Here is a 109,362-nt window from a genome sequence, read left to right as displayed (position 1 = left end):
GCTGGGGCAGCTGGGTTCAGGGAACAGCCTCTTCACCCGTTGGGTCGTCGGCTGGTGCCTGTTCCGCCTCCGGGAGCTGTCGCCGGCGGGGCGCCATCTGTTCGCTGCGACCGCGCTGCCGATGGACGGCGAGGAGGTCACCCTGGATCTGGGACTCGTGTCCCTCTGCCAGGGGCGGGACGAGCAGGCCCTCCAGCATTACGAGACCGCGATCGCCGGGATCGCCCAGAGAAACGCGTATCGCCGTCGTTCGCCTCTCCGGGTCGCTCAGATCGATCTCGACACCGCGTGCCGTGATTTCCCGGGCCTCGCAGCGCGACGGGCCACCGCAGAGGTTCGCGAGAAGCTGGCCTCTCTCTTGAGCGGGCTTCCGCCGCTGCCCGCTCTCGTACCCCGCACGGCCACCCCGACGGCTCCGCCGCCGCGAAGGCATGACGAGCTGCTGATCTGATTTGTGCCTTCCAGCGGCTCGGCGAACCTGCCCCGGGACGTCCCATCAGTCCTTGGGCCGCCGGCCGATCTTCGAGCCGAGCCAGGTGAGCGGGTCGAACCGGCGGTCCACCACCCGTTCCTTGAGCGGGATGATCCCGTTGTCGGTGAGGTGGATGCCCTCCGGGCACACCTCGCTGCAGCACTTGGTGATGTTGCAGTAGCCCAGGCCGAACTCGTCCTGCGCCGCGTCCCGCCGGTCGGTCACGTCCAGCGGGTGCATGTCGAGCTCCGCCAGCCGGATGAGGAAGCGCGGGCCGGCGAAGGCGCCCTTGTTCCCCTCGTGGTCGCGGATGACGTGGCAGGTGTCCTGGCAGAGCCAGCACTCGATGCACTTGCGGAACTCCTGGGAGCGCTCGACGTCGACCTGCTGCATCCGGTGGCTGCCGTCCTCCTCCCGCGGCCGTGGGGCGAACGCGGGGATCCGCGAGGCAACCTCGTAGTTGAAGGACACGTCGGTGACCAGGTCGCGGATGACCGGGAACGTCCGCAGCGGGGTCACGGTCACCGTCTCGTCCTCGGCGAACGTCCCCATCCGGGTCATGCACATCAGCCGTGGCCGGCCGTTGATCTCGGCGCTGCAGGAGCCGCACTTGCCGGCCTTGCAGTTCCACCGGACGGCGAGGTCGCCGGCCTGCGTCGCCTGCAGCCGGTGGATGATGTCGAGGACGACCTCGCCCTCGTTGACCTGCACGGTGAAGTCCTGCAGGTCGCCGCCGGTGGCGTCGCCGCGCCACACCCGGAACCTCGCGTCGTAGCTCATGCGATCTCCTCGAAGATCTCGGCCAGCTCGCCCGGCATCTGGGGGAGCGGTTGCCGGGTCAGCGCCACCGAGCCGTCCGGGGCGCGCGAGCAGATGAGGTTGGTCCGCGCCCACTCGGAGTCGGTCGCGGGGAAGTCGTCGCGGGTGTGCCCGCCCCGGCTCTCCTGGCGCTCCAGCGCGGCGCGGGCGATGCACTCGCTGACGACGAGCATGTGCGGCAGGTCGAGGGCCAGGTGCCAGCCGGGGTTGTACTGCCGGTGCCCCTCGACCGACAGGTTCGCCACCCGCTCCCGCAGCGCGGCGATCCGCTCCAGGGCCTGCTCCATCTCCGGCGCCGTCCGGATGATCCCGACCAGGTCGTGCATCGTCTGCTGCAGGTCGTGCTGCACGGTGTAGGGGTTCTCGCCGCCCTCGCGGTCGAACGGGGCCAGGGCGGCGCGCGCGGCGTCGGTCAGCGCGTCCTCGGCGAGCGCGACGCGGTCGATCCGCTTGAGCGCGTGCTCGGCCGCGGCCAGGCCCGCGCGCCGGCCGAACACCAGCAGGTCCGACAGCGAGTTGCCGCCCAGCCGGTTGGAGCCGTGCATGCCGCCGGCCACCTCGCCGGCCGCGAACAGGCCGGGCACCCGGGCCGCCTCGGTGTCCGGGTCGACCTCCACCCCGCCCATCACGTAGTGGCAGGTGGGCCCGACCTCCATCGCCTCGGCCGTGATGTCCACCTCGGCCAGCTCCTTGAACTGGTGGTACATCGAGGGCAGCCGCTTGCGGATGTAGTCGGCCGACCGGCGGGAGGCGATGTCGAGGTAGACGCCGCCGTGCGGGGTGCCGCGGCCGGCCTTGACCTCGCTGTTGATGGCGCGGGCCACCTCGTCGCGCGGGAGCAGCTCGGGCGGGCGCCGGTTGTTCTTCTTGTCCTCGTACCAGCGGTCGGCCTCGGCCTCGGTCTCCGCCGTCTCCTTGCGGAAGAAGTCGGGGATGTAGTCGAACATGAACCGGTTGCCGGCGGAGTTCTTCAGGATCCCGCCGTCGCCGCGGACGCTCTCGGTCACCAGGATGCCGCGCACCGACGGCGGCCAGACCATCCCCGTCGGGTGGAACTGGACGAACTCCATGTTCACCAGCGTCGCGCCGGCCTGGAGCGCCAGGGAGTGCCCGTCTCCGGTGTACTCCCAGGAGTTCGACGTCACCTTGTAGCTCTTGCCGATCCCACCGGTCGCCAGCACCACCGACGGCGCCTGCCAGGCCACGAACCGGCCCGACTCCCGCCAGTAGCCGAAGGCGCCGGTGATGCCCTCGTCGTCGGTGAGGAGCCGGGTGACCGTGCACTCCATGTACACGTCGATCCCGAGCGCGACCGTGCGCTGCTGGAGGGTGCGGATCAGCTCGAGCCCGGTGCGGTCGCCGACGTGGGCGAGGCGGGCGTAGCGGTGGCCCCCGAAGTCGCGCTGGCTGATCAGGCCGTCCGCCGTCCGGTCGAACAGCGCACCCCAGTCCTCGAGCTCGCGGACCCGGTCGGGCGCCTCCTGGGCGTGCAGCTGCGCCATGCGCCAGTGGTTGAGCATCTTCCCGCCGCGCATGGTGTCGCGGAAGTGCACCCGCCAGTTGTCCTCGGGGTAGAGGTTGGCCATCGCGGCGGCGATGCCGCCCTCGGCCATCACCGTGTGCGCCTTGCCGAGCAGCGACTTGCACACCACGGCGGTGCGGGCGCCGTTCTCGTGGGCTTCGATCGCGGCCCGCAGGCCCGCACCTCCCGCCCCGACGACGACCACGTCGTACTCGTGCCTCTCCAGCTCCATCAGAAGGGCCCCATCTCAGAAGAAGCGCAGATCGCTGATCGTGTCGGTGGCCAGCAGGAAGACGTAGGCGTCGGCGATGGCGACGCTGAACAGGGACAGCCAGGCGAACTTCGCGTGGTGGGCGTTGAGCCGAGAGGCCTGGGTCCAGAGCTTGTAGCGCAGCGGGTGCCGGGAGAAGTGGTTGAGCCGGCCGCCGACGATGTGCCGGCAGGAGTGGCAGGACAGCGAGTAGGCCCACAGCAGTCCGGCGTTGGCCAGCAGGATGAGCGTGCCCAGGCCCATGTGGCCCCACTCGCCGGTCTCGTCGCGGAACCCGAGGACGGCGTCGTAGGTGAGGATCACGTTGAACACCAGGGCGCCGTAGAGCGCGTAGCGGTGCAGGTTTTGGATCAGCAGCGGCGGCCGGGACTCACCCGTGTAGCGCCGGTGCGGCTCGCCGACGGCGCACGCCGGGGGAGAGAGCCAGAACGACCGGTAGTACGCCTTCCGGTAGTAGTAGCAGGTCGCCCGCAGACCCAGCGGGATGACCAGGATGTAGATCGCCGGCGAGATGAACGACGGCCCGGTGAAGAACTCGGGGAAGGTGTCGCCCTCGCACCCCGTCGTGATGCACGGCGAGTAGAAGGGCGAGATGTAGGGCTCGGCGAAGTAGTAGGCGTTCTGGAACGCCCGGAAGGTCGAGTAGACGACGAACGACAGCAGCACCACGACCGTGACCAGCGGCTGGACCCACCACCGGTCCGTGCGCAGGTGCCGTCGCGCGATCGCCGCGCGCCGCGGGGCCGGTCCGCCGTCGCCGCGCCCCGGGGTGACCGCTCCGGTGCCGCGGGGAGCCGTGGTGGTCACGGTGCCGCGTGGTGGGGCTCGGAGCCGGTCGGAGGAGCTGCTTCGTCTGGCACCACCGGCATCGCTGCCTCCAGCCTCGTCGCTGACGCCGCCCCGCGCGGCGGAGGAGCGCAGTGGATCACGGACCCCGGACGCTGAGAAGGGCTTCGACGGCGCGTCCTCGGGGGCGCGCCGCGCGAGAGGTGGTCAGCCCGCGAGGCGGGTGCACTCCGCGCACCGGTCCGAGGCCGGCGCCGATGCCCAGTCCGCGGCGGCGCTCACGGTGACCAGCTGCCCGCACAGCGACGCGTCGAGCCCGTCCACCACGGGCCGCGCGACGGCGTGGGCGGTGCCGCCGGACCGGCCCAGCGCAGGGCCTGCGGCCCGCGGGTCGCGTCCCGTCGAGCCGGTGAGGATGGGGGTCGCCGTCATCGTCCGAGGATGGGCCCCGCAGGTGTCCGCCGGGTGACGCGCTCCGGAACACCTGGGGGGCGCCCGGCCGTCCTGCCAGGATGGGCGTCCGCGCCGCGACCAGGACAGGAGCACCACGCAGTGACCGTGCCATCTGAGCAGCACCCGCCGGCCGCCATGGTGGTGCCGCGGTTCCTCGTCAAGCAGCGCATCACGATGATGGTGAACCGCTACGAGGTCCGCGCCGCCAACCCCGACGGCACCGAGGGGCACCTGCTGGCGTTCGCCGAGCAGAAGCGGATGAAGCTCAAGGAGGAGATCACCTTCTTCGCCGACGAGAGCCGCAGCCGCGCGGTCTTCTCGTTCAAGGCGCGCCAGCGCCTCGACGTGCACGCCGAGCACGACGTGTTCGACGAGTACGGCAACGTCATCGGCTGGTTCAGCAAGCAGTTCGGCGCGAGCCTGCTGCGCTCCACCTGGAACCTGTCCGCACCGGGGCTGGAGTCCGTGGGCCGGGAACGCCGTCCCGTCATCGCGATCCTGCGCCGGATCTGGGAGCTCATCCCGTACCTGGGCGACATCTGGGTGCCGTTCGTCTTCCACTTCGACTTCGTCGACACCGCCACCGGCGCGACGGTCATGGTGAGCGAGCGGCAGAAGGCCATCCGGGACCGCTACGAGGTCACGGTCCCCGACCCGCGCCTGGACTTCCGGGTCGCCGCATCCATGGCCGTCGCCCTGGACGCGCTGCAGAGCCGCTGACGCGCGGGGGAAGCCCTGCCCGGCCCGCCGCGTTGCAGAGGGCAACGACGAAAGGGCTCTCCTCCATGCGCATCCCGGTATCCATCCTCGACCTGGCCCCCATCGCCCGCGGTGAGACGGCGGGCAGCAGCATCGCGGCCAGCGTCGCGCTCGCGCAGCGCGCCGAGGAGCACGGCTACCACCGGGTCTGGTACGCCGAGCACCACAACATGCCGTCCATCGCGTCGTCGGCGACCAGCGTCCTGATCTCGCACGTCGGCGCGCACACGCGGACCATCCGGCTCGGCGCCGGCGGCGTGATGCTGCCCAACCACTCGCCGCTGACGATCGCCGAGCAGTTCGGCACCCTGGACGCGATGTACCCGGGCCGGATCGACCTGGGGCTCGGCCGCGCCCCCGGCTCCGACCAGAACACGATGTACGCGCTGCGCCGCAACCCGAACTCGGCCGACCGCTTCCCGCAGGACGTGCTCGAGCTGCAGGCCTACCTCGCCGGCGAGACGCGGGTGCCCGGCGTCGACGCCGTCCCGGGCAAGGGCTCGAACGTCCCGCTCTACATCCTGGGGTCGTCGATGTTCGGCGCGACGCTGGCCGCCGCACTGGGCCTTCCCTACGCGTTCGCCTCGCACTTCGCGCCGCAGATGCTCGAGCCGGCGGTCGCCGCCTACCGCCGGGAGTTCAAGCCCTCCGAGCAGCTGGCCGAGCCCTACGTGATCGCCGGCGCGAACGTCGTCGCCGCCGACACCGCGGAGGAGGCCCACCAGAACCTCGCGGCCGTCAAGCGGAACCTCGCCGTCGGGCTGTTCGGCCGCGGGCAGCAGCTCGACGACGCGCAGGCCGACCAGCTGCTCGCCCAGGGCGCGGGCATGCACGTCGAGACCATGCTCACCCACACCGCGGTGGGCACCCGCGACGAGGTCGGCGAGTACGTGGAGCGCTTCCTCAAGGCCGCCGACGCTGACGAGCTCATCGTCGCCCACCAGGCGCCGAGCACCGAGGCCCGCCTGCGGTCGGTCACGCTGCTCGCCGAGGCGCTCGAGGGCTGACCGCCGGTCAGCGGGACGCCGCCGTCCCGCTTACCGTCGGGCATGCGCATCCGACGTTCGATCGCGACCCTCTTCGCCGTCACGGCCATCTTCTCCGGCGGGACGGCGACGCTGACCGCCTGCGGTTCCGACACGGCGGAGGACACCGTCGAGAACGACACCGAGAACGACGTCGAGGAGGACGAGGGCAGCGAGGACGACGACTGACCGGGTTCACCTCCGGGTCGGCGGGTAGGCCGATCCGGTGACCTACTCGATCGTCGCCCGAGACCCCGACACCGGCGAGATGGGTGTTGCCACCCAGTCGCAGGCCTTCGCCGTCGGCAACAGCGTGCCCTTCGCGCTGCCCGGCCACGGCGTCATCGCGACCCAGTCGATGGCCGAGCCCATGTACGGCCAGGTCGGTCTCGACCTGCTGCAGGGCGGGTTCACCGCCCAGGAGGTGCTGACGGCGCTCAGCAGCGTCGACCCGCACCCGGGACGGCGCCAGGTCGCCGTCCTGGGGGTGAACGGCGACCTCGCCGCGTACACCGGGGACCAGTGCGTCGACGCGGCCGGTCACCTGCAGGGCGACACCTGCGTGGCGCTGGCCAACATGGCCACCTGCGACCGGGTGTGGCCGGCCATGGTCGAGTCGTTCGAGAACTCGGCCGGCCCGCTGGCCCAGCGGCTGCTGACCGCGCTGCAGGCCGGGGAGGACGCCGGCGGCGACTTCCGGGGGCGCCGCTCCGCGGCGATCATGGTCATCCGGGCGACGACGACCGGTCGCCCCTGGCACGACACCGTGGTCGACCTCCGCGTCGACGACTCCGCCGACCCGATCGCGGCGCTGGGCGACCTGCTGATCACCAAGGTCCGGTACCAGGACGTCGTCCGCTACTTCGAGCAGGCCATCGACGGCGACCCCGTCACCGCGGACCGGGAGCTGGACCTGCTGCGGCCCATGGACCCGCGGACCGAGCCCGACCAGCTGATGTGGCGCGCTGTGGTCGCCGCGCTCGCCGGCCGGGAGGACGCCGCCCGCGAGATGCTCGGCGAGCTCGCCGGCACGGCTCCGCAGTTCCTCGAGGCGGCGCGGCGCTTCGGCAAGGCCGGGCTCATGCCCGCCGACGTCGTCGAGCGGATCGTGCCCGCGGGGGCCTGAGTCAGGCCGGACCGGGCGGGCGCTCGGCCAGCAGACGGCGCGGCGCCCGGCAGGCCCACGCCTCCGCCGCGAGCTCGGTGAGCGACTGCTGGTCGAGCTCGTCGAGCCGGCACAGCACGATCGCGTACCCGTCGAAGTGCGACGTCGTGAAGTAGACGTCCGGCTCCTCGGCGATCAGGGCCTGCTTCGCCCCCTCGTCGGGGACGTAGGCGGCGATCACCGGCCCGTCCGGCGCGGCGTCGCCCAGCTCGGCGGTGTCCTTCTTGCCGAGCGGTCGCTCCCAGACGAAGCCCTTGCCCTGCACCAGCCACTGCCGCCAGCCGCGGGTGGTCCCCTCGGTGGTGGCCGGCAGGGCCAGGCAGGTGCGCGCGACGTCGTCCCAGCTCGCCATCTCAGACCTCCTGGTGGTCGAGGACCAGCCGCCGGGGTGCGCGGGCGGCCCACGCCTCGCCGGCGAGCTCGGTCAGTGCGGTCCCGTCGAGCCGGTCGAGCCGGCAGAGGACGGCGGCCCACCCGTCGAAGTGCGACGTCGAGAAGTAGACGCCCGGCTCCGCGGCGAGCAGGGCCGCCTTCGCCCCCTCGTCGGGCACGGAGGCCACCATGACCGGTCCCGCCGGCGCGTCGGCGCCCAGCTCGTCGAGGTCCTTCCGGTGCAGCGGCCGTTCGCGCAGGAACGTCTTCCCCCGCACCAGCCAGCGCCGGCGACCGCTCGCCGACCGCGCCTCCGCGGTGCCGGGCAGCGCCAGCGCGACGCGCGCCACGTCGTCCCAGTCCGCCACGGGCGCACAGTACGGACACCCGGGCGGAAAGGCGCGTTGCTCCCTCGTGCGGGGGGCCACTCCGAGCAATCGTCCCGCGGGATTTCAGTGTCGGCGCGCACGGGCCGATACAGCTGCATGCGCACGAAGCGGCCGCACGACGCCCAGGGCACGGATGCCCGGGTGCGCGGCAGCGACCGTCTCCTGCGGGTGGCGCGCGTCCTCGCCGCGGTGTTCGGCGGGACGTGGCTCCTGGCCCTGACCGCCGGCGCGCTCGGCGCGACAGGGATCGGGTCGCTGCTCGCCTCGTCCGGCAAGCTGGTCTTCTTCGTCGGCCTCGTCGCGGTCCTCGTCGTCCGCGGGTTCGCCACCGCCGAGGGCAGGACCGCGTGGTGGCTGCTGGCCGGGGCCGTCGGCTCCTACTTCGCCGGTGCGCTGGCCTACGAGCTGTACTACCGCGGCCTCCCGGTCGCGCCGCGCCCGTCGTGGTCCGACGTCGGCTACATGGGCTTCTACCCGCTCGCGTGCGCCGCCCTGTTCCTCATGCTCCGGTCCCGGGTCCGCCGGCTGACCGCGGCCACCTGGCTGGACTGCGTCATCACGGGGCTCACCGCGTCGGCCCTCGCCGCGGCCGTGGCGCTGGGCGCCCTCGTCCGCGAGGCCGAGGGCGGGCTGGCCGTGGTTATCACCAGCGTCGCCTACCCGATCGCCGACCTGGTCCTGCTCAGCCTGCTGGCCGGCGCGCTGGTCGTCGTCGGCCGGGGTGACGGGCCGGCGTGGTGGTGGCCGGCCGGTGGTGTCGCCCTCTTCGTCGTGACCGACACCGTCTACGCCTACCAGGTCGTGCACGGCACCTACGAGGTCGGCGGCCCGCTCGACGTCGGCTGGAGCGCAGCCTTCATCTGCGTCGGCATGGCCGCCTGCATGCGCATCCGCGGCGGGATCGGCAGCCGGGCCGAGGGGCGGCTGGTCCTCGTCGTCCCCGCGGCGTGCGCGCTGGCCGCCGTCGGCCTGCTCTTCTGGGGCTACCTGGGGGAGGGGGACCCGGTCGCCGGCGTGCTCGCCCTCGGCGCGGTCCTCGCCGCGCTGGCCCGCACCGGGCTCACCTTCCGCGACGTCCGGGCGCTGGCCGACAGCCGCCGGCAGGCCCGGACCGACGAGCTGACCGGCCTGCCCAACCGGCGGTCGGTGTTCGAGGCGTTGGAGGCCGCCGACGACCGGCTCGCCGGCGGCGCCGGGGTGGCCGTGCTCGTCCTCGACCTCGACCGCTTCAAGGAGATCAACGACTCCCTCGGCCACGCCGTGGGCGACGCGCTGCTGCGGCAGGTCGGGCCGCGGCTGTCCCGCGAGCTGCGCTCGGAGGACCTGCTCGCGCGCCTGGGCGGCGACGAGTTCGTCGTCCTGGCCGCCGACCTGGGCGGCGCCGACGCGACGACGCTGGCCGCACGCCTGCGCGCGCAGCTCCAGCAGCCGTTCCGCATCGGCGGGATGAGCCTGACCATCGACGCCAGCGTCGGCGTGGCGATCGGCCCCGAGCACTCGGTCACCGCCGAGGAGCTGCTCCAGCTCGCCGACCTCGCGATGTACTCCGCCAAGGCCGGCCGCACCGGCGTCGCCGTCTACGACGACGCGCGCGACGGGCACGGCCGGCACCGGCTGGAGGCGGTCGAGCAGCTGCGGGCCGGCATCACCGGCGGCCAGCTCGTCCTGCACTACCAGCCGAAGCTGGCCCTGGCGACGGGTGAGGTGGAGGGCGTCGAGGCGCTGGTCCGCTGGCAGCACCCGACCCGCGGGCTGCTCTTCCCCGACGCGTTCATCGACCTCGCCGAGTCGGCCGGGCTGATGAGCCGGCTGACCTCGACGGTCATCGACATGGCCCTGGCCCAGGCGCGCGCATGGGCCGACGACGGCTGCCTGCTCACCGTGTCGGTCAACGTCAGCCCGTCGAACCTGGTCGACGAGGAGTTCCCCGACGAGGTCGCCGAGACGCTGGCGCGGCACGGCCTGCCCGCCGCCGCGCTCGTCCTCGAGGTCACCGAGAGCATCCTCATGGAGGACCGCGAGCGGGCCGTCGGCGTGCTCTCGCGCCTGCGGGAGGCCGGCGTCGGCGTCTCGATCGACGACTACGGCACCGGCTACTCGAGCCTGGCCTACCTCGCGGCGCTGCCGGTCACCGAGCTGAAGCTCGACCGGGTGTTCGTCGGCGCCATGACCGGCAGCCCGCGCGCCGCCTCGATCGTCACCTCGACCCTGCAGCTGGCCCACGCCCTCGACCTGACGCTGGTCGCCGAGGGCGCCGAGGACCAGGCCACCGTCGACGCCCTCGCCAGCCTCGGCTGCGACGTCGTCCAGGGGTACCACCTGAGCCGTCCGCTCCCGCCGGAGCAGCTGTGGTCGTGGCTGCAGGACCGCCCGCCGGCGACGGTGCGCTCGCTGGCCTGAGTCAGCTCGCCGGGATGGGGAACACCAGCAGCGAGCTGGACGCCGTCGCCACGGTTCTCCCGGCCGCGTCGAGGACCTCGCCCTCGGCGAACGCGACCCGCCGCCCCGGCTTGACCACCCGGCCGATCGCGGTGAGCGGACCGCTGCTCGCGTGCACGGCGCGCAGGTAGCTCACCTTGAGCTCGATCGAGGTGTAGCCGACCCCGGCGGGCAGCGTCGTGTGCACGGCGCACCCGGCGACGGTGTCGAGCATCGTGCAGACCAGGCCGCCGTGGACGACGCCGATCGGGTTGTAGACCGACTCGTCCAGGTCGCAGGTGAACTCGACCCGGCCCTCCTCGAGCGCGGTGATGCCCATCTGCACCAGCTTCGCGATCGGGGGAGGGGGCAGGACGCCGTCGCGGATCGCCTCCATCGTCTCCAGCCCCGACCGCTCGAGCGCCCCGGCGGCGGTGATCATCGGGTCGTGCCACTCCACCGTCCGCGAACGGGGCTCGCCCCAGGTGTCGGGGGTGGACGCGGTCGTCAGGTCTGCCGTCATGGGTCTAGGTTCGCACATCGAACCCAGGGTTGTCCGCAGCGGGGCCCCGGAACGACGGAGGACCCGCCCCTGAACGGGACGGGTCCTCCGACGTGCGGGTGTCGCGGAGCGCTCAGCTCTTGGGTCGCGCCCCGGCCCGGAGCGCGCCGAGCAGGTCGTGGTTGAGCCGGGAGATCGTCTCCATCGAGATCCCCTTCGGGCAGGCGTGCGAGCACTCACCGATGTTGGTGCAGCCGCCGAAGCCCTCGCGGTCCTGCTGGGCGACCATGTTGACCACGCGGTCGTTGCGCTCGGGCTGGCCCTGGGGGAGCAGGCCGAGGTGGGTGACCTTGGCCGCCGTGAACAGCATCGAGGAGCCGTTCGGGCAGGCCGCGACGCAGGCGCCGCAGCCGATGCAGGTCGCCGCGTCGAACGCCGCGTCCGAGTCCTTCTTCGGCACCGGGGTCGAGTGCGCCTCGGGGGCGGTGCCGGTCGGAACCGAGATGTAGCCGCCGGCCTGGATGATCCGGTCGAACGCCCGCCGGTCGACGGCGAGGTCCTTGATCACCGGGAACGGGCTGGCCCGCCACGGCTCGATGTCGATCTTGTCGCCGTCCTTGAACGAGCGCATGTGCAGCTGGCACGTGGTGGTCTGCTGCGGGCCGTGCGCCTCGCCGTTGATCATCAGACCGCACATGCCGCAGATGCCCTCGCGGCAGTCGTGGTCGAAGGCGACCGGGTCGTCGCCCTGCATGATCAGCTGCTCGTTCAGCACGTCGAGCATCTCGAGGAAGGACATGTCCGGCGAGATGTCGGTGACCTTGTAGGTCACCATCTTGCCCTTCACGGACGGGTCCTTCTGCCGCCAGACGCGCAGCGTCAGGTTCATGCCGCGCTTCTCCGACGTGCCGCCGGGCGTCGAGTGCGGCCCCTGCTCGGTGATGGTCACTTGTAGCTCCGCTGTGCGAGGTGGACGTACTCGTACTCGAGGGCTTCCCGGTGCAGGACGGGGGGCTGGCCCTCCGGCGTCCACTCCCAGGCCGCGACGTAGGCGAAGTTCTCGTCGTCGCGCAGCGCCTCGCCGTCAGGGGTCTGGCTCTCCGCCCGGAAGTGGCCACCGCAGCTCTCGTTGCGGTGCAGGGCGTCGACGCACATGAGCTCGGCGAGCTCGATGAAGTCGGCGACCCGGCCGGCCATCTCGAGGGTCTGGTTGAACGAGTGCCAGTCGCCGGACACCTTCACGTTCGTCCAGAACTCCTGGCGGATCTCGGGGATCCGGTCGAGGGCCTTGCGCAGGCCCTCGTCGGTGCGCTCCATACCGCACAGGTCCCACATCAGCTTGCCCAGCTCCCGGTGGAACGAGGCCGGCGTGCGGGTGCCGTTGATGTTGAGCAGCTTCTGCACCTGTGCCTGGACGCCCTGCAGCGCCTCGACGGCGGCCGGGTGGCTGTCGTCGACCTTCTCGAACGGCGCGTCGGCCAGGTACTCGGTGATCGTCGCCGGCAGCACGAAGTAGCCGTCGGCGAGGCCCTGCATCAGCGCGCTCGCGCCGAGGCGGTTGGCGCCGTGGTCGGAGAAGTTGGCCTCACCGATCACGAACATGCCGGGGATCGACGACTGGAGGTCGTAGTCCACCCACAGGCCACCCATCGTGTAGTGCACGGCGGGGTAGATCCGCATCGGCACCGCGTAGGGGTCCTCGCCCGTGATCTGGGCGTACATGTCGAAGAGGTTGCCGTACTTGGCCTCGACGGCCGGCCGGCCCAGGCGCTCGATGGCGTCGGCGAAGTCCAGGTAGACGCCGAGCCCGCCCGGGCCCACGCCGCGGCCCTCGTCGCACACGTTCTTGGCCGCGCGGGAGGCGATGTCGCGGGGGACCAGGTTGCCGAACGAGGGGTAGATGCGCTCGAGGTAGTAGTCGCGCTCGCCCTCGGGGATCTCGCGCGGGTCGCGGGTGTCGCCGCGCTCCTTGGGCACCCACACGCGGCCGTCGTTGCGCAGCGACTCGCTCATCAGCGTGAGCTTCGACTGGTAGTCGCCCTTGACCGGGATGCAGGTCGGGTGGATCTGCGTGTAGCAGGGGTTGGCGAAGTAGGCGCCGCGCTTGTGGGCCCGCCAGATCGCCGTCGCGTTCGACCCCATCGCGTTCGTCGACAGGTAGAAGACGTTGCCGTAGCCGCCGGTGGCGAGGACGACGGCGTCGGCGAAGTGCGTGCTGATCTCGCCGGTCACCAGATCGCGGGCGACGATGCCGCGGGCGCGGCCGTCGACCACGATCAGGTCGAGCATCTCGGTGCGGGCGTGCTGCTCCACGTTGCCTGCGGCGATCTGCCGCTCCAGCGCCTGGTAGGCGCCGTAGAGCAGCTGCTGACCCGTCTGGCCGCGGGCGTAGAAGGTGCGCGACACCTGGGTGCCACCGAAGGAGCGGTTGTCGAGCAGGCCGCCGTACTCACGGGCGAACGGCACGCCCTGGGCGACGCACTGGTCGATGATGTTGACGCTGACCTCGGCCAGGCGGTGCACGTTGTTCTCGCGGGAGCGGAAGTCGCCGCCCTTGATCGTGTCGTAGAACAGCCGGTACACGCTGTCGCCGTCGTTGCGGTAGTTCTTCGCGGCGTTGATCCCGCCCTGCGCGGCGACGCTGTGCGCGCGGCGCGGGCTGTCCTGGTACCAGAACGACTTGACCTTGTAGCCGGCCTCGCCGAGCGTCGCGGCGGCCGAGCCGCCGGCCAGGCCGGTGCCGACGACGATGATCGTCATCTTGCGGCGGTTGGCCGGGTTGACCAGGCGGCCGCGGAACCGGCGCTGGCTCCAGCGCTCGCCGATCTCGACGTCGGTCGGGGCCTTGGTGTCGGCGATCGGCTCGCCGACGGTGAACAGTTCGAGTGCCATGTGGAGTGCGTTCCTGTCCTTAGTCCACGAGCCCGAAGACGACGGCTGCCGGGACCACGAGGTAGCCGGCGATGAGGAGGGTGGCGAAGCCGAACGCGAAGGCGTTGACGGTGCGCTCGCGGCGCCGGTTGCTCTGCCCCAGCGTCTGGGTGGCGCTCCAGATCCCGTGCCGCAGGTGCATCCCGAGCAGGATCAGCGTGACGACGTAGACCGTGGTGGCGATCGGGTTCTGGAAGCTCGCGACCAACCGGTCGTAGGGCGTGGAGTCGGTGCCGTCCGGGTTCGCGACGCCGAAGGTGAGGTCGAGGATGTGGTAGACGATGAAGCCGCCGATGATCACGCCGCCCCAGCGCATGGTGCGCGACGCGTAGCTCTGTGCCACCGACTTCTTCGTGACGTAGGACTGCGGCCGGGCGCGCTTGGCCTGGCGCCACAGGGCCACCGCGGCCCAGATGTGCGCGATCACCGAGATCAGCAGCACGACCTCGAGGCCGGTGAGGAAGGTGCGCGGCGGGAGGGCCGGCTCGCCGAAGTCCCGCAGCCATTCGGAGTAGTCGTTGAACGACTCCGCACCCTGGAAGACGTGCAGGTTCCCGATCATGTGCGCGATCAGGAACAGGATCATGATGATGCCCGTTACGGCCATCACGATCTTCTTGAAGACCGAGCTGGTCTTCGCCGCCTTGGGCGTCCTGCGGACGCTCGTGTCTGTCACCGTCACCACAGCACACAAGTTAGGCCGCCCACGTCTTTGCGGCGAGGTAAACACAGGGTGACACGGCTCATGTAAGGCTGCCCTCACCTGCACCTCAGGGCCTAGGGTCGGGCGGTGCGGACGGGGGTCGCACGGCCGCGACCACCCAGGTGAGAGGACGACGCCGTGCCCGGAGCAACCAGAGGATTCCTCGGCCGCCGCGCGCGCGACCCGCGGCTGCCCCCAGGGCAGTACGACGTCGGCCGTGACTGGCCGGTGCTCACCGCGGAGCCCACGCCGCGGATCTCGCCCGAGACGTGGAGCATCACCGTCGACGGCCTCGTGGAGTCGCCGACCACCTGGACCTGGGACGAGGCGCACCAGCTGCCGCCGTCGGACTACCGCGGCGACATCCACTGCGTCACCACGTGGTCGAAGTTCGACACCCACTTCTCCGGCATCAGCGTCGACACGCTGCTCGAGGCCGCGCGCCCCACGCCCGAGGCGCACTTCGTCATGGCGACGTCGAAGACCGGCTACACGACCAACCTGCCGCTCGAGGACGTCACCGGTGGCAAGGCGTGGGTGGTCTGGGAGTTCGACGGCAAGCCCCTGCCGATCGAGCACGGCGGTCCGGTCCGGCTGCTGGTCCCGCACCTCTACTTCTGGAAGAGCGCGAAGTGGATCAGCAAGCTCTCGCTGATCGCTCGCGACCAGCCCGGGTTCTGGGAGCAGAACGGCTACCACGACCGCGGTGACCCGTGGCGCGAGCAGCGCTACCAGGGTGACTGAGGCTCTGGGGCAGGGCGCCCCCGACGCGCCCCGCGGCGGTTGGCGCACGGCGACCGTCTCGCGGGTGCGCCGGCCGATCCCGCGGTCGGTGGAGCTGCGCCTCGACGTCCTCGACCGGATCGACCACATGCCCGGACAGCACTACGTCGTCCGGCTGACCGCCGAGGACGGCTACACCGCGCAGCGCTCCTACTCGGTCGCGTCGGCGCCCGGCGACCCCCTCGTCGAACTGATGGTGGAGCGGCTCGAGGACGGCGAGGTGTCGACGTACCTGGCCGACGTCGTCGAGCCCGGTGACGAGCTGGAGGTGCGCGGCCCGATCGGCGGCTGGTTCGTCTGGGACGGCGAGACGCCCGCCCTCCTGGTGGCCGGCGGCTACGGCGTCGTCCCCTTCGTGGCGATGATCCGGCACGCCCGCGAGCTCGGGCGGCTGGACCTGCTGCGGGTGGCCGTCTCCAGCCGGACGCTCGCCGAGCTGCCCTACGCCGAGGAGCTCATGGAGGCCGGGGCGCTGATCGTGCTCACCCGCGAGGCGCACGGCATCCGCCCGGCCGCCCGGCTGACCGCCGCGGACCTGCTGCCGCTGTGGGAGCCGGACCAGACGGCCTTCGTCTGCGGGTCGGCCTCCTTCGCCGAGGCGGCCAGCCAGCTGCTCGTGGGCATGGGGTTCCCGGCCCCGCACATCCGGGTCGAGCGCTTCGGACCCACCGGCGCCCCGGGCTGACTCAGGCCGACGCGTCCAGCGCCAGCCCCGCGGCGAGCAGCGGCAGGCAGACGAACAGGAAGACCCCGACGGCGGTGAGGCCCTCCCCGCTGTCGGGCTCCTCGTCGTCCAGGCCCCAGCCGAGGAAGGCCCGCACGTCGCTGGTGGAGGCCCGGGACAGGGCGGTCCCCCCGGTGAGGGCGAGCAGGCCGGCGACCACCATGAGGCAGATCGCGGTGCTGCGCCGGAACCCTGAGTCCCCGAGCCACCACCAGAGCCCGCCGGCCGCGACGGAGACGGCGACGCCGCCGGTGACCATGAGCAACGCCTGCCGGAGACCACGTGCCATGGCGACCATGCAACACGCGGCAGCCGGTGACGACGGTGAGGATCGCCGGGCGGGTGTCGCGGCGGGAGCGGCGGGGGTAGGGGTGCGGCGACCGTGCGCCGTGGACGCCCGGCGTGCCCGAGGAGGAGCCGTGGAGCTGGACCAGAAGCGCGCCGAGCTGGGGGAGACCGACGCCCCCGCCGAGGACGAGGTGGCCACCGCGTTCGACCGGATCGTCGACGAGGGCGCCCAGCGGTTGCACCGTTCCTGGCGGGAGGTCCTGACCACGGGGCTGGCCGGCGGGCTCGAGGTGGCCATGGGGGTGCTCGCGCTGCTCGCCGTCTACGCCGAGACGGGCAGCCACCTGCTGGCCGGCATCGCCTTCGCCATCGGCTTCATCGCCCTCCTGCTCGCCCGGAGCGAGCTGTTCACCGAGGGGTTCCTCGTCCCCGTGACCGCCGTGGTGGCGGGGCGGGCGCGTGTCGCGCAGCTGGCCAAGCTGTGGGGCGGGACCCTCGTGGCCAACCTCGTCGGCGGCTGGCTGGTCATGTGGGTCGTCGTCCACGCCCTGCCCCCGATCGGCACCACGGCGATCGAGTCGTCGGCCACGTTCGTCGACGCGCCCCTGGACCTGCAGTCGGTCTGCCTGGCCTTCCTCGCCGGCAGCGCCATCACCCTCATGACGCGCATGCAGCACGGCGCCGACACGGAGGGCGCCAAGATCGTCGCCGCCGTGGCCGGTGCCTTCGTCCTGGCCGGTCTCGTCCTCTTCCACTCGATCCTGGACTCGCTGATCATCTTCGGCGCGCTGCACGCCGGGGCGCCCTTCGGCTACGGCGACTGGCTCGCCTGGTTCTGGTACGTGACGCTGCTGAACATGGCCGGCGGGCTGCTCGTGGTCACCCTGCTGCGCCTGGTGAGGAGCAAGGAGCTGATCGAGCAGGAGCGCGCGCGGGCGCACGGCGGGGACTGAGCGCGCCGTCGCCGGCCCCCCGGTCCGTTCGGCCATGCTGGCCGCGTGATCGAGCTCGACGGGCTGACCAAGCGGTACCGAGCGCGCGTCGCCGTCGACGACCTCACGGTGACCGTCGAGCCGGGCCGGGTGACCGGCTTCCTGGGCCCGAACGGCTCGGGCAAGACGACGACGATGCGCTGCATCCTCGGCCTCACCCGGCCGACCTCCGGCACGGCGCGGGTCCTGGGCCGTCCCTACCGGGAGCTGGCGCGGCCGATGCGCCGCGTGGGAGCCCTGCTGGACCCGCGCGCCCGGCACCCGCACCGCACCGCCCACGCGCACCTGCTCGCGCTGGCGCAGAGCAACGCGCTGCCGCCGCACCGGGTCGACGACGTCATCGGGATGGTCGGCCTCGAGGCGGTGGCCCACGACCGCGTCCGCGGGTTCTCCCTCGGCATGGGGCAGCGGCTGGGGATCGCGGCGGCGCTGCTCGGCGACCCCGACGTCCTGCTGCTCGACGAGCCGGTCAACGGCCTGGACCCCGAGGGCATCCGCTGGGTGCGGGAGCTCCTGCGCGGCCTGGCCGGCGAGGGCCGCACGGTCCTGGTCTCCAGCCACCTCATGAGCGAGATGGAGGACACCGCCGACCACCTCGTCGTCCTCGGGCGGGGCCGGCTGCTGGCCGACGTGCCGATGCACGAGCTGCTGGGCGCCTCCGCCACGGTCCGCGTCAGCAGCCCCCAGGTGCGGCTCCTCGCCCCGGCGCTGCAGCGGGCCGGGGGGACCGTCGAGCTGCAGGCCGACGGTGCGCTCCGGGTCGAAGGGCTGGAGCTCGCCGACGTCGGGGACGTCGCCTTCGCGGTCGGTGCCCGCGTGCACGAGCTCAGCCGCGCCACCGCCTCGCTGGAGGCGGCCTACCTGACGCTGACCGGCGACGACGTGGAGTACCGGGCGGTCGCGCCGTGAGCCGGCCCGTCCCGTTCCCCGCCCTGCTGCGCAGCGAGTGGACGAAGCTGCGCTCGGTCCGCGCCACCTGGTGGTGCAGCGGCCTCTACCTGCTCGCCGTCGGTGGGACCGGGTGGCTAGCGGCGGCGAGCACCGACAGCGCGGCACGGGCCGGCATCGCGGTGCAGACGGCGCTGACCGGGTTCGGTTTCGGCCAGCTGCTGCTCGTCGTCCTCGGTGTGCTGGCGGTGAGCTCGGAGTTCGCCTCCGGCAGCGTCCTCGTCTCGCTGACGGCCGTGCCCCGCCGGACGCGCTGGCTGGCCGCGAAGACGGTGGTGGTCACCGCCTGGTGCCTCGCGCTCAGCGCCGTCCTGGCCGGAACCTGCGCCCTGGCCGCGCGCACGCTCACCGCGGTGCCCGGCGGCGTGCAGGTCACCGACCCGGAGGTCCTGCGCATCCTCGGCCTGCAGGTGGCGTCGGCCGGGCTGGTTGGCGTCCTGTCCGTCGCGCTCGGGGTGGCGCTGCGCTCGACGGCGGGAGCGGTGGGGCTGGGCGCCGGCCTCACCTTCGTCCTGCCGCCGGTCCTCGCCCTGGTCGGCGGCGCCGTCGCCTCGCGCGTCTCGCAGGGCCTGCCCGCGCTGCGGGTGGGGCAGGACGCCTTCCTCGCCGCCAGCACCACCTGGCCCGTGGGCATGGCGATCCTCGCCGCGTGGGCGGTCGGCACGTGGGCCGCCGGAGCCGCGCTGCTCGAGCGACGGGACGTCTGACCGCCGGTCAGGGGGTCACGGTCTCGCTGCTCGTCTCCGTCGGCGTGGTCGTCTCCGAGGACGTCGTGGTCGGCGTCGTGGTCTCGGTCGGCGTCGTGGTCTCCGTCGGGGCCGTGGACGTCGTCGTCTGGACGGGCGTCGAGGTCTCCACCGGGGTCGTCGCGGCGGCCACGACCGGTGGCGTCTCGGTGACGGCAGGGGGCGGCGGAGGCGGTGCCGACGTCCGGGCCGACGTCCTCGGTGTGGTCCGCGCGGCCGTGCGCGATGGGGTCACCCGGGCGGCACCGCGGGACGACGCGCCGGCCACCGCGGGGCGCGCGGCGCTGTCGGCGGCCGGCACCGCGGCCGGCGCCTCGGGCGTCGGGGGCGCCCCCGTGTAGACCGGGCCGGCCACCCACTCGTCGGAGTCCCCGGACCCGTCGGGGGACGACTGGCGGTCGTCGACGGAGGTCGTGCTCGTGCTGTCGTCGGCGAGCACCGCGTCCGGGGTCCGGTCGGCCGCCGCGGGGATGGTCACGAGGACGAGCCACGCGATGCCCGCCACCAGCACGAAGACGAAGACCGCGTCGAGGGGGCGGCGCCACCCCGGGAGTTCCAGCCACTGGTCAGCGGTGCGAGCGCGGTTGGCTCGCGTCCGGGGATTGCCCCGTCCCGCAGGCTTGTGTGCCACGGGTTCCTCCCACGATCGGTCCGGTCGAGCACGTCGGGGGCATCCCTCCACAGCGGGCCTCGTATACGGGGAGTCACCGTCGCCGCGCGGTCTTCGCCTGGTCGCCGTCACGGCGCGTCACCACCGAGCGCCATCACGGCGCGCCGGTGCGTCGACGGTGCGGCGGTTCAGCCGCGCGCGGCGGAGCGGATGGCCGCGACGTACCGCGCGGTCGCCAGGCGCTGCAGGACGAAGCTCAGCGGACCGCCCAGCCGGGCCGCGGGTGAGGCCAGCCGGAAGAACACGCGGATCTCGTAGACGACCTCCCCGGCGGGCGTCAGCCGGACGAGGAAGCACTCCTCGCCGCTCTCGGGGTGGCCGGGCAGGGTGCCGTAGGCGAAGCCGCGCTCGTCGCCCCGGGTCTCCGCCCACACCACCCGGCACGGGATGTCGTAGCCGAACCGGGGGAGCCCCGCGGTGAGGACGACGACGGTGCCGGGCTCGCTGCTCGGACCGGTGGCGCGCACCCGCAGTCCGGCGCCGCGCTGCGCCCGCCAGTCGAGGACGGCGGCGGCCGCCCGCTCGAAGTCCGCCAGGCCCGAACCCACGACAGCGCTGACGTTTGCGCCGCGGAACCCGTCGGGCACCACCCCGGAGCGGGCCGCACCCACGGCGTCGTAGGTGAGCGGTGCGTCGACGAGGGAGGCGGGATCGACGGCCGAGAAGAACCCCACCGCTGCCTCCTCCGCCGGACGGTCGGGGCCAGTCTGCGGGTCGGCGGGTAGGGCGGCCCGGTGGAGGTCGAGCCGCAACCGCGGCGGACCCCGTAGGTTGTCGGCACTGTGCTGCCCGCCGTCACCGCCACCCGCTACGTCACCCCGCTGCGCGAGGGTGGCTCGCTGCCGGGGCTCATGGAGGCCGACGACCTCGGCACCTACGTGGTCAAGTGGCGGGCCGCCGGCCAGGGCGTGAAGGTGCTCGTCGCCGAGGTGATCTGCGCCGAGCTGGCCCGCGGCCTGGACCTCCCGGTGCCGGCGCTGGTGACCGTCGACGTCGTCCCGGAGCTCGCGGTGGGGGAGCCCGACCACGAGGTCCAGGAGCTGCTGCAGCGCTCCGCAGGCCGCAACCTGGGACTGGACTACCTGCCCGGGGCGCTGGACTTCGAGGCCGGTGCCGACGGCGTCGACCCGGGGCTGGCCGGTCGGGTGCTGTGGTTCGACGCGCTGATCGGCAACGTCGACAGGTCGTGGCGCAACCCCAACATGCTGTTCTGGCACGGCCGGCTGCAGCTGATCGACCACGGCGCCGCGCTCACCTTCCACCACCACTGGCCCGGCGCGGACGCCGCGGTCACCCGCCCCTACGACGCCTCCGCCCACGCGCTGCTGGAGTGCGACCCCCAGGTGACCGACGCCGACGCGGCGCTCGCCGGAAGGGTGACGCGCCCCCTGCTGGAGAAGGTGCTCGCGCAGGTCCCCGACGAGTGGCTGGAGGACGAGCCGTCCGAGGTGCGCACGCGCTACGTCGACCAGCTGCTGGCCCGGCTGGGCGCGCGGGACGCGTGGCTGCCCGGCCTGGTCGCCGCCGCGCAGGCGGGTGGCGGCGCGCGCCGCCGGGCGCCGCGAGGGGAGAACCGGCCCGCGTGGCTGGGGCCGCCCCCGCCGGAGGGAGTGACGCAGCGATGAGCGGCAGCAGGGACACCTTCGAGTACGCGGTGCTGCGCGTCGTCCCGCGGGTCGAGCGGGGGGAGGCGCTGAACGCCGGCGTGCTCGTCTACTGCCGCCAGCGCGACTACCTCGGCTCGCGCGTGCACCTCGACGTCGACCGGCTGCACGCCCTGGATCCGACGGCGGACGCCGAGGCCATCGGCCGGGCCCTCCAGGCGGCCACCGACGTGTGCTCGGCGGACCCGGGAGCCGGCGCCGCGGGCCGCGAGGCGCTGGGGTCGCGGTTCCGCTGGCTCACCGCCCCGCGCAGCACCGTCATCCAGCCGGGGCCGGTCCACACCGGGCTCACCGACGACCCGGACGCGGAGGCCGACCGGCTGCTGCGGCTGCTGGTCATGCCGGTCGAGGGATGACCTCCGGGCCCGGCGTGGTGTCTCGCCGGATCGCCCTCCCGGCCTACGGGGCGGCCGTCCTGGCCGGCGCGTACGCCGTGGTCAGCGCGTACTGGGCAGCGGGCGGTACGGCGCTGCTGTCGACCGTCGGGGGTGGCCTGGAGGAGCTCGCGCGCAGCGGGGATGCCGGAGCCGTCGCGGTCGGGATCCTCACCGTCGTCCTCAAGGCGATCGGCGCCCTGCTGGCCCTGGCCCTGGTCCGGCCGTGGGGCAGGCGGCTGCCCGCGCGTCTCCTCGAGAGCGCCGCGGGGGTGGCGGGCGCGGTGCTCGTGCTCTACGGCGGAGGGCTCGTGCTCGTCGGGGCGCTCGCGCTCACCGGGTGGTGGGGGGCGCCCGAGAACGTCACGGCGCTGCGCTGGCACGTCCTCGTCTGGGACATGTGGTTCCTGGTCTGGGGTGTGCTGCTCCTGGTCGCCGCGGTGCGCCGCAGGCGGCTGCGACGGGGTTCGGCGCGGCAGCCGGGCTGATCGGCACGGCCGGCCACCGCCGGTGTCCGAGGGGTCACCGGCGGTTCACCTGACGGCCATCGCCCGGCGGGCTGCCGTGCCTAGCGTCCCGGGGGTCTCGCCCCCGACCAGAGGCTCGTGATGACCGACATCCAGGAACCGAAGACCCGACCGCTCCTGCCCTTCCTCCACTCGGTGCGCCACGGCAGTCGCAGCCACGCCACCTGCTTCTACAAGTGCGGGAACGCGTGCGACTCGGCCATCCCCAACCAGACCGGCAACCCGACCTTCGCCGAGGTCGTGCAGACGGCGTTCAGCCGCCGCAGCATGCTCAAGGCGGCCGGCGTGGGCGCGCTCGTCGTGGCCGCCGGCCCCGCGGCGACGGCGGCGGCGACCGAGCGGCGGGGTGGTCCGGGCCGGCCGTCCGGTTCCCGCGGCGACCTGACCTTCCAGCCGGTCGAGCAGAACCTCGAGGACGAGTTGATCGTGCCGGTGGGCTACCGGTACTCGGTCGTCATGCGGTGGGGCGACCCGGTCGAGAAGGGCGCTCCCGAGTTCGCCGTGGACGCCCAGACCCCCGAGGCGCAGGCCGAGCAGTTCGGCTACAACTGCGACTACATCGGCTTCCTGCCGCTCGACGACCGCGGCGACCGGTTCCTGCTCGTGGTGAACCACGAGTACACGAACGAGGAGCTGATGTTCGCGGGCGTCACCGGCCCGCGGACGACGACGCCGCAGCAGCGGAGGATCGCGATGATGGCCCACGGCATCTCGGTGGTCGAGGTGAGGCGCGAGGGCCGATCCGGCAACTGGCGGCCCGTGCGCAACGGCGACCGCAACCGCCGCGTCACCACCGCCACGGAGATGGAGCTGACCGGCCCCGCCGCCGGTTCGCCGTACCTGCGCACCACCGCCGACCCGCGTGGCCGCCTGGTGCTGGGCACCCTGAACAACTGCGCCGGTGGCATGACCCCCTGGGGGACCACGCTCCACGGCGAGGAGAACTTCAACCAGTACTTCGGGACGACGGTGCCGATCACCGAGGACCCGAAGGAGCCGCGGCTGGCCCGCTACGGGGTGTCGACCACCGCCCCCGACGAGCGCCTCTGGCACGAGGTCGACCGCCGCTTCGACCTGTCGAAGGAACCCAACGAGGTCAACCGCTTCGGCTGGGTGGTCGAGCTCGACCCCTACGATCCGCGCGCCAGGCCGAAGAAGCGCACGGCCCTGGGGCGGTTCAAGCACGAGGGCGCGAACGTCCAGATCGCCGAGGACGGCCGCGTCGTGGCGTACTCCGGCGACGACGAGCGCTTCGACTACATCTACAAGTTCGTCTCGAAGAAGAAGATGAAGCGGGGCAACGACCGGCAGTCGCGGGCGCACAACCTCACCCTGCTCGACGAGGGCGACCTCTACGTCGCCCGTTTCGTCGGCGACACGGCTGCCGAGATCGACGGCAGCGGGCGGCTGCCCTCCGACGGCGAGTTCGACGGCTGGGGACAGTGGATCCCGCTGGTCGAGGACGGCCGGTCGATGATCCCGGGCAAGGACGTCGCCTGGGTGCTGACCTTCACCCGGCTGGCCGCCGACCGGCTCGGCAAGCAGCTGGACGCCAAGGGCGACTTCCCGAACCCCGCGGCCCCGGTCGTCGTCGACGCGGCGAAGGTGCCGACGCGGATGGACCGGCCGGAGGACATCCAGGTGAACCCGGTGAACGGCCGGGTCTACGCGGCACTCACCAACAACTCGAACCGGACCGGGGCCCCGGGGACGCCGACCGGTCCGGACGAGGCCAACCCGCTCAACCGCTCGTACGGCTACGCGGCGGGGTCGGGCGGGGCGCCGGGCACCTACGCCGAGCGCGGTGGCAACCGGAACGGCCACGTCATCGAGTGGCGCGAGTCCCGCGGGGCGGCCGGCGACCGCTTCGACTGGCGGATCTTCCTCGTCGCCGGTGACCCGGCCCGTCCGGAGACCTACTTCGCCGGCTACGACAAGTCGCAGGTCAGCCCGATCTCCTGCCCGGACAACGTCGACTTCGACCCCGCCGGGAACCTCTGGATCTCCACCGACGGCAACGTGCTGTCCCGCGTCAACCAGGCGGAGGGCACGCTCGGTGGCACCAACGACGGGCTGTTCGCCGTCCCCACCGAGGGCCGCGAGCGGGGGCACCTCAAGGCGTTCCTGACCGTGCCGCGAGGTGCCGAGTGCAGCGGGCCGCTGGTCTCCCCGGATGCGCGGTCGGTGTTCGTGTCGGTCCAGCACCCCGGTGAGATCACCGGCTCGACCCGGGACAACCCGTACAGCACCTGGCCCGACCGCGCGCCGGCCCGGCCCTTCCCCCGGCCGAGCGTGGCGGTGGCCTACCGCGAGGACGGCGGCCGGGTCGGCAGCTGAGCCGGCCGCGGTGCCGGGATCGCCGCTGCGGTGGTCCCGGCACCGTTCCCGGCCCGGGAACTGTCGGACGGAGGCGGTAGACCGGCGCCATGACGATCTACGCAGTGGCCGTGAGCGCGACCGACCTGCCGCGCGCGCGTGCCTTCTACGAGCTGCTGGGCTTCCGCTTCCCGGAGGCCGGGCCGGACGACCCGCACCTCGAGGCCGAGGACGACTCCGGCGTCAGGCTGATGATCGACGACGCCACGTCCATGACCGAGCTGTACGGGGAGCCGCCACGACCGGGGACCGTCGCCGGCTTCGCCCTGGTGCAGGAGTCACCGGCCGCCGTCGACGCGACGGTCGAGCGGATCCGGGATGCGGGGCACGCGGTGGTGAAGCAGCCCTACGACGCGCCGTGGGGCCAGCGCTACGCGACGGTGGCCGATCCGGACGGCTACCGGGTCGACGTCTTCTGCCCGCTGCCGACCTGAGACGCAGCAGCTCTCAGCCGGGCAGCAGGGCGTCGATGCGGCGGGCGAGCTCGAGGTCCAGCTCGGTCACCCCGCCGGCCGAGTGGGTGACGACGGCGAGGTGCAGCGTCCGCCAGCGCAGGTCGACGTCGGGGTGGTGGTCCATCTCCTCCGCGACGTCGGCGATCGACACGATCGCGGCGACGGCGTCGCGGAAGCTGGGCAGCTCGACCGACCGGCGGATGCCGTCGGCGTCCCCCGACCAGTTCGGGAGCCCGCGCAGGGCGGCGGTGATCTCGTCGGGGGAGAGGCGCGGTGGACGGGGCACGAGGTCAGTCTGGCGCGGCGCGGATCAGGTGTGGAGGCCGCACTCGATCTTGTTCTTGCCCGCCCAGCGGCCGGCGCGCGCGTCCTCGCCCGGCGCGACCGGCCGGGTGCAGGGCTCGCACCCGATCGAGCCGTAGCCGATCTCGAACAGCGGGTTGACCGGCACCTGGTGCTCGGCGATGTAGGCGTCGACGACGTCCTGGGTCCAGGCCGCGATCGGGTTGACCTTGACCATCCCGCGCTTGGCGTCCCAGTCGACCAGTCGGGTGCCGGTGCGGGTCGGCGACTCGTCGCGGCGGATGCCCGAGCCCCACGCCACGTACCCGGCCAGCGCTTCCGCGAGCGGCGTCACCTTGCGCAGCGAGCAGCAGAGGTCGGGGTCCCGGTCGTGCAGCCGGGGCCCGTGGGCGAGGTCCTGCTCCGCGACCGTCTGCGGCGGCGTGACGTTCACCAGCGTGATGGGCAGGACCGAGCTGATCCAGTCGCGGGTGCCGATGGTCTCGGCGAAGTGGTAGCCGGTGTCGAGGAAGACGACGTTCACGCCCGGGATCACCCGGCTGGCGAGGTGGGCGAGCAGCCCGTCGGCCATGGACGACGTGATCGCGAATCCGTCGCCGAACGTGTCCCCGGCCCAGCGGAGGACGGCGAGCGCCTGCTCCACCGGGTCGGCGATGCCCTCGAACCGGGCGTCGGCCGCCGCAGCCAGTTCCGGGGTGGGCCGGATGGCGATCGTCACTCCGTCACTCCCGTCGCGATCAGCCGGACCGAGAAGGCCCGCAGGCAGGCGCCGCAGCGCCAGCCGTCCGCCGACTCCCCCTCGTAGGGCGTCAGCTCCTCGTCTCCGCAGTACGGGCAGTGGAACACCGGCAGCTGCCGGCTCCTTCCCGTGCCCGGCTGCTCGCTCACAGCAGCCAGTCCTCCTCCGCGCGGAAGACGTAGTGCGCGAACGACTCGCCCTCGGTGCGGCGCTCGAGGAAGCCGCGCAGCACGCGCTCGCAGTAGTCGGCGGTCTCGGCCTTGGTGACCTTGTGGCCGCGGAACTTGCGCCCGAACGTTTTCTCCACGCCGAGGTGGCCACCCAGGTGCACCTGGAAGCCCTCGACCATCTCGCCGTTGGCGTCGCGCACCATCGAGCCCTTGAACCCGATGTCGGCGGTCTGGAACCGGGCGCAGCTGTTCGGGCACCCGTTGACGTTGATGCCGATCGGCACGTCGAAGTCGGGCAGCCGCTTCTCCAGCTCCGCGTAGAGGTCCTGCGCGTGCTGCTTGGTCTCCACGATCGCGAGCTTGCAGAACTCCAGGCCGGTGCAGGCCATGGTGCCGCGGCGGAAGGCGCTCGGCCGCACCTGCAGGTCGTGCACGGCGAGGGCCTCGACCAGCGCCTCCACGCGCTCGTCAGGCACGTCGAGGATGACCAGCTTCTGCTGCGTCGTCGTCCGGATGCGTCCCTGGCCGTACTCGTCGGCGAGGTCGGCGATGGTGGTCAGCAGCCAGCCGCTGATCCGGCCCGACCGCAGGGCGAACCCGACGGCGTTGTTGCCGTCCTTCTGCCGGGCCACGCCGACGTGGTCGCGCTGGTCGTGCTTGGCCGGGGCGGGAGCCGGGCCGTCGGGCAGCGCCTCGTGCAGGTACTCGTCCTGCAGCACCTGGCGGAACTTCTCCGGGCCCCAGTCGGCCATGAGGAACTTGATCCGCGCGTGGTTGCGCTGCCGGCGGTAGCCGTAGTCGCGGAAGATCGAGGTGCAGGCCGCCCAGACGTCGGTCACCTGGTCGGGGCGCACGAAGACGCCGATCCGCTCCGCGAACTTCGGGTTCGTCGACAGCCCGCCGCCGACCATGAGGTCGTAGCCGGCCTCGCCGTCGGCGTTGACGACGCCGACGAAGGAGACGTCGTCGATCTCCGGCTCGGTGCAGTGGTCCACGCACCCCGACATCGAGGTCTTCCACTTGCGGGGCAGGTTGCTGAACTCCGGGCTGCCCACGTACTTCGCCACGGTCTCCGCGAGGACGTCGGTGGCGTCGATGACCTCGTCCTCGAGGATGCCGGCCAGCGGGCACCCGAGCATGACGCGGGGCACGTCGCCGCAGGCCTCGGTGGTCGAGAGGCCGACCGACTCGAGCCGCCGCCAGATCTCGGGCACGTCCTCGACGCGGATCCAGTGGTACTGCACGTTCTGCCGGTCGGTCACGTCGGCGACGTCCCGGCCGAACTCGGTGCTGATGCCGCCGATGACGCGCAGCGCGTCGCTGGTCAGCTGCCCGCCGTCGATGCGCACCCGCATCATGAAGTAGGAGTCCTCGAGCTCCTCCGGCTCCAGGACGGCGGTCTTGCCGCCGGGGATGCCCGGTGCCCGCTGGGTGTAGAGGCCCATCCAGCGCATGCGGCCGCGGAGGTCGCCGGGGTCGATCGAGTCGAAGCCGGCCTTCGAGTAGATGTCGAGGATCCGCTGGCGCACCTCGAGGCCGTCGGAGTCCTTCTTCATCCGCTCGTTGGGGTTGAGCGGTTCCCGGTAGCCGAGGGCCCACTGGCCCTGACCGCGCTGCGGGCGGTTGCTGGTGCGGGGAGGCGCCGTACGAGGTGGGACGGTCACGCTGGGGCTTCTTCCTGCGCTCACCACCGCCCGCGGCGACCGGCCGGGGAGGAGGGGCGCTGCAGATCGGGTGCGCAGGGCTGCGCGGGTACCGGTGTCAGCGCGAGGCGCGACAGGCGGCGCTGGAGACGAGCGCCAGATCGATGTGCAGACGCGCGACGAGCAGGCTGCCGCGGTCCGTCATGCCGTCGATCCTCCCATATCCCGACCGGGAAGGTGTATGAGTCAGGTAACGGCGCCGTCCAGGGGCCCGCCCTGAGCGTGCGAAGGGTGGGGGGGACGGGGTCCTTCCGCCATGGCCGCCCGGATGCGGGCGACGGACTCCTCGAGCGGGGTCACCGACGTGTCGATGGTGAGCTCCGCCCGCGCCGGCTCCTCGTACGGGTCGCTGATGCCGGTGAACTGCGGGATCTCGCCGGCGCGCGCCCGGGCGTACAGCCCCTTCACGTCCCGCTGCTCGACGACCTCGAGCGGCGTGGAGACGTGGACCAGCAGGAACCGGCCGTGCTTCTCCACCAGCGCGCGGGCCTCCTCGCGGGCGGCGTCGTACGGGGCGATGGCCGCCACGACGACGGTGCCGCCGTGCTTGACCACCTCGCCGGCGACCCACCCGATCCGGCGGATGTTGAGGTCGCGGTGCTCCTTGGAGAAGTCCAGCTCGCTGGACAGGTGCGTGCGGACGACGTCGCCGTCCAGGACGGTGACCGGGCGTCCCTCGGCCTCCAGCTGCGCGACGAGCGCGTCGGCGATCGTGGACTTGCCCGCCCCGGAGAGGCCGGTGAGGAACACGGTGACGCCGGGCTGCGGTGCGGACATGGGTGCCAGTGTCCCGGAGGGCGTCCCTCAGGCGCCGGGGGCGTCCCCGAACGAGCGCCAGGCGTCCTCGAGCGCGACCAGCTCGGCGGCGTGCGCGGGCAGCTTCCCGGCGACGACGTCGGCGAGCGTGACCTCCTCGAGGACCCTGCGGTACCCCTCGCGGGCGGCCACCCAGACCGACGCCAGCGTTCCGGCGGCGCCCGGGTACTCGACGTCCTCCGGGCGCTTGCCGTGCACCTCGGCGAGGAAGCCCTGCTCGACGCGCATCACGCGGGCGATGGAGATCTCCGACGGCGGGAGGGCCAAGCGGTAGCCGCCCTCACGGCCGCGCTGGCTGTTGACCAGCCGGGCGTGCTGGAGGTCGCTGAGGATCGTCTGCAGGAAGCGTGCCGGGATGCCCTGGGTGGTGGCGATGCGTTCGGCGGTCAGCGCCTCGGGGGCCACGGCGGCCAGTTCGAGGGCTGCGCGGACGGCGTAGTCCACGCGGGCGGTGATGCGCACACTTCTCCTTCTGCCGGGTCCCGCAGCGCCGGTGCTGCCTGGGCCTGCCGGTCCATCCTGCCGGTTCTGGGAGGCTGGGACCGTGTTCCGGCTGCGTTTCACCACCTTGGTGGAGGCGCCCCTCACCGTCGCCTTCGACGTGGGGCGGGCCCTCGGGCGCCCCTGGGGCACCTCGCTGGAGGAGGTCGTCTCCGTCCGCCCCGAGCGCGACGTGCACACGGCGCGGCTCGGCCGGGGCTGGGTGACGCACTCCCGGCGGTTCTCCGCCACCGGCGCCGGCACCCTCGTCGACGAGCAGGTCGACTGGGAGACCGGGACGTCCGGCCCCCTCGGCGGCCTGGTGGACCGGTTGGTCGTGCGGCGCCGCGTCCACCGCGCCATGCGGGCGCACCTCGACGCCTACGCGGCGGCCGCGGAACGACGGGCGCTGGACGTGCTCCAGGTGGTCGGCGCGGCGATCGTGGACGACGGCCGCGTGCTCGTGGCCCGCCGGTCGGGCGGCCCCTACGACGGCCTGTGGGAGTTCCCCGGCGGGAAGGTCGAGCCGGGGGAGTCCGACCTGTCGGCGCTGGTCCGCGAGTGCGCCGAGGAGCTCGGCGTCGAGATCGTGCCGCAGGCGTTCGTCGGCGAGGTCCTGCTGGACGGCGTCGTCGGCGGCGGTGCGCCGGGAGCCTCCACCCTGCGGCTGTGGTGGGCCCGGACGACGGGCGGCGAACCCGTCGCCCACGAGCACGCCGAGATCCGCTGGGTGCGCGCGGACGAGCTCGAGGACCTCGACTGGATCCCGGCCGACCGCCCCCTCCTCCCCGCGGTGCGCGCACTGCTCACCCACCCTGACCGTGATTTATCGCGATAAAGCACGGGGCTTGTGGACGACGCGGAGATAGACCCGCTGGGAGCTGCAGGATCCGCTGATGCTCCTGCACTCACTCGGACTGCACGGTGTCTTCATCGGCGCACAGGCCGTGGCCGAGGGATCCCTGACGAGGCGCCAGCTCCAGCAGGGGCCCTACGTGCGCGTGCTGCACGGGGTGTACGCCGACCCCTCGTTGCCACGCGATCACGCGCTCCGATGCCGGGCCACAGCACTGCTCATGCCGGAGAGGGCCGCTCTGGGCGGCCGCTCCGCCGCGGCGCTCCTGGGTGGACCGCAGCCTGCCTACTCAGATCCGGTCACCGTCGTCGTCCCGCCGGACGTGACCTGGACCGGGCCCCGGGGCGTTCGGGTACACCGCGCCGAGCTGGCGCCGGAGGACGTTCGGACGTCAGACCACCAGCTCCTGCACACCACCCCGCTCAGGACGGCCTGGGACGTCGCGGCGCTGGAGCCCATAGCGACAGCGGTCGGTGTGCTCGATGCTCTGGTCGGTGCCGGTCGGGTAGACGTCGAGGCGTTGCGACGTCTGCTGCACGACCGTGGCGGACGGTGGGGGAGCCGGCGGGTGCGTCGCGCGTTCGAGCTGGTGGACGGACGCAGCGGGTCGCCACCCGAGTCCTGGGTGCGCGTGGCCTGCGCACTGGCCGGCCTTCCGTCGCCGGTACCCCAGTACGAGGTCGTGGAAGGCGGGAACTGGCTCGCCCGTGTCGACCTGGCCTGGCCCGACGCGCGGCTGATCGTCGAGTACGAGGGGGCCTACCACTTCGACGGAGTGCAGATCGTCCGCGACGACGCACGGTTGGCTCGTCTGGTCGCCGCCGGGTGGCGGGTGATCCGTCTGGCCGCCCACGACCTGCGTGACATGGACGCCGTCGTCCGGCGGATCGCTGAGGCCCTCGCCACACCGCCGATCGCCGGCTGACGTCGTCCGTGCTTTATCGCGATAAAGCACGCAGACAGCGACGGACGCCGCGCTCCGGAGAGCGGCGGCGTCCGTCGGGGATGCGTCAGGTCAGGACTTGAAGGCGTCCTTGATGTTCTCGACGCCCTGCTTGAGGTTGCTCTTCGTCTCTTCCTTCTGTCCCTCGGCCTGGAGGTCGCGGTTATCGGTGGCGTCGCCGACCGCCTGCTTGCCCTTGCCGGAGAGCTCTTCGATCTTGTTCGTCAGCTTGTCGGTGCCGCTCATGGGTTACGCACTCCTCTTCTCGATGTCCGTACCGAGCTGCGGATACCCCGGCTGAGGGGCGTTGAACATGCGCCGGACGGCGGACCGCAAGGCGTCCGGCGAACCGGCCGGGGGAGCGGGAAACAGTGGCGGCTGGAGGGCCCGGAAGGTGTCGAAGTTACGGTTGGGGTGCAGATCGTGAGCCCAGGTCACAACTCGATGACGTCCGTGGACACCCTCTTCGGGGCGTGCCTAGGGTCCACCCGTCGTACTGGGGAGGTCTACCTCCCGGGTGCGTTTCGCTCGTGACCAATCAGTCGTCCGACGGCCCCACTGCGGCCGTGGACCGACCTGTCCGTTCCCCCCGCGCACGCGGGACGAGGGAGGCCTTGCACGTGAAGTTGAGCAAGCGGAGTAGTTCGCTCGTCGCGACGGCCATCGCAGCCGCGCTGCTGATGACCGCCTGCGGCGGTAGCGACGAGGGTGGCGAGGAGGGCGGCACCGGCGACGGTGGCGGCACCTTCAGCATGTACATCGGTGAGCCGCAGAACCCCCTGGTTCCCGGCAACACCACCGAGAGCGAGGGCGACCAGGTCGTCAACTCCCTCTGGACCGGTCTGGTCACCTACTCGGACTCCGGTGAGGTCGAGTACAACGGCGTCGCGGAGTCGATCGAGTCCGACGACAACACCACCTGGACCGTCACGCTCAAGGACGGCTGGACCTTCCACGACGGCTCGCCGGTGAACGCGCAGTCCTTCGTCGACGCGTGGAACTACACCGCCTACAGCCCCAACGCCCAGGGCGGCTCCGGCTACCTGTCGCGCATCGCGGGCTACGCGGACCTGCAGGCCCCCGTGGACGAGGCGACCGGCGAGCCCGCCGGTGAGCCCGCCGCCACCGAGATGAGCGGTCTGGCGGTCGTCGACGACACGACCTTCACGATCACCCTGAGCTCCGCCTTCGCCCAGTGGCCGGCGGTCGTCGGGTACAACCCGTTCTACCCGCTGCCCACGGCCTTCTTCGACGACCCAGAGGCGTTCGGCACCCAGCCGATCGGCAACGGTCCGTTCAAGGCCGACGGCGAGTTCGTCCCGGGCGAGGGCATCACCCTGAGCCGCTACGACGACTACGCCGGTGACAACAAGGCCCAGGCCGAGGGCGTCGAGTACCGCGTCTACGCCGAGGTGGGCACCGCCTACACCGACGTGCAGGACGGCAACCTCGACATCGTCGACGTCATCCCGCCCGACGCCCTGGCGACGGCCGAGGACGAGTTCGGTGACCGGTTCATCCGCACCGAGTCCTCGCAGATCACCTACATCGGGTTCCCGACCTACGACGAGCGCTACGCCGACCCGCGGGTCCGCCAGGCCATCTCGATGGCGATCGACCGGGAGGCCATCTCCCAGGCGATCTTCGAGGGCACCCGCACCCCGGCCGACTCCTTCATCGCGCCGGTCGTCGACGGCTACCGCGAGGGCGCCTGCGAGTACTGCGCCCTCGACGTGGAGCGGGCCAACGACCTGCTCGACGAGGCGGGCTTCGACCGCAGCCAGCCGGTCGAGCTGTGGTTCAACTCCGGCGCCGGCCACGACGCGTGGATGGAGGCCGTGGGCAACCAGCTGCGCGAGAACCTCGGTGTCGAGTTCGTCCTCCAGGGCAACCTCGACTTCTCGGAGTACCTGCCGCTCGGTGAGAACAAGGGCTTCACCGGCCCCTACCGCTACGGCTGGAGCTTCGACTACCCGAGCGCCGACAGCTACCTGACCCCGCTGCTCATCCCGGCCTCGCAGCCGCCGGCGGGTTCGAACTACAGCTTCTACGACAACCCCGAGGTCACCGCTCTGCTGCTGCAGGGTGACCAGGCGTCCACCCCCGAGGAGGCCATCGAGTCGTACCAGGCGGCCGAGGACCTCGTGGTCCAGGACATGCCGATGGCTCCGCTGTTCTTCACGGAGATCCAGTCGGTCACCTCGGAGAATGTCGACAACGTCACGCTGGACCTCTTCCAGCGCGTCCGCGTCGAGAACGTCACCGTCGTCGGCTGACCCCAGCACCACCCGCACGACCCGCCGGGGGCGCTGTCTCGAAGCAGACAGTCGCCCCCGGCGGCGCGCGTGCCTCCTGCGGGGGGCACGATGTAACCCGGCGCGACCGCCGACCGTGGTCGCGCATCTACGGCGCGCCCCGCTGATCGCGGGGGCGCACATACCTGAGGGGGAACATGGGCCGCTATGTAGCGCGCCGCCTCTTGCTGACGATCCCGGTCCTGCTCGGCGCGTCCTTCCTGATCTTCGCGATGGTCTACGCGCTGCCCGGTGATCCCATCCGCGCTCTGGCAGGCGACCGCCCGCTCTCGCCGGCCGTGGTGGCCCAGCTCCGCGACGACTTCAACCTCAACGATCCGCTCGGCGTGCAGTACCTGAAGTACATCGGCGACCTGTTCCAGGGCGACCTGGGGACCGACTTCAGCGGCCGCGCCGTCAAGGACACGATCGCCCGCACCCTGCCGGTGACGGTCAAGCTCGCCGCGGTGGCGGTCTTCTTCGAGGTCGTCATCGGCATCGTCGCCGGCGTCCTCGCCGGCATCCGCCGCAACGGCTTCTTCGACAACCTCGTGCTGGTCTCGACCACGCTGATCGTGTCCATCCCGATCCTCGTGCTCGCCTTCATCTCCCAGTACGTGTTCGGCCTGCAGCTCGGGTGGTTCCCGATCGCCGGCACGCGGGAGGGGCTGTACAGCTACATCCTCCCGGGCCTGGTGCTCGCGTCCGGATCCCTGGCCTACGTCGCCCGGCTGACCCGCACGAGCCTGGCCGAGAACCTGCGGGCCGACTACGTCCGGACGGCGCGGGCGAAGGGCCTCCCGAACCGGACGATCATCGTGCGGCACACCCTCCGCAACAGCCTGATCCCGGTCGTCACGTTCATCGGCGCCGACATCGGTGCCCTGCTCGGCGGCGCGATCGTCACGGAGTCGGTCTTCAACCTGCCCGGCATCGGCCGCGAGGTCTACGACGCCATCCGCCAGCAGGAGGGCGCCGTGGTGGTCGGGATCGTCACCCTGCTCGTCTTCTTCTTCATCTTCTTCAACCTGGTCGTGGACGTGCTCTACGCCGTCCTCGACCCGAGGATCCGCTATGACTGAGTCGCAGCAGCAGCAGGACCTCCGCCACGACGAGGTGCTGGCCGGCACCACCACCGGCCTGGCCGAGCCGTCGGTCGACGTCACCAACGAGCGCCAGAACAGCCTCTGGAGCGACGCCTGGAAGACGCTCAAGCGCAATCCGCTCTTCTGGATCGGCGCCGTCTTCGGGCTGGTCTTCACGCTGATGGCGATCGCGCCGCAGTGGTTCGCCCGCGGCGCCGACCCCCGCGATTGCAACCTGTCCAACTCGCGCCAGACGCCGTCGGCCGAGCACTGGTTCGGCTTCGACCAGCAGGGCTGCGACTACCTGGCCAACGTCGTCTACGGGGCGCGCAGCTCGCTGATCATCGGCATCACCGCCGTGCTCGTGGTGCTGCTGCTCGGCATCGTCGTCGGCGCGATCGCCGGCTACTTCGGCGGCTTCACCGACGGCCTGCTCGCCCGGATCGCCGACATCTTCTACGGCCTGCCGCTGATCCTCGGTGCGCTGGTGCTGCTGCGGGTCGGCCCCTCGACCGACATCCCGATCATCAACACCCGCGGACCGGGGGCGGTGGCGCTCGCGCTCGCGCTGTTCGGCTGGATGACCGCGATGCGGCTGGTCCGCTCGCAGGTCATCGCGGTCAAGAGCTCGGACTACGTGGCCGCCGCCCGGGCCATGGGTGCGTCGAGCCCGCGTATCCTCGTGCGGCACATCCTCCCGAACGCCGTCGCGCCGGTGCTGGTCTACGCGACCATCACCATCGGTGTGCTGATCGCTGCCGAGGCCACGCTGACCTACCTCGGCGTGGGGCTGCAGCGGCCGGCCATCTCGTGGGGTCTGCAGATCGACGCAGGGCAGGACCTGCTGCGCACCGCGCCGCACCTGGTGCTGTTCCCGAGCCTGATCCTGACCCTCACCGTGATGGCGTTCATCATGATGGGCGACGCCCTGCGCGACGCCCTCGACCCGAGGCAGCGCGCATGACCACTCTTCCCAGCTCCGCGTCGTCCGTACGCGACGGCGGCAGCTCGGCGCCGATCCTCTCCGTCGAGGACCTCTTCGTCGAGTTCCGCACCCGCGAGAGCACCGTCAACGCCGTCAACGGCATCAGCTACACCGTGTCCGCGGGGGAGACCCTGGCGATCCTGGGGGAGTCCGGCTCCGGCAAGTCGGTCTCGGCCCAGGCGATCATGGGCATCCTCGACTCGCCGCCCGCGGTCATCCCGCGCGGCGAGATCTGGTTCGACGGCAAGAACCTGCTCACGCAGCCGGCCGAGGAACAGCGCAAGGTACGGGGCCCGGGGATCTCGATGATCTTCCAGGACGCGCTCTCGTCGCTGAACCCGGTCTACAGCGTCGGCTTCCAGATCGGCGAGATGTTCCGCGCGCACCGCGGCCTCTCCAAGAAGGAGGCCAAGCAGCGCGCGGTCGAGCTGATGGACCGCGTCCGGATCCCGGCCGCCGCCCAGCGGGTGAACGACTACCCGCACCAGTTCTCCGGCGGCATGCGGCAGCGGGTCATGATCGCGATGGCGATCGCCCTCGACCCCAAGATCCTCATCGCGGACGAGCCGACCACCGCCCTCGACGTGACGGTCCAGGCGCAGGTCATGGACCTGCTCAAGGACCTGCAGCGGGAGACCGGGATGGGCCTGGTGCTCATCACCCACGACCTCGGCGTCGTGAACGAGGTCGCCGACAACGTGGCGGTCATGTACGCCGGCCGCGTCGTCGAGCGGGGGACCGTCGACGACGTCTTCACCAACCCGGCCCACCCCTACACCGAGGGCCTGATGAACTCGGTGCCGCAGGTGGAGAGCAAGGGCGGGCGGCTGCGGCCGATCACCGGCCAGCCGCCGAACCTGGCGAAGATCCCGTCCGGCTGCCCCTTCCACCCGCGCTGCGCCCGCCGCCGCCTGGGCGCCGAGGCGCTCCCCGGCCGCGACTGCGCCGGTGACGTCCCGCCGCTGCGGCTGGTCGTGCCGGGTCGCGAGGCCGCCTGCCACTACAGCGAGGAGGTGCTCGGTGTCTGAGCCCACCGGAGCCACTGCCGCGTCCGCCGTCCCCCAGGGGACCGAGGCGGAGGAGGCGCTGCCGCCGGCGCCGCCGCCCGGGGCGCCGCTGCTGGAGATCAAGGGCCTGAAGAAGCACTTCCCACTCACGCAGGGCATCGTCTTCAAGCGCACGATCGGGCACGTCCGGGCCGTGGACGGCGTGGACCTCACCCTGCGCCGCGGCGAGACGATGGGCCTGGTGGGCGAGTCCGGTTGCGGCAAGTCCACGGTCTCGAAGCTGCTCGTGGCGCTGGAGAAGCCGACCGACGGCTCGATCCTCTACAAGGGCCGGGACGTCGCCAAGATGGGCGGCCGCGCGCTCAAGCAGTACCGCCGCGAGGTCCAGATCATCTTCCAGGACCCGTACGCGTCGCTGAACCCGCGCATGACCGTCGGTGACATCGTCGCCGAGGGCTGGTCGGTGCACGCCGACATCGCGCCCCGCAAGGGGCGGCTCAAGCGCACGCAGGAGCTCATGGACCGGGTCGGCCTCAACCCCGACTTCGTCAACCGCTACCCGCACCAGTTCTCCGGCGGTCAGCGCCAGCGCATCGGGATCGCCCGCGCCCTGGCCCTCCAGCCCGAGATCATCATCTGCGACGAGCCGGTGTCGGCCCTCGACGTCTCGGTCCAGGCGCAGGTGGTCAACCTGCTCGAGGACCTGCAGGACGACTTCGGGCTGTCCTACCTGTTCATCGCCCACGACCTGTCGGTGGTGCGCCACATCTCCGACCGCGTGGCCGTGATGTACCTCGGCAGCGTCGTCGAGGAGGGCACCGACGCGCAGGTGTACGGCTCGCCGTCGCACCCCTACACGCAGGCGCTGCTCTCGTCGGTCCCGCTGCACGAGCCGGCGCTGCGCGGGCAGAAGGACCGGATCCTGCTCCAGGGCGACGTCCCGAGCCCGGCGAACCCGCCGTCCGGGTGCCGGTTCCGCACCCGCTGCTGGAAGGCGCAGGACATCTGCGCCGTCGAGCCGCCGGCGCTGATCGACCGCGGCCAGGGTCACCCGGCCGCCTGCCACTTCGCCGAGGCCCGCGAGGTCGTCCCGGTCGACGTCGACTGAGGTCGTCGCGGGGCGATCCGGCAGGATCGCCCCGTGACCACGCCAGATCGACGCATGCTGCTCGTGCACGCCCACCCCGACGACGAGACGATCGGCAACGGGGCCACGATGGCCCGGTACGTCGCCGAGGGGGCGCAGGTCACCCTGCTCACCTGCACGCTGGGCGAGGAGGGGGAGATCCTCGTCCCCGAGCTCGAGCAGCTGGCCGCGGACCAGGCCGACCAGCTGGGCGGCTACCGCATCTGGGAGCTGCGCGCGGCGATGGACGCCCTCGGCGTCACCGACATCCGCTTCCTCGGCGGTGCCGGCCGGTACCGCGACTCCGGGATGATGGGTGTCCCGTCGAACGAGAAGCCGCGCGCCTTCTGGAACGCCGACCTCGACGAGGCCGTCGGCCATGCGGTGGCGGTTGTCCGCGAGGTGCGGCCGCAGGTCGTGGTGACCTACGACGAGAACGGCGGCTACGGGCACCCCGACCACATCCAGGCCCACCGGGTCGCGATGGGCGCGGTGGCGGCCGCCGCCGACCCCGCCTACCGCCCCGACCTCGGCGAGGCCTGGTCGGTGTCGAAGGTCTACTGGAACTGCATGCCGCGCTCGGTGCTCCAGCAGGGCATCGAGGCGATGGCAGCCGCGGGCGACGACACGTTCTTCGAGGGCGTCAGCAGCGCCGACGACTTGCCGTTCGCCGTACCCGACGAGGTCGTGACGGCCGCCGTCGACGCGTCGGCCTTCGGGCGGCACAAGGACGCCGCCATGCGGGCGCACCCCACCCAGATCCTGGTCGACGGCCCGTTCTTCGCCCTGTCGAACAACCTGGGGCTCGAGGTGCTGGGCGTCGAGTACTACCGGCTGGTGCAGGGCGAACGGGGACCCGCGGGCCCTGGACCCGACGGCTGGGAGGACGACCTGTTCGCCGGGCTGCCCGGATGAGACCGGTCGAGCGGCTGGGCTGGGCCCTCGCCGCCGTCGTCCTCGGCACGTGGCTCGCCCTGGTCGAGGTCTTCTGGCTGCCGCTGCGGGTGGGCGGCGTCCTCGTGCCGCTGTCGATCGTCGTCGCCGTCGTCGGCAACTTGCTGCTGCCCGCGGCGGCGCTGCGCTGGTCGGGCAGCCGGCTGGTCGCCGTCCTGCCCGCCGTCGCCTGGCTCGTGGTGGCGATCGGCGCCATGGTCCGCAGGCCGGAGGGGGATCTCGTCATGACCGGCGCTGGGGCGACCGGGGTGGTCAACCTGGCGTTCCTGATGATCGGCGTGCTGGCGGCCGCGTTCTCCGTCGGGCGGGTGCTCGCCGGACCGCGCCGGCCGCCGGTCAGGCCGGAGAGCGCCCCGGCTCCGGACCCAGCCGGTAGTGGTACCGGTGGTGCTCGGTGAAGCCCAGCCGCTCGTAGAGGGCCAGCGCCCCGGCGTTCGTCCCGGCGACCTGGAGCAGGCAGGAGTGGCCGCCCCGCTCGCGGGCCCAGGACCCCAGCGCCGCCATGACCGCGGTCGCCAGGCCCTGCCGGCGCGATCCCTCGTCCACGGTCACGGCGGTGACCACCAGCCAGCCGTCGGTCACCACACCGCGGGCGACGGCGGCCAGCGGGGCCGGCGCCGGAGCGGTGCGGACGGCGGCGAACACCGGCTCGTCCGCCGCGACCAGGACCTCCAGCGCCACCGGGGGCAGCGGTGTGCCGCGGTAGCGGTAGCCCAGCAGCCAGGCCTCGTCCGGCTCCGGCGCGAGGTCGACCGGCACCGACGGTTCGCCCCAGCCGTCGAGCGGCGCGGTGAGCACCAGGTTGTCGTCGTCGCGGGTCCAGCCGGCGGCGGCGAGCGCGTCGTCGGCCGCCTCGGCACCGGGCAGCGGCACCTGGGCGCGCGGCCGCAGCCCGCGCTCGGCGTACCAGCGGGCCACCGCGGCGACGGCGGTCGGCAGGTCGGTGGGCGGGTCGCCCGCGACCAAGACCGAGTTGGCCCGCCCGGTGAAGCCGCCGCCGGCGCGCAGCAGCCAGCCGCCGAGTCGCTCCTGCTCGAGGCCGCGCCAGGTGCGGGCGGCCAGCCGCTCGAGCTCGAACACGTCCCGCACGTCGGCCATGCCGGTGATCATGCCGGGCGGCGCGGGGCGGTCAGGACGGCTGGGGGACCCCGCGCTGGGTGGGGATGCCGCCGCGCGGGACGAACCTGGGCTGCTCGGCCAGCCAGGCGAGGAACCGCTCGGCGGGCATGGGGCGGGCGATGTGGTAGCCCTGGGCGTAGTCGCAGCCCCACGCGCGCAGCGCGGCGAGCGTCGGGGCGTCCTCGACGCCCTCGACGACCATGGTCATGTCGAGGTCCAGGCTCAGCTGCAGGGTGCTGCGGACGATCGCGGCCGCGCGCTCGTCCGACGTCAGGTCGCTCACGAAGCTGCGGTCGAGCTTGAGCTCGTCGACCGGGAGCGCCCGCAGGTAGGACAGCGACGAGTAGCCGGTGCCGTAGTCGTCGATCGACAGCCGGACGCCCAGCCGCCGCAGCCCCGCCATGACCTGCTGGCTCCGGGCCGCGTCGGCCATGAGCACGTCCTCGGTGATCTCGAGGATCAACGCGTCCGCGGGCACGTCGAAGGAGTCGAGCAGCATCTCCACCTGCTCGGGCAGGGCGACGTCCTGCAGGTTGGAGACCGACAGGTTGACCGCCACGGTCAGGTCCAGGCCACCCGCCCGCCACGCCCGCAGGTCGCGCAGCGACCGCTCCAGGACGCGCAGCGCGAGCCTGCGCATCAGGCCCGCCTGCTCGGCGAGCGGGAGGAACACGTCGGGGTAGAGCAGGCCGCGCTCGGGGTGGTTCCAGCGCACCAGCGCCTCGACGCCGGTGACGCCGCCGGTCCGCAGGTCCAGCTTCGGCTGGTAGTGGACGTCGAGCTGGTCGGTGTCCAGTGCCGTGCGCAGCTGCTCGAGGGTCTCCAGCCGGTCGCGGGAGGCGGTCGACCCGTCCGGTGCCCAGATCTCGTAGCCGTTGCGGCCGCGCTTGGCCACGTACATCGCGGTGTCCGCACGGGCCAGCAGCAGCGACCGGTCCCGCCCGTGCTCCGGGCAGAGCGCGACGCCGATGCTGGCGTCGACGTGCAGGGGCATCCCGTCGAGCACGAACGCGTCGCGCAGGGCGGCGATGAGCCGGCCCGCCACCTCCTCGGCGCGGGCGGCGTCGGCACCGGGCAGGAGGACGGCGAACTCGTCACCGCCCATGCGCGCCAGCAGGTCGCCGGGCTGCAGCGCCCGCTCCAGGCGCGGCCCCACCAGGCAGAGCAGGTCGTCGCCGACGCTGTGCCCGAAGCTGTCGTTGATCTCCTTGAACCGGTCGAGGTCGATCATGAGGACGGCGCAGTCGGCGTCGGAACCGTAGACGGTGGTCTCGAGCTCCTCGATGAACCGGCGGCGGTTGGCCAGCCCGGTCAGCGGGTCGTGGTGGGCCTCGGTCGCCAGCTGCTGGAGGCGCAGCTTCTCGACGGCGCGCAGGGCGGCGTTCTCCACGACCAGGGACCCCTCGAGGGTCACCTGGCGGACGGCCTCGCGGACCTCGGCGGACCACGTGCGGGGCTGGGACACCGAGCCGCTGACGACCAGCCCGAGCAGCCGGTCGCCGGAGAACAGGGGCACGCTGACGTAGGAGGCCAGGTCGATGGCCCGGGTCAGACGCGGGTCGAGCAGGTCGTCGTCCGGCGCGTCCTCGACGAAGACCGGCAGCCTCTGCTCGGCGGTGAGCCGCCAGAGCGGCACGTCGGCGGCGGGGCGCCCCACCAGCTGGGTCGCGATGACCTGCTTGTGCTCCTGCGGCCAGTCCACGTGCCGGACCTCGCCGATGGTGCCGTCGTCGGCGATCAGGTAGGCCGCGCTGCGGTCGGTGCCGGCCAGGCGCTGGACGGCGCGGGCGAGCACCTCCGCGGCCTCGGACACCCCGGTGGCCCCGGCGCCGTCGACCAGCATCTGCCGGACGACGCGGGCGGTCGTGAGGGAGGCGGCGCGGGCCTCGCTGGTGCGGGCCTGCTCGATCACGCCACCGAGGTGCGCGCCGGCTGCCGCGGCGAGCCGGCGGACGTCCTCGGAGAAGGGCCGCACCACGGTGCTGTCCAGGGTGAGGACGCCGGCGAGGTGGGGGCTGCGCCCGATCGGGACGGCGAGGCCCGAGGCGACGCCGAACTTCTCGACCCACCAGCCCGAGAGCAGGCCGGAGTCCTTGTCGGCCGTCATCGGCCGGCCGGTGCGCAGCACCGTCTCGGCCAGGTGCATCCCGACCGGGGCGTTGATGAACTGCTCCCAGGTGGCCACGTCGCGGCGCCCGTCGGCGTAGGCGGCCATGCGCGGCACGAGCCGGCCGTCCTCGAGCAGGAAGATGCAGGCCCGCTCGACCTCGCCCAGCTCGGCCAGCTGGCGGCAGGCGGAGCCGAGGAGGTGGTCCATCGACTGCGCCTTCGACGCGGACTCGATCAGGCTGAGCAGCACCTCGACCTGGGCGGTCCGGCGCTTCTCGGAGCGGCGGGTCCAGGCCTCGGACAGCGCGACGGCGAGCCGGGGGGTCACCTGGCGGAGCAGGTGGGGTGCGGCCGCGGCGGACGGCTCGATGGTCAGGATGCCGACCACCTGGCCGTCGACGAGCAGCGGCTCGCCGTGCGCGGACCGCACACCCCGCTCGGCGAGCTCCTTGTCGGAGAGCCGGCGGCCCTCGGCCTTCGCGACGAGCGACTTCCGGCTGCGGACGATCGCGGCCATGAACGGCGAGCTGGAGAGCGTGACGGCGGTGCGGGGGGTCGCCGCGGGCGTGGCGTCGGCCGGGTCGGCGACCGCCTGCCGGAAGGGGACGACCATCTCGGTCGAGGCCTCGTGCACCCACACCGACACCCGCGTCGCCCCCGCGGAGGCGCGCAGGCGGGCGAGCAGGCCCTCGAGCGCCGCCTGGGCGTCGTAGGGCGACGCCTGCACCCAGTGGCGCGTCTGCTCTGACACGGGATCGAGATCGGCAGGCCGGCGGAATGCTTGAGCCGCCGCCTCCGCCCACCCCCTACGGGGTGAGGGCCGCCCGCCCCGATCGGGCACCCGTCGCGCCCGGTCGCCCGGCCGCGCGGCATACTGAGCGCGATCGATCGACCCTGGCCCCGACCAGGGATCGTGCTCCGCGTCCCCGGGAGGGAACCACCGTGACCTACGTCATCACACAGGCCTGCGTCGACGTCCTCGACAAGGCGTGCATCGACGAGTGCCCGGTGGACTGCATCTACGAGGGCGACCGGATGCTCTACATCCACCCCGACGAGTGCGTCGACTGCGGTGCCTGCGAGCCGGTCTGCCCGGTCGAGGCGATCTACTACGAGGACGACGTCCCGGACAAGTGGCGGGACTTCTACAACGCCAACGTGGAGTTCTTCTCCGACCTCGGCAGCCCCGGCGGTGCGGCGAAGACCGGCAAGATCGGCAAGGACCACCCGTTGGTCGCCGCGCTGCCGCCGCAGGGCGAAGGGCACTGACGGCCCCCTTGGCCGGCGACACGGCCCCGGGGACGTCCCGGTCGCTGCCGGACTTCCCGTGGGACGCCCTGACCGGGGCCCGCAGCCGCGCCGCGGAGCACCCCGGCGGGGTGGTCGATCTCTCGATCGGCACCCCGGTCGACGACACCCCGGCACTGCTGTCCGCGGCGCTGACCGCCGCGGGCAACGCCCCGGGTTACCCGACCGCCCTGGGCACGCCGGAGCTCCGCACGGCCGCGGCCGGCTGGCTCCGGCGCCGGCTCGGCGTGGAGATCGGCGACCCGCTGGCCGCCGGCGGCCCCGCGCTGGTGCCGACGGTGGGGTCCAAGGAACTGGTCGCCCTGCTGCCGACCCTGCTCGGGCTCCGGACCGGCACGGTGATCGTCCCGGAGGTCGCGTACCCGACCTACGAGGTCGGCGCCGTGCTCGCCGGGCTGGCCGTACGCCGCACCGACGTCCCGCCGCCGGACGCGGCCGGCGTCGTGCTGGTGTGGCTGAACTCGCCGGGCAACCCGCACGGCCGCGTGCTGAGCGACGACCAGCTCCGCGCGTGGGTCTCGTGGGGCCGGGCGCACGGCGTCCCGGTCGTCGCCGACGAGTGCTACGTGACGCTGGGCTGGGACGTCGAGCCCCGCTCGCTGCTGCACCCCGCCGTCGCCGGCGGGGACCACACCGGCCTGCTGGCGGTGCACTCCCTGTCCAAGCAGTCGACGGCGGCCGGGTACCGGGCGGGCCTGCTCTCCGGTGACCCGGCCCTCGTCCGCCCGGTCTGGGAGGTCCGGCGGCACCTCGGCCTGCTGGTCCCCGGTCCGGTGCAGGCCGCGATGGCGGCGGCCCTGGACGACGACGCGCACGTCGAGGCGCAGCGCGAGCGGTACCGCGCCCGCCGGGACGTGCTGGCCGCCGCCGTCCGCAGCGCCGGGCTGCGCATCGACCACTCCGAGGCGGGGCTGTACCTCTGGGCGACCCGCGACGAGGACTGCTGGACGACGATCGACTGGCTGGCCGACCTGGGCATCGTCGCCGCGCCCGGCAGCTTCTACGGCCCGGCCGGCGCCCGGCACGTCCGCCTGGCGCTGACCGCCACCGACGAGCGGATCGCCGCGGCGGCGGAGCGGCTGGGCGGCTGAGCGCTCAGCCGGTCACTGCGGCTCGCGGTACCGGATGACGGTGCCGGCGCCGACCCGGCGGGCGGCGGTCAGGCTGAGCAGCGCCCGGCGCAGCACCTCGCCGGCGTCGGCGTCGCCGACCACGGGTGCGATCCCCGCAGCGGCGGTGAGGCCCGGGACCCCGAGCGCCGGGACGGCGGCCACGAGCCGGGCCGCGGCCGTCTCGGCCGCGGTGACCGGGCCGCCGAGCACGACGGCGAACTCGCCGGGCCCGGACTTGCCGAGGAAGTCGTCGGCGCGCAGCGAGCTCGCCAGCAGAGCGGTGACCTGGGCCAGGGTGCTCTGCGCGGTGGGCCAGCCGTCGTCGCGGCGCAGGAGGCCGATGACCATGAGGGTGGCGGTGCCGCCGGCGGTCTGCTGCTCGGCGATGCGGCCGAGGACGGCGTCGCGGGAGGGCAGCAGGGCGGTCACGTCGGAGACCGCTGCCTCGGGCGCGGCCGCGAGGGGAGTGGTGTCGTGTGCGGTCGTCATGGGAGAGCTGTCGGCGTCCCGGCCGGTCGCATTGAGGGTCTGACCGGCGGCTTCCCCCTCGCGGGGGACGGCGGTCAGCCCTCGGCGCAGGGGCTGCGGCCCTGCTGGAGGGCCGCCGTGAGTTCCACGGCCATCCCCTCGTGCTGCTGGTAGAGCTCCGGGAAGCCGCTGCGCTGGACGGCCTGGGCGACGTCGGTGAGCCGGCCGGTGTCCCAGCCGGGCACCTGGACGAGGCGGTCGTAGAAGATGCCGGCCGCGTAGACCGGGTCCTGCACCTGGTCCTCGGACCCCCACCCCTGCGAGGGTCGCTGCTGGAAGAGGCCCAGGGAGTCGCGGTCGCCGTGGTCGAGGTTGCGCAGCCGCGATTCCTGCTGCGCCGTCGCCAGCGCGATCACGATCGCGCGGTCGGGCAGCCCGCGGTCCCTGCCGACCTGGGCGATGGTCTGCGCGTTGCCGAGCTGCTCGTCGGTCAGCGTCACGCCGGAGGCGGGCAGCCGGCAGCCGTCCGCGGCCATGTCGCTCCTCGGGTCCCAGGCCACGCCGACGAGCACGGCGGCGGCGACGAGCAGGGCGGGCCACCACTTCCGCGCGAGCTGCTCGAGCGGGCGGCGACGACGTGACGGCCGGCGGCCGCCTTTCCTGCGGCGCTGCCCCTTCCGGCCCGGCGCGGGACGACCGGAGCTGTGCAGGGTGACCATCGCGTTCGACTGTAGGTGCCGTTCCTGGACGTTCCCTGGAACGGCGAGCCGTTCAGTTCGCGTGCAGCTCCGCGTTGAGCGCGCCCCAGCTGCCCTCGCGGGGGAGGGCCTCGAGGGCGCCGCTCACGCTGTTGCGGCGGAACAGCAGGCCGCTGCGCCCCGACAGCTCGCGGGCCTTGACCACCGAGCCGTCGGGCAGGGTCACGCGGGACCCGCCGGTGACGTAGCACCCCGCCTCGACGACGCACCCGTCGCCCAGCGAGATGCCGATGCCGGCGTTCGCGCCCAGCAGGCAACCCTTGCCGATCGAGATGGTCTCCTTGCCGCCCCCGGACAGCGTCCCCATGATCGAGGCGCCGCCGCCGATGTCGCTGTCGGCGTCCACGACCACGCCGGCGCTGATCCGGCCCTCGACCATCGACGGGCCGAGCGTCCCGGCGTTGTAGTTCACGAAGCCCTCGTGCATGACCGTGGTGCCCTCGGCCAGGTGTGCGCCGAGGCGCACGCGGTCGCCGTCGGCGATGCGGACGCCGGAGGGGATCACGTAGTCGACCATCCGCGGGAACTTGTCCACGCCGAACACGGTCACGTTGCCGACGGCGGCCCGGAGCCGGTGGGCGTTGAAGCCGGCTGCCTCCACCGGCCCGGCGCTGGTCCACGCGACGTTGGTGAGCAGGCCGAAGATGCCGGTGAGGTCGGCCTGGTGCGGGCGGATGAGCCGGTGGGAGAGCAGGTGCAGCCGCAGCCAGACGTCGTGGGTGTCGACCGGCGGCTGGGACAGGTCGGGGATGACCGTGCGCACGGCGATGATCTCCACCCCGCGGGCCTCGTCCCGGCGGACGAGGCCGCCGTAGTCGGGGCCGAGCTCCCCGGAGAGCTCCAGCGCGCCGAGCCGGGTGGTACCCGGCTTGGCGTCGGCGGGAGCACCGAGGCGGGGCTCCGGGAACCAGGTGTCGAGGACCGTTCCCGAGGGGGTCACGGTGGCCAGCCCGGCGGCGACGGCGGAGGTGGGAGCTGCGGCGGTCACGGCCGGAACGCTACCCAGCGCTGCCCGTGCCGGGGCGGGCCGGTCCGGGCGCCGCCCCCTAGGCTCGGCAGTCGTGACCGACCTCCCGCCGCTCGACCTCACCGCCGACGTCCTCGCGCTCACGCGGGCGCTGGTGGACGCGCCGTCGGTCTCCGGCTCGGAGGGGCCGCTCGCCGACGCCGTCGAGGCCGCGCTGCGCGCCCTGGGTGGGCTCGAGGTCGAGCGCGTGGGCGACAGCGTGCTGGCGCGGACCAACCTCGGGCGCGCGTCCCGGGTGGTGCTCGCCGGCCACCTCGACACCGTGCCGATCGCCGACAACGTGCCTTCCGACCTGCGGGAAGCCGACGGGGTACAGCGGCTGTACGGATGTGGCACCAGTGACATGAAGGCCGGCGACGCGGTCATGCTGCGGCTGGCCGGGCGGTTCGGCGTCCCGGGCGCGGAGCCCGCGCACGACCTCACGTTCGTGTTCTACGACAACGAGGAGGTCGAGCACGCGAAGAACGGCCTCGGCCGGGTGGCGCGGGAGAAGCGCGGCTGGCTCTACGGCGACCTCGCCGTCCTCATGGAGCCCACGGACGGCGAGATCGAGGCAGGCTGCCAGGGCACGCTGCGCGCCGTCCTCGAGGTGACCGGCCGGCGGGCGCACAGCGCACGCAGCTGGCTCGGGGTCAACGCCGTGCACGGCGCCGCCGGCATCCTGGCGACCCTGGCCGGGTACGAGGCCCGCGAGGTGGAGATCGACGGCTGCACCTACCGGGAGGGCCTCAACGCCGTCGGGATCGAGGGCGGGGTGGCCGGCAACGTGATCCCCGACGAGTGCCGGGTGACGGTCAACTTCCGCTACGCCCCCGACCGGGACGAGGACGCCGCCGAGGCGCACGTGCGCGAGGTCTTCGCCGACGCGGTGACCGGCGGCGCCACGCTGACCGTCGTCGACAACGCCGGGGGAGCCCTGCCGGGGCTCTCCGAGCCCGCCGCCGCCGACTTCGTCGCCGCGGTGGGCCGCGCGGCGCGGGCCAAGCTCGGCTGGACCGACGTCGCCCGGTTCGCCGCGTTCGGCATCCCGGCGGTGAACTACGGGCCGGGGGACCCGCAGCTGGCCCACACCCGCGAGGAGCACGTCCGCGTGGACCGGCTGCAGCCGGCCGAGGACGCCCTGATCGCCTACCTGTCCGGCACCACCGTCGTGAGGAACCAGGCATGACCCAGCCGCCGTCCCCCCAGCCGCCCGACGGCCGCCGGCCGCGACCCACGCGGCACCGCGGGCCCATCATGCTGCGCGGGGGCGAGCCCGACCCGCAGACCGTCGGCACCACGACCGACCAGCGGCTGCTCGACCGGCGCGGCCCGACGGACTGGGTGCACACCGATCCGTGGCGCGTGCTCCGCATCCAGAGCGAGTTCGTCGAGGGCTTCGGCCTGCTCGCCGAGCTGCCCCGCGCGGTGAGCGTCTTCGGCAGCGCCCGGACGCCGCGGGACCACCCGCACTACGCCGCGGGCGTGGCGATCGGCGCCGCCCTCGCGAACGCCGGCTACGCGGTGATCACCGGCGGCGGCCCGGGGGCGATGGAGGCGGCGAACCGCGGTGCCTCCGAGGCCGGCGGCCTGTCGGTCGGCCTGGGCATCGAGCTGCCGTTCGAGCAGGAGCTCAACGAGTGGGTCGACGTCGGCATCTCGTTCCGCTACTTCTTCGTGCGCAAGACGATGTTCGTGAAGTACGCCCAGGCCTTCGTCATCCTCCCGGGCGGCTTCGGCACCCTGGACGAGCTGTTCGAGGCCCTGACGCTGGTGCAGACGCGCAAGGTGACCCGCTTCCCGGTGATCCTCTTCGGCAGGGAGTACTGGTCGGGGCTGGTCGAGTGGATCCGGACGACGCTGGCCTCCACCGGCACGATCAACGCCGCCGACCTCGACCTGATCACGGTCACCGACGACATCGCCGAGGTCATGTCGGTGATCCAGGCCGCGGACGCCGCCCGGCGCTCCGGCGACGGGGGCGGGGGCATGCAGCAGGTCCAGGTCGACCAGCGTCCCGTCGAGGGCTGATGCTCTCGTTCGTCGCCTTCGTCGTCGGCGTGCTGGTGGTCGGTGCGCTGCTGTTCCTGGGTGCCTCGCTCCTGCTCGGCCGCGGCGAGACCCGGCCTCCGGCGGAGGCCGACCGCTCACCCGTCGCGCTGCCGGGCGACCGGCCGGTGACGGCGGACGACGTCCGGGGGCTGCAGCTGTCGGTGACCGTCCGCGGGTACCGGATGACGGAGGTCGACTGGCTGCTCGACCAGTTCGCCGCGGTCCTCGAGGAGCGCGACGCCGAGATCGCCACCCTGCGCGCCCAGCTGCATCCGGCGCCCGCGCCCGCGACGAAGGAGCAGCAGCCGCCGGACGACGGCGCGGTCGACGAGGAGGAACCCCCGCGTGCCTGACCTGGTGGAGCGCATCGACGTCGACGCACCGCCCGAGCGCGTGTGGGCGCTGCTGACCGACTGGGAGCGGCAGGGCGACTGGATGCTGCTCACCGACGTCCGCACGGTGGGCGACAGCGCGCAGCGGCTGCACGGGCGGCTCGCCGCCCGGACGGGGCTGCCGCTGCCCGGCCGGCGGCGGCTCGGTGTCCTCGACACCATGATCATCACGAAGTGGGACCCGCCCCGGCTGGTCGAGGTCCAGCACACCGGGCGCATCGTGCGCGGGCCCGGCACGTTCGAGGTGCTGCCGCGGGGTGCGCACTCGACGGTCGTCTGCAGCGAGACCTGGTACCTGCCCTACGGCTACCTGGGGGTGGCCGGCTGGTTCCTCTCCCGGCCGCTGGTGCTCTGGGGCCTGCGGCGCTCGCTGCAGCGGCTGGCCGCGCTCGCCGAGCGGGGCTGAGTCAGCGCGGCGAGCGCACGTGGGCCAGCGCCTCGCGCGCGAGCTGCAGGTCGGCCGCCGGGTCGGTGACGGTCGCCCACTCGCGCATCGGGCTGCCCTTGCCGTTGGCGAACGGCGCGCACGTGCCGGCGCCGATCAGCTCGGCCACCCGCGCCGCGGGGAGCTTCACCACGACGCCGCCCTGCACCTGCATCGCGAAGATCGAGCCGTCCACCTTCAGCGCCTCCGACCCGAAGGCGCGCCGACCGCCACCCTCGGCCGGCGGCACCACGCCCGGCGCCCCGGCCAAGGCGTCGACGAGCACGGCGAAGCGTCCGGCAGCGTCCACGCGCACATCCCAGCCCTCCGGCCGGTCGCCCCGCAAGACCGTCGGCGTCGTGGGCGAGGATGCTGCCGTGACGACGAGGGAGGACCGGCCGTGAGCCGCCGGGGCTGGGCGCTGTTCCTGACCATGTCGGTCATCTGGGGCATCCCGTACCTGCTCATCAAGGTGGCCGTCGACGAGGTCTCGCCGGAGATGCTCGTGTTCGTCCGCTGCGTGGTGGGAGCGGCTCTGCTGCTCCCGTGGACCATCGCGACGGGCCGGCTGCGGCCGGCGCTGCGCCACTGGCGGGCGCTGCTGCTGTTCACCCTGCTGGAGATGGCCGGCCCCTGGTTCCTCATCGCCTACGCCGAGGGGACGCTGTCGAGCTCCCTCACCGGGCTGCTCGTCGCCGGCGTCCCCTTCGTGGCGGCCCTGGCTGCGCGCGTGGCCGGTGAGGACGAACGGCTGACCCCGATCCGGATCCTGGGCATGGCGATCGGCGTCGTCGGCATCGCCGTCCTGCTGGGGCTGGACTTCCACGGTGCCCAGCTGCTGCCCCTGCTCGCGATAGGGCTCGTCCTGATCGGCTACGCCACCGGCCCGCTCGTCGTCTCCCGGGCGCTGCCCGACGTGTCCGGCGTGGCCGCCAGCTCGATCGCCCTGTTCGTCACCGCGGTCGTCTACGCGCCGTTCGCCCTGCCGGACTCCGGTCAGCTGGCCGACGTGTCGGCCCCTGCCTGGCTGTCGCTGATCGGGCTGGGCGTCATCTGCACCGCGCTCGCGCTGGCGCTGTTCTTCTCCCTGATCCGGGAGGTCGGCCCGCAGCGGGCCCTGGTGATCACGTTCGTCAACCCGGCGGTGGCGGTCCTGCTCGGCGTCGTCCTGCTCGACGAGCCCTTCACCCTCGGCATCGCCCTGGGCCTGCCGCTGGTGCTGGTGGGCTGCGTCCTCGCCACCCGCCGCAGCCCCGTGCCCAGCCGGCCGTCCGAGCTGTGCGACGTGGACTCCGCCGTCCCCTGAGTCAGCCGAGGCGGCGCAGCTCCGGCCAGATCTCGCGCCACGGCACCCGGCGGTCGGTGGCGACGAGCACCGGCGTGCCCTGCTCGTCGTTGTCGAGGCCGACGCCGTTGTCCACGGTGCCGGCGGTCTCGACCTCCCCGAACCAGCGCGCCAGCCGCTCGTCGTCGATCCCCACGGCGACGACGGCGTCGACGTCCTCCGGCGGCACCCCCCAGGTCCAGTACGAGTTGTGGCCGCTGTAGGCGGGCCCGAGGTCCGGCGCGAACCTGTCGACGGCGCCGGCCTGCCCGTAGTTCGAGGTGAGGACGACGACCGGCTCGCCGGCGGGGAGCTGGCCGCGGGCGGCGCGAACCTCGGCGACCAGGCGCGGCCAGCCGACGGTCTCGCCGGCGTCGTAGTTGACGTCGGGCACCGGGGTGCCGGCCAGCCGATCAACGGGCACCACGGGGAGCCCGAGCGTCCCGTCGATCGCCAGGCTGAGGACGAGGGCCGCGATCACCAGCCCCGCGCGCACCCGGCGGGCGCCCCGGCGCGTCCAGTCGACGACCGGGCCGGCGCCGGCGGCCAGCAGCACCGGGTACATGCCGGCGAGGTAGTACGGCTTGCCGCCGGTGAGCAGGAAGACGACCACGAGCACGACGTAGGCGACGGCGAAGGCACGCCAGGTGCGCAGCGCCGGATCGCGGGCCAGCCGCCACCACCCGGCCACCCACACGGGGACGAGGAGCGGGCTGACCAGGACGAGCTGGAAGGGCACGAACAGGTACCAGGGCTCGCTGGTGCCCGAGCTGCCGCCGGCGATCGCCTCGGCGAGCTCCAGCTGCGGCCAGCCGTTGGCCGCCTGCCACACCAGGTTGGGTGTCCAGACGGCGAGCGCCACCAGCCCGCCCAGCCACGGCCAGGGGGAGCGGAGGGCCGAGCGCGGCCCGACCGCGAGGACGCCGACCACGACGGCGGCCAGGAGGAACGCCGGCTGCACCTTGTTCTGCAGCGCCACGCCGGCGACCGCGCCGGTCAGCAGCCAGACCGGCCCGCCATCCCGCAGGGCGCGCACCAGCAGCCAGGAGAGCGCCGTCCACGCGAGGAGGTCGGGCGTCGTGGTCGAGAGCAGGTGGCCGACGATCAGCAGGACCGAGGACACCGCCATGCAGGCCGCGGCCAGCAGCTGCGCCGTCCGTCCCGCGCCGAACTCGCGCGCGATCAGCCCCGTGATCAGCACCAGCAGGCCCGCGGCGAGCGCGGACGGCAGCCGCAGCCCCACGAGGGAGCCGGGGAACAGCTCGTCCATGGCGCGGGCGAGCAGCGGCGTGAGCGGGGGCTGGTCGACGTAGCCGAACGCGAGCTCGTGCCCGGCCCGCAGGAAGTACAGCTCGTCGCGGTGGTAGCCGTACCGGCCGGCGAAGGCCAGCAGCAGGACGGCGACGGCGGCGGCCAGCGACGCCCGCGGGAGCCAGGCGACCGGCGGCCGGCGGAGGACTGCCTCGGGAGGGGCCACGGCCGGACCGTAACGGGGCGCGGGGCAGGACATGTCGGACGCGCGCGCTAGCGTCCGCGCCGTGCCGGACGAGAAGACCCGTTGCGCGTGGGCGGACAGCACGCCGGACTACGTCCGGTACCACGACGAGGAGTGGGGCACGCCCCTGCGCGGGGACGACGCGCTGTTCGAGCGGCTGTGCCTCGAGGCGTTCCAGTCGGGGCTGTCGTGGATCACGATCCTGCGCAAGCGGCCGGCGTTCCGTGCGGCGTTCGCGGGCTTCTCCATCGACGCCGTGGCCGAGTTCGGGCCCGACGACGAGGCGCGGCTGATGGCTGACGCGGGCATCGTGCGCAACCGGGCGAAGATCGAGGCGGCGATCCGCAACGCGCGGGCCGCGCAGCAGCAGCCGGAGGGCCTCTCCGACCTGCTGTGGTCGTTCGCGCCGACGGGTCCGCGGCCCCGTCCGGCCACGATGGCCGACGTGCCCGCCACGAGCCCCGAGTCGGTCGACATGGCCAAGGAGCTCAAGCGCCGGGGCTTCGTCTTCGTCGGTCCGACGACCGCCTACGCGCTCATGCAGGCCACCGGGATGGTCGACGACCACGTCGCCGGCTGCTTCCGCGCGAACGCGGGCGGGTGACCCGCAGGGGGGCTCGTGTTGGACGGACGGCGCTCATACGGGATCATTGGTGCAGAGCGCACAGCAGCGACGGACGCCCACGCTCCTGCTCCGGCAGGCGTGATGGGCCGATGAAGGAGGCACGCATGGCGGCCATGAAGCCGCGCACGGGTGAAGGTCCCCTCGAGGTCACCAAGGAGGGGCGCGGCCTGGTCATGCGCGTACCGCTCGAGGGGGGCGGTCGCCTGGTCGTCGAGCTGTCGCCCGACGAGGCGGCGGCGCTGTCGGAGGCACTGAAGGGCGCGACCAGCTGAGCACCTCCGCGAGCCTGCCCCCGGGCAGCCCCGCGAACGACACGGCCCCGGCCGTCGGCAGCTCGCCGGCGACCGGGGCCGCGCCGTTGCCGCGGGTCGAGATCGTCTCCGTCGTCCCGGCGCTCGGCCCCGAGGACGTCCTCGCCGTCCCGGTCGGGGCCGGCGGGGCCCTGCCGGCCTGGCTCGACGTCTCCGCCGACCCGCCGGTCAGCCCCGAGCTGCTGGCCGGTGCCCTGGCCGACACCGGCAACCGGGGCAGGGCCGGCACCGTTACGAACATCCCGATCGCCGGACGGCGGCCGCGCAGCGTCGTCGCCGTCGGGGTGGGGGAGGGCACGCTGCCCGACCTCCGGGGCTACGTGGCCACCGCGGTGCGCCGGGCGCAGACGCTGGCCGAGCACGGTGCACAGCGGCTCGTCCTGCCCCTGGACACGACCGTCGCCCCGGCGGGGGCCGTCGAGGTGCGCGCCGCCGTCGAGGCCGCCCTGCTGTCGGGCTACCGGTTCCGCGAGCTGTCGACGCCGCACCCGCCACGGCTGGCGGCGGTCACCGTGGTCGCCGCCGACGCCGAGGACCCGGCGGTCGTGTCCGCGGTCGAGGCCGGCCGCGTCACGGCCGGGGCCGTCGCCTGGGCGCGCGACCTGACCAACACCCCGAGCAACGTGAAGAACCCGGCCTGGCTCGCCGACCAGGCCGTCGAGCGGCTGTCCGGCCTGCCGCACGTCCAGGTGACGGTCCTGGGTCCGGACGAGCTCCGAGCGGGCGGCTTCGGCGGCGTCCTGGCCGTGGGCGGAGGGTCGGCGACCGCGCCCCGCGTGGTGGTGGCCGCCTACCGGCACCCGTCGGCGGGTCCGGGGCACCCGGTCCTGGTCGGGAAGGGCATCACCTTCGACACCGGCGGCCTCTCGATCAAGCCCAACGCCGGCATGCGCGAGATGAAGACCGACATGGCCGGTGGCGCCGCGGTCCTCGCGGTGGTCGACGCCGCCGCGCGCCTCGAGCTGCCGGTGGCGGTGACGGCAGTGGTCCCGGCCGCCGAGAACGCCGTGTCCGGCTCCTCCTACCGCCCCGCCGACGTCGTCCGGCACGTGGGCGGGCGCACGACCGAGGTGCTCAACACCGACGCCGAGGGCCGCATGGTGCTCGCCGACGGGCTGGCCTACGCCCGCCTGGAGCTGGGCGCGACCGTGCTGGTCGACGTCGCCACGCTCACCGGGGCGATGAAGGTCGCCCTCGGCACGAAGACGGCGGGCCTGTTCGCCACCACCGACGGCCTCGCCGACGCGCTGCGCACGGCCGGGGCGCAGGCGGGGGAGGCGTCGTGGCGCATGCCGCTGCTGGAGGAGCACCGCGACCTGCTCGACAGCGCCGTCGCCGACGCCAACAACGCGCCGGGCAACCCCGGCGGCACCACGGCCGCGCTGTTCCTGCAGCCGTTCGCCGGGGACCTGCCGTGGGCGCACTTCGACGTCGCCGGGCCGGCGCGGGCCGGCTCCGACGACGCCGAGGTGGTCAAGGGCGGCACCGGGTTCGGCGTCCGGACGCTCCTGCACTGGCTGGAGGCCGGGGCGCCGGTCGAGCAGGAGGAGACGGTCCTCGACTGAGCGACGGCTCGGCCGGCGCTACTCGCCGGTCGAGCCGTCGATCGCCTCGCGCAGCAGGTCGGCGTGCCCGGCGTGCCGCGCTGTCTCCTCGATCATGTGCAGCAGCACCCAGCGCAGGTCCCAGCGGTTCCCCGTCCGGCGTGACGTCCCGGCCGACAGCTCGTCCAGGCTCGCGGCCGCGGCGACCACCTCCCGGCTGCGGGCGCACGCCTCGACGTAGCGGGCTCGCAACTCGGCCGGCTCGAGCTCCGTGGCCGTGCGGAACTCGAAGTCGGGGTCGGCGTCCCAGTCGACGCCGGCCCACGGCTCGCGCTCGGGGTTCCCGGCGAAGCGCTCCTGGAACCAGGAGTCCTCCACGAGGGCCAGGTGGTTGAGCAGGCCCGCCAGCGTCAGCGACGACGACGGGATGGTCCGCGCCAGCTGCTCGGCGCTCAGACCCTCGGTCTTCAGCAGCACGGTCTCGCGCTGGAAGTCGAGGAAAGCAGAGAGCAGGTCGCGTTCGGAGCCGGAGTCCGGCGGATCGGTGCGCACGGCGACACCTTCTCAGGCGGGGCCGACGAGGCCCGCAACGATCTCGGCGGACAGGGTGACGAGCGGGAGCCCGCCGCCGGGGTGGGCCGATCCGCCCACGAGGAACAGGCCGGGTACGGGGGAGGCGTTGGCCGGGCGCAGGAAGGCGGCGCGGGTGCCGTTGCTCGACGAGCCGTAGATCGATCCGCCGGGGTTGCCGGTGGCGCGGGCCAGGTCGGCCGGTGTCCGCACCTCGCACCAGCGCACCCGGTCCCGGACGTCCAGCCCGCGCCGGGCCAGCACGTCCAGCACGTCGGCCGCGTACCGGCGGGCCAGCCCCGGTTCGTCCCAGTCCATCCCCCGGGCGGGGTCGTGCCGCGGGGCGTTGACGAGCACGAACCAGGACTCGCTGTCCTCGTCGGGCCGCAGCTCCCGGTCGTCAGGGGCGCTGACGTAGACGGTGGGGTCGGCGACCGGCCGGGGGGCTCCGCGGAACGGGCCGGAGCCGAACACGGCGTCGAACTCCGCGTCGTAGTCCTCGGGGAAGAGCACGGTGTGGTGGGCCAGACCCGGCGTCCGGCCGCGCAGGGCCAGCAGCAGGACCACGCCCGACAGGGACGGCGTCGCCCGTGCGAGGTCGCGCCGGGGACCGCCGGCCCGCCCGTCCCCGAAGACGAGGTCGCCGTACAGCGCCGCGGCGTCCACCCCCGAGACCACGACGTCGGCCGGGACGCGCGAGCCGTCGGCGAGCTCCACCCCGGCCGCGCGCCCGCCGTCGACGAGCACGCGGCGCACCGACGTGCCGGTGCGGATCGCCGCGCCGCGGCTCTCGGCCCGTTCGGCCACGGCCAGCGCCAGCCGGTGCAGCCCGCCGCGGACGTACCAGGAGCCGAACGCCTGCTCGGCGTAGGGCACCGTCGCCAGCACCGCCGGCGCGCGCCGGGGGTCGGAGCCCGAGTAGGTGGCGTACCTGTCGAGCAGCATCCGCAGGCGGGGATCGGACAGCTGCCGTGCGCCGAGCCCGCGCAGCGTCTGCCAGGGGGCGATGGTCGCGACGTCGGCCGGGTTGCGGGCCAGCCGGGCGAGGGTCGCCGCGCCCTGCAGCGGACGGCGCAGGAACGGCTCCTCGCTGATCCGCCACATGGCCGCGGCTCGCTCCATCAGCGCGGTCCACTCTCGTCCCGACCGCGGCCCGAGCGCGTCGGTGAGCGCCCCGGGTATGGCCGCGGGCCGACCTGGCAGGTCGAGCCGCGTGCCGTCGGCGAACCGGTAGGCCACCGCCGGGTCGAGGCGGACGAGCTCGACGGCCTCCTCCAGCGGTCCGCCGGTGGCGGTGAAGAGGTCGCGGTAGACCTGCGGCATGGTCACCAGCGACGGCCCGGTGTCGAAGACGTGCCCGTCGCGCTCGTGGGTCCCGAGCTTCCCGCCGACCGTCGTCGCCTGCTCCAGCACGGTGACCCCGTGGCCGGCCGCGGCGAGGCGGGCGGCGGCCGCGAGACCGCCCAGGCCCGCGCCGACGACCGCCACCCGAGCCACGCCGCCACGGTAGCCGGAGCGGGTCGGCCGAACGGGTGACGACCGTTTGTCGCCGGACGCAACAGGGGTAGCGCGGGGTCAGTCCCCAGCTCGGGAGGAGGCGTCGAGAGTGCTGGCACGGGTGCGCGGGTGTCGGATGGCGGCGGTCGCGCTGGCGATCCTCGGGGTCGCCGGCTGCGGCAGTCTCGCGGCCGACGAGGTCGAACGGGTGGGCGCCGGTTTCGCGGCGGGCGACCCCACCGACCGGTGCGACCTGCTGGCGCCGGCCACGCTGACGTCGCTCGAGCAGGACGAGGCCGAGCCCTGCACCGAGGCGATCGAGCAGGTGCCCGTCGGTGCCGGCGAGGTGACGTCGGTCGAGGTGTGGGGCGCGGAGGCGCAGGTGCGGCTCTCCGACGACACCCTGTTCCTCACCCACACCGCCGAGGGGTGGCGGGTCAGCGCCGCGGGCTGCACCCCGCAAGGCGAGGACCGGCCGTACGACTGCGAGGTGGAGGCGTCGTGAGAGGGGTCCGGGCCGTCTACTACGCGTACCTGGCGGTCATCCTGATCGGTATCGCCTACTGCACGGCGCTCGGCCTCCTGGGGCGGTGAGCCGGTGCGCCGCTTCCTCACCCTCAACGGCCTGAGCCTCGGCTTCGGGGCGCTGTTCGTCGCCAGCCTGGTCGGCCAGGCCTTCGCCGGCGTCGCCGATGTCAACGACCAGCGGATGTCCGAAGGTCTCGAGGCGATCTCCCTGGGCCGCTTCGTCACGTCGTCGTCCTTCGCCGTCGACGTCATGGAGAACTGGCAGTCGGAGTACCTCCAGTTCTTCCTCTACGTCTTCGCCACCGTGTGGCTGGTCCAGCTGGGGTCGGCGGAGTCGAAGGAGGCACACAAGACAGGCATGGAGAGCGACCGCGAGCAGCAGGTCGGGAAGCACGCGCAGGAGGACTCACCACCGTGGGTCAAGGCCGGCGGCTGGCGGACGACGGTCTTCTCCCGGTCCCTCGGCTTCGTCATGGGCGCGCTGTTCCTGCTGACCTGGGCCGCGTCCTCCGTGGCGGGCTGGTCGGCGTTCAACAACGAGCAGCTGATGGGCCACGAGGACCCGGTGACCTGGGTGAGCTACCTCGGCCGGGCCGACTTCTGGAACCGCACGCTGCAGAACTGGCAGTCGGAGATGCTGGCGGTCGGGTCGATGGCCATCTTCAGCGTCTACCTGCGCCAGCGCGGCTCTCCCGAGTCGAAGCCCGTGGGCGCCGCCCACCAGGACACCGGCCAGACCGGATAGGAACGGCTAGAAGGCGTAGCGCACCCGCAGCCAGGGGGCGTGCGTGGCGATGAGCTCCTGCAGCCGGTTCACGCCTGCCCGCTTGACGTCGTTGCGGTAGCGGACGTTCCACTGCCCGTTCTGGCTGCGCTTGGGCTGCTGGACCTCGGGCCGCCACAGCAGGTCCTCGGCCCGTGGGTGCCAGCCGAGGTTGACCTCGTGCAGGTCGCGGTTGTGCGTCATGAAGATGACCTCCGCGGCGGCCTGCGCCTTGGTGACGGGGGCGAGGACGTCGTCCAGGTGCGTCAGCAGCGCCGTCCAGTCGGCCTCCCAGCCGTCCCGCAGCACCACGGGGGAGAGGTTGAGGTGCACCTCGTAGCCGGCCTCGACGAAGTCGTCGACGGCGGCGATGCGCTCGGCGATCCGGCTGGTGCGGACGTCGAGGAGCCTGGCGTCGGCGTCAGGCATGAGCGAGAAGCGGACGCGGGTGCGGCCCTGCGGGTCGAGGTCGAGCAGCTGCCGGTTGACGTACTTGGTCGCGAAGGACGCCTTGGCCGTGGGCAGCTCGCGGAACGTGCCGATCAGGTCGGCCACGTTGTCGCTGACCATCGCGTCGACGGAGCAGTCGCTGTTCTCGCCGATGTCGTAGACCCAGCTGACCGGGTCGCACTGGTCGGGCTCGGTCTTGGCGCCCCGCCGGGAGACGTGCCGGCGCAGGTAGCCGGTGATCTGCTCGATGTTGGTGAAGACGGTGATCGGGTTGGCGTAGCCCTTGCGCCGCGGCACGTAGCAGTAGGCGCAGGCCATGGCGCAGCCGTTGGCGGTGGACGGGGCGATCCAGTTGGACGAGCGCTCGTTCGGCCGGGCCGACAGCGACTTCTTGACGCCGAGGACCAGCGTCTCGGTCTTGACCCGCACCCACCGGTCGACGTTGCCGGCGTTGCCGTGGAGGTCGGGGATCTGCCAGTGCGAGGGCACCTCGGTCACCCGGGCATCGGGGAAGCGGGCCAGGACGTCGCGGCCGCGGGGGGAGTCGAGGGCGGCGGGCTCGGCGTAGATGTCACGGACCTGGAGGAGCCGGCTGACGTCGGAGGGGGCGGCGGTGCTCATCGCCCCGTACAGCACCACGGGGGTACGACACCTTCCGGTGCGAGACTGCGCCGGTGACCACACCCGGGCCCGCCGTCGACCTCAACGCCGACCTGGGGGAAGGCTTCGGCGTGTGGCGGCTCGGTGACGACGACGCCCTGCTGGACGTCGTGTCGAGCGCGAACGTGGCGTGCGGCTTCCACGCCGGCGACCCGCGGACCATGCGCCGTGTCTGCGCGCGGGCCGCGGCCGCCGGGGTCGCCGTGGGTGCCCAGGTCTCCTACCGCGACCTGCCCGGGTTCGGCCGGCGGTTCATCGACGTCGAGCCGGGCGAGCTCGCCGCGGACGTGCTCTACCAGCTGGCCGCGCTCGACGGCGTCGCGCGGGCCGAGGGCACCCGCGTCGCGTACGTCAAGCCGCACGGGGCGCTCTACAACGCCGCGGTCACCCACGAGGCGCAGGCGCAGGCCGTCGTCGACGCCGTCCTGGCCTTCGACCCGGGGCTGCCGCTGCTCGGCCTGCCCGGTTCGGCGCTGTTGCGCGCGGCGGGGGCGGCCGGCATGCGGCCGGTGCCCGAGGGGTTCGCCGACCGCGGCTACACGCCCGAGGGCCGGCTCGTGCCCCGGCACGAGCCGGGAGCGCTGGCCGAGGACCCGGCGGCCGTCGTCGAGCGCGCGGTGCGCATGGTCACCGACGCGGTGGTGACCGCGGTCGACGGGAGCACGGTGCCGATGCCCGTCGAGTCGATCTGCGTGCACGGGGACACCCCCGGGGCGGCGCAGCTGGCCCGGGCGGTACGGACGGCGCTCACCGACGCCGGTGTGACGGTGCGGTCGTTCGTGGGTCTGCCGGCCTAGCTGTCCGGGGCGAGGAGGTCGGCCGCGCGGAGGGTGCCGGACAGCAGATCGGTGGCGACGTCCTCGATGGTCCGGCCGGCGCCGTAGGCGCGCGCCCGCATGAGGTCCAGCGCGGCGGGGGCGTCCAGCTCCAGCTCGACGCCGACCTTGCCCATCGCCTCCCACACCGCCGCGCGCTGCCGGGGCGCGGGCCCCTGGAGCCACTCCGGGCCCTGGCCGGGGACCCAGGTCGACCAGACAGAGGCCTCGCTCAGCGCCGAGCTCACCAGCTCGCCGACGGCGAGCGCCTCGAACACGTCAAGGCCAGGGACGTCGTCCGGGTCGCGGAAGTAGAGGTCGATCGCGCCGGCGCCGGCCAGTGCCGGCTGCAGCGGCAGGGCGACCACGGCGCGGTAGGAGGTCGAACCCAGCAGCAGGTCGGCGAAGGCGGGCCACCGGCGGCGCAGGTCCTCCTCGGTGGCGAACACCGGCTGGCGGGTCTCCTGCGCGGTCATGCACGGCCCCGCACCGACGGTGAACTGCAGCCGCTCGGCCGTCGCCGCCTCCGGGGAACTCGCGCCGAGCGGCACCCGCTGGTGCTCCGCGTCGAGCAGGGAGAGCCCGGCGTCGTCGACCGCCAGGGTCCGGGCGCTGGCGCGGGCCAGCCGCACGGGCAGCAGCTCGGGCCCGCGGAGGTCGGGTGCGTCCGAGTCGTCGAGCGCCGCCGCGAACCGGCCGGCGATGGTCATGCCTGATTCTCCGCCCGCGGGGTGCGCGGCACACCCCGACGGCGCTAGGCCGGAGTGCCACGTTCGACCGCCTCTGAGCCAGCGCTCGCGCTCTGACGCGCGGGAGCGTCGGGCCTCGCCCGATCGGGGGACCGGCCGGGTCAGTCGCCCGAGACCTCGGCAACGGCGCGATCGGGCCGGTAGCTGTACGCCGCCTGGCGCACCGCGTCGTCGCTCTCCAACCCGGCACCCAGTGCGCCGCCCACCGTGGCCAGCGAGCTGATGAGCCAGGCCAGCTCCAGGTAGTCCGGGACGCGCGCCGGGTGGCCGAGCCCGTCGGCGAACAGGTCCGGCACCACGAGCAGGGCCGAGCCGGCCAGCGCCAGGAGGAACAGCGCCGCGTAGAGGGTCAGGACGCCGATCAGCACCGTGGCGCCGGTGGCGAGGTTGAACAGGGTGACCTGCTTGCGGACCCGCCGGCTGCGGGCGCGCTCCCACAGCTCGGCGCCCACGACGAGGGTGACCGCGGTGGCGGCGACCGAGCCGACGGCGACCACCGTGAGCCGCAGCCAGCCGAAGTTGTCGGCCAGGCGCCAGATGTCGGGTGTGACCAGCGCGAACACGCCCGCGGCGATCGCGGCGGTCAGCGCACGGGACAGGCGGGCGGCCAGCCGCCAGGGCCGGTTGGCGCGCACCATGCCGACCAGCAGGCGCAGGTTGCCCGAGAGCACGCGGGCGGTGAAGCGAACGCCCTGCTCGGCGTCGGCCGGGTCGGTCGCCAGCTCGCGCAGCCGCCGCCCCACCAGCGCGGCGTCGTCCGGGTCGTCGGCGTCGTCGTCGCCGAGCAGGGTCCGCACCAGCCCGGTCGCGGTCTCGAGGGCCCGCCGGCGCAGGCCGACGGCGCCGAGCGCGGGCACGGAGAGGAGGGCGACGCCGTGCACGGGGCTGGCGTGCCCGAGGACCGGCCGCCGCGACAGCTCGAGCGGCACGTCGGTGAGGCACAGCACGAGGTCCCAGTCCTCGGCCAGCAGCCGCCGGCGGGCCGCGTCGACCAGCTCGTCGTCGTCCGCGGGCGGCTGGACGAGACCGTCGACGACCGGCCGCACGTCCCAGGCGACCTGGGGGTGCCGGTCGGCGAGCTCGCGGGCGAGCTCCCCGGCGAGCCACCCGGCCACGTCGGCGGGAGAGCCGGGCGCGGCGACGAGGCCGAGGACGACGACCGGCGTCGCGGTGTCGGTCGTGGTCGGTGCGGGGAGGGTCACGGGGGAGAAGGATCCCATCCGGGCCGCGACCGCTTCCCCCGCATGCCCGATCATGGGCGGGTGGAGCTGACCGTGCTGCCCTGCGGGGACCGGGCGCTCCTCGTCGAGGTGGCCGACGGTCCGGCCGTCGCGGCGCTCCGGTCCGCGCTCGAGCGTTCGCCGCTGCCCGGCCAGCGGGAGCTGGTGCCGGCCGCCCGCACCGTGCTCGTCGTCCTGGACCGGCAGCCGACCGACCTCGACGTCGCCGCCCTGCGCCGGACGTCCGTCGACGTCGGCCAGGGGGCGGACGGCGGGGGTCTGGTGGAGCTGCCGGTCGTCTTCGACGGGCCCGACCTTGCCGACGTCGCGGCGCTGACCGGCCGGGACGTTCCCACGCTGGTGCGGGAGCTGGCAGCCGCCGACCTCACCGTCGCCTTCGGCGGCTTCGCACCGGGCTTCGCCTACCTGACCGGGCTGCCCACCGACCTGCACGTCCCCCGCCGCGACACCCCGCGCACCCGGGTGCCGGCCGGGTCGGTCGGACTGGCCGGGCCGTACGCCGGCGCCTACCCGCGCGCCTCGCCGGGCGGGTGGCAGCTCGTCGGCCGCACCGACGCCGTCCTGTTCGACGTCGACCGCGACCCCCCGGCCCTGCTGGTTCCGGGCACCCGCGTGCGGCTGCGCGAGGTGGGCTGAGTGCTCACGGTGCTGGCGCCGGGGCCGTTCGCCACGGTGCAGGACGACGGCCGGCCGGGCTGGGCCTCGATCGGCGTGACCCGGTCCGGGGCCGCCGACCGCACGGCGGCCGCGCTGGCGAACCGCCTCGTGGGCAACGACGACGCCGCGGCCGTGCTCGAGGCGACGGCCGGAGGGCTGCGGGTGCGCGCCGGGCGGACGCTCCTGGTCGCGGTCACGGGCGCGCCGGCGCCCGTGCTGGTCGACGACCGGCCCGCGCCCTTCGCCGCACCGCTGACCCTGCGCCCCGGGCAGGTGCTGGTCCTCGGCGTCCCGCCCGTAGGGCTGCGCACCTATCTGGCCGTGCGGGGCGGGGTCGACGTCCCGCCGGTCCTCGGGTCGCGCAGCACCGACACGCTGTCGGGCCTGGGACCGGCACCGTTGCGTCCCGGCGACGAGCTGCCCGTCGGCACGCTCACCGGGGCGGAGCCGTTCGTCGACGTGGCACCGGTCCGTGCGCCGTCGTCGTCCCCGCTCCTGCACGTGCTGCCCGGGCCGCGACGGGACTGGCTCGCTCCCGAGGCGTGGACCGCCCTGACCGGGTCGGGCTGGACGGTCACCGCCGACAGCGACCGGGTGGGCCTGCGGCTGAGCGGCCCCCGGCTGGAACGAGCCGTCACCGGCGAGCTGCCGAGCGAGGGGCTGGTCCCCGGCGCGATCCAGGTGCCGCCCGACGGGGCACCGGTGCTGTTCCTGACCGACCACCCGGTGACCGGCGGCTACCCCGTGCTGGCGGTGGTCGCGACGGCGGACCTGCCCGCGGCGGCGCAGCTGCGTCCCGGCGACGTGGTGCGGTTCCGCCCGGCCCGCTAGTCCGTGGACCTGACGGGCAGGACGGCGGGGCCCGACGGCCCCTGCACGATCTCGGCGCGCGCGCCGTAGTGGCTGCGCAGCGACTCCGCGGTGACGACCTCCGCGGGGGTGCCCTCGGCGACGACCCGGCCGTCGGCGAGCAGGGCCAGCCGGTCGGCGTACTGGCCGGCGAGCGTCAGGTCGTGCAGCGTGCTGACGACGGTCAGGCCGTCCTGCCGGCGCAGCCGGTCGACCAGGTCGAGCACCTGCTGGGCGTGCCCGAGGTCGAGGGCGGCGGTGGGCTCGTCGAGGAAGAGCACCCGCGGCTGCTGGGCCAGCGCGCGGGCGAGGACGGCGCGCTGCTGCTCGCCGCCGGACAGGGTGGTCAGCTGGCGCTCGGCCAGGGGGGTCAGCCCGAGGCGCTCCATGACGTCGGCGACGACCTGCCGGTCCACCGCCCGGGGCGCGGCGAGCAGCGGGCGGTGCGGGGTGCGGCCGAGGGTGACGTAGTCGCGCGTCGTCACGCCCTCGGGGAGGACCGGGGTCTGCGGCGCGTACGCCATCGACAGGGCCCGCTCCCGGCGCGGCATGCCCGTCGTGGGCACGCCGTCGACGCGGACCTGGCCCTCGTGCGGGTGGAAACCGAGGACCGACCGCAGCAGCGTGGACTTGCCCGAGCCGTTGGGGCCGATGACGGCGAGCCAGCCACCGGGCTCGACGGTCAGCCGGACACCGTCGAGCACGCGGGTGCGCCCGTACGCCGCGCCGAGGCCGACGACCTCGACCCGGGCACCGCCGGCGGCGTGCACGGCGCTGCGCCGGCTCACCGTCGCCTCGCCCCCACCCAGAGTAGCCCGGCGAAGAAGGGCGCCCCGATGAACGCGGTGACCACGCCGATCGGCAGCTCCGCGGGGGCGAGCACGACGCGGGCGAGGAGGTCGCACAGCACCAGGAACGCGCCGCCGACCAGCAGTGACATCGGCAGCACGCGGGTGTTCGCGCCGCCGACCAGCCGGCGCACGATGTGCGGTACGACCAGCCCGACGAAGCCGATCAGCCCGCTGACGGCGACCGCGGTGGCGGTCGCGAGCGAGGCCGCGAGGATGACCAGCAGGCGCAGCCGGGCCGGGTGGACGCCCAGCGAGCTGGCCTCGTCGTCGCCGACGGCGAGGACGTCCAGCGCCCGCCCGCAGAGCAGGAGGACCAGGCAGGCCACGCCGAGGTAGGGCAGCACGAGCAGCACGTCGGACCACTGCGAGTTGCCGAGCTGCCCGAGCAGCCAGCCGTAGATCTCGCGGAGGTCCTCGGTGTTGCCCTGCTGCACCAGGGTCTGCGCCGCGGCCAGGAAGGCGGCGACCGCGACCCCGGCCAGCAGCAGGGTGGGGCTGTGCGAGCCGCCCGCGACGGAACCGAGGGCGATCGCGCAGCCCACGCCGAGCAGCGCCCCGAGGAACGCGGCCAAGGGCACGATGCCGACCGGGCCGACCGACTGCACCGGCGACCAGGCGATGACCACGGTGGCGCCCAGGCCGGCGCCGGCGGCCGCCCCGAGCAGGTACGGGTCGGCCAGCGGGTTGCGGAAGACGCCCTGGTAGGCCGCGCCGGAGACGGCCAGCCCGGCACCGACCAGCGCGGCGAGCAGCACGCGGGGGAGCCGCAGCTCCATCAGCACCGCCGCCTGGGTGCCCTCGAGCGCACCCGGCACCGACACCCCCAGCGGGGCGAGCAGCCGGTCGAGCAGGGTGACGACGACGGCGCCCGGCGGGAGCGGCAGCGCGCCCACCCAGACGCCGGCCAGCAGGGCCAGGACCAGCGCGAGGCCCGCCCCGGCCACCGCCGGCCACGCCCGCCGCCGGCGCGGCGGCCCGGGGACCGTCGTGCCGGCCGTGCCGGGCGCTGTCGTCGTCACGGGATCTGCCGTCCTCAGCCCTGCAGGGTCGCGGCGACCGACTCGGCGAAGTCGGCGACGCGCGGCCCCCAGCGGGAGGCGATGTCGTCGTCGGCCTCGAGGATCCGCCCGTCCTGTACGGCGGGCAGCGAGCCGAACGCCGGCCGCTGGGCCACGGTCTCCGCGGTCTCACCGCAGCACTTGGTGTCGGCCAGCACGATCAGGCCGGGGGCCTGGCCGGCGATGTACTCAGCCGACAGCTGCGGGTAGCCGCCGGTGGCGTCCGGGGCGCCGTCGGCGATGTTCTCCAGGCCGAGCTGCGTGTAGATGCTGCCGATGAACGTGCTGCTCGCCGCGGAGTAGAAGCTCGGGTCGAGCTCGTGGTAGACGCGCATGCCCTGCGCCTCGGCCGGCACGGAATCCACGGCGGCCGCGATGCGGTCCTGCATGTCCGCGACGACCTCGTCCGCCTCGTCGGCGTGACCGGTCGCGTCGCCGAGGGTCTCGAGCTGCTCGTAGCTGTCGTCGAGGGTCTCGGCGGCGGGGAGCAGCAGCGTGGGCACCGACAGGGCGTCGAGGGCGTCGACGATGCCGTTCAGGTCGTCGCTGAGGACCACCAGGTCGGGCGCGTACTCGGCGATCGCCTCGGCGTTCGGCGTGAAGGCCGAGAGGTCCGTCGTCGGCGCGTCCTCGGGGTAGTTCGAGTTGTCGTCGACGGCCTCGACCTGGTCGCCGGCGCCGATCGCGAACAGCATCTCGGTGGCGGTGGCCGACATCGAGACGATCGTCTCCGGCTGCTCGTCGAGGGTCAGCTCGCCGTCGGCACCGGTGACGGTGACCGGGAAGGCGCCGGAGGCGGAGGTCTCCGAGGTGGCGGTGCCGGAGTCGGCGGAGTCGTCGCCGCAGGCGGTGAGGGTCAGCAGCAGGGCGACCGGGAGTGCGACCAGCGGGCGGGGGAGCGAACGGGGCACGGAGGGCCTCCTGGGGAGGCGGCGAGCGTCGCCCACGAGGCTGCCCGACGCCTGATGCGCGACCCTTGCCGCGAGGGTCGGTGACATGACGCAGGGCAGGCGATCTGGCTCGGTCCGCGCAGGACCATCACAGTTGCGGGACAGCGCCGGGTTCCCACCGGCTTCGCTGACCCTGCGTCGCCGAACGAGTCGGCAGGGGCAATCTACCCCGCGAGGACCGCCGAGTAGACCTCGACCGTCTGCTGCGCGATCGCCGGCCACCCGAACTCCGCGAGCACCCGTTCCCGGCCGGCGGCGCCCATCGCGGCGGCGCGGTCGGGGTCCGCGAGCAGCTCGGCGATGCGGGCGGCCAGGCCCTGCTCGAAGGAGGCGGTGTCCTCGGGGTCGTAGTGGACCAGCAGCCCGGTGCGGCCGTCGTCGACCACCTCCGGGATGCCGCCGACGTCACTGGCCACGACGGCCGTGCCGCAGGCGGCCGCCTCGAGGTTGACGATGCCCAGCGGCTCGTACACCGACGGGACGACGAAGACCGTGGCGCCGGTGATCAGCGGGACGAGCTGCTCGCGGGGGAGCATCGCCTCGATCCAGACGACGCCGCTGCGCCGCGACTGGAGCTCCGCGACCGCGTCGGCCACCTGCTCGCGCTCGCCGGGGGTGTCGGGCGCGCCCGCGCAGAGGACCAGCCCCGCCTCCGGCGGCAGCTGCTCGGCGGCGGCCAGCAGGTGCATGACGCCCTTCTGCCGCGTGATCCGCCCGACGAAGAGGGCGTAGGGGCGGTCGGGGTCGACGCCCAGCCCGCGCACGACGTCGGGGGCGTCGACGGGGCGGTAGGCCTCGGCGTCCACCCCGTTGCCGACGACGTGCACCCGGGCGGGGTCGAGGTCGGGGTAGGCGTCGAGCACGTCGAGGCGCATGCCGTTGCTGACGGCGATGACCGCGTCGGCGGCGAGGTAGGCGGTGCGCTCGACCCAGGAGGAGAGGCGGTAGCCGCCGCCGAGCTGGTCGGCCTTCCACGGCCGCCGCGGCTCGAGCGAGTGGGCGGTGACCACGTGAGGGATGCCGTGCACGAGGGCGGCCAGCATCCCGGCGCCGTTGGCGTACCAGGTGTGGCTGTGCACCAGGTCGGCGCCGCCGAGCGCCGCGGCGATCTCGACGTCGACGCCGACCGCCTGCAGGGCGCCGTTGGCGTCACGCAGTCCGGCGGGGACGGCGTGCGCGGTCGCGTCGGGGCGCGGTTCGCCGAAGCAGTGGACGTCGATCTCCGGGCCCGCAGGCAGCGACCGGAGCGCGGCCACGAGGTGCTCGATGTGCACCCCGGCGCCCCCGTAGACGTCCGGTGGCCACTCACGGGTCACGATGCCGATCTGCACGCGCGTCACCCTAGAAGGACCACCCTTCCCGCCACACCTCGCACGCTCGGTGCGGTCCCCTGAAGGGTGGCCGTTCCAGCACCTCACCCGGTGTGCGTGACCCCTGAAGGGTGGCCTCGTGGACGTGAGTGGGGCGGACGGCCGGTGTAACGGCTACGTTGCGTGACATGCGCGGCGGTCCACGGGTTCTCGGCATCGTCCTCGCCGGTGGTGAGGGCAAGCGGCTCTCTCCTCTGACGGCGGACCGTGCGAAGCCTGCCGTGCCCTTCGGCGGCCAGTACCGGCTCATCGACTTCGTGCTGTCGAACCTGGTGAACGCCGAGATCCGGCAGATCGCCGTCCTGACCCAGTACAAGAGCCACAGCCTGGACCGGCACATCACGACGACCTGGCGCATGTCGCAGCTGCTGGGGAACTACATCACCCCGGTGCCGGCGCAGCAGCGGCTCGGCCCGCGCTGGTACACCGGCAGCGCCGACGCGATCTTCCAGAGCCTGAACCTGATCTACGACGAGCGGCCCGAGATCGTCGTCGTCTTCGGTGCCGACCACGTGTACCGGATGGACCCGGGTCAGATGGTCGACCAGCACCTGCAGACCGGCGCCGGCGTCACCATCGCGGGCCTGCGCGTGCCGCGCAAGGACGCGACCGAGTTCGGCGTCATCGACTCGGACGCCGACGGAAAGGTCCGCGGCTTCCTCGAGAAGCCGGCCGACCCGCCCGGGCTGCCCGACTCGCCCGAGGAGAGCTTCGCCTCCATGGGCAACTACGTCTTCACGACCGACGCGCTGCTCGAGGCGCTGCGGGCCGACGCCGAGGACGAGAGCTCCGTCCACGACATGGGCGGCTCGATCATGCCGATGCTGGCGGCGGCCGGGGAGGCGTGGGTCTACGACTTCTCGACCAACATCGTCCCGGGCGCGACCGAGCGCGACCACGGCTACTGGCGCGACGTCGGGACGATCGACGCGTACTACGACGCGCACATGGACCTGGTGTCGGTGACGCCGGTGTTCAACCTCTACAACGACCGGTGGCCCATCTACACGCTGCCCCCGCAGCTGCCGCCGGCGAAGTTCGTCCTCGGCGGTCGCGCGGAGGAGTCGATGGTCAGCGCCGGCGCGATCATCGGCGGCGGCTCGGTGCACAACTCCGTCGTCTCCCCAGGGGTCCGGGTGGAGCGGGGTGCGCGGGTGGAGGACAGCGTCCTGATGGACGGCGTCCACATCGGCGAGGGTGCCTACGTGCGCCGGGCGATCCTCGACAAGAACGTGGTGGTGCCGCCGTGGACGCGCATCGGGGTCGACCCCGCGGCCGACCGGCAGCACTACCACGTGAGCGAGGGCGGCGTGACCGTCCTGGGCAAGGGTGCCCGCGCCATCCCGTGAGCCGCTGATCCTCACGCTCCTGCTGGACGACGAGGCGCAGGAGCGGTTCGACCGGCTGCGCGCCGAGCACTTCCCGCCGGAGCGCAACTTCCTCGCCGCGCACGTGACGCTGTTCCACGCGTTGCCGGCTGAGCACCTCGACACCGTGCTCGCCGACCTGCGGGAGGCGGCGGAGCGGGAGCCGTTCCCCGTCGCCGTGGCCGGCGTGCGCTTCCTGGGCCGCGGGGTGGCCTACTCGCTGGCGTCACCGCAGCTGGCCGAGCTGCGTGCCGGGCTGGTGTCGGCGTGGCAGCCGTGGCTGACCTCGCAGGACCGGCAGAAGCACGCGCCGCACGTGACGGTGCAGAACAAGGTGGAGCCCGCCGTCGCGCGGGCGCTGCAGGAGCGGCTGGCCGCGGAGTTCGTCCGGTACGAGGTGCAGGCCCGCGGGCTGGGCCTCTGGCGCTACCTCGGCGGTCCGTGGGCGCCGGTCGCGGAGCTGCCGTTCCGCCGGGACCATCGCACCGGCGCAGGATGAGAGCGTGCCCCGCGACGTCGACGTGCTGACCGAGACCGTCATCGAGCGTCCGCTCGCGGTGGTCGCGGCCTACGCGGGGGACCCGACCCACGCGCCGGAGTGGTACGCGAACATCGAGTCCGTCGAGTGGCGCACCCCGCCGCCGGTCGCCGTCGGGTCCCGGATGGACTTCGTGGCCGGCTTCCTCGGCAGGCGGCTGGCCTACACCTACGAGGTCGTCGAGCTGGTGCCCGACGAGCGGTTGGTCATGCGGACCGCACAGGGGCCGTTCCCGATGGAGACCACCTACACCTGGCAGCCGGTGGACGCCGGGACGACGCGGATGACCCTGCGGAACCGCGGCCGGCCCACGGGCTTCTCGGTGCTCCTGGCGCCGTTCATGGCGGCCGCGGTCCGGCGGGCGAACCGCGCGGACCTGGCCCGGCTGCGCGCCGTCCTCGAGCGGACCTGAGGCCGGGTCAGGCGCGCTTGCTGGCGACGAGCAGGCCGGCGCCGATGGGCAGGACGGCGGGCAGCAGCGTCTCGTCCTCGCGGACGGCTCGGGAGATCTCCCGCCAGGCCACCGTCTGCGGGTCGCGGGCGGTCCGGTCGGCGACCCGCCCGCCGGCGAGCAGCCCGTGGCACGCGAGGGTGCCGCCGACCCGGACGAGGCCCAGCAGCCCCGGCAGGTGCTCCGCGTACTCCCGCGGCGGGCCGTCGCACACGACCATGTCGTAGGCGCCCGGCGACAGACGGGGGAGCACCTCGCCCGCGGTGCCGAAGATCAGCCGGGCCCGGCTGGGCGCGACGCCCGCGTCGGCGAAGGCGGTCCTGGCGGCGCGCAGCTGCTCGGGGTCGGAGTCCAGCGCGGTGAGGACGCCGTCCCGGCGCATGCCCTGCAGCAGCCACAGCCCGGCCAGACCGCCACCGCTGCCGATCGACACGACCGACCGGGCGTCCAGGCTCGCGGCCAGGACGGCGAGGGTGGCGCCGACGGCGGGCTCGACCGGCGGGGAGCCCGGCAGGCGTGCGGCCTTGGCCCGGGCGGTGACCATCTCGGGCGTCTCGACGGCGAACCGGTCCGCGTAGGCGGCGCCCTCGGAGCCGCCTCCCGGCGGCGGTTGCTGGGCGCTCATCACCGGGCGAGGGTAGTGGCCGCGCCCCGCCGCCGGGCATTCCTGTGGGTTTCCTGCGAGCCGGTGTGCTCGGGAACACCGGCACCTCCGTCGTCCGTTGATCGGTTCGTGCGCCTGAAGCGAGCCGCGTCCACCGAGCCCACCCCTGCCGGGGAGGTGTCGGGGCCGCCGGTCTGCGATCCTGAGGACGTGTCCGAGCCCGCCGTCGTGCCCGAGGGCCCCGCGCCCGAGGCGGCGTGGGTGGCTCCGACGTGGGACCAGGTCGTCCGCGACCACTCCGCCCGCGTGTACCGGCTGGCCTACCGGCTCTCGGGCAACGCCCAGGACGCCGAGGACCTGACCCAGGAGACGTTCGTCCGGGTCTTCCGCTCGCTGGCCGACTTCTCGCCGGGCACCTTCGAGGGCTGGCTGCACCGCATCACCACGAACCTGTTCCTCGACATGGTGCGGCGGCGCCAGCGCATCCGCTTCGACGCCCTGCCCGAGGACACCGAGCGCCTGCCCGGCACCGCCCCGAGCCCCGAGCAGGTCTACGCCGACACCCACCTCGACCCGCAGGTGCAGGCGGCGCTCGACGCGCTCTCCCCGGAGTTCCGCGTCGCCGTCGTCCTGTGCGACATCGAGGGCCTGACCTACGAGGAGATCGCGGCGACCCTGGGGATCAAGCTCGGCACCGTCCGCAGCCGCATCCACCGCGGTCGGGTGCAGCTGCGGCAGGCGCTGGCGCACCTCGCTCCGCGTCGTCCCGTCGAGGCCGGAGGCGCCCCGGCATGAGCATCCCGGAGAGCCACCTGGCGCAGGAGGCGATCGCCGCACTGGTCGACGGGGAGCTGCCCGCCGGCCCGGCCGGTCGCGCGGCGCGCCACCTCTCCGGGTGCCTGCAGTGCCGCCTGGCCGTCGAGGCGCAGCGCGAGGCCAAGGAGGCGCTGCACGGTTCGCGTGACGTCGCCGTCCCCGGTGACCTGATGTCGCGGCTGTGCGCCATCCCCTTCACCACCGACGTCCCGGGCCCCATGGGCGGCCCCGGCAGCCTGGCGGCCGGCCCGACCGGGCTGACCGTCAGCGACGGCACCGGCGCCTGGTCGGTCGACCTGCAGCCCCAGCACCGGCCCCACCGGCCGGGTCACGCCCGCTGGCTCCGCCGCGGGGTGACCGGCACGATGATCGGCCTCGGCGTCGGGGTCACCGTCCTCGCCCTGAGCCTGCCGGCGAGCGCGCCGGCCACCGACCGGGGCACGTCCGTCGCCGACCGGCCCGGCGCCGGGCAGCACACCGAGGTCGTGCCGCCGGTCGTGCGCACCGTGACGGTCGGGAACAGCGCTGCGGGCGGGACCCCCTGAGCGCCTCCGACGAGCGCCCGTCCGGGCAGGACCCCCGGGCCGGCAACGGCGCGTCCCGCGACGAGGCCCTCTTCGCCCGTCCGCCCGGCGAGACGGGAGCCTTCGCCGACGTCCCCGACCGGCTGGCACCCCGCCCCGTCGCGGCGCCGCAGCCGACGGCCGGGCAGGCGGCCGCGTTCGGTCGCCCGGAGGCCACCGGCGGCAGCTTCGCCGACGGGCGGCCCACGCCACCACCCCGCCCGGTCCCGCCCCCGCCGGCCGAGGCGCTGCTGCGGGCGTTCGGCCCGAAGGGCAGCGGGCAGCGCGGGCTGCAGGAGCCGCCCGGCGGTCGCCCCGGACGACGTCGCACGGCGACCGGACCGTGGTGGAAGCCCGACGCGCGCACCGACCCGTGGCGCGATCCGTACGCCCCCGCCTCCCTGAGCGCGCCGGCCGTCTACGACGAGGAGGCCCAGGAGGGGCCGGTCGTCGTCGACCCGCAGGGGCGCAAGAAGCTGCGGCTGCGCGACCTGTCGGTCCGGCTCTCGGTGCTAGCCCTGCTGGCCGTGCTCTTCGTCGGCGCCGTCGGCGGTGGGGTCGGCTGGTTCCTCGCCAAGTCCGAGGACGAGACGCCGCTGCTCGCGCCCGGCACGCAGCTCTCCGAGGTGGACCCCGGCATCACCCGCGAGCCCGGCTCGGTGTCCGCCATCGCCGAGAAGGTCCTGCCGTCCGTCGTCTCGATCGAGGTCCGCGTCGGGCAGGCCGGCGCGACCGGCTCCGGCGTGGTGGTGGACGCGGAGAACGGCTACATCGTCACCAACAACCACGTCGTCTCCGGCGCCGAGGGCGTCGAGGGCGCCGAGATCCGGGCGGTCTTCTCCGATGGCAGCGGCTCGGCGGCGCGCATCGCCGGGCGCGACCCCGCCAGCGACATCGCCGTCCTCAAGGTCGAGAAGCCCGGCCTGGTCGAGGCCGACCTCGGCAGCTCGGACGACGTCGTCGTCGGCGACCCCGTGGTCGCGATCGGCTCGCCGCTCGGGCTGGCCGGCACCGTCACCAGCGGCATCGTCAGCGCGCTGGACCGCCCCGTGCGGCTGGCCGGCGAGGGCAGCGACACCAACGCGGTGATCAGCGCGGTCCAGACCGACGCCCCCATCAACCCGGGCAACTCCGGCGGCGCGCTGGTCGATGCCAGCGGCACGCTCGTCGGCATCAACACCGCCATCGCCTCCACCGGTGCGGGCGGCTCCATCGGCCTCGGGTTCGCGATCCCGGTCGACACGGTCCGCGACATCGCCGAGCAGCTGATCTCCACCGGGTCGGCCGTGCACTCCTCCCTCGGCGTGAACACGCGGTCGGTCACCGACGGCACCCGGGACGGCGCACTGGTGCTCAACGTCGAGCCCGACAGCGCGGCGGCGAAGGCGGGCATCCGCGAGGAGGACGTCGTCATCGCCGTCGAGGGCGAGCAGGTGGGCAGCTCGGAGGAGCTGGTCGTGGCCGTCGACGCTCACGCGCCCGGGGACACCATCACCGTCGAGGTCGTCCGCGGCGGCGGCTCCACGACGGTCGAGGCCACGCTCGACGAGGCCTGAGGCCGCTTACGCTGGGAGGGCCGCGACGGGCGGCCCGGGAGACAGGAGCGGCGGTGTTCGACTCGATCGGCTGGGGCGAGATCGTCGTCCTCGCGCTGGCCGCGCTGTTCATCTTCGGGCCCGAGCGGCTGCCGCACCTGGCCAAGGACGCCGCGTCGGGCCTCAAGCGGGTGCGCGAGGCGGTCACCGGCATCCGCCAGCAGGTCAACGAGTCCCTCGGCGACGACCTGCCGGAGCTGCGCGACCTCGACCTGCGCAAGTACCACCCGAAGACGTTCCTGCGGGACCAGCTGCTCGGTGACGACGACCGGCCCACCGTCCACCGGGGGAGCGCCACCGCTGCCGGGGCGACTGCCGCCACGGTGGCCCGGCCCCGCGACCACGCCACCCCGCCGCCCTTCGACGCCGACGCGACGTAGCTCCCTCCTGGAGCGTTCCTCGCGCTCCCGGTGCTCTGCAGCGCTCCCGGTGCGCGAGAAGCGCTCCAGAAGCGAGGCCTGTCAGCCCATGGCGTCGGCCTCGGCGGCCTTCTTCAGGCGCTCCAGGGTGCCGGTGATGCCCTCGCGATTGCGCTCGGGGAACTTCGCCGCCCGCACGACCGCCGTCGTCAGCCGGTCCGCGCGGCCCATGTCGAAGGTCTCGGTCACCCGGGTGCCGCCGTCGGCGGTGGGGACGAGCTCGTAGCGCCAGCGGTTGGCGGTGAAGTGCCGCCAGGCGATCCGCCGGTCGGCCTCGAACTCGACCACCCGGTTGCGGATCAGGTACGGGACGCCGAACAGCTTCATCCGGACGCTGAACGTCTGGCCCTTCGCGGTGAGCCGGTCGGGTGCCTTGATCACGTTGCCCACCGAGCCGGACCCGTCGATCCGGGAGTGCTGACGTGGGTCGGCGAGGATCGCGAACACCGTCGCAGGAGGTGCGTCGATGTCGATGCTGTCGCTGACCTGCACGTCGTCGCTCATGGCCCGAACGTACTTCTGGGGTGTTCCTCCCGCTCAGGGAGTGCTGCAGGACCCCGGTAGCGGGAGGAACACCCCAGAGGCGGGTGAGGTCAGCGGCGGACGGGGGTGAGCCCCAGCGACATGCCCGACAGCCCGCGCTGGCGGACGGCCAGGGTGTCGGCGATCTTCTCCAGCGCCTGCGCGGCGGCCGACTCGGGCTCGGCGAGCACGATCGGCGCACCGGCGTCGCCGGCCTCGCGCAGGCGGGTGTCCAGCGGGATCTGCCCCAGCAGCGGGACACGGGCGCCCAGCGTGCGGGTCAGCGCGTCGGACACGGCCTCGCCGCCGCCGGCGCCGAAGACCTCCATGCGCGAGCCGTCGGGCAGCTCGAGCCACGACATGTTCTCGACGACGCCGACCACCTGCTGGTGGGTCTGCGTGGCGATCGCGCCGGCCCGCTCGGCCACCTCGGCGGCGGCGAGCTGCGGCGTCGTCACCACGAGGATCTCGGCGTTCGGCACCAGCTGGGCCACCGAGATCGCGACGTCACCGGTGCCCGGGGGGAGGTCCATGAGCAGGACGTCGAGGTCGCCCCACCAGACGTCGGCGAGGAACTGCTGCAGCGCGCGGTGCAGCATCGGTCCGCGCCACACGACGGGGGTGTTGCCCGGCGTGAACATGCCGATCGAGATGACCTTCACGCCGTAGGCCTGCGGCGGCATGATCATGTTGTCGACCTGCGTCGGCTTGTCCTCGACGCCGAGCATGCGCGGCACCGAGTGGCCGTAGATGTCGGCGTCGACGACGCCCACCGACAGGCCGCGCTTGGCCAGCGCCGCGGCGAGGTTCACCGTGACGCTGGACTTGCCGACGCCACCCTTGCCGGACGCCACCGCGTAGACGCGGGTGAGGGAGCCGGGCTGCGCGAACGGGATGACCGGGTCGGCGGCGTCGGTGCCGCGGACGGTCTTCCGCAGCTCGGCGCGCTGCTCGTCGCTCATCACGTCGAGGGCCACCGACACCGACGTCACGCCGGGGACGGCGCCCACGGCCTGGGTGACGCGGTTGGTGATGGTCTCGCGCATGGGGCAGCCGGCGACGGTCAGGTAGACCTCGACGCGGACGGAGCCGTCGGCGCCGATCTGCACGTCCTTGACCATGCCCAGCTCGGTGAGTGGGCGGTTGATCTCCGGGTCCTGGACGGTGGCCAGAGCGGCGGTGACGGCGTCGAGCGCCGGCGAGCCGGTCAGCGTGTCGGACATCGTTGCGGTGGTCTCCTTCGACGGGGGAACCCGCCCGGCGGTCGGCGAGAGCGCGGCGACCTGCGCGATCGGGTCGCCTGCAACTGTACGGCGGGCATCCCCGCGCGCCGCCCCGGGCGGAGTGATCTGCTGCGCACTCCGCGGTCTGAGGTGCTCAGACGGGCGGTGACCGCGCCTAGGTACCCCGCGGCGCCCAGCACTGCGCGGTCGACCGATGCCCGTGGGCACCCCTCAGGACGACGGTTCTCCCCATGACGACGACAGCGCTCCCCACCACCCCGTCCACCGACGACCTCCGCGCCCTCATCGACGACGTCCTCTCCACGGCAGCCCTGGACGACGCAGTGGAGCGCTACGCGAGCACCACCCCGGCCGGACGGCGGCTCCTGTCCCTGGCCGCGCAGGCCCGCCGCACCGCAGCCCGTCTCGGCACCGACGGCGGCGCGCCGCTCGTGGCCGGTCCCGGCGTCGTGGTGCTGCGCGAGCTGTCCGCGGCCGCGCACCTGCTCGACGAGGCGGTCGCGACGGCACCGGCGCCGCGGCTGGCCGAGGTGGCGTGACCGGAGTCCGCCCGGCGGCTCGTTAGGGTCGCTGGACATGTCCGCCCCGACCCGCTCCGCCGTCCTGCGGGACGCGGTCGGTCTGGGGCTGGCGGTCGGTCTCTACGGCGCCGCCTTCGGGGCGGCCGCGGACGCCGCAGGGCTGGACGTCTGGCAGGCGGTGACCATGTCCGCCCTGATGTTCACCGGTGCGTCGCAGTTCGCGCTGGTGGGCGTCCTCGGCGCCGGGGGCAGCGCGCTGGCCGCCGTCGGCAGCGCCCTGCTGCTGGGCACCCGCAACACCGTCTACGGCGTCCGGTTGGTCCCGCTGCTGCAGCCCCGCGGCGGCCTCGTGCGGTTGGGGACCGCGCACTGGGTCATCGACGAGACGACGGCCCTGTCCATCGCGGCCCCCGACCGCCGGCTCGCGCGGCTGGCCTTCCTCGCGGGTGGCGCCTCGATCTTCGTGATGTGGAACGTCACCACGGTCATCGGCGCGCTGGGGGCGGCGGCGCTGACCGGACCGGCGCTGGCGGCGCTCGACGCGGTGGTCCCCGCCGCGTTCCTCGCCCTGCTGTGGCCGCGGCTGCGCACGGGCTTCCCGGAGCACCGCGTGCAGCTGCGGGTGGCGATCGGCGGTGCGGTGGTCGCGCTCGCGCTCACCCCGTTCGTCCCGGCCGGCGTCCAGGTGATCGCCGCGGTCGTCGCCGTGGCGCTCGCCGGACCGCCCCGAGCGAAGGCGGCGACGCCGTGAGCGGCACCGCGCTGTGGGCGGCGGTCATCGCCGGGTCGGTGGGCTGCTACCTGCTCAAGCTCGCCGGGCTGTCGGTGCCCGCGGCGTGGGTCGAGCAACCGTGGGTCGCGCGCGTCGTCGACTTCGTGCCGGCGGCCCTGCTCGCCGCGCTCGTCGCGGTGCAGGCCTTCACCGACGGCCAGGAGCTCGTGGTGGACGGGCGTCTCGCCGGCCTCGCCGTGGCGGCTCTCGCGCTGGCGTTCCGCGCACCGTTCATCGTCGTCCTGGTCCTGGCCGGAGCGGCCGGCGCGGTCGTGCACCTGCTCGGGGGCTAGAACAACCGCTCGTCCCGCTGTTCCAGGTCGAGCAGGAAGCGCTTGCACTCCAGCCCGCCGCCGAACCCGACCAGCGCACCGTCGGCCCCGACCACGCGGTGGCACGGCACGACGAGCGGCAGGGGGTTGCGCCCGCACGCCGTCCCGACCGCCTGGGCCAGGGTGCGGTCACCCAGCCGGCGGGCGATGTCGCCGTAGGAACGGGTCTCGCCGTAGGGGATCTCGGCGAGCAGCCGCCACACGGCGAGCTGGAACGCGTTCCCCGACGCGCGCAGCGGCAGGTCGAAGGACGTCCGGGTGCCGGCGAAGTACTCGTCGAGCTGCTCGGCGACGGCGGCGAACCGGGCGTCGTCCCGCACGCCGAGGTCGGCAGAGGACCCGGGTGGGCGGAGGTGGAGCGTGACCAGGCGGCCGTCCTCCTCGACGGTCGTCAACGGGCCGATCGGCGACCCGAGGACGCTGTGCACCCGCGCACCCATGACCGCATCGTGCACCCCGGCACCGACAGTCCGCGGCGCGTCAGCGCCGGACGTCGCCCGGCGACGGGGGACGATCCCCGCCGATGACCGCCACCCTCATTCCGTCGCGTGACCTCAGGACGCCGAGCCTCCTGGCCGCGCTCGGGGCGGTGGCCGGCGTGGCCGCCAAGGCAGCGGACGAGTCGGGCTGGCGGTGGGCCGCCGACCTGGGCACCTACCCGGCGGCGTGGGTGCTGGCGGTCGCGGTCATCGGACGGCTCGCTGCCTCGCCGGTCGCCGCCGCGGTGCGAGCCGCCGCCTTCTTCGCCGCGATGACCGTCGCGTACTACGCGTGGGCGGCCTGGGTGCTGGGCTTCGGGTGGAACCGGCTGCTGCCCGTCTGGCTCGTCCTCTCCGCGACCGCGGTGGCGGTCACGGCTGCCGTCGCCTGGTGGGCGACCCGCCGTCCCGGCCTCCTGCCCGGAGCGGCGGTCGCGTTCGGCGCCGGCATCGTGCTGGCGGGCGGGGAGTTCCTGCCCCTGTGGCGGTGGGTCACCGGCACCGCCGCGGAGGGCGAGCTGCTCGTCCACCCGGTGCAGGGCGCGGTCGACGCGGCGGTGGCGCTGGTGCTGGTCGCCGTCCTCCCGCGCCACCTGCCGACGCGCCTTTGGGGGCTGCTCCTGGTCGCCCCCATGACGGCGCTCGCCCTGCGGCTGTTCGACGCCTTCGGCGGCCTGATCACCTAGGAAGCTGCGCCGCCGCGCGCCTCGGCCTCCTCGCGCTCCCGCTTCTTGCGCTTCTTCTCGCGCTTCTCGACGTCCTCGTCGTCCCCTGCGAGCCGGCCCAGTTCGCTGCGGATGAAGTCGCGGGTGGCGAGTTCGCCCACCGCGACGCGCAGCGAGGCCAGCTCGCGGGCCAGGTACTCGGTGTCCGCGCGGACCGAGGCGGCGCGGGCCCGGTCCTCCTCCGCCTGCACCCGGTCGCGGTCGGCCTGCCGGTTCTGCGCCAGCAGGATCAGCGGCGCGGCGTAGGCGGCCTGGGTGGAGAACGCCAGGTTCAGCAGGATGAAGGGGTAGGGGTCCCAGCGCAGCTTCACCGCGAACACGTTCAGCGCGATCCAGACGACCACGATGATCGTCTGGACGGCGAGGAACCGGCCGGTGCCCAGGAAGCGCGCGATGCTCTCGGCGAACCGGCCGACGGCGTCCGGGTTGAGCCGGAGGAAGCTGCCGAAGCCGCGGGTGCGGCCGCGGGGGACGTCGAGCCGGGGTGCGTCAGCCACGTCGGGCCCGCTCGCGCCAGTCGTCGGGCAGCAGGTGGTCGAGGACGTCGTCCACGCTGACCGCACCGACCAGGTGGCCCTGGGCGTCGACCACCGGCGCGGCGACGAGGTTGTAGGTCGCGAAGTAGCGGGTGACCTCCGCCAGCGGCGCCTCGGGACGCAACGGCTCCAGGTCGTCGAGCACCCCGCTCACCAGGGACGACGGGGGCTCGCGCAGCAGGCGCTGGATGTGCGCCAGGCCGAGGTAGCGACCGGTGGGTGTCGCCGACGGCGGGCGGCAGACGTACACCTGGCTGGCCAGGGACGGGGTCAGCTCCGGCTCCCGGACACGGGCCAGCGCCTCGGCGATCGTCGCGTCGGGCGCCAGGATCACCGGCTCGCTGGTCATGATTCCGCCGGCGGTGTCCTCCGAGTACTTGAGCAGCTGGCGCACCGGTTCGGCCTCGTCGGGCTCCATGAGCTCGAGCAGCCGGTTGCGGTCGACGTTGGAGAGCTCGGCGAGCAGGTCGGCGGCGTCGTCGGGGTCCATGGCCTCGAGGACGTCCGCGGCCCGGCCCTCGTCCAGCGTGCCGAGGATGGTCACCTGGTCGGCCTCGGGCAGCTCGCCGAGGACGTCGGCCAGCCGCTCGTCGTCCAGCGCCTCGGCGACCTCGTGCCGCCGCTTCACCGGCAGGTCCTGGAGCGCGTGCGCGACGTCGGCGGCGTTGAGGTCGCGGTAGGTCGCGATCAGCGTCTCCGCGCCCTGCCCGGCCTGGGGGAGGGCGAGCCCCTCGACCTCGTCCCAGGCCAGCTGGTGGAGCTGGCCCCGGCGGCCGAGCCGGCCGGGCTCCTGGACGGCGAGGCGGGACAGCACCCAGTCGCCGGTGCGGGTCTGCTCGATGCCGGCGTCGACGACGTGCGCGGGCCGGCCCGACTCGGCGATCCGCACCGCCCGGTCGAGCAGCTCGCCGAGCACCAGCGTCTCGCCGGCCCGCTGCTCGAAGCGCTTGAGGTTCAGCGTGCCGCTGGCGAGCATCACCGCGCCGGGGTCGATCGCGGTCACGCGACCCATCGGCACGAAGATCCGGCGGCGGGCGACCACCTCGACGACGATGCCGAGCACCCGCGGCGTCGCCGTCCCGACGCGCAGGGCGACGACGACGTCGCGCACCTTGCCCACGCGGTCGCCGTTCGGGTCGAAGACCGTCAGCCCGGCGAGCCGGGAGACATACGCCCTGCTCGCGGTCGTCACGGGAGTGGAGGTTACCGTCGGGCCCGTGCCGTCCCGGGATGCGCTGGACTACGAGATCGTCGACGTGTTCGCACCGGGAGCGTTCGCCGGCAATCCGCTGGCCGTGGTGTTCGACGCCGACGAGCTCAGCACCGAGCAGTGCCAGGCGCTGGCCTTCGAGTTCCACCTCTCGGAGACGTCGTTCCTCTGCGCGCCCACGGAACCGGGGGCCCACTACCGCGTCCGCATCTTCACCCCGTTCGCCGAGCTGCCCTTCGCCGGTCACCCGAGCGTGGGTGCCGCCCACACGCTCGTGCGCACCGGCCGGCTCGGCGCCGGCACGCTCCGCCAGGAGTGCGGTGCCGGCGTCCTGGACGTCGAGGTCGACGGCGACGGCGCCCGGCTCACCGGGGGCCGACCGACCCTGGAGGACGGCCCCGCGGCCGCCGAGCTCGCCGCGGCCGTCGGCCTGAGCGAGGTCGACGCCACGGGCGTGCCCGCCGACGTCGCCGGGTGCGGCCTGCCTTTCGCCTACCTCTCGGTCCGCCCGGACGCCGTCGACCGGGCCGTCCCGGACCAGGCCGCGCTCGACGCGCTCGGCGTGGGGGAGGGCGTCTCGGTCCTCTCCTGGGACGCCGCCACCTCCACCGCCTACGCCCGCGTGTTCGCCGGCGATCTCCGCTGGGGCGAGGACCCGGCGACCGGGTCGGCCGCGCTGGGCACCGGCGTCTGGCTGGTCGAGGCGGGCCTGCTGGCGGGGGAGGGCACGTCCTCCTTCGTCGTCCGGCAGGGGGAGAAGCTCGGCCGGCCGTCGGTGCTCGAGTGCACCGTCACCGCCTCGGGCGGCAAGGCCGTCGCCGCGACCGTGCGCGGCGCCGTCGTCCCCATCGCGTCCGGCCGGATCCGGGTGCCGTGACCAGCACCGCCTCCGCCGAGGCGTGGGCGCTGCACCGACCAGGTCCCCGGGACGTCGGCCTGCTCTCCCTGGCCGTCGTCGGTGTGTCCCTCTCGGCGCCGCTCACCGCCATGGTGGCCGCGCCGATGCTGGCGCTCGCGTTCTGGCGCAACGCCGCGGGCGCGGCCGCGCTCGTGCCGGTGCTGCTGACCCGCGAGCGCGCCACGCTGACCGGGCTGCGGCCGCGCGACCTGGCCAGCTCCGTCGTCGCCGGGCTGTTCCTCGCGGCGCACTTCGCGACGTGGCTGCCCAGCCTGTCCATGACGACGGTCGCCGCGTCCGTCGCGCTGGTCACCACCACCCCCATCTGGACGGCGCTGGTCGCGCGCATCTCCGGCGTGCGGCTGCCCGCCGCGGTGTGGTGGGGGCTGCTGCTGGCCTTCGCCGGCGTCGTGCTGATCGTCGGCGTGGACGTGACGGTCAGCCTGGAGGCGCTGGCCGGTGACGGGCTGGCACTGCTGGGCGCCATCTGCGCCGGTGGATACGTGCTGGCCGGCGCCCGGGCCCGGCAGCGGCTGGCGACCTCGGCCTACGCGGTCGTCTGCTACTCCGTCTGCGCGGTCGTGATCGCCGTTTCGGCGCTGCTCGTGGACACCCCGCTCGCCGGCTTCGAGGCGCGGGACTGGTGGCTGATCGCGGGCATCACGGTGTCGGCCCAGCTGTTCGGCCACACGCTGCTCAACCTCGTGCTCTCCTCGGTGGGGCCGACGGTGGTCAGCCTCGCCGTCCTGCTGGAGGTCCCGGGCGCGCTGATCTTCGCGCTGGTCCTGCTGGGGCAGGTGCCGCCGCTGCTGGCGCTGCCGGGCGTCGCCCTGGTGGTCGCGGGGGTCGCGCTGGTGGTGCGGGCCAGCCGCCCGCAGACCTTGGTCGAGCCGGGCACCTGAGTGCTTGATCACTCGGCGGGGCGGTTCCCGGGCGCCGTCGCTACTCTCCGGTAGCTGACAGCATCCCCACCGAAGCGGAGGCACCGTGGCCGAGCTCCGATCCCGTCGTTCCAACCTCGCCGTCCCCGGGAGCAACCCGCGCTTCCTGGAGAAGGCGAAGGGTCTCCCGGCCGACCAGGTCTTCCTCGACCTCGAGGACGCGTGCGCGCCGCTGGCCAAGCCCGGTGCCCGCAAGAACATCGTCGCGGCCCTGAACGAGGGCGGCTGGGGCGACAAGATCCGCACGGTCCGGGTGAACGACTGGACGACGGAGTGGACCTACCACGACGTCATCGAGGTCGTGGAGGGCGCGGGCGCGAACCTCGACTGCATCATGCTGCCGAAGGTGGCCGACGCCGCCCAGGTCAAGGCGCTGGACTTCCTGCTCACCCAGATCGAGAAGTCGAACGGGCTCGAGGTCGGCCGGATCGGCATCGAGGCGCAGATCGAGACCGCGCAGGGCCTCATCAACGTCAACGACATCGCGTTCGCCAGCGACCGCATCGAGACGATCATCTTCGGCCCGGCCGACTTCATGGCCAGCATCAACATGAAGTCGCTGGTGGTCGGGGCCCTGCACCCCGACTACCCGGGCGATCCGTTCCACTACATCCTCATGCAGATCCTCATGGCCGCCCGCGCCCGCGGCGTGCAGGCCATCGACGGCCCGTTCCTGCAGGTGCGGGACGTGCCGGCGTTCGAGGAGGTCGCCAAGCGGTCGGCGGTCCTCGGCTTCGACGGCAAGTGGGTGCTGCACCCGGGCCAGATCGACGCCGCCAACGAGATCTACGCGCCGTCGCAGGAGGACTACGACCACGCCGAGCTCATCCTCGACGCCTACGACTGGTACACGTCGGAGGCCGGTGGCAAGAAGGGCTCGGCGATGCTCGGCGACGAGATGATCGACGAGGCCAGCCGCAAGATGGCGCTGGTCATCGCCGGCAAGGGCCGCGCCGCGGGGATGTCCCGGACGTCGTCCTTCACCCCGCCCGAGGACTGAGCGGACGGCGGCCGCCCGGGGTGCCGGGCGGCCGCCGCCTCACTTCCGCCAGAACAGGTGGTGCGTGACGCCGCTCGGGCTGGGCACGACGTCGCAGTGGTAGCGGTCGAGCAGCTCCTCGGGTGACTTCCACAGCCGTACGCCTCGACCGAGCTCCACCGGTGCGACCGCCACGTGCAGGGTGTCGACGAGATCGGCGTCGAGGAACGCGCGGATGGTCGTGGCCCCGCCTCCCAGCCGGACGTCCTTCCCCCGAGCCGCCTCCCGGGCCTGCCCGAGGACCGTCGCCGGGTCGGCGTCGACGAAGTGGAACGTGGTGTCCGAGAGCGTGAACGACGGGCGCAGGTGGTGGGTCAGCACGAACACCGGCGTGTGGAACGGCGGCTCGTCGCCCCACCAGCCCTGCCACTCGAGGTCCTGCCACGGGCCGCGGTGCGGGCCGAACTTGTGCGCCCCCATGATCTCCGCGCCGATGTTGTGGGAGAAGTCGCGGGTGAAGTAGTCGTCGAGACCCCGGCTCCCGCCCGGCTCGGTGCGGTTCGGCCAGCTCGCCGTCGCGCCGGCCCACGACATCAGGTCCGCGGGATCCGCGTGCCCGAACGGTCGCTCGAGGCTCTGCCCCTCGCCGGCCCCGAAGCCGTCGCTGGATACGGCGAAGTTCTGCACCCTGAGCAGCTGGTCCACGGTTCTCCTCCTGTCGTCCCCCGTCGGACCGGCCGGGGTCGCGGAAGTCATCGGCCCACGACCGGGCGCCGGCTCAGGAGAAGCCCGTGCTGGTCAGCGTCGCGAAGGCGATGATCCAGAGCACGACGAAGAACACGATGATCGCCGTCACGATGCCGCCGACGATGATCCCGGCGAGCGCGAGGCCGTCTCCGTCCTCGCCGGTCTGACGGATCTGCTTGCGCGCGACGATGCCCAGGATCAGCCCGGCCGGCGCGAAGACGAACGCCAGCACGAGGGCGAGGACGGCCATGGTGTTGGTCGGCCGGCCGTAGACCGGGGGATACCCCGGCGGCCCGTAGCCCGGGGGCGGGTAGCCCGGCGGCGGAAAACCCGGCGGCGGGTAGCCCGGCTGGCCGTAGGGCTGGCCGTAGCCCGGTGGCAGCTGGCCGTACGCCGGAGGCGGGCCGGCCGGAGGGGGCGGCGGCGGGTCCCCTCGGTAGAGGTTCTCGTCGTCGGTGCTCATGGGTCCTCCTGGCGCGCGGGCCGGTCGGGGTACTCCACCACGCGGACGGGCGATGCGTGATCAGGCACACGGCGGGAGGCGGCCGGACGTGGCCCATACTCACCGGTAACTCGGACACCGCAGTCCCGAAGGAGCGCACGTGACCCGCTTGGCGCAGACCGCCGACCTGACCGACATCCAGCGCGAGATCCTGTCGACGGTCAGGAGCTTCGTCGACAAGGAGATCATCCCGAACGCGCAGGAGCTCGAGCACGGCGACGTCTACCCGCAGGAGATCGTCGACGGGCTCAAGGAGCTGGGGATCTTCGGGCTGATGATCCCGGAGGAGTACGGCGGGCTGGGTGAGTCGCTGCTGACCTACGCGCTGGTGGTCGAGGAGATCGCCCGTGGCTGGATGAGCGTCTCGGGTGTCATCAACACCCACTTCATCGTGGCCTACATGCTCCGCCAGCACGGCACGCAGGAGCAGAAGGAGTACTACCTCCCGCGCATGGCCACCGGCGAGGTGCGCGGCGCCTTCTCGATGTCCGAGCCGGGGCTGGGCTCCGACGTCGCCGGGATCCGCACCAAGGCCGTGAAGCAGGCCGACGGCGACTACGTCATCGACGGCCAGAAGATGTGGCTGACCAACGGCGGCAGCTCGACCCTGGTCGCGGCGCTGGTCCGCACCGACGAGGGCGCGGAGAAGGCCCATCAGAACCTCACGACCTTCCTGGTCGAGAAGCCCGCCGGCTTCGGCGAGGTCGTCCCCGGCCTCACCATCCCCGGCAAGATCGACAAGATGGGCTACAAGGGCGTCGACACCACCGAGCTGGTGTTCGACGGCTACCGGGCCAAGGCCTCCGACATCCTCGGCGGCGCCCCCGGCAAGGGCTTCTCCCAGATGATGGACGGCGTCGAGGTCGGCCGGGTGAACGTGGCCGCCCGCGCCTGCGGCATCTCGATCCGCGCGTTCGAGCTGGCCGTGGCCTACGCCCAGCAGCGCGAGACCTTCGGCAAGCCGATCGCCCAGCACCAGGCGATCGCCTTCCAGCTGGCCGAGATGGCGACCAAGGTCGAGGCCGCCCACCTGATGATGGTCAACGCCGCCCGTCTCAAGGACCGCGGCGAGCGCAACGACGTCGAGGCAGGCATGGCGAAGCTGATCGCCAGCGAGTACTGCGCCGAGGTGACCACGCAGTCGTTCCGCATCCACGGCGGCTACGGCTACTCGAAGGAGTACGAGATCGAGCGCCTCATGCGCGAGGCGCCGTTCCTGCTCATCGGCGAGGGCACCAGCGAGATCCAGAAGACGATCATCAGCCGCGGCCTGCTCAAGGAGTACAAGCTCAAGGGCTGACGCCACCCCCGCGCAGTTACTCGGCGGGCTCGGCGAAGCGGACCTCGACGTCCTCGACGCCGAGGGAGCGGGCCAGGCCGGTCAGCATGTCGCGCGTGCTGGTCTCGGCCCGGTCGCGGAGGTCGCTGGCCGCGGCCGCCGCGGCGAGCCGGTCCTCGGCCGCCGCGTACAGCGCGCTGTCGTCGACCGGGTCGTCCCCGAGAGCGTCGCCGATCCGCTCGACGAGCCCGCGGTCGCGGTCCAGGACGCGGGTCTCCTCGGGGTCGATCCGCACCTCGTCGAGGCGCGGTGCCGGCAGCTCGATGGTCGCCGTCGTGCCGTCGGGGGAGAGGGTCACGGCGCCGGCGTCGAGGGCTGAGAAGTCCACGAAGGCGTCGGCAGTGCCGGTGGCGAGCAGCTGGACGCGCTCCCCGCTGATGGCCGCGGGCACGTAGCGGGTGTCGGTCTCCCGGTCGACGACGACCTGGAAGGTGCCCGTGGCGGCGTGGTACTCGTGCAGGTCCTGGAGGGCGAGGACCAGGGGCGTCGTGCTGCGGTCGACGACGTCCTGACCGAACGGGTTCTCGGGGAGCCAGTCGGCGACCTTCATCCCGACCGGGACCAGGACGGCCAGGCCGGCGCCCGCTGCCACGAGGCGGAGGGGGACCCGGCGCCGGCGATGCGGCGCCGGCTGCTCGACGGGGACCGGGCGGGACATCAGCGACGTGGGCATGCGCGGCCTCTCGGGACAAGGGGAGGGGGCGGTGCTCACCGCGTTCAGCGACGAGCCCGCCCCCTCCATTCCCGACACACCGGCCTGCCAGAGGGACTTTCTGTACAGGAAGTCCCTGTCGGTCAGCGGGCCGGTCGCCGCTCGTAGTTGCGGCGGGCCCAGAGGTAGCCGACCAGCGCGATGCCGGCGCACCACGCCGTGGCCACCAGGCCGCTGGAGCCGATCGCGGTGCCGGTGAGCAGGCCGCGGACCGTCTCGATCATCGGCGTGAACGGCTGGTTCTCCGCGAACCAGCGCAGCCCGGCCGGCATGGACTCCACCGGCACGAACCCGCTGCCGAAGAAGGGGAGCAGCATCAGCGGCATCGGCACGTTGGAGGCCGCCTCGACCGTCTTGGTCGACAACCCCATCGCCACCGACAGCCAGGACAGGGCGAAGCTGATCATCACGAGCACCCCGACCGCGGCGAGCCACTCGACCGGGGTGGCGTCCGGCCGGAATCCGACGAGCAGGGCGACGGCGACGACCAGCGCCAGCCCGACCATCGTCTGGATCACCGCACCGACGACGTGACCGGTGAGCACCGCCGCCCGCGCGATCGACATGGTGCGGAACCGGGCGATGATGCCCTCGGTCATGTCCATCGCGATGCCGATCGCGGTGCCCTGCGCGCCGCCGGTGATGGCGAGCACCAGGATCCCCGGGACGACGTAGGCGACGTACTCCTCGCGGCCGCCGGAGGGGGCGCCGAGCCCCGCCCCCAGCGTGCCGCCGAAGACGAACACGAACAGCAGCAGGAACACGATGGGCATCGCGGCGACGATCACCGTCAGGCCCGGGTAGCGCAGCGCACGCACGAGGTTGCGCCGCAGCATCGTCGCGGAGTCGTTCACGGTCAGGGCGAGAGCGGTCACGAGAGCACCTCTTCAGCAGCGGGCCGGCCGGTGAGGGCCAGGAAGACGTCGTCCAGGTCGGGGGTGTGCACGGTCAGGCCGTCGACGTCGACACCGGCGTCGTCCAGGCGGGAGAGCAGGTCCTTCAGGGCGGCGACGCTGCCGTCGCCGGGCACCTCGAGGGCGAGCGACACCTCGTCGTCCACGGGGACGCCGAGGACGCGGGCTGCCGCCGCGAGCGGGGCGGGCCCCGCGAACTGCAGCCGGACGTGCCCGCCGGGCACCAGGCGCTTGAGCTCGTCGGCGGTGCCCTCGGCGACCAGCCGGCCGGAGTCGAGCACGCCGATCCGGTCGGCGAGCTGGTCGGCCTCCTCCAGGTACTGCGTGGTCAGCAGGATCGTGACGCCGTCGGCCACCAGGCCGCGGACGACGTCCCACATGGCCCGCCGGCTGCGCGGGTCCAGTCCGGTGGTCGGCTCGTCGAGGAAGACCACCCGGGGGTCGGCCATGAGCCCCATGGCGAGGTCCAGTCGCCGGCGCATGCCGCCGGAGTAGGTGGCCGGCACCGTGTCGGCGGCCTCGACGAGGTCGAACCGCTCGAGCAGCTCGGCGGCCCGTCGGCGGCCCTCGCGCCTGCCCAGGTGGTTGAGGTCGGCCATGAGCCGGAGGTTCTCGGCACCGGTGAGCAGGTTGTCGACGGCGGAGAACTGACCGGTGAGCGCGATGGCGGCGCGGACGGCGTCCGGCTCGCGGTGCAGGTCGTGCCCGGCGATGCGCACCTCGCCGCCGTCGGCGGGGGTGAGCGTGGACAGGATGTCGACGGTGGTCGTCTTGCCGGCCCCGTTGGGGCCGAGCAGGGCGAAGATCGTCCCCTCGGGGACGGTCAGGTCGAGGCCGTCGAGGACGACCTTCGGCCCGAAGGACTTGCGCAGGCCGGTGACGGCGATGGCGTCGGTCATGTCAGTTCCTCTCAGGCCCGGCGGACGGTGATGTCGCCGTAGGACGTGCGGGCGTGGATCTCGACCGTCTCGGCGGCGCCCTCGGGCCCCGTCGTCTCGGTCAGCAGGTTGCGCAGCCGGCCCCCGCCGGAGTTGATGTCGAGCCAGGCCGCTGTCCCCTCGCGGACGCCGGCCTCGATGTCCCCGTAGGCGGTCTCCAGGACCAGCGAGCCCCGGACGGCCTCGCCGACGCGCACCTCGCCGTACTTGGTGCTGCCGTGCGCCGAGCCGAGCGCCCGGTCGAGCCGGATGTCGCCGTAACCGGTCTCCAGCCGCGTCGGGCCGCCCGCCTCGCCGACGCGGACGTCGCCGTAGGCGGTGTGCACCTCGGCCTCGCCGTCGACGGCGGACGCTGTGACATCGCCGCTGGAGGTGCGGGCCTGCAGGCTGCCGGCCTGGTCGAGGCGGAGGTCGCCGTACTTGCTCTCCAGGTGGACGGCGCCCAGCCGGCCGGCGCAGGTGATCTCCCCGGCGGTGACGCGGACGTCGAGCGCGGAGCCCGCGGGCAGCGCGAGGTCGACCTCCACCTCCGGGCCGGAGCCGAAGAACAGCAGCCGGGGACGGCCGGTGGACCGCACCACGAGCTCGCCTGCGGTGAAGGTGACCAGCGCCTGCTCGGCGGCGGTGACGTCGGCAGCGCTGCGCGGGTTGCGGGGCGAGACGGTGACGACGGTGTCGTCGCGGTCGGAGGCGCGGACCCGGACGGATCCGGCGGCGATCTCGATGCGGGCCGCGATCGGCCCGGGGGTGTCGAACGTAGGCATGGCTGCGCCCTCCTCGGGGCAGGGGTGGGTGCCCCCGGGCCGGTCGGCCGGGGTCGGGAGGTGCGGTGCGGGACGGGGCGCGGGCTAGCGCGCCCAGCCGGTGTACTGGGAACCGCCGGACCACCGGGCGCGGCGGGAGTCGGACGACGGACGCGGTGCGGGCTCGAGCGCGCCGGCCACGGCACGGACCAGCCAGGTGTTGACCGAGACGCCACCGCGGGTGGCTGCCTCGTCGACCCGCGTCTTGAGCTGCTCGGGGAGCCGCAGCGTGATGCGGACGGTCTCGCCCTCCTCGACGTCCGGAGCCGGCTCAGCAGCGGCCGCTGCCGGTGGCTCGGGCGCCTCGGGGGCCGGGGGCGGGGTGACGGCGAAGCCGATGTCGCTGCCGCGGAGCCGGACGTCGACGGCGCCGGGAGCGAGCTGGCCGGTGAGCTCCTCGGCCGCCTGGGACAGCGCGCTCAGCAGCGCCAGACGGACCGAGGACTCCAGCGGAGCGGTGAGCCGCTCCGCCAGGGCGCGGGCCTCCTCGCCGCCGGCATCGGCCGCGGTGAGCAGGTCGCGGCGGAGCTGGTCGACGAAGGGGGTGAGATCCATGACGTCACTGTGACACCAAAGTGACGTCACCGCAAGTGCCATCGTGGTGTCACCTGCCCGTTCCGGTAGGCACTGGGCATGCGAGCCGTGGGAGTGACCGAGTTCGGCGGGCCCGAGGCCCTGCAGCTCCTCGACGTCGAGCCGGAGCCGCTCGGCCCTGGGCAGGTCCGGCTGCGGGTGCAGGCCGCCGCCGTGAACCCGACCGACACCCACGCCCGCTCGGGTGCCTACGCCGACCGCGACCCGGTGAAGACGCCGCCGTGGATCCCCGGGATGGACGTCGCGGGGGTGGTCACCGAGCTGGGGGAGGGTGTCGAGCACCTGGCCGTCGGCGATCTCGCCATGGGGATCGTCGTGCCGTTCGGCCCGTACGGCGCCTACCGCGAGGACAAGGTGCTCTCCGGCAACTCGGTGGTGCGTGCACCCGAGGAGACGACGGCGGTGGAGGCGTCCACGCTGCCGATGAACGGCCTCACCGCCCGGATGGCGCTGGACCGGATGGCGCTTGCGCCCGGCCAGGTGCTGGCGGTGACCGGCGCGGCCGGCGCCTTCGGCGGCTACGTCGTCCAGCTGGCCAAGGCCGACGGGCTGACCGTGGTCGCCGACGCCTCCGGGGCCGACGAGGAGCTGGTCCGCGGGCTCGGCGCCGACGTCGTCGTCCGCCGCGGGGACGACGTCGCGGCACGCATCCGGGATCTCTACCCCGACGGCGTCGACGGGCTGGCCGACGGCGCGGTGCAGAGCGAGCTGGTGCTGCCGGCGGTGAAGGACGGCGGCGCGATGGCGACCGTCCGCGGCTACCGCGGCGACGGGCAGCGGGGGGTGCGGGTTCTCCCCAACCAGGTCGCCCGGGCGGCCGAGGACCGTGCCGGCCTGGACCGGCTGCGCCGGCAGGTCGAGGACGGCGTCCTGGCCCTCCGGGTGGCGCGCACGTTTTCCGCGGAGCAGGCGGCCGACGCCCACCGGCTGCTGGAGCGGGGCGGGGTCCGCGGCCGGATCGTCCTCACGTTCTGAGGTGCTTGGTCGCCTCCCGGCGTGACAGCGGGCTGAGCGGGTGCTCGGCGACGAAGGCGGCCACCCACTCCGGGGCGACCTTGGCGTAGTCGCGCAGCGCCCAGCCGATGGCCTTGCGGAGGAAGAAGTCCGGGTCGCCGGCGTTGGTCAGCACCACGTCGGTGAGCAGGGCGGTGTCGGTGCGCTGCTTGAGGCCCAGCTGGGCGATGACGGCGCTGCGGCGCAGCCAGCGGTCGGCGGAGCGCGCCCAGTCGCGCAGCACCGGCTCCATCGCCACCCGGTCGGCGACGAGGAGCTCGGCGACCCGGGCCTGCGTGCCGTCGACCAGGTCCCACCACGCGCCGGAGGTGATCATCTCCTCGAGCAGCGGCAGCAGCCGGAGGTCGCCGCGCGCGATCCGCAGTGCGGCGACGGCCTGGGCGGCGTAGCGCTCCTCCCGGTACGCCGCCTCGCGCCAGAGCCGGCCGGCTGCCTGGATCACCGCCGTGACCGAGGTCGGCGGGTGCTCGGCGGCGGCGGCGCGGGTCACCCGCCGGACCTCCGGCAGGCGGACGCCGAGGCAGGGCTCCGCCGTCTTCAGGTAGGCCTGCATCCCGGCCGCCCGCGCCGGATCGGCGAGCTCGCGCAGCGCGGCGCGCACGTCGGTGACCAGCGCGGTCGTGGCGTCGTCGTCGGGCACGGCCGGGGAGTCTGCCGGAGTGGCCTCGCACGCTCCTGATCGGCAGGGCGCCCAGGCGGCGTCGCCCACCCGGAGGTGACCGCGGAACGCGCCCCGGCGGTCAGGCCGGCGCGCGCGTGCTCTCGGGTGCCGGACGTGCGCTCGGGATCGAGGGCTCCAGTTCGCCGAGCAGACGCGGCAGCGCCGCGGCGGCCGGCTTGAGCGCGGTGGCGTAACGGCCGAGGGCCGCCGCGACCCGCGGCTCGGCGGCCCGCTCCCGCAGCCCGTGCATCAGGTCCAGGCGTGACCCCGCCATCCAGGCCTGGACGTCGGGTGCCGTGTTCCAGGCCTTCGCAGCCGCCATGGAGGCGGCGAACGTGCGCAGCCAGTCGTGCGCCGTGGAGGGATAGGGGTTCGGCGGGCAGAGGCGGTTCTTCTCCGCGTCGTCGTCCCGCGTCGCCTCCACGTAGCCGGTGAGGGCGGCGTTGAACGTCGGCTGGCAGCTGCGGAGGGGCTGCACCGTGATCAGGCCGGCCTCGAAGACGGGGCGCGGCGGCGTCCTGCGGATGCCTTCGGCGGTGCAGTCGACGTGCACGGTCGCGGGGTCGGTCGCCACCTCGCCCTCGTCGAGCACGATGCGGTCGAGCTCGATGCGCCGCACGTGGCCGAGCCGCACCACACCGCCGATGCTCCGCAACCGCTCGAGCTCGTACGCGCTGACCGTCGCGCAGCGGAACATGGTCGGTTCCACCCGCTCGTCGATGCGCAGCAGCTGTCCGCCGGCTTCGAGGCGGCGGAACAGGTCGTCGACCGACGTCGCCCCGGCCAGGGCCTCCAGCTCGAGTGCGAGCCCCTCGAGGGTCGACCCGAGCTGGTCGAGCGGCTGCCACCGCGTTCTGTCGTACAGCCACGTGTCCCGGGGCCGCACCCACCGGATCCGGTCAGCGGGGATGCCGTGGTCGAGCAACCACAGGCACGCGTCGATGCCGGTCTTGCCGGCGCCCATCACCACGTAGCCGGACGCCGGAGCGGCCTGTTCGACCAGCGCGCCGACCGGCACGCAGCGCACCTCCGGCGCGACGGTGAAGGAGTGGGCGTGCCGCGCGGGCACGTGCCCCTCGAGGTAGGTCGCGTCCACCACCGCCCGGCGCACCGTGACGCCGACCTCCTCGCCGGTCAGCAGGTCCACGAGCCGCGGACCGCCCGCACCCATGACGTACTCGTGCATCCCGAGGAACCGGACGCGACCCGTGGGGAGGAGCACCTCGTCGAGCACGGCGTCGAAGTACGCGCGGATCTCGTCGGCGCTGGCCAGCTCGTACCGGCCGGCGTTCGGCCCGGCCGTGTCGACGCGGTCACGCCCCAGCGGGAGCGAGGAGACGCCGTAGTAGGCCGACGGGACGTGCAGCCGGACGAAGGGGTAGGCGTCGTGCCAGTGACCGCCCGGGCGGTGCCGCCGGTCGACCAGGACGACGTCGGCGTCGGAGTGGGCGACGAGGGCATCGGTGAATGCCATGCCGACGGCGCCTGCGCCGACGACCAGGTAGTCGGTCTCGATGCGGGCCATCGCCGGAAGGTAGCCCCGTCCGCCCGGGCGAGGAACCGGTTCGGGAACGGCGAGGCATGGCCTCCGCGGTCGCTCACTCCGTGTCGCCGGGTCCCCTGATCGGTGCGAGGCTGCGAGGCAGGAGCCGCCCGCGCGGCCGGGACGGGAGGGCACGTGAACGGCGCGCAGGCGCTCATCCGCACGTTGGTCGACGCCGGGGTGGACGTCTGCTTCGCCAACCCCGGCACCTCGGAGATGCACTTCGTCGCCGCATTGGACGACGTCCCGGACATGCGGGCGGTGCTGACCCTCTTCGAGGGCGTCGCGACCGGCGCCGCCGACGGCTACGCCCGCATGGCCGGCCGCCCCGCCGCCACGCTCCTGCACCTCGGGCCGGGGATGGGCAACGGGCTGGCCAACCTGCACAACGCCCGGCGTGCGAAGACGCCGCTGGTCAACGTGGTCGGCGACCACGCGCGCTCGCACAAGCGGCTGGACGCTCCGCTGGAGTCCGACATCGACGCCGTGGCCGGCTCGGTCTCCGGCTGGGTGCGGCGGTCACTGGCCCCTGCCGACGTGGCCGCCGATGCCGCCGACGCGGTGGCCGCCGCGTCGGCGGGCACCATCGCCACGCTCGTCCTGCCGGCGGACGTCTCCTGGGATGACGGCGCGGAGGTCGCGGCACCGGTCGCGGTCCGGCCCGTCCCCCAGGTGGCGCCGGCCGTCGTGGACGAGGTCGCGGCGGTGCTCGCGTCCGGGGAGCCCGCCGTGCTGTTCCTCGGTGGCGACGCCATGACCGAGGAGGGCCAGCTCGCCGCCGGGCAGGTCACCGCCGGCACGGGTGCCCGGCTGATGTCCGAGACGTTCCCGCCGAGGGCCGCCCGGGGCGCGGGACTGCCGGACCTCACCCGGCTGCCCTACCCACCGGAGATGGCGATCGCCGCGCTGGCCGGGACCAAGCACCTGGTGCTGGCCGGCGCGCAGTCGCCCGTGCACTTCTTCGCCTACCCCGGCGTGCCGGGGACGCCGGTGCCCGACGACTGCACGGTGCACGTGCTCAGCGCACCGGGGGAGGACGCCGTCGCCGCCCTGCGCGCCCTCGCCGAGCGGGCCGCCCCGGACGCGGCACCGGTCCTGCTCGAGGCCGAGCGCCCCGAGCTGCCGACCGGGCCGCTCGACCCGCGGACGATGGCCGCGGTCATCGGCGCGCTGCTGCCCGAGCGCGCGATCGTTGTCGACGAGGCACTCACCTCCGGCGTGGGCCTTAACGAGCTGACCTCCGGCTGCCCCCGCCACGACTGGCTCAACCTGACCGGCGGCGCCATCGGCGACGGGTTGCCCATGGCACTCGGCGCGGCCATCGCCTGCCCGGACCGTCCGGTCATCGGGATCCAGGCCGACGGCAGCGCGATGTACACGATCTCCGCGCTGTGGAGCTACGCCCGCGAGCAGGTCGACGTCACCACGATCATCTGCGACAACGGCTCGTACGCCATCCTAGAGCACGAGCTGCAGAAGGTCGGGGCGCAATCCGAGGGGGAGCGGGCCCGCAAGCTGCTCGACCTCGGCGGGCCGGGACTGGACTTCGTCGCCCTGGCGACCGGGATGGGCGTGCCGGCGGCCCGCGCCACGACGGCCGAGGAGCTGGCCGAACAGCTGCAGAAGGCCCTGACGGAGCCCGGCCCGCACCTGATCGACGCCGTGCTCCGCGGCTGAACGGTCACCGCGCGTAGCGCCGCTGCGGGACGGCACCACGCCGCGCACAGCCGCCTTGACCCAACGTGCGCGGCCTGCCGGGATGGCCGTATCGAGGGGGCCTAGCGAGGGGACGCGGCCATGGACCTGCCGATCATCTACGTGCGCGGCTTCGCCGGGGGCACCTCCGGCATCGACAAGGCGGTGGACGACCCGTTCTACGGGTTCAACGAGGGGTCGGTCCACGTGCGGGTCGGCAAGGACAGCCGGCCGCACTTCTACCAGTTCGAGAGCCCGCTGCTGCGCCTGATCACCGAGCAGGGCTACGCCCTGCTGGTGCACGGCAACCAGGAGGCGTTCCTGCGCCAGCAGCCCGACGGCGAGGTGACCCCGAAGAGCATCTGGGTGCACCGGTTCTACGACGAGGCGGCGTCCACCTTCGCCAGCGACCCGCAGAAGTACGTCCTCGAGGAGGCGGCCAAGGACCTGTTCTCGCTGGTGACGGGCGTCAAGCGGAAGACCGGCGCGCCCCGGGTGCACCTCGTGGCGCACTCGATGGGCGGGCTCATCTGCCGCTCGATGATCCAGCGGTTCATCCCCGAGCTGACCCGCGGCGACGGCGAGCCGCTGCGCAGGGACGCCGCCGCCGACCACGTGGAGAGCCTGTTCACCTACGGCACGCCGCACGGCGGCATCGAGTTCTCGCTCGGCTTCGGGCTGTTCGAGAAGATCCGCGACTCCCTCGACATCAACGGGGCGGAGATCTTCGGCCCCCAGCGGATGTACGACTACCTCACCCCCCGCGAGGACCCCGACGAGGACCGCGACCCCCCGGAGGGCTGGGACGCGACGGAGATGCCGGTGGACGGCTTCCCCCGCGAGCGCGTCTTCTGCCTGGTCGGGACCAACCCGGAGGACTACGCCGTCGCGTTGGGCCTGTCGTCGAAGGCGGTGGGTGCCCGCAGCGACGGGCTGGTGCAGATCGACAACGCGTACGTGAAGGGTGCCCACCGCGCCTTCGTGCACCGCAGCCACAGCGGGCGCTACGGGATCGTGAACTCGGAGGAGGGCTTCCAGAACCTGCGCCGATTCCTCTTCGGCGATCTCGAGGTGGAGGTCGACCTGCACGGGCTGCGGCTCCCGGGCACGCCCGAGGACAAGACCGTCTGGCAACTGGAGACCGTGCTCGCCATCCGCGGCCTCCCGGTGTTGATGCACGAGCAGACGACGGCGCACCACTGCCCGATCCAGATCGAGCGGCGGCCGGTCGAGGACACCTCCGACACCCCGGTGCCGCTGCTGACGACGTTCCTGTCCACGCAGGAGCCCCGGCCGCTGGACGGCGGGAGGGCCTGCGAGACGCTGCGGCACGCGCTCACCCTCCGGCTGCTGTCGCTGCGCGAGGACGACGGCTTCTTCCTGTTCCGCAACCACCTGGAGCAGACGGCGGACTTCGAGGAGACGCTGGTCATCGACATCGCACCGCCCACGGACTCGTCGTCGTCGCCGCGCGCGTGGGCGGTATGGAACAGCAGCTTCGCCGGCGCGATCCGGGACTGGCGGCCGACCGGGGAGCCCCTGGCGGACGAGCGGCCGGACGAGGCGGGCGTGTGGCAGGGGACGGTCCCGATGCCCCCCGCCTGCCGCCCCGTCTTCGGGGACGACGCCCGGCTCGTGCTCACCGTGCGCGCCCGTCGGCGGGGACCGGCACCCGCGGAGCCGACCCAGTCGGACATGGCGCTGACAGGCGGCCTCCAGTAGTGGCGGAGGCCGGCCGAACCGTCGGCACGCGAACCGCGGCCGAGGTGTTCGAGGACCACCTCAGGCGCGCGGACGAGGGCGACTTGGAGGGCGACCTCCAGCACAACGTGGCAGAGAACGTGGTCGTCCTGACCGGCCGCGGGGTGTTCCACGGGCACGACGGCGTCCGGGCGCTCGCCCGTCAGCTCATGGCCGAGATCCCGAGCGGCCGGTGGACCTACGTCACGACGCTGGTCGAGGGGCCGATGGCCTTCCTCGAGTGGACTGTCGACGAGGGGCCGTTCCGGATCCGGGACGGCGCGGACTCCTATCTGATCGAGGACGGCCGGATCCGCGTGCAGACCATCCACTACACGGTCGAGGACGACCAGGGGCGTGTGGTGATCCGGCCCGACGGGACGCCGGCCGGCTGACCGGGCTCAGGTCCGCCCGGTCCCCGTCCCGTGCCGGTGCTCGGCGGCGAGCCGGGCCATCTGCGACTCGGTCATATGCTCCTTCGCCTTGCGCTGCGCCCGCTTCTCCTTGATCGACTTCGCCGACTTCTGCGAGTGGTGCGAGTCGTGCGGTGACTTGTCGCCCATGGCGACCTCCGTCGAGGGAGGACCGGCTCGATGCCGGGACGCTACGCCGGTGCCGGGAGCGGATCGACAGGTTCGGTCCTCCTGTCTCCAGCCCGGTGCGCCGGACCTCTGTGGAGTGACGACGGCCCGGCACGGCGTCGGGCCGCTCCCTCGGGAGGGGGCTGTCATGGCCGACAGCGGCGCGACCACCTACCAGCGGCTGCTCGACGAGGCGTGGGAGCTGGGCCGGCTCGACGGCCTCTTCGCCGCCGCCTTCGAACCCGCCGGGAGCGCACCCTCCGACCGCTGCCTCGGGCGCACCCCGGAGGCGTTCGCCCGCCTCCTCTGGGAGGGGCGGCCCGGGAGCCCTCCGAGCGGCCTCGAGGCGAACGCGCCGCTCTGGTACGCCACCGGCTTCCGCGAGGGCCTCGCCGCCGGCGCGGGTCCGGACCGGCGCAGCGTGCGCGGGCTGAGCCACCGCCGCGTCCTCATCTGAGGCCGAGCGCTCACGGCTCGGCGAGCTCCCGGCGGTAGAGCAGGTAGTCGCCGTCCTCGCAGGAGGTGGTGAATCCGGCCGACTCGTAGAGGTGCCGGGCGGGGTTGTCGCGGTGCACGCCGAGGGCCAGCTGGGAGTGCCCGGCCCGCCGGACGTCGTCGGCGACCAGGTCGAGCAGTGCCCTTCCCAGCCCGTGCCTGCGGTGGGGTGGCCGCACGTGCAGGGTGACGACCGTGGCCGTGCCGTCGAGCACCGCCCACATCGCGTAGCCGGCCGGGGCGCCACCCAACTCGGCGACCGTCGTCCGTGCCAGGTTGTCCGCCCACAGCTGCCGGTTGCGGTCGGCGGCGCGCAACCACGCCGCCTCCTGCTCCGGTTCCCGCTCGCGGATGTAGTCGAGCTCCGCGTCGTGCACGAGGTCCAGGTCGGCCGGGGTCGCCGGGCGGGTGCACCAGGCGGTCTCGCTCATGCCAGCCAGCCTGCCCCACGGGACGGCGCTCACATTGCGCAGCGGCCACCCAGATGTCCGCGGCGCAGCCACTTGACCGCCGTGTCCGGGGTCGAGAACGTGCAGATACGAGGCCGGCGACGGTGTCTTGCGGGGGGACGGTCATGGCAGACGTTGCAGGAGCCACGGTCGAGGCCGGCTGGGGGCGCTCGCGGGCTTTAGGTGAGGTGGCGGGCGTCTCGGTCTTCGTCGCCCGGACGTCGACCCCGTGGGTGATGGACGTCGACACGCTGATCGTCTCGGCGGGTCCCGACGGGCTGGGCAACCTGGGGCACGACCTGAGGACCCACGTCGACGGCGTCAGGTGGAACGACGCCCGGTTGGCGGAGCTGGCGCCCGACAGGCCGCAGGTGGTGTCCGTCGATCCGTCACCTCCCGGTGGACTCCGCCGGGTCGTGTTGGCATGCGCGCGGGACACCGGCCGACCACGGGTGGGGTTCGCCGGTGACTTCCCTGGCACTCCGGACGCCGTCCGCGTCGGTGCGGCGGCGGGGCTGGCAGCCGCGATCGGGCACGACGCCCGGGTGGTCGCCCTGCCGCTGCTCGGTGCCGGCGCCATCGGGCTGCCTGAGGACGTCGCTGCGGAGGCCACCGTGACCGGTGTGATCAGGGCTCTGGAAGTGGAGCCTGGCGCCCTCATGCAGGTGTACCTGCTGGCGATCGACGAGCGCACGGTCATGGTGATCGAGCGGGCGTGGGACCGGCTCGAACCTCGGCCGTCCGCTGCTGACCTGCCGATCGCCGAGGCGTCCACCTCGTCGGTCGTGGACGTCGAGCCGGACTACGCGGACGGCGTGGGGGCCGGTTCTCCGCCCTCGCCGATGAGGGACCTCACCCCGGGCGCGCTCGACGTGCTGCGGTACGCGTCCGCTGTCGTCGACACAGGGTGGTACCAGCCGCGGGAGGTGGACTCCGCGCTGGTGCTCCTCGCCGCTTTCGTGCGCCGGAACAGTCCTCGCCGTGAGCCGGAGGGTGGGGTGGCCGCACGGCTGCTCTCCGCCGTGGCGGGTGACGAGCAACCGCTCGTGGTGATCGCGCGGCTCGCCTCAGCGCTGGGTCTGCCGGCCGAGGAGGTGCTGACGCTCTCGTCCAACGACGCCGACTTCGGCCCGTCGACCGCCGAGATGGCCGGCCGGGCTCGCGAGGTGCCGCGTCGGCTGGGGTTGCCCGCGTTGACCCACGTGCGCCATCTCCTGGCCACGGCGATCGGCGACGAGCAGCAGCTCGCTCCGTCCGTGCTCCAGGCGCTCCGAGTCAGCGCGCCGGAGCTGAGACGCCGCCTCCGCGCAGCGGTCGAGGCCGTCGTCCCCGCCGAAGCTCCGGCCGGCTGGGACCAGCTGCTGGGTGTCGTCACCGCGGCGACTGAGCTGGCCGGAGGCTTCTCACGTGACATCGTCGGCGGGGAGGAGCGGATCCCACCGACCGACGACCACCTCGGCGTCGGCACGTACGTCTCGATGCTGGCGAGCGTCATCGCCCGCCGCGACACCCCGCTGCCCTTGTCCGTGGGGCTCTTCGGTGAATGGGGGTCGGGGAAGAGCTACTTCATGGGCCTGCTCCGGGACAGGGTGCATGCCCTGAGCCAGAGCGGTGACGAGGCCTACCTCGGCGAGATCGTGCCCATCACCTTCAACGCCTGGCACTACGCCGACACGAACTTGTGGGCAAGTCTCGGCAACGAGATCTTCGAGCAGCTGTCGGGCCCGGAGGCGACGGCTTCCCAGCGTCGGGAAGCTCTGCGCACCGAACTGGCCGACAAGACGCAGCGTGCCCAGGACCTGCGCGCCGCGAACCGGCGAGCGGAAGAGGAGACCGCCCGCCTGCGCGAGGAGCTCGACCGGGCGAAGACCGCTGCTGCGACCTCGTCGTTGGAGCTGCTGCGGGCGTTGCCGCGCTCACCGACGATCCAGAGGCGGCTGACTAAGGCCTTCCGGCGTCTGGGTGTCTCCGCCGAGGCCGAGCAGGCGCAGTTGCTGTCAGCCGAGCTGGGGGGTGTCCATTCCGACGCGCAGGCCCTCCGGCTGGCCACGCGCGGTCGCAGGGGATGGCTGCCCGCCGCGCTCGCCGTGGCGGCACTCGCTGCGCTGGCGGTCTCCGTGTTCTTCGCCGACGACATCGCCCGGCTACTGGCGGGTGGAGGGTTGACCGGGCTGGCGGCCGCGCTCGGCTGGCTGACCGTTGTCGTCGCGCGGACGCGTTCGGGGTTGCAGACGCTGACGACGGCGGCATCGGAGATCCGGGCCGAGGCATCTAGGAGTGCCGACGAGCGTCTCGCCCCCGAGTACTCCGAGCTGAGGCGCAGGGACGCCCGGGCCGCCGTGCTCAAGTCCCAGCTCGCCGAGGTGCTGCAGCGCGTCGGTGAGATCGGACGCGAACTCGCCGACCTCGACCCGGGGCGTCGGTTCTACGGGTTCGTCTCCGACCGCGCGGTCAGCGACGATTACCGCCGGGAACTGGGTCTGATCTCGACGATCCGTCGGGACTTCGAGCAACTCATCACACTGCTCAAGGAGTGGCAGGAACTCGACGAGCCGGAGACCCACCGGCCGATCGAACGGATCGTCCTCTACATCGACGACCTCGACCGCTGTTCGAGCGACCAGGTCGTAGACGTCTTGCAGGCCGTGCACCTCCTTCTAGCACTCGACCTGTTCGTCGTCGTGGTGGGCGTGGACCCGCGATGGTTGCTGCACTCGCTGCGGGAGCAGTACCGGACGGCGTTCCGCGACCCCGACCGTCCGGCGTCGCGGGACGCGGATTTGCCCGACGAAGAGGCCGTCTGGCAGACCACACCGCACGACTACCTGGAGAAGATCTTCAACATCCCGTTCGTCCTGCCCGGCATGACGGCGACGAGCTTCGAGCGTCTCATCAGGGAGCTGTCCCTCGGAGAGGAGCAGGAAGTCGAAGGGCCCGGGGGTGACCCGGCGACGCCGCCGGCGGCGAGGGCCACCGGGGAAGGGCCGGTGGCCGACGACGGTCGCGACGACGTCGGGGCGCCCGCGGGTGTGCCCTCCGTCGACGCCGCGCTCCCGGGCGACAAAGCGCCGGCAGACGCCCGACCCCTGGCGGACGTCCCCGTCCAGGAGGGATCGGAGATCGCCGCGATAGGTGCCGGCCGCAGGCCGGTGCCTCGGAGGTTGACAGAGTACGAGTTGAGGCTGTTGGCATCCCTGGGGCCACTCGTGCGGAGCCCGCGTCAGGCCAAGCGGCTGCTCAACCTGTACCGCATGGTCCGCAGCACTCGTGACCTGAGCCCGGCTTCGGAGTTCCTCGGTGACGACAGGACGCCCGGCGAGTACCAAGCCGTCGGCGTCCTGCTCGGACTCCTCACCGCGCACCCGCGGTTGCTCGGGCAGCTGCTCGCGGCCGAGCCGGCTGACCGGATGCCCGGTGGCCTGTGCGTGCGGCCGCCGGAACAGTCTTGGGCGGAGGTGGTGGCGGGGCTCGAACCGCAACAGGCCGGTACCCGCTGGCGCAACGACGTCTGTGTAGACCTTTCGATCGAGGACCGGGCGGAGTGGGCGTCGCTGGCGGGGCGGGTGGCTCCTGCCACTGCCCTCGTGACGCTGCCTGATCTGCACGCCTTCCGCTTCTGGGGACCTCGAGTCGCCCGCTTCTCGTTCGTTCTCTCGCCCCTCGCCGTGCAGGAGGACCCGGTGCGCTCCGCGGCCGGGCCCGCGACGGGCTCGAAGCTCCGGGCGTTCACCTGACCGGGTGGACCTGCCCGCCCGACGCCTCGCTTTGTCCACAGAACGGCTGATCCCGCCCCCGCGGACTGATTCGTTCTCTTACAGTCCGGCTGTTTCGTCAAGATCGACCGGGCTCGACGGGGGTGCCGTGCCGACCGCTCTGGATGTCGTGGACGGCGAGGTACGGGAGCTCATCCGGCGTCGCGGCCTCGACCCGTTCACCGACCCCGGTCCCGTGCGGGTGCTCGTGCGCGACGTCGTCGCCGACTACTCCGAGCGCTCGCTCACCTCGGCGCTGCCGCCGATCGTCGACCCCGAGTCCGTCGTCCGCGACGTCCTCGACCGGGTGGCCGGCTTCGGACCCCTGCAGCGGTACCTCGACGACCCCGAGGTCGAGGAGATCTGGGTCAACGAGCCCGGCCGGGTCTTCGTGGCCCGCCGCGGGCGCAGCGAGCTGACGACGACGATCCTGGCGCCGGGCGAGCTGGCCGACCTGGTCGAGCGGATGCTGCGCACCTCGGGTCGGCGGATCGACATGTCGACCCCGTTCGTCGACGCGACGATGCCCGACGGTTCGCGGCTGCACGTGGTCATCCCCGACATCACGCGCCGCCACATGGCGGTCAACATCCGCAAGTTCGTCCTCCAGGCGCACAGCCTCGACGAGCTGATCGCCCTCGGGACGATCACGACGCAGGCCGCCCGCTTCCTCGAGGCCGCGGTCGCCTCCGGGCTCAACGTTCTCGTCTCGGGCGGCACCCAGGCGGGCAAGACGACGCTGCTCAACTGCCTCTGCGCCGCCATCCCCGCCCGCGAGCGGGTCATCACCTGCGAAGAGGTCTTCGAGCTGCGCGTGCCGCTGCCCGACGTCGTCTCGATGCAGACGCGGCAGGCCAACCTCGAGGGCGCCGGGGAGATCCCGCTGCGCCGGCTGGTCAAGGAGGCGCTGCGCATGCGGCCCTCCCGCATCGTGGTCGGCGAGGTGCGCCAGGAGGAGTGCCTCGACCTGCTCATCGCCTTGAACTCCGGCCTACCCGGAAGGGCTAATGACGGTTCTCGGTCGAAGCGACGGCTAGCGGCGAGGGCGCGGAGGCAGGGGGCGGCTCCACGACGACCGCTCGCCGCCGTCGGGCCGGTCCGTCCATGACACGGTGACCGTGTCGTCGCGGGTGGCCATGGTTCGGGCCGCGATGAACTTCAAGGCCTCATCCGGCCCTACGTGGACGCCGTTCGGTAGGTCCCTAGTGATTAGGTCGCCGACCTCGACGCGGACCTCGTACGCCGTGGCTCTGCCCGCGTTCGTCAGGAGATAGGCGTCGCCCTGGAAGTGCTCCAGGCGCCAGGCGGCGCCCGGAGTGGGGGCGTGGCGCTCGTCCTGGATCTCCCGGCGCTCTAGGGCGACGGCCATTCGCTCTGTCGCGTCGGCGGAGCGGGCCGCGAGGGCGTCTGCCTTTCGCTGGCCGCGGGTGGAGACGATCAGCGCGAGAGCGGACATAACGGTGGCCGCGCCGACGCCGATCGCCTCCCAATCCATGCACAGGAGGCTAACGGGAGGCGCCTCACGGAGCCGGAACGCCGAAAGGCCCCGCTCTCCAAAATGGAGGGCGGGGGCCTTCTCGCTGGGCGCCTAGTTTGCGATGAAGAGGGCGACGACAGCGGCGACCGCTGCGATCAACGTCGCGGCGAGGTTGACCCATGATCGCCAGGCGAGCTTCGCGCGCTCGGCCTCCGTCGCGTCGAGGCGCTCTTGCATGGCGGCCATGTGCTCGATCAGAGAGGACAGCAACTCGGCCGACTGGGCGTTACCCTCCTCGATCGCCTCGCGGGTGTAGGACTCCAGCGGTCGGATATTCAACGCTGGCACTGACGGGTAGATCGGCGCGTCGGCGAATAGCTTGGCCGCCTTGGCCGCCTGTCGGGCGGTCTCTGAGAAGTCCACGCCGGGCAGGATGCCGTACGCCTCCGACAATCCCAGAGGTCCCGCCGCCGCGAACGTCCATCCCCGGCGGGTGGGGCGACCGTGAGGCGACATCGGGGAGTGTCGGCTTGATGGTCGTTCCCCGAGGGGCGGCCCGGGGGCAGGGGGGCCGGCGGGCGAAGGACCGGAGGCCGGCGACTGTCCGGAGTCGGACAGTCGAGGGCGCTGGAGAGGCCGGGAGGCACGCCAGATTTGCTAGGAGCCCTTCGCGAGGGCGACAGGGAGGTCGGGGTCGGGCCGCTTTTCCTCGCGACCTCTACGCCCGTACGCGGTCGGAGGCGCTATGCCGCTCCGGGGCTGGGAGGATCGGGGGGTAGGGGGTCTCCCCCCGGGTCTGCTGCACTTGCCCCGGCGGCGGACGGGTTCCGGGGCTGCTGATCCGGATAGTGCTTCCAAGTGTTCGCGTAGTCCTGTGGAGCCGGCGGGCCGAAGGCATCTGAAACGGCCTGCAACAGCTGGACGTGTCGCACGGGTGGAACCGTCTCGGTCGTACTTCTCCCGTTTAGCGAATAGTCCAGCTGTATATCCATGAAATGGGCTGGCTTGTCGAGCCTGCCAGGGTCGATCCTCCACCGATTCCCGTGCGCGCATCCGTTCCGGTAGTGCTTAACGAAGTGGTGGAGTGGATCGTCCTTAGAGTAGTGGCCGCCGTGGACCACGAGGTCTCCGATGCTGACGGCCGTGCTGGTCTGGGCGGCGTCGACGACGTGCCGGTTCATCTGCTCATAGCCCCAACTCGACACCTCGGCAAGGACGTCCTCCACTCGGAAGCGCTCCTCGTTCCCGTCCCGATCAGGCAGACCGATGTACGGGTCGGGGATGTGGGGCCAGATACTTCGCCATGCGGCCAGTAGGGGACGTTGAGGGAATGTGGCCAGATTCGCGGCGAACATGAGGCTGAGGTAGCCGAACTTCAAGTTGAGGGCGGTTCGGCTGATCTCCTCTTTAGATACCTTCTCCATGCTGACATCCTCTCGGGTACTCCGTTCCGCGGCCCACGCGCACGATCCGCCAGACTCGTCGAGGCGCATGTCTGCCGGATGAAGGGACGCCTTCTCCGAACACTGCAGGACCGTCGGACGGTTGCTGGGCGTGGCCGCCTACCGGGCGCCTGGCGAGTTCGCGCAGGCGAGCGAGACCCCGCGGAGCGTAAGGGTCAGACTCTTCCCATGGCGGTCGACCCGTGATCACGACGGTCGCGAAAGTTGCGGCGTGGACTCTAGGATTCATCGCTGCGGTAGCGGCGGCCTGGCTCGCCTATCGGCAGGGTGAGCGAAGCCAATTCCTGACTGACCAGGAGACGTGCCTCAGGGCGATCGTGGACGTTTCTGCCGAGACTCAGCGCCTCGAATCGTATGTCGGCTATTGGGACAGTGACGGGCGCCCGGATGCCGCCGTGGATCAGCAGAGGGCATGGAATAATTATGGCTTCGACTGTGAACGATTTATCCGCGATGACGACTTGAGCACGTGGGAGAATTCAACACAAAACGTCTCACAAGGTGCGATTGTCGCGCCCACAGCAGAGATCGCGCATGACCTCTTTGCAAGTGTGTACGTCTGGCTAGACACGGCCGCAGACCAGGTGGAGGCATGCGAGCCGATGGGCTGGTTGCCTTGGCAAGACGCGGAGATGGTTCACCTGCCGTATGCCCCAGCTCCCGTCGATTGAGGCCCTAGCCAGTAGCGCGCTAGAGCCGGTCTCGGTTACCGGGCGACTACGGTGCTGGCGGCCGCGTCGTCGAGGACGGGTGGTTGGATCACGGCCGCTCGGATCGCCGGGCGGTGCCCCTCCATGCGTTTCCCATACTCGCGCCCGTAGGCCGCCCTACGTTGCCGGGCAGTGGATCACTCGACCGATGCCCTCCTCGTCGAGAAAGCGGACCTCGACGACGGCGGGGGTCGCGGCTGAAGCTGGGGGGCGAACCAGGTCCTCCTCGGGAGTGGTGGCTGCCGTAGGAGTAGGCCGGGCCGCGTCCGGGTGCTCGGCCGGTACGACATAGACGCGGGCGCCGTTGATTCGGCGGCGCGGGCCGAGCATCTGGTCCGCGACGGCGTAGAAGCGGGTCCGGCCCGGGACGCGGGGGCGGCGGGGGCTTCCGTCGTCCGCGGCTTCCTCGGCCCAGGCATCGAGGTCTTCCTCGGCCTCTTCGACGATGTCGGTCAGGACCTCGGCAGCGAGCGCGTAGAGGTCGCCCGCGACGAGTCGATCTCCAGGCGTGGGGGCGTCCTGGCCGCCGAGGAAGAGGCGAAGCCACCATTCCGCGGTCTCGTCTTCGCGCTGGCGGTCGCGGTCCTTCTGGGCGGCCTTCTTCTCGGCGGGCGTCATGGCCGGCGGGCGGGGCTTCCGCTCCTTCGCGGGCCGCCAGACCGGCGCCAGAAGTCGTGCGAAGCGGACGGCGTCTAGGAGATAGCCCTCGATGGTCGCCGACGCGCAGACGGTGACCAGGAGGCGAAGGTCGCAGTACGGGCGTCCGGCCTCGGCGCGCTCAGGGAGAGCGGCGAGGTAGGCGCGTAGCTCCGCGGCGACCTGGAGGACGTCGAGGGGGACGGGGGGCACGGCGCTCCCGTGGGGCCGGGTTACGAGGGCGCCGTCGTGCTGGAAAACCTCGGTGCGCTGGCCCAGGAAGGGCAGGACGAAGACCGAGGCGAGGACACGGGGGCCGGGAAGCTCCACGGTCAGGCCGGAGCCGTCGGAGTCGAGGCGGCGACGGACGGGACGGTCTCCAGGGTGCGTGCGATATCGGCCGCCATCGGCGAGTGCCGCGAGGACGTCGTGAAGGGACATAAGGAGCCGCCAAAGGAGTGGGAGAAGGCGCTAGGAGGCGAAAGCGAGGGCCGGGTGACGAGTTGGGTCACCGTGACGTTCGGCCGCGCTTCGCTGTTAGAGGGTTGAAAGGAAGAAGCTCGAGCACAGAAGGAGAGAGAAGGCTCGTAGCGTCACGGTGACCGAACTCGTCACCCGAGAGTCGATTCCTCTCCGGCGCTCGGATGACGTGCAGCAGGATCGGCGCCGTCGAGGATCGCCCGGGTCTGGCGGAGCAGGAGGTCGACTGCGGTCACCCGGGCTTCGGCGTCGGTCGGCGCGTCTGAAGCGGCGAGGGCGGTCGTCGCGCGGGCTACGCGCATGCGCCGTGCCTTAAAGGCTTCGACGCGGTGAGCGTCGCGGCAGTACCGCCGACGGCGGGAGGCGCCCTGGGGCAGAGGACCGGCGCAGTAGAGGCAGGAGCGGGCCACGGTCGGGCCTCCTTCGGTGCGTAGGGGTCACGGGTTGACGCCGAGGAACAGGCCCGCCGGAGGAACGCCGACCGTTCGGTTCCGAACAGTCGAGCGCCCGCCCGGCGGGCCTGTCTCGGGGACTAGCTAGATCAGGCGGCGGTGTCTACGCGGACCGCGCCGCCGTTGGCGACGAGGCTCACGGTCCCGTCCTCGTTGTCCACCGCGAGGGGCATCGCCTGGACGCCGAGGAAGGTCGAGACGAGACTCCGGTCGGCGGCGACGGAGGCGTCGTAGTCGCGGACGACCCGCAGGGCGAAGCCGTTCTCGCTCACGCTGGCGCCGTTGGCAGCGCCCTCCGGCACGCGCGGTGCCCGGACGACGAGGGCGAAGGCGTTCTTCACATAGCCGACGACCTCGGTCGGCGCGAGGCGGGTGGATTCGACGACCTGGAAGCCGCGCACCATGCCGTCGGCGTCAAAGGTTCCGGCCGGACCGTCCAGGAGGTCGGCGTAGACGCTCGACCCGACGGCGGCCAGAAGCGGAGTCTCGGCGGAGACGCCGTTCTCGCGGAGGGTCCGGCGCATCGCCGTGAACGCCTTCGCCGGAGTGGCGACGGCGTAGGTGATCGCGGCGGTCTCCGGAGTCGACTTCATCGCGGCAGCAACCCGGCGCTCGACGTCCTTCACGATCGCGCCCATCTGGGGGGCGAGGACCTGGCGGGCAAAGTCCTCGATCCCGAGGGAGAGATCTCCGTCGGAGAGGGCGACCGCGGTGTACGCGTGGTCCGTGAGCGTCACGGGGATGCTTTGCTCGGCGATCTCGTCGAGGACGAGAGGGGTCGCCTTGTCGAAGATGCCGCGAGTCTGGGCGGCGACGGCGCCGGGCACGCGGACCGAGACGGTTGCGCCCCGGCCCTCGACGAAGTCGGCCTCGTAGTCGCGGTGAATGGTCCCGGCGAGGTTCAGGTCGGCCCCGACGAGGGCGATCGCGACACGGGCGATGTGGTCAGGGGTGAGGAAGGCGTGAGCCATGACGAAGCTCCGTAGGAGGGAAGCGCCGAGAAGCGGCGCGAGCGGCTGAAGGGGAGGTCCGCGTCTCGCGGCCGGCGGAGGTCACGTCGCGTCCTGCGCGGCGGTCCTGCCGGGGTCGGGGAAGGGGAGGGCGGGCCTGCCGCCGGGATGGTGCGCCGCGGCCTAGGAGCGCTGCTCCGTCGCGGTAAACGTGAGGGTGTCGACCTGGACCCGGCGGCTCGCGTGACAAGCGCTCTGCCGGGGTTGCAGTGGTAAGGAGCGCCCTCGTGGCGAGGACAAATCCGCTGCGACCGGGCGCCGGGGCCAGGCCGACTCTTCGCGCCTCCCTCCCGCCGAAGCGGGACTCCTGGTCGGGGACGCGAAGCGAGGTCGGCGCCGCGGGAAAGGCGGCGCCGAAGTTTGGGAGGGAGGCGGCCGAAGGGCCGGTCGCCTCGAAGATCGGAGGGCGCGCCCCGTCCCGCCGTGGTCAGCGGAATGGGGGCGCGGGGCGCGGTCTCACGGCCGCATGCCCTCCCAAGCGACGACCGGAGGCTCGCGCCTTCCTCTACTAGTGCCGTTTCGGGGTCACGGCGTCTCAGAGTGCGGGCGGGAAGTCGTGCAGGGCCTCCGGGTGGACGTCGGCGATCCATCGTGCCGCGAGGTCGCGATCACGGGAGACGCGAGGGCGCGTGTCGTCGTCGAAGACGTAGCCGGTCGGCGGGATCTCGCCGCGACCGCCTATGTAGCGCTCGCGCAGGGTGAGCCGGGGAAGTCCGTCGGCCGCGCGTACCTCGTTGAGGTCCTGGAGGAAGACGTCGGAGTCTGAGGCGGCGATGCGCCGGGCGCGCATCGCGGCGGCGTAGCGGGCACGACGGCCGGCGACGGCGCGGGCGACCACGTCGTCAGCGGCGTGGACATGCGGCCGCGGAATCAAGGCGGCGCGAGCCAAGGCCCGGTCGACGCGACGCCGGGCGACCTTGGCGGCCTGCTGGCAGCGGGTCGAGCAGTAGCGGGGGCGGCGCCCCTTGCCGCCGTAAACGATCCGCTCGGAGCAGTCGGGAGCGGCGCAGGGGTTCGGAAGGAGGGTCAGCATCGGGAGGAGGGCCTTCGGCGCGGGGAGGGGGAGGGCGCCCGCCGTGCGTGGGACCGGCGACCGCAAGACCGAGGTCTCGCGGTCGGAGTGGGCCAAGAGGCCTTTCGCTGCTCGGATCGCTACGGTCGTGGCGATGGTCACGGATGGTGACGGCCTAGATGCCGCAGATCTGATCACGCGGTACGAGGACGTCCTCCGCGGCTTGATTCGCAGGCTCTTGGGCGATGGGTGGCACGCCGGAACAGGGGTTGACCTGGAGAGGCTGGCGGAGAAGCGAGACACGGAGCGCGGCTTCCGCCGCGGCGTCGTTGTGCCAGAAGACTTGCTGGTCTACACGGAGCACCGGGACCTAGTGAAGGTGGTCAACAAGCGGTGGGACCAGTTCGCTGGGGTGCTCGGGGACAAGAAGCGCTGGACCGTCTACTCAGAGCGCATAGCGGCGATGCGCAATGCGCCGATG

General features: G+C 73.3%; 124 protein-coding genes and 1 riboswitch (2 of these 125 running past the window's edge). Of the genes, 65 read left to right on the top strand and 59 right to left on the bottom strand.

Annotated features, from left to right (window positions below; genetic code table 11):
* Nucleotides 1-451, top strand: partial view of a tetratricopeptide repeat protein gene (locus ACI78T_RS13765; RefSeq protein WP_456558671.1) — the end only. Its footprint begins 2,852 nt before the window's first position; only the last 451 of its 3,303 coding nucleotides appear in the window; its start codon lies off the left edge, out of view; its stop codon occupies nt 449-451.
* A 45-nt stretch (nt 452-496) separates the two neighbouring features.
* Here ACI78T_RS13765 and ACI78T_RS13760 read toward each other — a convergent pair whose 3' ends face one another.
* The 4 genes from ACI78T_RS13760 to ACI78T_RS13745 all read right to left on the bottom strand — a co-directional run bounded on the left by ACI78T_RS13760 (nt 497) and on the right by ACI78T_RS13745 (nt 4,302).
* Complete coding sequence (locus tag ACI78T_RS13760) at nt 497-1,252, bottom strand: succinate dehydrogenase/fumarate reductase iron-sulfur subunit (protein WP_456558670.1); 756 nt, start codon at nt 1,250-1,252, stop codon at nt 497-499.
* Entirely contained in the window at nt 1,249-3,045 is a 1,797-nt protein-coding gene (locus ACI78T_RS13755; RefSeq protein ID WP_456558669.1) for a fumarate reductase/succinate dehydrogenase flavoprotein subunit, read from the bottom strand. Before ACI78T_RS13755 ends, ACI78T_RS13760 begins: the two co-directional genes overlap by 4 nt.
* A gap of 15 nt (nt 3,046-3,060) precedes the next feature.
* Nucleotides 3,061-3,891, bottom strand: a complete 831-nt coding sequence (locus tag ACI78T_RS13750; RefSeq protein WP_456558668.1) for a hypothetical protein — start codon at nt 3,889-3,891, stop codon at nt 3,061-3,063.
* A gap of 186 nt (nt 3,892-4,077) precedes the next feature.
* Entirely contained in the window at nt 4,078-4,302 is a 225-nt protein-coding gene (locus tag ACI78T_RS13745; protein ID WP_456558667.1) for a hypothetical protein, read from the bottom strand.
* Between the two features lie 120 nt (nt 4,303-4,422).
* Between ACI78T_RS13745 and ACI78T_RS13740 the strand changes: the two genes are divergently transcribed.
* The 4 genes from ACI78T_RS13740 to ACI78T_RS13725 all read left to right on the top strand — a co-directional run bounded on the left by ACI78T_RS13740 (nt 4,423) and on the right by ACI78T_RS13725 (nt 7,233).
* A complete protein-coding gene (locus ACI78T_RS13740) occupies nt 4,423-5,043 on the top strand; it encodes a hypothetical protein (RefSeq protein ID WP_456558666.1) in 621 nt (206 codons plus the stop codon).
* 65 nt (nt 5,044-5,108) lie between these two features.
* Nucleotides 5,109-6,089, top strand: a complete 981-nt coding sequence (locus tag ACI78T_RS13735) for an LLM class flavin-dependent oxidoreductase (protein WP_456558665.1) — start codon at nt 5,109-5,111, stop codon at nt 6,087-6,089.
* Between the two features lie 42 nt (nt 6,090-6,131).
* Complete coding sequence (locus ACI78T_RS13730; RefSeq protein ID WP_456558664.1) at nt 6,132-6,296, top strand: hypothetical protein; 165 nt, start codon at nt 6,132-6,134, stop codon at nt 6,294-6,296.
* A gap of 37 nt (nt 6,297-6,333) precedes the next feature.
* The gene (locus ACI78T_RS13725; protein WP_456558663.1) at nt 6,334-7,233 is read left to right on the top strand and encodes a DUF1028 domain-containing protein; all 900 of its coding nucleotides are present in this window, start codon (nt 6,334-6,336) and stop codon (nt 7,231-7,233) included.
* 1 nt (nt 7,234) lies between these two features.
* Here ACI78T_RS13725 and ACI78T_RS13720 read toward each other — a convergent pair whose 3' ends face one another.
* Nucleotides 7,235-7,624, bottom strand: a complete 390-nt coding sequence (locus ACI78T_RS13720) for an MmcQ/YjbR family DNA-binding protein (protein WP_456558662.1) — start codon at nt 7,622-7,624, stop codon at nt 7,235-7,237.
* Between the two features lies 1 nt (nt 7,625).
* Nucleotides 7,626-8,012 (bottom strand): MmcQ/YjbR family DNA-binding protein, encoded by a 387-nt coding sequence (locus ACI78T_RS13715; RefSeq protein ID WP_456558661.1) that lies wholly within the window; start codon nt 8,010-8,012, stop codon nt 7,626-7,628.
* A 117-nt stretch (nt 8,013-8,129) separates the two neighbouring features.
* On the opposite strand from ACI78T_RS13715, the gene ACI78T_RS13710 reads away from it, so the two are divergent.
* Nucleotides 8,130-10,433: a putative bifunctional diguanylate cyclase/phosphodiesterase gene (locus tag ACI78T_RS13710; protein WP_456558660.1), complete on the top strand. Its 2,304-nt coding sequence runs from the start codon at nt 8,130-8,132 to the stop codon at nt 10,431-10,433.
* Nucleotide 10,434: 1 nt separating this feature from the next.
* Here the strand turns inward: ACI78T_RS13710 and ACI78T_RS13705 are convergent, their stop codons facing one another.
* From ACI78T_RS13705 to ACI78T_RS13690, 4 genes are all read right to left on the bottom strand, one after another.
* A complete protein-coding gene (locus ACI78T_RS13705) occupies nt 10,435-10,974 on the bottom strand; it encodes a PaaI family thioesterase (RefSeq protein WP_456558659.1) in 540 nt (179 codons plus the stop codon).
* Nucleotides 10,975-11,086: 112 nt separating this feature from the next.
* Nucleotides 11,087-11,902: a succinate dehydrogenase/fumarate reductase iron-sulfur subunit gene (locus tag ACI78T_RS13700; RefSeq protein ID WP_456558658.1), complete on the bottom strand. Its 816-nt coding sequence runs from the start codon at nt 11,900-11,902 to the stop codon at nt 11,087-11,089.
* Nucleotides 11,899-13,845 carry a fumarate reductase/succinate dehydrogenase flavoprotein subunit gene (locus ACI78T_RS13695; protein ID WP_456558657.1) on the bottom strand — a complete coding sequence of 649 codons (1,947 nt, stop codon included), beginning with the start codon at nt 13,843-13,845 and terminating at the stop codon, nt 11,899-11,901. Before ACI78T_RS13695 ends, ACI78T_RS13700 begins: the two co-directional genes overlap by 4 nt.
* Nucleotides 13,846-13,864: 19 nt before the next feature.
* The gene (locus tag ACI78T_RS13690) at nt 13,865-14,560 is read right to left on the bottom strand and encodes a succinate dehydrogenase cytochrome b subunit (protein ID WP_456558656.1); all 696 of its coding nucleotides are present in this window, start codon (nt 14,558-14,560) and stop codon (nt 13,865-13,867) included.
* 165 nt (nt 14,561-14,725) lie between these two features.
* Between ACI78T_RS13690 and ACI78T_RS13685 the strand changes: the two genes are divergently transcribed.
* Both ACI78T_RS13685 and ACI78T_RS13680 read left to right on the top strand, forming a co-directional pair.
* The gene (locus ACI78T_RS13685) at nt 14,726-15,331 is read left to right on the top strand and encodes a sulfite oxidase-like oxidoreductase (RefSeq protein WP_456558655.1); all 606 of its coding nucleotides are present in this window, start codon (nt 14,726-14,728) and stop codon (nt 15,329-15,331) included.
* On the top strand, nt 15,324-16,055 hold the full coding sequence (locus ACI78T_RS13680) for an FAD-binding oxidoreductase (protein ID WP_456558654.1): 732 nt from the start codon (nt 15,324-15,326) through the stop codon (nt 16,053-16,055). The genes ACI78T_RS13685 and ACI78T_RS13680 overlap by 8 nt, the downstream gene beginning before the upstream one ends.
* 1 nt (nt 16,056) lies before the next feature.
* On the opposite strand, the gene ACI78T_RS13675 is transcribed toward ACI78T_RS13680, so the two are convergent.
* Nucleotides 16,057-16,383 (bottom strand): hypothetical protein, encoded by a 327-nt coding sequence (locus ACI78T_RS13675; RefSeq protein WP_456558653.1) that lies wholly within the window; start codon nt 16,381-16,383, stop codon nt 16,057-16,059.
* 130 nt (nt 16,384-16,513) lie between these two features.
* Here ACI78T_RS13675 and ACI78T_RS13670 point away from each other — a divergent pair, with 130 nt between their 5' ends.
* The 3 genes from ACI78T_RS13670 to ACI78T_RS13660 are packed head-to-tail and all read left to right on the top strand — an operon-like array spanning nt 16,514 to nt 19,029.
* The gene (locus tag ACI78T_RS13670) at nt 16,514-17,335 is read left to right on the top strand and encodes a formate/nitrite transporter family protein (RefSeq protein ID WP_456558652.1); all 822 of its coding nucleotides are present in this window, start codon (nt 16,514-16,516) and stop codon (nt 17,333-17,335) included.
* Nucleotides 17,336-17,380: 45 nt separating this feature from the next.
* Complete coding sequence (locus ACI78T_RS13665) at nt 17,381-18,283, top strand: ATP-binding cassette domain-containing protein (RefSeq protein ID WP_456558651.1); 903 nt, start codon at nt 17,381-17,383, stop codon at nt 18,281-18,283.
* Nucleotides 18,280-19,029 carry a hypothetical protein gene (locus tag ACI78T_RS13660; RefSeq protein ID WP_456558650.1) on the top strand — a complete coding sequence of 250 codons (750 nt, stop codon included), beginning with the start codon at nt 18,280-18,282 and terminating at the stop codon, nt 19,027-19,029. Before ACI78T_RS13665 ends, ACI78T_RS13660 begins: the two co-directional genes overlap by 4 nt.
* A gap of 7 nt (nt 19,030-19,036) precedes the next feature.
* Here ACI78T_RS13660 and ACI78T_RS13655 read toward each other — a convergent pair whose 3' ends face one another.
* Nucleotides 19,037-19,699, bottom strand: a complete 663-nt coding sequence (locus tag ACI78T_RS13655; protein WP_456558649.1) for a hypothetical protein — start codon at nt 19,697-19,699, stop codon at nt 19,037-19,039.
* Between the two features lie 167 nt (nt 19,700-19,866).
* Nucleotides 19,867-20,412, bottom strand: a complete 546-nt coding sequence (locus tag ACI78T_RS13650) for a DUF1990 family protein (RefSeq protein WP_456558648.1) — start codon at nt 20,410-20,412, stop codon at nt 19,867-19,869.
* Nucleotides 20,413-20,520: 108 nt separating this feature from the next.
* Between ACI78T_RS13650 and ACI78T_RS13645 the strand changes: the two genes are divergently transcribed.
* The 5 genes from ACI78T_RS13645 to ACI78T_RS13625 all read left to right on the top strand — a co-directional run bounded on the left by ACI78T_RS13645 (nt 20,521) and on the right by ACI78T_RS13625 (nt 25,113).
* On the top strand, nt 20,521-21,363 hold the full coding sequence (locus ACI78T_RS13645; RefSeq protein ID WP_456558647.1) for a HipA family kinase: 843 nt from the start codon (nt 20,521-20,523) through the stop codon (nt 21,361-21,363).
* A complete protein-coding gene (locus tag ACI78T_RS13640; protein WP_456558646.1) occupies nt 21,360-21,758 on the top strand; it encodes a DUF3037 domain-containing protein in 399 nt (132 codons plus the stop codon). The genes ACI78T_RS13645 and ACI78T_RS13640 overlap by 4 nt, the downstream gene beginning before the upstream one ends.
* Nucleotides 21,755-22,264: a DUF3995 domain-containing protein gene (locus ACI78T_RS13635; protein ID WP_456558645.1), complete on the top strand. Its 510-nt coding sequence runs from the start codon at nt 21,755-21,757 to the stop codon at nt 22,262-22,264. Before ACI78T_RS13640 ends, ACI78T_RS13635 begins: the two co-directional genes overlap by 4 nt.
* Nucleotides 22,265-22,384: 120 nt before the next feature.
* On the top strand, nt 22,385-24,640 hold the full coding sequence (locus ACI78T_RS13630; RefSeq protein ID WP_456558644.1) for a PhoX family protein: 2,256 nt from the start codon (nt 22,385-22,387) through the stop codon (nt 24,638-24,640).
* Nucleotides 24,641-24,729: 89 nt separating this feature from the next.
* Nucleotides 24,730-25,113, top strand: coding sequence for a VOC family protein (locus ACI78T_RS13625; protein WP_456558643.1), 384 nt, complete (start codon nt 24,730-24,732; stop codon nt 25,111-25,113).
* Nucleotides 25,114-25,126: 13 nt separating this feature from the next.
* Here ACI78T_RS13625 and ACI78T_RS13620 read toward each other — a convergent pair whose 3' ends face one another.
* The 6 genes from ACI78T_RS13620 to ACI78T_RS13595 all read right to left on the bottom strand — a co-directional run bounded on the left by ACI78T_RS13620 (nt 25,127) and on the right by ACI78T_RS13595 (nt 29,327).
* Nucleotides 25,127-25,420 carry a 4a-hydroxytetrahydrobiopterin dehydratase gene (locus tag ACI78T_RS13620; RefSeq protein ID WP_456558642.1) on the bottom strand — a complete coding sequence of 98 codons (294 nt, stop codon included), beginning with the start codon at nt 25,418-25,420 and terminating at the stop codon, nt 25,127-25,129.
* Between the two features lie 24 nt (nt 25,421-25,444).
* A complete protein-coding gene (locus ACI78T_RS13615; RefSeq protein WP_456558641.1) occupies nt 25,445-26,155 on the bottom strand; it encodes a phosphoadenylyl-sulfate reductase in 711 nt (236 codons plus the stop codon).
* Nucleotides 26,152-26,325, bottom strand: a complete 174-nt coding sequence (locus tag ACI78T_RS13610) for a hypothetical protein (protein ID WP_456558640.1) — start codon at nt 26,323-26,325, stop codon at nt 26,152-26,154. The genes ACI78T_RS13615 and ACI78T_RS13610 overlap by 4 nt, the downstream gene beginning before the upstream one ends.
* Nucleotides 26,322-28,010 carry a nitrite/sulfite reductase gene (locus ACI78T_RS13605; RefSeq protein ID WP_456558639.1) on the bottom strand — a complete coding sequence of 563 codons (1,689 nt, stop codon included), beginning with the start codon at nt 28,008-28,010 and terminating at the stop codon, nt 26,322-26,324. The genes ACI78T_RS13610 and ACI78T_RS13605 overlap by 4 nt, the downstream gene beginning before the upstream one ends.
* Nucleotides 28,011-28,235: 225 nt before the next feature.
* Complete coding sequence (cysC, locus tag ACI78T_RS13600; RefSeq protein ID WP_456558638.1) at nt 28,236-28,826, bottom strand: adenylyl-sulfate kinase; 591 nt, start codon at nt 28,824-28,826, stop codon at nt 28,236-28,238.
* A gap of 27 nt (nt 28,827-28,853) precedes the next feature.
* Nucleotides 28,854-29,327: an RrF2 family transcriptional regulator gene (locus ACI78T_RS13595; protein WP_456558637.1), complete on the bottom strand. Its 474-nt coding sequence runs from the start codon at nt 29,325-29,327 to the stop codon at nt 28,854-28,856.
* A gap of 82 nt (nt 29,328-29,409) precedes the next feature.
* On the opposite strand from ACI78T_RS13595, the gene ACI78T_RS13590 reads away from it, so the two are divergent.
* Nucleotides 29,410-30,183, top strand: coding sequence for a (deoxy)nucleoside triphosphate pyrophosphohydrolase (locus ACI78T_RS13590; protein WP_456558636.1), 774 nt, complete (start codon nt 29,410-29,412; stop codon nt 30,181-30,183).
* Between the two features lie 157 nt (nt 30,184-30,340).
* Nucleotides 30,341-31,126 (top strand): endonuclease domain-containing protein, encoded by a 786-nt coding sequence (locus ACI78T_RS13585; protein WP_456558635.1) that lies wholly within the window; start codon nt 30,341-30,343, stop codon nt 31,124-31,126.
* Between the two features lie 90 nt (nt 31,127-31,216).
* On the opposite strand, the gene ACI78T_RS13580 is transcribed toward ACI78T_RS13585, so the two are convergent.
* Nucleotides 31,217-31,390 carry a CsbD family protein gene (locus ACI78T_RS13580; protein ID WP_456558634.1) on the bottom strand — a complete coding sequence of 58 codons (174 nt, stop codon included), beginning with the start codon at nt 31,388-31,390 and terminating at the stop codon, nt 31,217-31,219.
* A gap of 374 nt (nt 31,391-31,764) precedes the next feature.
* Here ACI78T_RS13580 and ACI78T_RS13575 point away from each other — a divergent pair, with 374 nt between their 5' ends.
* The 7 genes from ACI78T_RS13575 (at nt 31,765) to ACI78T_RS13545 (ending at nt 38,993) form a co-directional block, all read left to right on the top strand.
* Nucleotides 31,765-33,420: a peptide ABC transporter substrate-binding protein gene (locus ACI78T_RS13575; protein ID WP_456558633.1), complete on the top strand. Its 1,656-nt coding sequence runs from the start codon at nt 31,765-31,767 to the stop codon at nt 33,418-33,420.
* 176 nt (nt 33,421-33,596) lie between these two features.
* Nucleotides 33,597-34,520: an ABC transporter permease gene (locus ACI78T_RS13570; protein WP_456558632.1), complete on the top strand. Its 924-nt coding sequence runs from the start codon at nt 33,597-33,599 to the stop codon at nt 34,518-34,520.
* On the top strand, nt 34,513-35,487 hold the full coding sequence (locus ACI78T_RS13565) for an ABC transporter permease (protein WP_456558631.1): 975 nt from the start codon (nt 34,513-34,515) through the stop codon (nt 35,485-35,487). Before ACI78T_RS13570 ends, ACI78T_RS13565 begins: the two co-directional genes overlap by 8 nt.
* Nucleotides 35,484-36,536 (top strand): ABC transporter ATP-binding protein, encoded by a 1,053-nt coding sequence (locus ACI78T_RS13560; protein ID WP_456558630.1) that lies wholly within the window; start codon nt 35,484-35,486, stop codon nt 36,534-36,536. The genes ACI78T_RS13565 and ACI78T_RS13560 overlap by 4 nt, the downstream gene beginning before the upstream one ends.
* Nucleotides 36,529-37,623, top strand: coding sequence for an ABC transporter ATP-binding protein (locus ACI78T_RS13555; RefSeq protein WP_456558629.1), 1,095 nt, complete (start codon nt 36,529-36,531; stop codon nt 37,621-37,623). The genes ACI78T_RS13560 and ACI78T_RS13555 overlap by 8 nt, the downstream gene beginning before the upstream one ends.
* A gap of 33 nt (nt 37,624-37,656) precedes the next feature.
* A complete protein-coding gene (mshB, locus tag ACI78T_RS13550) occupies nt 37,657-38,556 on the top strand; it encodes an N-acetyl-1-D-myo-inositol-2-amino-2-deoxy-alpha-D-glucopyranoside deacetylase (RefSeq protein ID WP_456558628.1) in 900 nt (299 codons plus the stop codon).
* A complete protein-coding gene (locus ACI78T_RS13545) occupies nt 38,553-38,993 on the top strand; it encodes a hypothetical protein (RefSeq protein WP_456558627.1) in 441 nt (146 codons plus the stop codon). Before mshB ends, ACI78T_RS13545 begins: the two co-directional genes overlap by 4 nt.
* Here the strand turns inward: ACI78T_RS13545 and ACI78T_RS13540 are convergent.
* Entirely contained in the window at nt 38,932-39,693 is a 762-nt protein-coding gene (locus tag ACI78T_RS13540) for a GNAT family N-acetyltransferase (RefSeq protein WP_456558626.1), read from the bottom strand. The genes ACI78T_RS13545 and ACI78T_RS13540 overlap by 62 nt on opposite strands.
* Nucleotides 39,694-39,724: 31 nt before the next feature.
* Nucleotides 39,725-42,574: a bifunctional diguanylate cyclase/phosphodiesterase gene (locus ACI78T_RS13535; protein ID WP_456558625.1), complete on the bottom strand. Its 2,850-nt coding sequence runs from the start codon at nt 42,572-42,574 to the stop codon at nt 39,725-39,727.
* Nucleotides 42,575-42,765: 191 nt separating this feature from the next.
* On the opposite strand from ACI78T_RS13535, the gene fdxA reads away from it, so the two are divergent.
* The gene (gene fdxA, locus ACI78T_RS13530) at nt 42,766-43,092 is read left to right on the top strand and encodes a ferredoxin (protein WP_456558624.1); all 327 of its coding nucleotides are present in this window, start codon (nt 42,766-42,768) and stop codon (nt 43,090-43,092) included.
* Nucleotides 43,093-43,100: 8 nt separating this feature from the next.
* Entirely contained in the window at nt 43,101-44,222 is a 1,122-nt protein-coding gene (gene dapC / locus ACI78T_RS13525; RefSeq protein ID WP_456558623.1) for a succinyldiaminopimelate transaminase, read from the top strand.
* A 12-nt stretch (nt 44,223-44,234) separates the two neighbouring features.
* Here dapC and ACI78T_RS13520 read toward each other — a convergent pair whose 3' ends face one another.
* From ACI78T_RS13520 to dapD, 3 genes are all read right to left on the bottom strand, one after another.
* The gene (locus ACI78T_RS13520) at nt 44,235-44,732 is read right to left on the bottom strand and encodes a hypothetical protein (RefSeq protein WP_456558622.1); all 498 of its coding nucleotides are present in this window, start codon (nt 44,730-44,732) and stop codon (nt 44,235-44,237) included.
* 74 nt (nt 44,733-44,806) lie between these two features.
* Nucleotides 44,807-45,430 carry a hypothetical protein gene (locus tag ACI78T_RS13515; protein ID WP_456558621.1) on the bottom strand — a complete coding sequence of 208 codons (624 nt, stop codon included), beginning with the start codon at nt 45,428-45,430 and terminating at the stop codon, nt 44,807-44,809.
* 52 nt (nt 45,431-45,482) lie between these two features.
* On the bottom strand, nt 45,483-46,457 hold the full coding sequence (gene dapD, locus ACI78T_RS13510) for a 2,3,4,5-tetrahydropyridine-2,6-dicarboxylate N-succinyltransferase (RefSeq protein ID WP_456558620.1): 975 nt from the start codon (nt 46,455-46,457) through the stop codon (nt 45,483-45,485).
* 73 nt (nt 46,458-46,530) lie between these two features.
* On the opposite strand from dapD, the gene dapE reads away from it, so the two are divergent.
* The 4 genes from dapE to ACI78T_RS13490 are packed head-to-tail and all read left to right on the top strand — an operon-like array spanning nt 46,531 to nt 49,325.
* Entirely contained in the window at nt 46,531-47,664 is a 1,134-nt protein-coding gene (gene dapE / locus ACI78T_RS13505; RefSeq protein ID WP_456558619.1) for a succinyl-diaminopimelate desuccinylase, read from the top strand.
* Complete coding sequence (locus ACI78T_RS13500; protein ID WP_456558618.1) at nt 47,661-48,506, top strand: LOG family protein; 846 nt, start codon at nt 47,661-47,663, stop codon at nt 48,504-48,506. Before dapE ends, ACI78T_RS13500 begins: the two co-directional genes overlap by 4 nt.
* The gene (locus ACI78T_RS13495; RefSeq protein WP_456558617.1) at nt 48,506-48,880 is read left to right on the top strand and encodes a DivIVA domain-containing protein; all 375 of its coding nucleotides are present in this window, start codon (nt 48,506-48,508) and stop codon (nt 48,878-48,880) included. The genes ACI78T_RS13500 and ACI78T_RS13495 overlap by 1 nt, the downstream gene beginning before the upstream one ends.
* Nucleotides 48,873-49,325 (top strand): SRPBCC family protein, encoded by a 453-nt coding sequence (locus tag ACI78T_RS13490; protein ID WP_456558616.1) that lies wholly within the window; start codon nt 48,873-48,875, stop codon nt 49,323-49,325. Before ACI78T_RS13495 ends, ACI78T_RS13490 begins: the two co-directional genes overlap by 8 nt.
* A 1-nt stretch (nt 49,326) precedes the next feature.
* Here ACI78T_RS13490 and ACI78T_RS13485 read toward each other — a convergent pair whose 3' ends face one another.
* Entirely contained in the window at nt 49,327-49,653 is a 327-nt protein-coding gene (locus tag ACI78T_RS13485) for a hypothetical protein (protein WP_456558615.1), read from the bottom strand.
* Between the two features lie 90 nt (nt 49,654-49,743).
* Between ACI78T_RS13485 and ACI78T_RS13480 the strand changes: the two genes are divergently transcribed.
* The gene (locus ACI78T_RS13480; protein WP_456558614.1) at nt 49,744-50,649 is read left to right on the top strand and encodes a DMT family transporter; all 906 of its coding nucleotides are present in this window, start codon (nt 49,744-49,746) and stop codon (nt 50,647-50,649) included.
* A gap of 1 nt (nt 50,650) precedes the next feature.
* Here ACI78T_RS13480 and ACI78T_RS13475 read toward each other — a convergent pair whose 3' ends face one another.
* Nucleotides 50,651-52,144, bottom strand: coding sequence for a glycosyltransferase family 39 protein (locus ACI78T_RS13475; protein ID WP_456558613.1), 1,494 nt, complete (start codon nt 52,142-52,144; stop codon nt 50,651-50,653).
* Nucleotides 52,145-52,205: 61 nt separating this feature from the next.
* Here ACI78T_RS13475 and ACI78T_RS13470 point away from each other — a divergent pair, with 61 nt between their 5' ends.
* The 3 genes from ACI78T_RS13470 to ACI78T_RS13460 all read left to right on the top strand — a co-directional run bounded on the left by ACI78T_RS13470 (nt 52,206) and on the right by ACI78T_RS13460 (nt 54,663).
* On the top strand, nt 52,206-52,766 hold the full coding sequence (locus ACI78T_RS13470; RefSeq protein WP_456558612.1) for a DNA-3-methyladenine glycosylase I: 561 nt from the start codon (nt 52,206-52,208) through the stop codon (nt 52,764-52,766).
* A gap of 125 nt (nt 52,767-52,891) precedes the next feature.
* Entirely contained in the window at nt 52,892-53,059 is a 168-nt protein-coding gene (locus ACI78T_RS13465; RefSeq protein WP_012947303.1) for a DUF3117 domain-containing protein, read from the top strand.
* Between the two features lie 86 nt (nt 53,060-53,145).
* Entirely contained in the window at nt 53,146-54,663 is a 1,518-nt protein-coding gene (locus ACI78T_RS13460) for a leucyl aminopeptidase family protein (protein WP_456558611.1), read from the top strand.
* 18 nt (nt 54,664-54,681) lie between these two features.
* On the opposite strand, the gene ACI78T_RS13455 is transcribed toward ACI78T_RS13460, so the two are convergent.
* A complete protein-coding gene (locus ACI78T_RS13455; protein ID WP_456558610.1) occupies nt 54,682-55,194 on the bottom strand; it encodes a DinB family protein in 513 nt (170 codons plus the stop codon).
* Nucleotides 55,195-55,206: 12 nt separating this feature from the next.
* A complete protein-coding gene (locus ACI78T_RS13450; RefSeq protein WP_456558609.1) occupies nt 55,207-56,709 on the bottom strand; it encodes a phytoene desaturase family protein in 1,503 nt (500 codons plus the stop codon).
* 136 nt (nt 56,710-56,845) lie between these two features.
* Between ACI78T_RS13450 and ACI78T_RS13445 the strand changes: the two genes are divergently transcribed.
* Complete coding sequence (locus tag ACI78T_RS13445; protein WP_456558608.1) at nt 56,846-57,214, top strand: hypothetical protein; 369 nt, start codon at nt 56,846-56,848, stop codon at nt 57,212-57,214.
* A gap of 93 nt (nt 57,215-57,307) precedes the next feature.
* Nucleotides 57,308-57,982: a DUF6766 family protein gene (locus ACI78T_RS13440; protein WP_456558607.1), complete on the top strand. Its 675-nt coding sequence runs from the start codon at nt 57,308-57,310 to the stop codon at nt 57,980-57,982.
* Between the two features lie 6 nt (nt 57,983-57,988).
* Here ACI78T_RS13440 and ACI78T_RS13435 read toward each other — a convergent pair whose 3' ends face one another.
* Nucleotides 57,989-59,089 carry a spore photoproduct lyase family protein gene (locus ACI78T_RS13435; protein ID WP_456558606.1) on the bottom strand — a complete coding sequence of 367 codons (1,101 nt, stop codon included), beginning with the start codon at nt 59,087-59,089 and terminating at the stop codon, nt 57,989-57,991.
* Between the two features lie 35 nt (nt 59,090-59,124).
* Between ACI78T_RS13435 and ACI78T_RS13430 the strand changes: the two genes are divergently transcribed.
* The gene (locus ACI78T_RS13430; RefSeq protein WP_456558605.1) at nt 59,125-59,907 is read left to right on the top strand and encodes a LamB/YcsF family protein; all 783 of its coding nucleotides are present in this window, start codon (nt 59,125-59,127) and stop codon (nt 59,905-59,907) included.
* Here the strand turns inward: ACI78T_RS13430 and ACI78T_RS13425 are convergent.
* Together ACI78T_RS13425 and ACI78T_RS13420 are read right to left on the bottom strand one after the other, a co-directional pair.
* Nucleotides 59,904-60,635: a GAF domain-containing protein gene (locus tag ACI78T_RS13425; protein ID WP_456558604.1), complete on the bottom strand. Its 732-nt coding sequence runs from the start codon at nt 60,633-60,635 to the stop codon at nt 59,904-59,906. The genes ACI78T_RS13430 and ACI78T_RS13425 overlap by 4 nt on opposite strands.
* Nucleotides 60,636-60,775: 140 nt before the next feature.
* Entirely contained in the window at nt 60,776-61,876 is a 1,101-nt protein-coding gene (locus ACI78T_RS13420; RefSeq protein ID WP_456558603.1) for a hypothetical protein, read from the bottom strand.
* A 60-nt stretch (nt 61,877-61,936) separates the two neighbouring features.
* Here ACI78T_RS13420 and ACI78T_RS13415 point away from each other — a divergent pair, with 60 nt between their 5' ends.
* Nucleotides 61,937-62,551, top strand: a complete 615-nt coding sequence (locus ACI78T_RS13415; protein WP_456558602.1) for a 5-oxoprolinase subunit B family protein — start codon at nt 61,937-61,939, stop codon at nt 62,549-62,551.
* Entirely contained in the window at nt 62,552-63,403 is an 852-nt protein-coding gene (locus ACI78T_RS13410) for a 5-oxoprolinase subunit C family protein (RefSeq protein ID WP_456558601.1), read from the top strand.
* Here the strand turns inward: ACI78T_RS13410 and ACI78T_RS13405 are convergent.
* The 4 genes from ACI78T_RS13405 to glgA all read right to left on the bottom strand — a co-directional run bounded on the left by ACI78T_RS13405 (nt 63,400) and on the right by glgA (nt 67,611).
* Nucleotides 63,400-64,209 (bottom strand): ABC transporter ATP-binding protein, encoded by an 810-nt coding sequence (locus ACI78T_RS13405; RefSeq protein ID WP_456558600.1) that lies wholly within the window; start codon nt 64,207-64,209, stop codon nt 63,400-63,402. The genes ACI78T_RS13410 and ACI78T_RS13405 overlap by 4 nt on opposite strands.
* On the bottom strand, nt 64,206-65,291 hold the full coding sequence (locus ACI78T_RS13400; protein ID WP_456558599.1) for a FecCD family ABC transporter permease: 1,086 nt from the start codon (nt 65,289-65,291) through the stop codon (nt 64,206-64,208). The genes ACI78T_RS13405 and ACI78T_RS13400 overlap by 4 nt, the downstream gene beginning before the upstream one ends.
* A gap of 14 nt (nt 65,292-65,305) precedes the next feature.
* Nucleotides 65,306-66,241 carry an ABC transporter substrate-binding protein gene (locus ACI78T_RS13395; protein ID WP_456558598.1) on the bottom strand — a complete coding sequence of 312 codons (936 nt, stop codon included), beginning with the start codon at nt 66,239-66,241 and terminating at the stop codon, nt 65,306-65,308.
* A gap of 77 nt (nt 66,242-66,318) precedes the next feature.
* A riboswitch (cobalamin riboswitch) is annotated at nt 66,319-66,431 on the bottom strand.
* 13 nt (nt 66,432-66,444) lie between these two features.
* Entirely contained in the window at nt 66,445-67,611 is a 1,167-nt protein-coding gene (glgA, locus tag ACI78T_RS13390; protein WP_456558597.1) for a glycogen synthase, read from the bottom strand.
* Nucleotides 67,612-67,778: 167 nt separating this feature from the next.
* Here glgA and glgC point away from each other — a divergent pair, with 167 nt between their 5' ends.
* Genes glgC through ACI78T_RS13375 form a run of 3 tightly spaced genes read left to right on the top strand, consistent with a single transcriptional unit; the run spans nt 67,779 to nt 69,967 of the window.
* The gene (gene glgC, locus ACI78T_RS13385) at nt 67,779-68,999 is read left to right on the top strand and encodes a glucose-1-phosphate adenylyltransferase (RefSeq protein WP_456558596.1); all 1,221 of its coding nucleotides are present in this window, start codon (nt 67,779-67,781) and stop codon (nt 68,997-68,999) included.
* The gene (locus tag ACI78T_RS13380; RefSeq protein WP_456558595.1) at nt 68,980-69,516 is read left to right on the top strand and encodes a 2'-5' RNA ligase family protein; all 537 of its coding nucleotides are present in this window, start codon (nt 68,980-68,982) and stop codon (nt 69,514-69,516) included. The genes glgC and ACI78T_RS13380 overlap by 20 nt, the downstream gene beginning before the upstream one ends.
* Before the next feature lie 4 nt (nt 69,517-69,520).
* Nucleotides 69,521-69,967, top strand: coding sequence for an SRPBCC family protein (locus tag ACI78T_RS13375; RefSeq protein ID WP_456558594.1), 447 nt, complete (start codon nt 69,521-69,523; stop codon nt 69,965-69,967).
* Between the two features lie 7 nt (nt 69,968-69,974).
* On the opposite strand, the gene ACI78T_RS13370 is transcribed toward ACI78T_RS13375, so the two are convergent.
* Nucleotides 69,975-70,631, bottom strand: coding sequence for an O-methyltransferase (locus ACI78T_RS13370; RefSeq protein WP_456558593.1), 657 nt, complete (start codon nt 70,629-70,631; stop codon nt 69,975-69,977).
* 189 nt (nt 70,632-70,820) lie between these two features.
* Between ACI78T_RS13370 and sigE the strand changes: the two genes are divergently transcribed.
* The 4 genes from sigE (at nt 70,821) to ACI78T_RS13350 (ending at nt 73,964) form a co-directional block, all read left to right on the top strand.
* The gene (gene sigE / locus ACI78T_RS13365) at nt 70,821-71,405 is read left to right on the top strand and encodes an RNA polymerase sigma factor SigE (RefSeq protein ID WP_456558592.1); all 585 of its coding nucleotides are present in this window, start codon (nt 70,821-70,823) and stop codon (nt 71,403-71,405) included.
* Complete coding sequence (locus tag ACI78T_RS13360; protein ID WP_456558591.1) at nt 71,402-71,971, top strand: anti-sigma factor family protein; 570 nt, start codon at nt 71,402-71,404, stop codon at nt 71,969-71,971. Before sigE ends, ACI78T_RS13360 begins: the two co-directional genes overlap by 4 nt.
* 527 nt (nt 71,972-72,498) lie before the next feature.
* Nucleotides 72,499-73,545 (top strand): S1C family serine protease, encoded by a 1,047-nt coding sequence (locus tag ACI78T_RS13355; RefSeq protein ID WP_456558590.1) that lies wholly within the window; start codon nt 72,499-72,501, stop codon nt 73,543-73,545.
* A 53-nt stretch (nt 73,546-73,598) separates the two neighbouring features.
* Nucleotides 73,599-73,964, top strand: a complete 366-nt coding sequence (locus ACI78T_RS13350) for a twin-arginine translocase TatA/TatE family subunit (protein WP_456558589.1) — start codon at nt 73,599-73,601, stop codon at nt 73,962-73,964.
* A gap of 81 nt (nt 73,965-74,045) precedes the next feature.
* On the opposite strand, the gene ACI78T_RS13345 is transcribed toward ACI78T_RS13350, so the two are convergent.
* Nucleotides 74,046-74,507, bottom strand: coding sequence for an SRPBCC family protein (locus ACI78T_RS13345; RefSeq protein WP_456558588.1), 462 nt, complete (start codon nt 74,505-74,507; stop codon nt 74,046-74,048).
* Between the two features lie 89 nt (nt 74,508-74,596).
* Nucleotides 74,597-75,748, bottom strand: coding sequence for an Mrp/NBP35 family ATP-binding protein (locus tag ACI78T_RS13340; RefSeq protein ID WP_456558587.1), 1,152 nt, complete (start codon nt 75,746-75,748; stop codon nt 74,597-74,599).
* A gap of 251 nt (nt 75,749-75,999) precedes the next feature.
* On the opposite strand from ACI78T_RS13340, the gene ACI78T_RS13335 reads away from it, so the two are divergent.
* Genes ACI78T_RS13335 through ACI78T_RS13325 form a run of 3 tightly spaced genes read left to right on the top strand, consistent with a single transcriptional unit; the run spans nt 76,000 to nt 77,355 of the window.
* Nucleotides 76,000-76,308, top strand: a complete 309-nt coding sequence (locus ACI78T_RS13335) for a hypothetical protein (RefSeq protein WP_456558586.1) — start codon at nt 76,000-76,002, stop codon at nt 76,306-76,308.
* Between the two features lie 37 nt (nt 76,309-76,345).
* Entirely contained in the window at nt 76,346-77,041 is a 696-nt protein-coding gene (locus ACI78T_RS13330) for an AzlC family ABC transporter permease (RefSeq protein ID WP_456558585.1), read from the top strand.
* A complete protein-coding gene (locus tag ACI78T_RS13325) occupies nt 77,038-77,355 on the top strand; it encodes an AzlD domain-containing protein (protein ID WP_456558584.1) in 318 nt (105 codons plus the stop codon). The genes ACI78T_RS13330 and ACI78T_RS13325 overlap by 4 nt, the downstream gene beginning before the upstream one ends.
* On the opposite strand, the gene ACI78T_RS13320 is transcribed toward ACI78T_RS13325, so the two are convergent.
* Nucleotides 77,352-77,834, bottom strand: coding sequence for a methylated-DNA--[protein]-cysteine S-methyltransferase (locus tag ACI78T_RS13320; protein ID WP_456558583.1), 483 nt, complete (start codon nt 77,832-77,834; stop codon nt 77,352-77,354). The genes ACI78T_RS13325 and ACI78T_RS13320 overlap by 4 nt on opposite strands.
* Nucleotides 77,835-77,917: 83 nt before the next feature.
* Here ACI78T_RS13320 and ACI78T_RS13315 point away from each other — a divergent pair, with 83 nt between their 5' ends.
* On the top strand, nt 77,918-78,559 hold the full coding sequence (locus ACI78T_RS13315; RefSeq protein ID WP_456558582.1) for a hypothetical protein: 642 nt from the start codon (nt 77,918-77,920) through the stop codon (nt 78,557-78,559).
* On the opposite strand, the gene ACI78T_RS13310 is transcribed toward ACI78T_RS13315, so the two are convergent.
* Nucleotides 78,556-79,095, bottom strand: a complete 540-nt coding sequence (locus ACI78T_RS13310; protein WP_456558581.1) for a DUF1003 domain-containing protein — start codon at nt 79,093-79,095, stop codon at nt 78,556-78,558. The two genes, ACI78T_RS13315 and ACI78T_RS13310, sit on opposite strands and share 4 nt — an antisense overlap.
* Complete coding sequence (locus ACI78T_RS13305) at nt 79,088-80,326, bottom strand: magnesium transporter MgtE N-terminal domain-containing protein (protein WP_456558580.1); 1,239 nt, start codon at nt 80,324-80,326, stop codon at nt 79,088-79,090. Before ACI78T_RS13305 ends, ACI78T_RS13310 begins: the two co-directional genes overlap by 8 nt.
* Nucleotides 80,327-80,351: 25 nt before the next feature.
* Between ACI78T_RS13305 and ACI78T_RS13300 the strand changes: the two genes are divergently transcribed.
* The 3 genes from ACI78T_RS13300 to ACI78T_RS13290 all read left to right on the top strand — a co-directional run bounded on the left by ACI78T_RS13300 (nt 80,352) and on the right by ACI78T_RS13290 (nt 83,183).
* Nucleotides 80,352-81,221, top strand: a complete 870-nt coding sequence (locus tag ACI78T_RS13300; RefSeq protein WP_456558579.1) for a PhzF family phenazine biosynthesis protein — start codon at nt 80,352-80,354, stop codon at nt 81,219-81,221.
* Nucleotides 81,218-82,144 (top strand): DMT family transporter, encoded by a 927-nt coding sequence (locus ACI78T_RS13295; protein ID WP_456558578.1) that lies wholly within the window; start codon nt 81,218-81,220, stop codon nt 82,142-82,144. Before ACI78T_RS13300 ends, ACI78T_RS13295 begins: the two co-directional genes overlap by 4 nt.
* Before the next feature lie 85 nt (nt 82,145-82,229).
* On the top strand, nt 82,230-83,183 hold the full coding sequence (locus ACI78T_RS13290; RefSeq protein ID WP_456558577.1) for an HpcH/HpaI aldolase/citrate lyase family protein: 954 nt from the start codon (nt 82,230-82,232) through the stop codon (nt 83,181-83,183).
* A 39-nt stretch (nt 83,184-83,222) separates the two neighbouring features.
* Here the strand turns inward: ACI78T_RS13290 and ACI78T_RS13285 are convergent, their stop codons facing one another.
* On the bottom strand, nt 83,223-83,867 hold the full coding sequence (locus ACI78T_RS13285) for a dihydrofolate reductase family protein (protein ID WP_456558576.1): 645 nt from the start codon (nt 83,865-83,867) through the stop codon (nt 83,223-83,225).
* A 73-nt stretch (nt 83,868-83,940) separates the two neighbouring features.
* Nucleotides 83,941-84,372, bottom strand: coding sequence for a DUF4190 domain-containing protein (locus ACI78T_RS13280; protein ID WP_456558575.1), 432 nt, complete (start codon nt 84,370-84,372; stop codon nt 83,941-83,943).
* A gap of 139 nt (nt 84,373-84,511) precedes the next feature.
* Here ACI78T_RS13280 and ACI78T_RS13275 point away from each other — a divergent pair, with 139 nt between their 5' ends.
* Nucleotides 84,512-85,711, top strand: a complete 1,200-nt coding sequence (locus ACI78T_RS13275) for an acyl-CoA dehydrogenase family protein (protein WP_456558574.1) — start codon at nt 84,512-84,514, stop codon at nt 85,709-85,711.
* 16 nt (nt 85,712-85,727) lie between these two features.
* On the opposite strand, the gene ACI78T_RS13270 is transcribed toward ACI78T_RS13275, so the two are convergent.
* From ACI78T_RS13270 to ACI78T_RS13250, 5 genes are all read right to left on the bottom strand, one after another.
* Nucleotides 85,728-86,423, bottom strand: coding sequence for a DUF4230 domain-containing protein (locus ACI78T_RS13270; RefSeq protein WP_456558573.1), 696 nt, complete (start codon nt 86,421-86,423; stop codon nt 85,728-85,730).
* A gap of 122 nt (nt 86,424-86,545) precedes the next feature.
* Entirely contained in the window at nt 86,546-87,337 is a 792-nt protein-coding gene (locus ACI78T_RS13265; protein WP_456558572.1) for an ABC transporter permease, read from the bottom strand.
* Complete coding sequence (locus tag ACI78T_RS13260) at nt 87,334-88,275, bottom strand: ATP-binding cassette domain-containing protein (protein WP_456558571.1); 942 nt, start codon at nt 88,273-88,275, stop codon at nt 87,334-87,336. Before ACI78T_RS13260 ends, ACI78T_RS13265 begins: the two co-directional genes overlap by 4 nt.
* An 11-nt stretch (nt 88,276-88,286) precedes the next feature.
* Complete coding sequence (locus ACI78T_RS13255) at nt 88,287-89,078, bottom strand: DUF4097 family beta strand repeat-containing protein (RefSeq protein ID WP_456558570.1); 792 nt, start codon at nt 89,076-89,078, stop codon at nt 88,287-88,289.
* Nucleotides 89,079-89,162: 84 nt separating this feature from the next.
* Nucleotides 89,163-89,672 (bottom strand): hypothetical protein, encoded by a 510-nt coding sequence (locus tag ACI78T_RS13250; RefSeq protein ID WP_456558569.1) that lies wholly within the window; start codon nt 89,670-89,672, stop codon nt 89,163-89,165.
* A gap of 78 nt (nt 89,673-89,750) precedes the next feature.
* On the opposite strand from ACI78T_RS13250, the gene ACI78T_RS13245 reads away from it, so the two are divergent.
* The gene (locus tag ACI78T_RS13245) at nt 89,751-90,686 is read left to right on the top strand and encodes a quinone oxidoreductase family protein (RefSeq protein WP_456558568.1); all 936 of its coding nucleotides are present in this window, start codon (nt 89,751-89,753) and stop codon (nt 90,684-90,686) included.
* Here the strand turns inward: ACI78T_RS13245 and ACI78T_RS13240 are convergent.
* On the bottom strand, nt 90,676-91,365 hold the full coding sequence (locus tag ACI78T_RS13240) for a DNA alkylation repair protein (RefSeq protein WP_456558567.1): 690 nt from the start codon (nt 91,363-91,365) through the stop codon (nt 90,676-90,678). The genes ACI78T_RS13245 and ACI78T_RS13240 overlap by 11 nt on opposite strands.
* 100 nt (nt 91,366-91,465) lie before the next feature.
* Entirely contained in the window at nt 91,466-92,911 is a 1,446-nt protein-coding gene (locus tag ACI78T_RS13235) for an NAD(P)-binding protein (RefSeq protein WP_456558566.1), read from the bottom strand.
* A gap of 153 nt (nt 92,912-93,064) precedes the next feature.
* Here ACI78T_RS13235 and ACI78T_RS13230 point away from each other — a divergent pair, with 153 nt between their 5' ends.
* The 3 genes from ACI78T_RS13230 to ACI78T_RS13220 all read left to right on the top strand — a co-directional run bounded on the left by ACI78T_RS13230 (nt 93,065) and on the right by ACI78T_RS13220 (nt 96,759).
* Entirely contained in the window at nt 93,065-94,606 is a 1,542-nt protein-coding gene (locus ACI78T_RS13230; protein WP_456558565.1) for an acetolactate synthase large subunit, read from the top strand.
* A 120-nt stretch (nt 94,607-94,726) separates the two neighbouring features.
* Nucleotides 94,727-96,346 carry an esterase/lipase family protein gene (locus ACI78T_RS13225; RefSeq protein WP_456558564.1) on the top strand — a complete coding sequence of 540 codons (1,620 nt, stop codon included), beginning with the start codon at nt 94,727-94,729 and terminating at the stop codon, nt 96,344-96,346.
* Nucleotides 96,346-96,759 (top strand): nuclear transport factor 2 family protein, encoded by a 414-nt coding sequence (locus tag ACI78T_RS13220; RefSeq protein ID WP_456558563.1) that lies wholly within the window; start codon nt 96,346-96,348, stop codon nt 96,757-96,759. Before ACI78T_RS13225 ends, ACI78T_RS13220 begins: the two co-directional genes overlap by 1 nt.
* A 6-nt stretch (nt 96,760-96,765) precedes the next feature.
* On the opposite strand, the gene ACI78T_RS13215 is transcribed toward ACI78T_RS13220, so the two are convergent.
* The gene (locus ACI78T_RS13215) at nt 96,766-96,927 is read right to left on the bottom strand and encodes a hypothetical protein (RefSeq protein WP_456558562.1); all 162 of its coding nucleotides are present in this window, start codon (nt 96,925-96,927) and stop codon (nt 96,766-96,768) included.
* 166 nt (nt 96,928-97,093) lie between these two features.
* Between ACI78T_RS13215 and ACI78T_RS13210 the strand changes: the two genes are divergently transcribed.
* Complete coding sequence (locus ACI78T_RS13210) at nt 97,094-97,402, top strand: hypothetical protein (protein ID WP_456558561.1); 309 nt, start codon at nt 97,094-97,096, stop codon at nt 97,400-97,402.
* 10 nt (nt 97,403-97,412) lie between these two features.
* On the opposite strand, the gene ACI78T_RS13205 is transcribed toward ACI78T_RS13210, so the two are convergent.
* Nucleotides 97,413-97,871 carry an N-acetyltransferase family protein gene (locus ACI78T_RS13205; protein WP_456558560.1) on the bottom strand — a complete coding sequence of 153 codons (459 nt, stop codon included), beginning with the start codon at nt 97,869-97,871 and terminating at the stop codon, nt 97,413-97,415.
* Nucleotides 97,872-98,887: 1,016 nt separating this feature from the next.
* On the opposite strand from ACI78T_RS13205, the gene ACI78T_RS13200 reads away from it, so the two are divergent.
* Together ACI78T_RS13200 and ACI78T_RS13195 are read left to right on the top strand one after the other, a co-directional pair.
* Nucleotides 98,888-101,623: a P-loop NTPase fold protein gene (locus ACI78T_RS13200; RefSeq protein WP_456558559.1), complete on the top strand. Its 2,736-nt coding sequence runs from the start codon at nt 98,888-98,890 to the stop codon at nt 101,621-101,623.
* 127 nt (nt 101,624-101,750) lie between these two features.
* Nucleotides 101,751-102,749: a CpaF family protein gene (locus ACI78T_RS13195; protein WP_456558558.1), complete on the top strand. Its 999-nt coding sequence runs from the start codon at nt 101,751-101,753 to the stop codon at nt 102,747-102,749.
* Here ACI78T_RS13195 and ACI78T_RS13190 read toward each other — a convergent pair.
* The 3 genes from ACI78T_RS13190 to ACI78T_RS13180 form a co-directional block, all read right to left on the bottom strand.
* A complete protein-coding gene (locus tag ACI78T_RS13190; RefSeq protein ID WP_456558557.1) occupies nt 102,675-103,136 on the bottom strand; it encodes a hypothetical protein in 462 nt (153 codons plus the stop codon). The two genes, ACI78T_RS13195 and ACI78T_RS13190, sit on opposite strands and share 75 nt — an antisense overlap.
* Before the next feature lie 93 nt (nt 103,137-103,229).
* A complete protein-coding gene (locus tag ACI78T_RS13185) occupies nt 103,230-103,541 on the bottom strand; it encodes a hypothetical protein (protein ID WP_456558556.1) in 312 nt (103 codons plus the stop codon).
* A gap of 320 nt (nt 103,542-103,861) precedes the next feature.
* Entirely contained in the window at nt 103,862-104,542 is a 681-nt protein-coding gene (locus tag ACI78T_RS13180) for a hypothetical protein (RefSeq protein ID WP_456558555.1), read from the bottom strand.
* Nucleotides 104,543-104,763: 221 nt separating this feature from the next.
* Here ACI78T_RS13180 and ACI78T_RS13175 point away from each other — a divergent pair, with 221 nt between their 5' ends.
* Entirely contained in the window at nt 104,764-105,252 is a 489-nt protein-coding gene (locus ACI78T_RS13175; RefSeq protein ID WP_456558554.1) for a hypothetical protein, read from the top strand.
* A 156-nt stretch (nt 105,253-105,408) separates the two neighbouring features.
* Here ACI78T_RS13175 and ACI78T_RS13170 read toward each other — a convergent pair whose 3' ends face one another.
* Nucleotides 105,409-106,140 carry a hypothetical protein gene (locus tag ACI78T_RS13170; protein WP_456558553.1) on the bottom strand — a complete coding sequence of 244 codons (732 nt, stop codon included), beginning with the start codon at nt 106,138-106,140 and terminating at the stop codon, nt 105,409-105,411.
* A gap of 36 nt (nt 106,141-106,176) precedes the next feature.
* Between ACI78T_RS13170 and ACI78T_RS13165 the strand changes: the two genes are divergently transcribed.
* Nucleotides 106,177-106,476, top strand: coding sequence for a hypothetical protein (locus ACI78T_RS13165; RefSeq protein ID WP_456558552.1), 300 nt, complete (start codon nt 106,177-106,179; stop codon nt 106,474-106,476).
* Nucleotides 106,477-106,948: 472 nt separating this feature from the next.
* On the opposite strand, the gene ACI78T_RS13160 is transcribed toward ACI78T_RS13165, so the two are convergent.
* Together ACI78T_RS13160 and ACI78T_RS13155 are read right to left on the bottom strand one after the other, a co-directional pair.
* Nucleotides 106,949-107,830 carry a P22 phage major capsid protein family protein gene (locus ACI78T_RS13160; protein WP_456558551.1) on the bottom strand — a complete coding sequence of 294 codons (882 nt, stop codon included), beginning with the start codon at nt 107,828-107,830 and terminating at the stop codon, nt 106,949-106,951.
* Nucleotides 107,831-108,404: 574 nt separating this feature from the next.
* Entirely contained in the window at nt 108,405-108,902 is a 498-nt protein-coding gene (locus tag ACI78T_RS13155) for a CGNR zinc finger domain-containing protein (RefSeq protein WP_456558550.1), read from the bottom strand.
* A gap of 43 nt (nt 108,903-108,945) precedes the next feature.
* Here ACI78T_RS13155 and ACI78T_RS13150 point away from each other — a divergent pair, with 43 nt between their 5' ends.
* On the top strand, nt 108,946-109,362 hold the 5' end (the start) of the coding sequence (locus ACI78T_RS13150; RefSeq protein ID WP_456558549.1) for a hypothetical protein. Its footprint extends 453 nt past the window's final position; the window shows 417 of its 870 coding nt (coding positions 1-417); its start codon is at nt 108,946-108,948; its stop codon lies off the right edge, out of view.

The organism is Blastococcus sp. SYSU D00922 (genome assembly GCF_054050495.1).
The sequence above is the reverse complement of the archived record's forward strand: the minus strand, read 5'-3'. Positions and strand labels throughout refer to the sequence as shown.

Coding starts and splice junctions, on each gene's coding strand:
- ACI78T_RS13760 (WP_456558670.1), bottom strand. CDS start 1,252: ATGAGCTACGACGCGAGGTTCCGGGTGTGGCGCGGCGACGCCACCGGC.
- ACI78T_RS13755 (WP_456558669.1), bottom strand. CDS start 3,045: ATGGAGCTGGAGAGGCACGAGTACGACGTGGTCGTCGTCGGGGCGGGA.
- ACI78T_RS13745 (WP_456558667.1), bottom strand. CDS start 4,302: ATGACGGCGACCCCCATCCTCACCGGCTCGACGGGACGCGACCCGCGG.
- ACI78T_RS13735 (WP_456558665.1), top strand. CDS start 5,109: ATGCGCATCCCGGTATCCATCCTCGACCTGGCCCCCATCGCCCGCGGT.
- ACI78T_RS13730 (WP_456558664.1), top strand. CDS start 6,132: ATGCGCATCCGACGTTCGATCGCGACCCTCTTCGCCGTCACGGCCATC.
- ACI78T_RS13720 (WP_456558662.1), bottom strand. CDS start 7,624: ATGGCGAGCTGGGACGACGTCGCGCGCACCTGCCTGGCCCTGCCGGCC.
- ACI78T_RS13710 (WP_456558660.1), top strand. CDS start 8,130: ATGCGCACGAAGCGGCCGCACGACGCCCAGGGCACGGATGCCCGGGTG.
- ACI78T_RS13705 (WP_456558659.1), bottom strand. CDS start 10,974: ATGACGGCAGACCTGACGACCGCGTCCACCCCCGACACCTGGGGCGAG.
- ACI78T_RS13695 (WP_456558657.1), bottom strand. CDS start 13,845: ATGGCACTCGAACTGTTCACCGTCGGCGAGCCGATCGCCGACACCAAG.
- ACI78T_RS13675 (WP_456558653.1), bottom strand. CDS start 16,383: ATGGCACGTGGTCTCCGGCAGGCGTTGCTCATGGTCACCGGCGGCGTC.
- ACI78T_RS13640 (WP_456558646.1), top strand. CDS start 21,360: ATGAGCGGCAGCAGGGACACCTTCGAGTACGCGGTGCTGCGCGTCGTC.
- ACI78T_RS13635 (WP_456558645.1), top strand. CDS start 21,755: ATGACCTCCGGGCCCGGCGTGGTGTCTCGCCGGATCGCCCTCCCGGCC.
- ACI78T_RS13630 (WP_456558644.1), top strand. CDS start 22,385: ATGACCGACATCCAGGAACCGAAGACCCGACCGCTCCTGCCCTTCCTC.
- ACI78T_RS13625 (WP_456558643.1), top strand. CDS start 24,730: ATGACGATCTACGCAGTGGCCGTGAGCGCGACCGACCTGCCGCGCGCG.
- cysC (WP_456558638.1), bottom strand. CDS start 28,826: ATGTCCGCACCGCAGCCCGGCGTCACCGTGTTCCTCACCGGCCTCTCC.
- ACI78T_RS13580 (WP_456558634.1), bottom strand. CDS start 31,390: ATGAGCGGCACCGACAAGCTGACGAACAAGATCGAAGAGCTCTCCGGC.
- ACI78T_RS13570 (WP_456558632.1), top strand. CDS start 33,597: ATGGGCCGCTATGTAGCGCGCCGCCTCTTGCTGACGATCCCGGTCCTG.
- ACI78T_RS13565 (WP_456558631.1), top strand. CDS start 34,513: ATGACTGAGTCGCAGCAGCAGCAGGACCTCCGCCACGACGAGGTGCTG.
- ACI78T_RS13560 (WP_456558630.1), top strand. CDS start 35,484: ATGACCACTCTTCCCAGCTCCGCGTCGTCCGTACGCGACGGCGGCAGC.
- ACI78T_RS13545 (WP_456558627.1), top strand. CDS start 38,553: ATGAGACCGGTCGAGCGGCTGGGCTGGGCCCTCGCCGCCGTCGTCCTC.
- ACI78T_RS13540 (WP_456558626.1), bottom strand. CDS start 39,693: ATGGCCGACGTGCGGGACGTGTTCGAGCTCGAGCGGCTGGCCGCCCGC.
- ACI78T_RS13520 (WP_456558622.1), bottom strand. CDS start 44,732: ATGACGACCGCACACGACACCACTCCCCTCGCGGCCGCGCCCGAGGCA.
- ACI78T_RS13515 (WP_456558621.1), bottom strand. CDS start 45,430: ATGGTCACCCTGCACAGCTCCGGTCGTCCCGCGCCGGGCCGGAAGGGG.
- ACI78T_RS13500 (WP_456558618.1), top strand. CDS start 47,661: ATGACCCAGCCGCCGTCCCCCCAGCCGCCCGACGGCCGCCGGCCGCGA.
- ACI78T_RS13495 (WP_456558617.1), top strand. CDS start 48,506: ATGCTCTCGTTCGTCGCCTTCGTCGTCGGCGTGCTGGTGGTCGGTGCG.
- ACI78T_RS13465 (WP_012947303.1), top strand. CDS start 52,892: ATGGCGGCCATGAAGCCGCGCACGGGTGAAGGTCCCCTCGAGGTCACC.
- ACI78T_RS13445 (WP_456558608.1), top strand. CDS start 56,846: ATGGCGGCGGTCGCGCTGGCGATCCTCGGGGTCGCCGGCTGCGGCAGT.
- ACI78T_RS13425 (WP_456558604.1), bottom strand. CDS start 60,635: ATGACCATCGCCGGCCGGTTCGCGGCGGCGCTCGACGACTCGGACGCA.
- glgC (WP_456558596.1), top strand. CDS start 67,779: ATGCGCGGCGGTCCACGGGTTCTCGGCATCGTCCTCGCCGGTGGTGAG.
- ACI78T_RS13370 (WP_456558593.1), bottom strand. CDS start 70,631: ATGAGCGCCCAGCAACCGCCGCCGGGAGGCGGCTCCGAGGGCGCCGCC.
- ACI78T_RS13360 (WP_456558591.1), top strand. CDS start 71,402: ATGAGCATCCCGGAGAGCCACCTGGCGCAGGAGGCGATCGCCGCACTG.
- ACI78T_RS13345 (WP_456558588.1), bottom strand. CDS start 74,507: ATGAGCGACGACGTGCAGGTCAGCGACAGCATCGACATCGACGCACCT.
- ACI78T_RS13340 (WP_456558587.1), bottom strand. CDS start 75,748: ATGTCCGACACGCTGACCGGCTCGCCGGCGCTCGACGCCGTCACCGCC.
- ACI78T_RS13335 (WP_456558586.1), top strand. CDS start 76,000: ATGACGACGACAGCGCTCCCCACCACCCCGTCCACCGACGACCTCCGC.
- ACI78T_RS13330 (WP_456558585.1), top strand. CDS start 76,346: ATGTCCGCCCCGACCCGCTCCGCCGTCCTGCGGGACGCGGTCGGTCTG.
- ACI78T_RS13320 (WP_456558583.1), bottom strand. CDS start 77,834: ATGGGTGCGCGGGTGCACAGCGTCCTCGGGTCGCCGATCGGCCCGTTG.
- ACI78T_RS13315 (WP_456558582.1), top strand. CDS start 77,918: ATGACCGCCACCCTCATTCCGTCGCGTGACCTCAGGACGCCGAGCCTC.
- ACI78T_RS13280 (WP_456558575.1), bottom strand. CDS start 84,372: ATGAGCACCGACGACGAGAACCTCTACCGAGGGGACCCGCCGCCGCCC.
- ACI78T_RS13270 (WP_456558573.1), bottom strand. CDS start 86,423: ATGCCCACGTCGCTGATGTCCCGCCCGGTCCCCGTCGAGCAGCCGGCG.
- ACI78T_RS13260 (WP_456558571.1), bottom strand. CDS start 88,275: ATGACCGACGCCATCGCCGTCACCGGCCTGCGCAAGTCCTTCGGGCCG.
- ACI78T_RS13255 (WP_456558570.1), bottom strand. CDS start 89,078: ATGCCTACGTTCGACACCCCCGGGCCGATCGCGGCCCGCATCGAGATC.
- ACI78T_RS13250 (WP_456558569.1), bottom strand. CDS start 89,672: ATGGATCTCACCCCCTTCGTCGACCAGCTCCGCCGCGACCTGCTCACC.
- ACI78T_RS13245 (WP_456558568.1), top strand. CDS start 89,751: ATGCGAGCCGTGGGAGTGACCGAGTTCGGCGGGCCCGAGGCCCTGCAG.
- ACI78T_RS13235 (WP_456558566.1), bottom strand. CDS start 92,911: ATGGCCCGCATCGAGACCGACTACCTGGTCGTCGGCGCAGGCGCCGTC.
- ACI78T_RS13225 (WP_456558564.1), top strand. CDS start 94,727: ATGGACCTGCCGATCATCTACGTGCGCGGCTTCGCCGGGGGCACCTCC.
- ACI78T_RS13215 (WP_456558562.1), bottom strand. CDS start 96,927: ATGGGCGACAAGTCACCGCACGACTCGCACCACTCGCAGAAGTCGGCG.
- ACI78T_RS13210 (WP_456558561.1), top strand. CDS start 97,094: ATGGCCGACAGCGGCGCGACCACCTACCAGCGGCTGCTCGACGAGGCG.
- ACI78T_RS13205 (WP_456558560.1), bottom strand. CDS start 97,871: ATGAGCGAGACCGCCTGGTGCACCCGCCCGGCGACCCCGGCCGACCTG.
- ACI78T_RS13190 (WP_456558557.1), bottom strand. CDS start 103,136: ATGGATTGGGAGGCGATCGGCGTCGGCGCGGCCACCGTTATGTCCGCT.
- ACI78T_RS13180 (WP_456558555.1), bottom strand. CDS start 104,542: ATGGAGAAGGTATCTAAAGAGGAGATCAGCCGAACCGCCCTCAACTTG.
- ACI78T_RS13160 (WP_456558551.1), bottom strand. CDS start 107,830: ATGGCTCACGCCTTCCTCACCCCTGACCACATCGCCCGTGTCGCGATC.
- ACI78T_RS13155 (WP_456558550.1), bottom strand. CDS start 108,902: ATGCTGACCCTCCTTCCGAACCCCTGCGCCGCTCCCGACTGCTCCGAG.